The organism is Streptomyces yatensis (assembly GCF_018069625.1).
In the GTDB taxonomy this organism is placed as follows: domain Bacteria; phylum Actinomycetota; class Actinomycetes; order Streptomycetales; family Streptomycetaceae; genus Streptomyces; species Streptomyces yatensis.
The window spans coordinates 8,181,171-8,296,513 of record NZ_CP072941.1 but is presented as its reverse complement, the minus strand read 5'-3'; the positions used below and the strand labels follow the sequence as shown (position 1 = coordinate 8,296,513).

Annotated in this window: 92 protein-coding genes, 1 tRNA gene and 13 pseudogenes (2 of these 106 cut by a window edge); 48 read left to right on the top strand and 58 right to left on the bottom strand. The window is 68.9% G+C overall.

Annotation, left to right across the window (positions count from 1 at the left end; genetic code table 11):
* Together J8403_RS34685 and J8403_RS34680 are read left to right on the top strand one after the other, a co-directional pair.
* Positions 1 to 254 carry the final stretch of a WD40 repeat domain-containing serine/threonine protein kinase gene (locus J8403_RS34685; RefSeq protein WP_211126589.1) on the top strand. It extends 3,172 nt beyond the left edge of the window, so the window shows 254 of its 3,426 coding nt (coding positions 3,173-3,426); its start codon lies off the left edge, out of view; it ends in the stop codon at positions 252 to 254.
* Positions 255 to 372: 118 nt separating this feature from the next.
* On the top strand, positions 373 to 1,740 hold the full coding sequence (locus tag J8403_RS34680) for a protein kinase domain-containing protein (RefSeq protein ID WP_211126588.1): 1,368 nt from the start codon (positions 373 to 375) through the stop codon (positions 1,738 to 1,740).
* A gap of 408 nt (positions 1,741 to 2,148) precedes the next feature.
* Here the strand turns inward: J8403_RS34680 and J8403_RS34675 are convergent, their stop codons facing one another.
* From J8403_RS34675 to J8403_RS34665, 3 genes are all read right to left on the bottom strand, one after another.
* Positions 2,149 to 3,444 (bottom strand): DUF1266 domain-containing protein, encoded by a 1,296-nt coding sequence (locus J8403_RS34675; RefSeq protein WP_211126587.1) that lies wholly within the window; start codon positions 3,442 to 3,444, stop codon positions 2,149 to 2,151.
* Between the two features lie 71 nt (positions 3,445 to 3,515).
* Complete coding sequence (locus tag J8403_RS34670; protein WP_211126586.1) at positions 3,516 to 4,019, bottom strand: RDD family protein; 504 nt, start codon at positions 4,017 to 4,019, stop codon at positions 3,516 to 3,518.
* Between the two features lie 377 nt (positions 4,020 to 4,396).
* Entirely contained in the window at positions 4,397 to 4,957 is a 561-nt protein-coding gene (locus tag J8403_RS34665; protein WP_211128578.1) for a TetR/AcrR family transcriptional regulator C-terminal domain-containing protein, read from the bottom strand.
* Positions 4,958 to 5,029: 72 nt separating this feature from the next.
* Here J8403_RS34665 and J8403_RS34660 point away from each other — a divergent pair, with 72 nt between their 5' ends.
* Positions 5,030 to 6,286, top strand: a complete 1,257-nt coding sequence (locus J8403_RS34660; RefSeq protein WP_246586132.1) for an FAD-dependent monooxygenase — start codon at positions 5,030 to 5,032, stop codon at positions 6,284 to 6,286.
* A 183-nt stretch (positions 6,287 to 6,469) separates the two neighbouring features.
* Here J8403_RS34660 and J8403_RS34655 read toward each other — a convergent pair whose 3' ends face one another.
* Genes J8403_RS34655 through J8403_RS34645 form a run of 3 tightly spaced genes read right to left on the bottom strand, consistent with a single transcriptional unit; the run spans position 6,470 to position 8,612 of the window.
* Positions 6,470 to 6,874 carry a histidine kinase gene (locus J8403_RS34655; protein ID WP_211126585.1) on the bottom strand — a complete coding sequence of 135 codons (405 nt, stop codon included), beginning with the start codon at positions 6,872 to 6,874 and terminating at the stop codon, positions 6,470 to 6,472.
* 28 nt (positions 6,875 to 6,902) lie between these two features.
* Positions 6,903 to 7,370 (bottom strand): hypothetical protein, encoded by a 468-nt coding sequence (locus J8403_RS34650; protein ID WP_211126584.1) that lies wholly within the window; start codon positions 7,368 to 7,370, stop codon positions 6,903 to 6,905.
* 39 nt (positions 7,371 to 7,409) lie between these two features.
* The gene (locus J8403_RS34645) at positions 7,410 to 8,612 is read right to left on the bottom strand and encodes an AbrB family transcriptional regulator (RefSeq protein WP_211126583.1); all 1,203 of its coding nucleotides are present in this window, start codon (positions 8,610 to 8,612) and stop codon (positions 7,410 to 7,412) included.
* Positions 8,613 to 8,853: 241 nt separating this feature from the next.
* On the opposite strand from J8403_RS34645, the gene J8403_RS34640 reads away from it, so the two are divergent.
* From J8403_RS34640 to J8403_RS34630, 3 genes are all read left to right on the top strand, one after another.
* Positions 8,854 to 9,531 carry a response regulator transcription factor gene (locus tag J8403_RS34640; protein WP_211126582.1) on the top strand — a complete coding sequence of 226 codons (678 nt, stop codon included), beginning with the start codon at positions 8,854 to 8,856 and terminating at the stop codon, positions 9,529 to 9,531.
* On the top strand, positions 9,532 to 10,986 hold the full coding sequence (locus J8403_RS34635) for an ATP-binding protein (protein WP_211126581.1): 1,455 nt from the start codon (positions 9,532 to 9,534) through the stop codon (positions 10,984 to 10,986).
* 76 nt (positions 10,987 to 11,062) lie between these two features.
* Entirely contained in the window at positions 11,063 to 11,896 is an 834-nt protein-coding gene (locus tag J8403_RS34630) for a COG4705 family protein (protein ID WP_211126580.1), read from the top strand.
* A gap of 60 nt (positions 11,897 to 11,956) precedes the next feature.
* On the opposite strand, the gene J8403_RS34625 is transcribed toward J8403_RS34630, so the two are convergent.
* From J8403_RS34625 to J8403_RS34610, 4 genes are read right to left on the bottom strand one after another with little or no spacing between them, the layout of a single operon-like run.
* The gene (locus J8403_RS34625) at positions 11,957 to 13,360 is read right to left on the bottom strand and encodes a sensor histidine kinase (protein WP_211126579.1); all 1,404 of its coding nucleotides are present in this window, start codon (positions 13,358 to 13,360) and stop codon (positions 11,957 to 11,959) included.
* Positions 13,357 to 14,019 carry a response regulator transcription factor gene (locus tag J8403_RS34620; protein WP_211126578.1) on the bottom strand — a complete coding sequence of 221 codons (663 nt, stop codon included), beginning with the start codon at positions 14,017 to 14,019 and terminating at the stop codon, positions 13,357 to 13,359. Before J8403_RS34620 ends, J8403_RS34625 begins: the two co-directional genes overlap by 4 nt.
* Positions 13,988 to 14,704, bottom strand: coding sequence for a phosphatase PAP2 family protein (locus J8403_RS34615; RefSeq protein ID WP_211126577.1), 717 nt, complete (start codon positions 14,702 to 14,704; stop codon positions 13,988 to 13,990). Before J8403_RS34615 ends, J8403_RS34620 begins: the two co-directional genes overlap by 32 nt.
* A gap of 49 nt (positions 14,705 to 14,753) precedes the next feature.
* Positions 14,754 to 15,416, bottom strand: a complete 663-nt coding sequence (locus J8403_RS34610) for a DedA family protein (RefSeq protein ID WP_211126576.1) — start codon at positions 15,414 to 15,416, stop codon at positions 14,754 to 14,756.
* Positions 15,417 to 15,535: 119 nt separating this feature from the next.
* Between J8403_RS34610 and J8403_RS34605 the strand changes: the two genes are divergently transcribed.
* The 3 genes from J8403_RS34605 (at position 15,536) to J8403_RS34595 (ending at position 17,794) form a co-directional block, all read left to right on the top strand.
* On the top strand, positions 15,536 to 15,907 hold the full coding sequence (locus tag J8403_RS34605) for a BlaI/MecI/CopY family transcriptional regulator (RefSeq protein ID WP_211126575.1): 372 nt from the start codon (positions 15,536 to 15,538) through the stop codon (positions 15,905 to 15,907).
* Entirely contained in the window at positions 15,904 to 16,833 is a 930-nt protein-coding gene (locus J8403_RS34600) for a M48 family metalloprotease (RefSeq protein ID WP_211126574.1), read from the top strand. Before J8403_RS34605 ends, J8403_RS34600 begins: the two co-directional genes overlap by 4 nt.
* Before the next feature lie 172 nt (positions 16,834 to 17,005).
* Positions 17,006 to 17,794, top strand: coding sequence for an ABC transporter permease (locus tag J8403_RS34595; protein ID WP_211126573.1), 789 nt, complete (start codon positions 17,006 to 17,008; stop codon positions 17,792 to 17,794).
* Positions 17,795 to 18,244: 450 nt separating this feature from the next.
* Here the strand turns inward: J8403_RS34595 and J8403_RS34590 are convergent, their stop codons facing one another.
* Complete coding sequence (locus J8403_RS34590) at positions 18,245 to 18,733, bottom strand: MarR family winged helix-turn-helix transcriptional regulator (protein WP_211126572.1); 489 nt, start codon at positions 18,731 to 18,733, stop codon at positions 18,245 to 18,247.
* The gene (locus tag J8403_RS34585) at positions 18,733 to 20,175 is read right to left on the bottom strand and encodes an MFS transporter (RefSeq protein WP_211126571.1); all 1,443 of its coding nucleotides are present in this window, start codon (positions 20,173 to 20,175) and stop codon (positions 18,733 to 18,735) included. Before J8403_RS34585 ends, J8403_RS34590 begins: the two co-directional genes overlap by 1 nt.
* 73 nt (positions 20,176 to 20,248) lie before the next feature.
* On the opposite strand from J8403_RS34585, the pseudogene J8403_RS44835 reads away from it, so the two are divergent.
* A pseudogene (locus J8403_RS44835) lies at positions 20,249 to 20,350 on the top strand (maleylpyruvate isomerase family mycothiol-dependent enzyme); the annotation flags it as partial.
* A 257-nt stretch (positions 20,351 to 20,607) separates the two neighbouring features.
* Here the strand turns inward: J8403_RS44835 and J8403_RS34580 are convergent.
* A complete protein-coding gene (locus J8403_RS34580) occupies positions 20,608 to 21,369 on the bottom strand; it encodes a DeoR/GlpR family DNA-binding transcription regulator (RefSeq protein ID WP_211126570.1) in 762 nt (253 codons plus the stop codon).
* 90 nt (positions 21,370 to 21,459) lie between these two features.
* Between J8403_RS34580 and J8403_RS34575 the strand changes: the two genes are divergently transcribed.
* Both J8403_RS34575 and J8403_RS34570 read left to right on the top strand, forming a co-directional pair.
* A complete protein-coding gene (locus tag J8403_RS34575) occupies positions 21,460 to 22,671 on the top strand; it encodes an MFS transporter (protein ID WP_246586131.1) in 1,212 nt (403 codons plus the stop codon).
* Between the two features lie 108 nt (positions 22,672 to 22,779).
* Positions 22,780 to 23,817 carry an LLM class flavin-dependent oxidoreductase gene (locus J8403_RS34570; RefSeq protein WP_211126568.1) on the top strand — a complete coding sequence of 346 codons (1,038 nt, stop codon included), beginning with the start codon at positions 22,780 to 22,782 and terminating at the stop codon, positions 23,815 to 23,817.
* A 311-nt stretch (positions 23,818 to 24,128) separates the two neighbouring features.
* Here the strand turns inward: J8403_RS34570 and J8403_RS34565 are convergent, their stop codons facing one another.
* Complete coding sequence (locus J8403_RS34565) at positions 24,129 to 24,584, bottom strand: VOC family protein (protein ID WP_211126567.1); 456 nt, start codon at positions 24,582 to 24,584, stop codon at positions 24,129 to 24,131.
* Between the two features lie 19 nt (positions 24,585 to 24,603).
* Positions 24,604 to 24,792, bottom strand: a complete 189-nt coding sequence (locus tag J8403_RS34560) for a hypothetical protein (RefSeq protein WP_425519854.1) — start codon at positions 24,790 to 24,792, stop codon at positions 24,604 to 24,606.
* 404 nt (positions 24,793 to 25,196) lie between these two features.
* On the opposite strand from J8403_RS34560, the gene J8403_RS34555 reads away from it, so the two are divergent.
* Positions 25,197 to 25,664, top strand: a complete 468-nt coding sequence (locus J8403_RS34555) for a transposase (RefSeq protein ID WP_246586130.1) — start codon at positions 25,197 to 25,199, stop codon at positions 25,662 to 25,664.
* Between the two features lie 156 nt (positions 25,665 to 25,820).
* Here the strand turns inward: J8403_RS34555 and J8403_RS34550 are convergent, their stop codons facing one another.
* The gene (locus tag J8403_RS34550) at positions 25,821 to 26,699 is read right to left on the bottom strand and encodes an NAD-dependent epimerase/dehydratase family protein (protein WP_211126566.1); all 879 of its coding nucleotides are present in this window, start codon (positions 26,697 to 26,699) and stop codon (positions 25,821 to 25,823) included.
* 382 nt (positions 26,700 to 27,081) lie between these two features.
* On the opposite strand from J8403_RS34550, the pseudogene J8403_RS34545 reads away from it, so the two are divergent.
* Positions 27,082 to 27,483, top strand: a pseudogene (locus J8403_RS34545) (tyrosine-type recombinase/integrase); the annotation flags it as partial.
* Between the two features lie 475 nt (positions 27,484 to 27,958).
* Here the strand turns inward: J8403_RS34545 and J8403_RS34540 are convergent.
* The 4 genes and pseudogenes from J8403_RS34540 to J8403_RS34525 form a co-directional block, all read right to left on the bottom strand.
* Positions 27,959 to 28,330 (bottom strand): annotated as a pseudogene (locus tag J8403_RS34540) (polymorphic toxin-type HINT domain-containing protein); the annotation flags it as partial.
* Positions 28,331 to 28,656: 326 nt separating this feature from the next.
* A pseudogene (locus J8403_RS34535) lies at positions 28,657 to 29,157 on the bottom strand (RHS repeat-associated core domain-containing protein); the annotation flags it as partial.
* A gap of 764 nt (positions 29,158 to 29,921) precedes the next feature.
* Complete coding sequence (locus J8403_RS34530) at positions 29,922 to 30,560, bottom strand: SMI1/KNR4 family protein (RefSeq protein WP_211126565.1); 639 nt, start codon at positions 30,558 to 30,560, stop codon at positions 29,922 to 29,924.
* 117 nt (positions 30,561 to 30,677) lie between these two features.
* A complete protein-coding gene (locus tag J8403_RS34525; protein WP_246586128.1) occupies positions 30,678 to 34,391 on the bottom strand; it encodes a DNRLRE domain-containing protein in 3,714 nt (1,237 codons plus the stop codon).
* An 834-nt stretch (positions 34,392 to 35,225) separates the two neighbouring features.
* Here J8403_RS34525 and J8403_RS34520 point away from each other — a divergent pair.
* The 5 genes from J8403_RS34520 to J8403_RS43975 all read left to right on the top strand — a co-directional run bounded on the left by J8403_RS34520 (position 35,226) and on the right by J8403_RS43975 (position 40,995).
* Complete coding sequence (locus tag J8403_RS34520) at positions 35,226 to 36,536, top strand: helix-turn-helix domain-containing protein (RefSeq protein WP_211126563.1); 1,311 nt, start codon at positions 35,226 to 35,228, stop codon at positions 36,534 to 36,536.
* A gap of 13 nt (positions 36,537 to 36,549) precedes the next feature.
* Entirely contained in the window at positions 36,550 to 37,299 is a 750-nt protein-coding gene (locus tag J8403_RS34515; RefSeq protein ID WP_211126562.1) for a toll/interleukin-1 receptor domain-containing protein, read from the top strand.
* Positions 37,296 to 39,284, top strand: coding sequence for a hypothetical protein (locus J8403_RS34510; protein WP_211126561.1), 1,989 nt, complete (start codon positions 37,296 to 37,298; stop codon positions 39,282 to 39,284). The genes J8403_RS34515 and J8403_RS34510 overlap by 4 nt, the downstream gene beginning before the upstream one ends.
* Positions 39,281 to 40,360 (top strand): hypothetical protein, encoded by a 1,080-nt coding sequence (locus J8403_RS34505; RefSeq protein WP_211126560.1) that lies wholly within the window; start codon positions 39,281 to 39,283, stop codon positions 40,358 to 40,360. The genes J8403_RS34510 and J8403_RS34505 overlap by 4 nt, the downstream gene beginning before the upstream one ends.
* Before the next feature lie 68 nt (positions 40,361 to 40,428).
* Positions 40,429 to 40,995 (top strand): TetR/AcrR family transcriptional regulator C-terminal domain-containing protein, encoded by a 567-nt coding sequence (locus J8403_RS43975; RefSeq protein WP_246586127.1) that lies wholly within the window; start codon positions 40,429 to 40,431, stop codon positions 40,993 to 40,995.
* A gap of 128 nt (positions 40,996 to 41,123) precedes the next feature.
* Here J8403_RS43975 and J8403_RS44455 read toward each other — a convergent pair.
* A pseudogene (locus J8403_RS44455) lies at positions 41,124 to 42,010 on the bottom strand (transposase family protein).
* Between the two features lie 23 nt (positions 42,011 to 42,033).
* Between J8403_RS44455 and J8403_RS34490 the strand changes: the two are divergent.
* Positions 42,034 to 42,726 (top strand): response regulator transcription factor, encoded by a 693-nt coding sequence (locus J8403_RS34490; RefSeq protein WP_211126559.1) that lies wholly within the window; start codon positions 42,034 to 42,036, stop codon positions 42,724 to 42,726.
* Positions 42,723 to 44,174: a HAMP domain-containing sensor histidine kinase gene (locus J8403_RS34485; RefSeq protein WP_211126558.1), complete on the top strand. Its 1,452-nt coding sequence runs from the start codon at positions 42,723 to 42,725 to the stop codon at positions 44,172 to 44,174. The genes J8403_RS34490 and J8403_RS34485 overlap by 4 nt, the downstream gene beginning before the upstream one ends.
* Before the next feature lie 203 nt (positions 44,175 to 44,377).
* Here J8403_RS34485 and J8403_RS34480 read toward each other — a convergent pair whose 3' ends face one another.
* Together J8403_RS34480 and J8403_RS34475 are read right to left on the bottom strand one after the other, a co-directional pair.
* A complete protein-coding gene (locus J8403_RS34480; protein WP_211126557.1) occupies positions 44,378 to 46,528 on the bottom strand; it encodes an MMPL family transporter in 2,151 nt (716 codons plus the stop codon).
* A gap of 86 nt (positions 46,529 to 46,614) precedes the next feature.
* Positions 46,615 to 46,848: an aromatic-ring hydroxylase C-terminal domain-containing protein gene (locus tag J8403_RS34475; protein WP_211126556.1), complete on the bottom strand. Its 234-nt coding sequence runs from the start codon at positions 46,846 to 46,848 to the stop codon at positions 46,615 to 46,617.
* 240 nt (positions 46,849 to 47,088) lie between these two features.
* Between J8403_RS34475 and J8403_RS44450 the strand changes: the two genes are divergently transcribed.
* Positions 47,089 to 47,214 carry a hypothetical protein gene (locus J8403_RS44450; RefSeq protein ID WP_281428007.1) on the top strand — a complete coding sequence of 42 codons (126 nt, stop codon included), beginning with the start codon at positions 47,089 to 47,091 and terminating at the stop codon, positions 47,212 to 47,214.
* Positions 47,215 to 47,300: 86 nt separating this feature from the next.
* Here J8403_RS44450 and J8403_RS34470 read toward each other — a convergent pair whose 3' ends face one another.
* The 3 genes and pseudogenes from J8403_RS34470 to J8403_RS34460 form a co-directional block, all read right to left on the bottom strand.
* The gene (locus tag J8403_RS34470) at positions 47,301 to 47,867 is read right to left on the bottom strand and encodes a type 1 glutamine amidotransferase domain-containing protein (protein ID WP_211126555.1); all 567 of its coding nucleotides are present in this window, start codon (positions 47,865 to 47,867) and stop codon (positions 47,301 to 47,303) included.
* A 158-nt stretch (positions 47,868 to 48,025) separates the two neighbouring features.
* Positions 48,026 to 48,960: pseudogene (locus J8403_RS34465) on the bottom strand (MDR/zinc-dependent alcohol dehydrogenase-like family protein); the annotation flags it as partial.
* Positions 48,961 to 49,183: 223 nt separating this feature from the next.
* Positions 49,184 to 49,516: a DUF1931 family protein gene (locus J8403_RS34460; protein ID WP_246586413.1), complete on the bottom strand. Its 333-nt coding sequence runs from the start codon at positions 49,514 to 49,516 to the stop codon at positions 49,184 to 49,186.
* A gap of 330 nt (positions 49,517 to 49,846) precedes the next feature.
* Between J8403_RS34460 and J8403_RS34455 the strand changes: the two genes are divergently transcribed.
* Complete coding sequence (locus J8403_RS34455; protein WP_246586125.1) at positions 49,847 to 50,902, top strand: LLM class oxidoreductase; 1,056 nt, start codon at positions 49,847 to 49,849, stop codon at positions 50,900 to 50,902.
* Positions 50,903 to 50,943: 41 nt separating this feature from the next.
* Here J8403_RS34455 and J8403_RS34450 read toward each other — a convergent pair whose 3' ends face one another.
* Together J8403_RS34450 and J8403_RS34445 are read right to left on the bottom strand one after the other, a co-directional pair.
* Positions 50,944 to 51,555: an NADPH-dependent FMN reductase gene (locus J8403_RS34450; RefSeq protein WP_211126554.1), complete on the bottom strand. Its 612-nt coding sequence runs from the start codon at positions 51,553 to 51,555 to the stop codon at positions 50,944 to 50,946.
* 13 nt (positions 51,556 to 51,568) lie between these two features.
* Positions 51,569 to 52,414 (bottom strand): aldo/keto reductase, encoded by an 846-nt coding sequence (locus J8403_RS34445; protein ID WP_211126553.1) that lies wholly within the window; start codon positions 52,412 to 52,414, stop codon positions 51,569 to 51,571.
* Positions 52,415 to 52,651: 237 nt separating this feature from the next.
* On the opposite strand from J8403_RS34445, the gene J8403_RS34440 reads away from it, so the two are divergent.
* From J8403_RS34440 to J8403_RS34430, 3 genes and pseudogenes are all read left to right on the top strand, one after another.
* Complete coding sequence (locus J8403_RS34440; protein WP_211128730.1) at positions 52,652 to 52,852, top strand: hypothetical protein; 201 nt, start codon at positions 52,652 to 52,654, stop codon at positions 52,850 to 52,852.
* 207 nt (positions 52,853 to 53,059) lie between these two features.
* Positions 53,060 to 53,605 carry a helix-turn-helix domain-containing protein gene (locus J8403_RS44830; RefSeq protein ID WP_425519853.1) on the top strand — a complete coding sequence of 182 codons (546 nt, stop codon included), beginning with the start codon at positions 53,060 to 53,062 and terminating at the stop codon, positions 53,603 to 53,605.
* A gap of 58 nt (positions 53,606 to 53,663) precedes the next feature.
* Positions 53,664 to 54,177 (top strand): annotated as a pseudogene (locus J8403_RS34430) (integrase); the annotation flags it as partial.
* An 87-nt stretch (positions 54,178 to 54,264) separates the two neighbouring features.
* On the opposite strand, the gene J8403_RS34425 reads toward J8403_RS34430, so the two are convergent.
* The 3 genes from J8403_RS34425 to J8403_RS34415 form a co-directional block, all read right to left on the bottom strand.
* Entirely contained in the window at positions 54,265 to 54,435 is a 171-nt protein-coding gene (locus J8403_RS34425; RefSeq protein WP_211126552.1) for a hypothetical protein, read from the bottom strand.
* A gap of 293 nt (positions 54,436 to 54,728) precedes the next feature.
* Positions 54,729 to 55,481: an SDR family NAD(P)-dependent oxidoreductase gene (locus J8403_RS34420; RefSeq protein WP_211126551.1), complete on the bottom strand. Its 753-nt coding sequence runs from the start codon at positions 55,479 to 55,481 to the stop codon at positions 54,729 to 54,731.
* A 232-nt stretch (positions 55,482 to 55,713) separates the two neighbouring features.
* The gene (locus J8403_RS34415) at positions 55,714 to 56,328 is read right to left on the bottom strand and encodes an NAD(P)-dependent oxidoreductase (protein WP_246586124.1); all 615 of its coding nucleotides are present in this window, start codon (positions 56,326 to 56,328) and stop codon (positions 55,714 to 55,716) included.
* A 136-nt stretch (positions 56,329 to 56,464) separates the two neighbouring features.
* Here J8403_RS34415 and J8403_RS34410 point away from each other — a divergent pair, with 136 nt between their 5' ends.
* Positions 56,465 to 57,157 carry a TetR/AcrR family transcriptional regulator gene (locus J8403_RS34410; RefSeq protein WP_246586123.1) on the top strand — a complete coding sequence of 231 codons (693 nt, stop codon included), beginning with the start codon at positions 56,465 to 56,467 and terminating at the stop codon, positions 57,155 to 57,157.
* Between the two features lie 189 nt (positions 57,158 to 57,346).
* On the opposite strand, the gene J8403_RS34405 is transcribed toward J8403_RS34410, so the two are convergent.
* From J8403_RS34405 to J8403_RS34375, 7 genes are all read right to left on the bottom strand, one after another.
* Positions 57,347 to 58,309, bottom strand: a complete 963-nt coding sequence (locus J8403_RS34405) for an amidohydrolase family protein (protein ID WP_211126549.1) — start codon at positions 58,307 to 58,309, stop codon at positions 57,347 to 57,349.
* A gap of 130 nt (positions 58,310 to 58,439) precedes the next feature.
* Entirely contained in the window at positions 58,440 to 60,440 is a 2,001-nt protein-coding gene (locus J8403_RS34400) for an acetoacetate--CoA ligase (RefSeq protein ID WP_211126548.1), read from the bottom strand.
* Positions 60,437 to 61,279 (bottom strand): SMP-30/gluconolactonase/LRE family protein, encoded by an 843-nt coding sequence (locus tag J8403_RS34395; protein ID WP_211126547.1) that lies wholly within the window; start codon positions 61,277 to 61,279, stop codon positions 60,437 to 60,439. The genes J8403_RS34400 and J8403_RS34395 overlap by 4 nt, the downstream gene beginning before the upstream one ends.
* Positions 61,276 to 62,763: a bifunctional 3-(3-hydroxy-phenyl)propionate/3-hydroxycinnamic acid hydroxylase gene (locus J8403_RS34390; RefSeq protein ID WP_211126546.1), complete on the bottom strand. Its 1,488-nt coding sequence runs from the start codon at positions 62,761 to 62,763 to the stop codon at positions 61,276 to 61,278. Before J8403_RS34390 ends, J8403_RS34395 begins: the two co-directional genes overlap by 4 nt.
* 11 nt (positions 62,764 to 62,774) lie before the next feature.
* Positions 62,775 to 63,998: an MFS transporter gene (locus J8403_RS34385; protein ID WP_246586122.1), complete on the bottom strand. Its 1,224-nt coding sequence runs from the start codon at positions 63,996 to 63,998 to the stop codon at positions 62,775 to 62,777.
* 265 nt (positions 63,999 to 64,263) lie between these two features.
* Entirely contained in the window at positions 64,264 to 65,190 is a 927-nt protein-coding gene (locus J8403_RS34380) for a VOC family protein (protein WP_211126544.1), read from the bottom strand.
* Positions 65,191 to 65,204: 14 nt separating this feature from the next.
* Complete coding sequence (locus J8403_RS34375; RefSeq protein WP_211126543.1) at positions 65,205 to 66,041, bottom strand: fumarylacetoacetate hydrolase family protein; 837 nt, start codon at positions 66,039 to 66,041, stop codon at positions 65,205 to 65,207.
* A gap of 119 nt (positions 66,042 to 66,160) precedes the next feature.
* On the opposite strand from J8403_RS34375, the gene J8403_RS34370 reads away from it, so the two are divergent.
* Positions 66,161 to 66,871 carry a GntR family transcriptional regulator gene (locus J8403_RS34370; RefSeq protein WP_211126542.1) on the top strand — a complete coding sequence of 237 codons (711 nt, stop codon included), beginning with the start codon at positions 66,161 to 66,163 and terminating at the stop codon, positions 66,869 to 66,871.
* Between the two features lie 95 nt (positions 66,872 to 66,966).
* On the opposite strand, the pseudogene J8403_RS43960 reads toward J8403_RS34370, so the two are convergent.
* The 4 genes and pseudogenes from J8403_RS43960 to J8403_RS34355 all read right to left on the bottom strand — a co-directional run.
* A pseudogene (locus J8403_RS43960) lies at positions 66,967 to 67,317 on the bottom strand (NF041680 family putative transposase); the annotation flags it as partial.
* A 92-nt stretch (positions 67,318 to 67,409) separates the two neighbouring features.
* Positions 67,410 to 67,664 (bottom strand): annotated as a pseudogene (locus J8403_RS34365) (transposase); the annotation flags it as partial.
* 114 nt (positions 67,665 to 67,778) lie between these two features.
* Positions 67,779 to 68,393: a TetR/AcrR family transcriptional regulator gene (locus J8403_RS34360; protein ID WP_211126541.1), complete on the bottom strand. Its 615-nt coding sequence runs from the start codon at positions 68,391 to 68,393 to the stop codon at positions 67,779 to 67,781.
* Positions 68,393 to 69,241: an oxidoreductase gene (locus J8403_RS34355; RefSeq protein WP_211126540.1), complete on the bottom strand. Its 849-nt coding sequence runs from the start codon at positions 69,239 to 69,241 to the stop codon at positions 68,393 to 68,395. The genes J8403_RS34360 and J8403_RS34355 overlap by 1 nt, the downstream gene beginning before the upstream one ends.
* A 185-nt stretch (positions 69,242 to 69,426) precedes the next feature.
* Between J8403_RS34355 and J8403_RS34350 the strand changes: the two are divergent.
* The 3 genes and pseudogenes from J8403_RS34350 to J8403_RS34340 all read left to right on the top strand — a co-directional run.
* Positions 69,427 to 70,130, top strand: a pseudogene (locus J8403_RS34350) (integrase core domain-containing protein); the annotation flags it as partial.
* Between the two features lie 904 nt (positions 70,131 to 71,034).
* On the top strand, positions 71,035 to 71,247 hold the full coding sequence (locus J8403_RS34345) for a type II toxin-antitoxin system VapB family antitoxin (protein WP_014059306.1): 213 nt from the start codon (positions 71,035 to 71,037) through the stop codon (positions 71,245 to 71,247).
* A complete protein-coding gene (locus J8403_RS34340) occupies positions 71,244 to 71,663 on the top strand; it encodes a PIN domain nuclease (protein ID WP_014059307.1) in 420 nt (139 codons plus the stop codon). The genes J8403_RS34345 and J8403_RS34340 overlap by 4 nt, the downstream gene beginning before the upstream one ends.
* A 78-nt stretch (positions 71,664 to 71,741) precedes the next feature.
* Here J8403_RS34340 and J8403_RS34335 read toward each other — a convergent pair.
* Positions 71,742 to 71,894 (bottom strand): annotated as a pseudogene (locus J8403_RS34335) (response regulator transcription factor); the annotation flags it as partial.
* Positions 71,895 to 72,056: 162 nt separating this feature from the next.
* Between J8403_RS34335 and J8403_RS43955 the strand changes: the two are divergent.
* The 8 genes and pseudogenes from J8403_RS43955 to J8403_RS34300 all read left to right on the top strand — a co-directional run bounded on the left by J8403_RS43955 (position 72,057) and on the right by J8403_RS34300 (position 77,956).
* On the top strand, positions 72,057 to 72,485 hold the full coding sequence (locus J8403_RS43955) for a hypothetical protein (RefSeq protein WP_246586121.1): 429 nt from the start codon (positions 72,057 to 72,059) through the stop codon (positions 72,483 to 72,485).
* A gap of 30 nt (positions 72,486 to 72,515) precedes the next feature.
* On the top strand, positions 72,516 to 73,613 hold the full coding sequence (locus J8403_RS34325; RefSeq protein WP_211126539.1) for an integrase core domain-containing protein: 1,098 nt from the start codon (positions 72,516 to 72,518) through the stop codon (positions 73,611 to 73,613).
* A 568-nt stretch (positions 73,614 to 74,181) separates the two neighbouring features.
* A complete protein-coding gene (locus J8403_RS34320) occupies positions 74,182 to 74,529 on the top strand; it encodes a hypothetical protein (RefSeq protein WP_201858645.1) in 348 nt (115 codons plus the stop codon).
* On the top strand, positions 74,526 to 74,786 hold the full coding sequence (locus J8403_RS34315; RefSeq protein WP_201858646.1) for a hypothetical protein: 261 nt from the start codon (positions 74,526 to 74,528) through the stop codon (positions 74,784 to 74,786). The genes J8403_RS34320 and J8403_RS34315 overlap by 4 nt, the downstream gene beginning before the upstream one ends.
* A 470-nt stretch (positions 74,787 to 75,256) precedes the next feature.
* Complete coding sequence (locus J8403_RS43950; protein ID WP_246586120.1) at positions 75,257 to 75,661, top strand: hypothetical protein; 405 nt, start codon at positions 75,257 to 75,259, stop codon at positions 75,659 to 75,661.
* A gap of 3 nt (positions 75,662 to 75,664) precedes the next feature.
* The gene (locus tag J8403_RS43945) at positions 75,665 to 76,021 is read left to right on the top strand and encodes a transposase (protein WP_246586119.1); all 357 of its coding nucleotides are present in this window, start codon (positions 75,665 to 75,667) and stop codon (positions 76,019 to 76,021) included.
* Between the two features lie 55 nt (positions 76,022 to 76,076).
* Complete coding sequence (locus J8403_RS34305) at positions 76,077 to 76,625, top strand: integrase core domain-containing protein (RefSeq protein WP_211126538.1); 549 nt, start codon at positions 76,077 to 76,079, stop codon at positions 76,623 to 76,625.
* Between the two features lie 244 nt (positions 76,626 to 76,869).
* Positions 76,870 to 77,956 (top strand): annotated as a pseudogene (locus J8403_RS34300) (integrase core domain-containing protein).
* A gap of 149 nt (positions 77,957 to 78,105) precedes the next feature.
* On the opposite strand, the gene J8403_RS34295 reads toward J8403_RS34300, so the two are convergent.
* The 4 genes from J8403_RS34295 to J8403_RS43940 form a co-directional block, all read right to left on the bottom strand.
* Positions 78,106 to 78,429, bottom strand: coding sequence for a hypothetical protein (locus tag J8403_RS34295; RefSeq protein WP_211126537.1), 324 nt, complete (start codon positions 78,427 to 78,429; stop codon positions 78,106 to 78,108).
* A 16-nt stretch (positions 78,430 to 78,445) separates the two neighbouring features.
* On the bottom strand, positions 78,446 to 84,904 hold the full coding sequence (locus J8403_RS34290; RefSeq protein ID WP_246586412.1) for a polymorphic toxin-type HINT domain-containing protein: 6,459 nt from the start codon (positions 84,902 to 84,904) through the stop codon (positions 78,446 to 78,448).
* A 526-nt stretch (positions 84,905 to 85,430) separates the two neighbouring features.
* The gene (locus J8403_RS34285; protein WP_211126535.1) at positions 85,431 to 89,120 is read right to left on the bottom strand and encodes a laminin G domain-containing protein; all 3,690 of its coding nucleotides are present in this window, start codon (positions 89,118 to 89,120) and stop codon (positions 85,431 to 85,433) included.
* 827 nt (positions 89,121 to 89,947) lie between these two features.
* Positions 89,948 to 90,298, bottom strand: a complete 351-nt coding sequence (locus tag J8403_RS43940; RefSeq protein ID WP_246586118.1) for a hypothetical protein — start codon at positions 90,296 to 90,298, stop codon at positions 89,948 to 89,950.
* 15 nt (positions 90,299 to 90,313) lie between these two features.
* On the opposite strand from J8403_RS43940, the gene J8403_RS34280 reads away from it, so the two are divergent.
* Positions 90,314 to 91,042 (top strand): site-specific integrase, encoded by a 729-nt coding sequence (locus J8403_RS34280; protein ID WP_246586117.1) that lies wholly within the window; start codon positions 90,314 to 90,316, stop codon positions 91,040 to 91,042.
* Positions 91,043 to 91,070: 28 nt separating this feature from the next.
* Here the strand turns inward: J8403_RS34280 and J8403_RS34275 are convergent.
* Positions 91,071 to 91,147: transfer RNA gene (locus tag J8403_RS34275), tRNA-Pro, on the bottom strand.
* Between the two features lie 236 nt (positions 91,148 to 91,383).
* Here J8403_RS34275 and J8403_RS34270 point away from each other — a divergent pair.
* On the top strand, positions 91,384 to 92,085 hold the full coding sequence (locus J8403_RS34270; RefSeq protein WP_211126534.1) for a thiamine pyrophosphate-dependent enzyme: 702 nt from the start codon (positions 91,384 to 91,386) through the stop codon (positions 92,083 to 92,085).
* Positions 92,086 to 92,117: 32 nt separating this feature from the next.
* Positions 92,118 to 93,011 carry a transketolase family protein gene (locus J8403_RS34265; RefSeq protein WP_211126533.1) on the top strand — a complete coding sequence of 298 codons (894 nt, stop codon included), beginning with the start codon at positions 92,118 to 92,120 and terminating at the stop codon, positions 93,009 to 93,011.
* 35 nt (positions 93,012 to 93,046) lie between these two features.
* Here J8403_RS34265 and J8403_RS34260 read toward each other — a convergent pair whose 3' ends face one another.
* Positions 93,047 to 93,997 (bottom strand): alpha/beta fold hydrolase, encoded by a 951-nt coding sequence (locus J8403_RS34260; RefSeq protein ID WP_211126532.1) that lies wholly within the window; start codon positions 93,995 to 93,997, stop codon positions 93,047 to 93,049.
* Between J8403_RS34260 and J8403_RS34255 the strand changes: the two genes are divergently transcribed.
* Entirely contained in the window at positions 93,996 to 94,199 is a 204-nt protein-coding gene (locus J8403_RS34255; protein ID WP_211126531.1) for a hypothetical protein, read from the top strand. The genes J8403_RS34260 and J8403_RS34255 overlap by 2 nt on opposite strands.
* A 153-nt stretch (positions 94,200 to 94,352) precedes the next feature.
* Positions 94,353 to 97,640: an amidohydrolase family protein gene (locus J8403_RS34250; RefSeq protein WP_425519912.1), complete on the top strand. Its 3,288-nt coding sequence runs from the start codon at positions 94,353 to 94,355 to the stop codon at positions 97,638 to 97,640.
* A 96-nt stretch (positions 97,641 to 97,736) separates the two neighbouring features.
* Here J8403_RS34250 and J8403_RS43935 read toward each other — a convergent pair whose 3' ends face one another.
* The 6 genes and pseudogenes from J8403_RS43935 to J8403_RS34225 all read right to left on the bottom strand — a co-directional run bounded on the left by J8403_RS43935 (position 97,737) and on the right by J8403_RS34225 (position 106,239).
* Positions 97,737 to 98,633, bottom strand: a complete 897-nt coding sequence (locus J8403_RS43935) for a Vgb family protein (protein WP_246586411.1) — start codon at positions 98,631 to 98,633, stop codon at positions 97,737 to 97,739.
* A gap of 33 nt (positions 98,634 to 98,666) precedes the next feature.
* Positions 98,667 to 99,467: pseudogene (locus J8403_RS44445) on the bottom strand (alpha/beta hydrolase); the annotation flags it as partial.
* 92 nt (positions 99,468 to 99,559) lie between these two features.
* Positions 99,560 to 100,297, bottom strand: coding sequence for a helical backbone metal receptor (locus tag J8403_RS34240; RefSeq protein ID WP_211126528.1), 738 nt, complete (start codon positions 100,295 to 100,297; stop codon positions 99,560 to 99,562).
* Positions 100,298 to 100,425: 128 nt separating this feature from the next.
* Entirely contained in the window at positions 100,426 to 102,054 is a 1,629-nt protein-coding gene (locus J8403_RS34235) for a TROVE domain-containing protein (protein ID WP_211126527.1), read from the bottom strand.
* 422 nt (positions 102,055 to 102,476) lie between these two features.
* On the bottom strand, positions 102,477 to 105,098 hold the full coding sequence (locus tag J8403_RS34230) for an ABC transporter permease/substrate binding protein (protein ID WP_211126526.1): 2,622 nt from the start codon (positions 105,096 to 105,098) through the stop codon (positions 102,477 to 102,479).
* Positions 105,091 to 106,239, bottom strand: a complete 1,149-nt coding sequence (locus J8403_RS34225; protein WP_211126525.1) for a quaternary amine ABC transporter ATP-binding protein — start codon at positions 106,237 to 106,239, stop codon at positions 105,091 to 105,093. The genes J8403_RS34230 and J8403_RS34225 overlap by 8 nt, the downstream gene beginning before the upstream one ends.
* A gap of 232 nt (positions 106,240 to 106,471) precedes the next feature.
* Here J8403_RS34225 and J8403_RS34220 point away from each other — a divergent pair, with 232 nt between their 5' ends.
* The 4 genes from J8403_RS34220 to J8403_RS34205 all read left to right on the top strand — a co-directional run bounded on the left by J8403_RS34220 (position 106,472) and on the right by J8403_RS34205 (position 111,052).
* Positions 106,472 to 107,383, top strand: a complete 912-nt coding sequence (locus tag J8403_RS34220; protein WP_211128572.1) for a 5'-3' exonuclease — start codon at positions 106,472 to 106,474, stop codon at positions 107,381 to 107,383.
* A gap of 46 nt (positions 107,384 to 107,429) precedes the next feature.
* On the top strand, positions 107,430 to 108,311 hold the full coding sequence (locus J8403_RS34215; protein ID WP_211126524.1) for a siderophore-interacting protein: 882 nt from the start codon (positions 107,430 to 107,432) through the stop codon (positions 108,309 to 108,311).
* Positions 108,312 to 108,858: 547 nt separating this feature from the next.
* Positions 108,859 to 109,641, top strand: a complete 783-nt coding sequence (locus J8403_RS34210) for an IPT/TIG domain-containing protein (RefSeq protein WP_211126523.1) — start codon at positions 108,859 to 108,861, stop codon at positions 109,639 to 109,641.
* 148 nt (positions 109,642 to 109,789) lie between these two features.
* Positions 109,790 to 111,052, top strand: a complete 1,263-nt coding sequence (locus J8403_RS34205; protein ID WP_211126522.1) for an IPT/TIG domain-containing protein — start codon at positions 109,790 to 109,792, stop codon at positions 111,050 to 111,052.
* 57 nt (positions 111,053 to 111,109) lie between these two features.
* Here the strand turns inward: J8403_RS34205 and J8403_RS34200 are convergent, their stop codons facing one another.
* The 3 genes from J8403_RS34200 to tatA all read right to left on the bottom strand — a co-directional run.
* Complete coding sequence (locus J8403_RS34200; RefSeq protein WP_211126521.1) at positions 111,110 to 113,932, bottom strand: DEAD/DEAH box helicase; 2,823 nt, start codon at positions 113,930 to 113,932, stop codon at positions 111,110 to 111,112.
* Positions 113,933 to 114,059: 127 nt separating this feature from the next.
* Positions 114,060 to 115,022, bottom strand: a complete 963-nt coding sequence (tatC, locus tag J8403_RS34195) for a twin-arginine translocase subunit TatC (RefSeq protein ID WP_211126520.1) — start codon at positions 115,020 to 115,022, stop codon at positions 114,060 to 114,062.
* 63 nt (positions 115,023 to 115,085) lie between these two features.
* Positions 115,086 to 115,343, bottom strand: partial view of a Sec-independent protein translocase subunit TatA gene (tatA, locus tag J8403_RS34190; RefSeq protein ID WP_059148647.1) — the 3' portion only. Its footprint extends 30 nt past the window's final position; the window shows 258 of its 288 coding nt (coding positions 31-288); the start codon falls outside the window, past its right edge — the gene reads right to left on this strand; its stop codon occupies positions 115,086 to 115,088.

The window sequence follows — 115,343 nt, the reverse complement described above, 5'->3', positions numbered from 1 at the left end:
GCGAGTTCGCGGGGCACGAGGGCTGGGTCTCCGCCGTGCGGTTCACACCCGACGCCCGGTTCGCCTTCTCGGCCGGCCACGACAGGACCGTACGGATGTGGGAGGTCGCCACCGGCCGATGCCTGCACGTGCTCGAAGGGCACCAACAACGCATCCGGCACCTCGAACTCACCCCCGACCTGCGGAACCTGGTCTCGGCGGGAGACGACGGCATCCGGCTCTGGGACCTCGACTGGGAGCTGGTGACCGACTGAGCGGATGCGGATCGGGACGTGTACGGTCCGACGCCGCACACACCACGCGCACGTCCACCGTCGTCTCGCCCCCGAAGCCCTCCGGAGCCTTCCCTCACACACCAGGAGACGATCCTCTGTGACGCCCTCGGCCGCCATCAGGCTCACCCTCGTCGAGGGCCGGGTGAAGCCCGGCGTGTACGTCTTCGAGGAGCGCACCACCTGCGTCCTCGGCCGCTCCACCGACTGTTCGCCACAACTGCCCGACGACCCCCACCACAAGACCGTCTCCCGCCACCACTGCCTGCTCGACATCAACCCGCCGGACATCCGCATCCGCGACTTCGGCAGCCTCAACGGCACGTATGTCAACGGCGAGAAGATCGGCCAGCGGCGCCGCGGCCTCACCCCCGAGGAGGCCGCCGCGGACTCCTACCCCGAGCACGACCTCAAGGACGGCGACCGGATCCGCCTCGGCGACACCGTGTTCCGCGTCGACATCACGCGGCCGCAGGTCGCCACGCTGACACTCGCGCGCTGCGCCAAGTGCGAGCGCGAGCTGGGCGACGAGGCGGGCGGCCGCCCCGGCGAGTTGTTGTGCGCCGCCTGTCAGGCCCGGCCCGACGCCGTGCTCAAGCTGCTGCTCGAGCTGGCGCACGGCGGCCGCGCCGATCTCAAGGCCATCCGCGGCTACTCGGTGATCCGGGAGCTCGGCCGTGGCGGCATGGGCGCGGTGTACCTGGCCCGGCACGAGGCCACCGGCGTCGAGGTGGCGCTGAAGGTGATGCTGCCGAAGGTGGCGGCGAGCGAGACGGCGCGCGCCCGGTTCCTGCGCGAGGTGGCGCTCACCCGGGCCATGAAGCATCCGCACGTCGTCGCGCTGCACGACGCGGGTTTCGGATCCGGAACCTTCTATCTGACCACCGAGTTCTGCACCGGCGGCAGCCTGGACCGGCTCGTCGCCGAACGCGGCGGCCGACTTCCGGTCGAGGAAGCGCTGCCCCTGGCGGTGCAGGCGCTCAAGGGCCTGGAACACGCGCACGGGCAGGGGGTCGTCCACCGCGACCTGAGCCCCTCCAACATCCTGCTGCACAAGGCAACCGACGGCTCGACGACGGCGAAGATCGCGGACTTCGGCATCGGAAAGGCCTTTGACCAGGCGGGCCTGAGCGGGCTGACACGCACCGGCACCACCGTGGGCAAACCGATGTTCATGCCGCGCCAACAGGTTATCGACTTCCGCGGGGCCACCCCCGCCGTGGACGTCTGGGCATTCGCCGCCTGCCTCTACCACACGCTGACCGGAAGGACCCCGCGCGAGTTCCCGCGCGCCAAGGACCCCTGGCAGGTCGTCCTCCAGGAGCCGGCGATCCCGATCCGCCGCCGCGACCCGGCCATCCCCCGACGCCTCGCGGACGTCATCGACACGGCGCTGCGGGAACACCCCGAGATCGGCTACGCCGGCGCGGCGGAACTGCGCGTGGCGCTGGAGCGGGCGGTGCGGTGATCCGCGCCGCACCGTCAGTGAGCGGCCTCAGCCGCTGGTGACCGCGGGGCGGGGGGACTCGTCGACGTGGAGGGTGAAGACGTCGGGGCGGGCGAGGTCTGAGGCTCTCGTCGTGGACGTAGGTGTCGGAGCCCGAGAGGTAGACGACCTTGCTGCCGTCCTTGCTGAGCTGGACGAGTGTCGCCGCCCTGGACGGGCCCTCGATGGGGCCCTCGATCGGACCGGAGGAGGTGCCGTCGGTCCGGTCCCGCACGAAGACGTCCTCCGTCCGGCCGTCCTGGTAGGCGACAAAGCGGCCGTCGCCGCGGATGAGAGCGGTCGGCTCCGCGGCGCGCAGGGCGTGTGTGATGGCCCGTTCATCAGTTCCAGGGGATGGTGAGCCAGGGGCTGGCCGGGTCAGCCCGTTCATCAGTTCCAGGGGATGGTGAGCCAGGGGCTGGCCGGGTCGGTGGTGAGGACGCGGTGGGCGGCGAGCACGTTCTCGTACCAGCTGCCGAACTCCTCCTCGTCGAAGTGCAGACAGCGCCCGAGGATGTAGGCGGCGGAGAACTCCTCCCAAGACCGGTAGTTGTGGCGGGAGGCGCGGCCGGCGGCGACCACGGCCTGTTCGGCCTCCTGGAGGGTGCAGTATCGGGCGGACAGGCCGAAGCGGGCCATGGCGGAGGCCCGGCCGTAGTCCCAGGCCTCGACGGAGCGGACGAAGGCGTTGTCCGCCAGCAGCCCGTCCGCGCGGAACCGGGCCTCGTAGCGGGCGATCCGCCCGATGAGCCGTTGTACTCCGGCGACCCGGGGCTCGACTTCGGCGGTGCTGCGGAGGCGCCCCGGGGTGACTCCGTCGGGGGTGATCCGGGGTTCGGCGGCCTGGGCGGCGTTGTGGCGCAGTACGCGCTCGGCGGCCTGCCGCCAGTGTTCCAGTTCGACCGAGCCCGCGAAGTCCTGGGCGAGGGAACGGCGGACGCCCAGCGCGAACTCCCACACCGAGCTGACCATGTCGGCATCGAGCAGGCGCCTTTGGGTGTCGGCCCATTCCTCCCGGCAGGTCACCCCCCACCACTCCTTGAGCCTTCTCTTCCCGTCGTCGTAGCCGTTGCCGTGGTGGGCCATGGAGTTCCACAGCTCGCCGTTGTTGACGAAGAGCAGTGCCCCGCAGGCCAGGCCGAACGCGACCGGGCCCTGGAGCGGCCCGCCGACGGACAGGCCGCGGAGCCGGCGGTGGGGGTGGGCGTGGCCGCAGCCGTCCCCGTCGGGGGTGTGCCGTCGCCAGACGGCCCTGGCCTCCGGAGTGGCTGCGGGGATGAAGGCTTCGCAGGGGGTGCCGGGGTTGATGGCGATCCACGGTGCTTCCTTCTCGTCCCAGACGCTCGCGTACCACTCCAGCGTCATGGACTGGAAGACCAGGTCCGGGTCGGGCGGTGGAAGGATTCCCTCCGTGAAGAGAGCCAGGCAATCAGCGCGCAGATGGGGATTCCACTGCGGGGTGAAGCGGACCGTGCCGGGCCGGGCGTCGGAGCGCGCCCGCTCATCGGCGAAGAACAGGTCCGTGTGGCCCACCGCCTCGAGATATCCGGCCCAGTCACCGCGTGACTTCGCCTCCAGCAGCCGCTGCTCGACGGCGCTGGGCGGCTGCCACCCCTGCAAGTCCCATGCCTGCCATCCCCACACCGGCTGCTGAGCGGCGGCCACATTTTTCTTCCACAACCCCATGCCGACACGATATCGAGCGCAAGATCAGCGCGTTCGACGCGGGTTTCAGCACTGTGCGCGGCGGACGGGTCTCAGCGCTGTGCGCGGCGGACGACGGTGTCCGCGGCCTTGTCGTGGAGGCACTGGCGGTACGGCCGGCCCCAGGCGCACCGCAGCACGTTGACGACCCCCAGAACCGGCACGGCGCACCCGACCAGCACGCACGTCCAGCGCCACAACGCCCGGCCGAAGCCCAGCCCGCTGCCGTCGCCCCGCCGGACAACCCGCAGCCCGCACAGCCGCTTGCCCGGCGTGGCCCCGTACACCGCGGTCAGCACCGGCTCGTACCCGCCGACCACGACCAGGGCGAGGAGCGCCGGCAGGACGTCCCCGGCGAAGTCCGTAAGCCCGCTCGCCAGGAACACGACGGCGACGACCAGGACACCGATATCGAGCACGCGCGCGGCAAGGCGGGGGCCGAAACGCCCCAGCGCATCCTCATCCTGCCCCGCTCCCCGGCGCTCTCCCACATAGGGGACGCTGCGCCAGTCGGGATACCCGTACGGGCTGTCCGCGATTGGTTGTTGAAGCTCCACACACGTGATCCAACATGGTCCTGGGCCACGATGCCAACGCCAACCCGGACTTCCTCGGCACACTCGCCGACGGCACCTGGCACCCGCCGGACCGGCGGGCACACCGCGGCGGCGGGGAGTGTCGGTAACGGAACCAGGTCCCGGCCATGGGCGGTTGTTCATCAACTCGGCGAACGCACACGCACGGGGTGCGGCGCGGGCGGCTTCCACCCCCCTGGCCGGTCAGTCTGCGCACACGGACAGGCTCAGCCACCGCGCCTCCACCGGTCGAATGGACGTCACCGCACATCCAACCGCCACGACCACCAACCCGGCGAACCTACGCGGTCACAGCTCCCCACCCCTCTGGCGTCTGACCTGCGGGACCAGTCAACCCCCTACACCCCGGCACGGTGCACCAGGCCGTTCAGGATGAGGGCGAGGCCCGCCTCGAACGCCGACTCGTGATCGATCACCGGCACGTCAGCCGGTAGATCCGCGCTGTCACCGGGGTCGGTGTCCGCCTGCTCTTCCAGGACACTGCCGACCGTGAAGCGGCCGGCCGCCAGCATTGCCATGTGTGCTTCCCGCTCGGGGACGCCGGAGGCGACGAGGAAGTCCATCTTGCGGCGGATCCGGTCGAGGTCGCCGGTGGGGGTGCTGCCGGCGTGGAGCCGTGCGCCGTCCCGGCGCATCAGCAGGGTGCGCCTGAAGCTGCGGGTGTTGTCCAGGAACCAGTCGCGCCAGTCGTCATCGGGCGTCGGCAGTGGTGCGGTCGCATGGGGGGTCATCGCCGCCTCCGCCATGGCGGCGAGGAGGTCCTTCTTCGTGCGGAAGTACCAGTAGAGCGACGGCTGCTCCACGCCCAGTCGCTTCGCCAGCCGTCTCGTGCTGACGGCGTCCAACCCGACCTCGTCGAGCAGGCCGAGCGCCTCAGTGATGACGGCCTCGCGGTTCATCTTGGTCACGTTGACAATCTATCGCCGATAGATGACTCTGAAAAGGAATCTTTCGCTGATAGATTTGGGGTGATGGGCATGACAAAAGGATCGAGAACGCAGCCCCTGCGGGTCCTCGTCGCCGGTGGTGGGGTCGCGGGACAGGCTCTGGCCCTCTGGCTCACACGGGGCGGCCACCAGGTGACCGTTGTCGAACGCTTTCCGGCGCTGCGGGCCGCCGGGGCTCAGGTCGATCTCCGGGGGCAGGGCATCGAGGCCGTCAAGCGCATGGGGCTCCTCGACGCCGTCCGGGGCAAACTCGTGGACGAGGCGGGCGTCGCCTTCGTCGATGCCCGAGGCAAGGCCAAGGCGACGATCATGGCCAACACCTCCGGGCGGGGTCGGCAGACCCTCACGTCCGAGTACGAGATCATGCGCGGGGACCTGGTGCGCATCTTGCACGACACGACGAGAGACGACACCGAGTACGTTTTCGGCACGAGCGTGGACGGCTTCGAGCAGGATGAACACAAGGTCGTCGCGCACTTCTCCGACGGGTCCTCCGGTGCATTCGACCTCCTGGTCGGCGCGGACGGGCAGGGATCACGCATCCGGCGGGCGGTTCTCCCGGAGGGCTTCGACCCGTACTGGCGGGTGGGCATCCACATGGCCTACTGGTTCGTTCCGCGCATCGCGTCCGACAGCAACATCCGGGACACCTACATGGTCCCGGGAGGCCGCCAGATCATGCGCCGCAGCCACAACCCGACCGAGACCCAGGTGTACTTCGTCATACGGGAGGAATCCGATGAAGCCTCAGCGATCCACCGGGCGCCCGTCGAGCGCCAGCAGGAGTTCTGGGCCGACAGGTTCCGCGACGCCGGGTGGCAGACCGAGCGCTTCATCGAGGGCATGAGGACGAGCCCGTTCTTCTACTCCCAGGAGGTCGTCCAGGTCCGCACCGACACCTGGTCCAAGGGCCGCGTGGTCCTGGCCGGTGACGCCGCGCACTGCGCCTCCCCCTACAGCGGCATGGGAATCTCCGGCGGCCTGGTCGGCGCCCATGTCCTGGCCGGTGAGATCAACCGGCACCCGGGCGACCTGCCGACTGCGCTGGCGAACTACGACAGCGTGCTGCGGCCCTTCATCGACGAGATCCAGGGCGAGGTGAATCCGCGCCTTCTGCGCCTGGGCATGCCGATGACCCAGCGTGCGATCGATGCCTTCCAGGCCGCCACCGCGCTGGCCTGCTTCCTGCACGTCCCCGACCTCGCCGCGCGCCTTTCGAAGAAGGACCGCGGCGGCGACTGGCAGCTTCCCGAGAACCCGGCACCGATCACCGCCGCCTGAAGGCGACTACTGTCGCCATCCTCCTCGTCCGCATGTGGATCGCGCCGCTGTCGCAGGCCTGGTGCGTCCGGCCGGGTGAAGGCGTAGCGGCCGAGGATCTCCTTGTCTGCACCGCTTCCGGGTGACGCCCGCGCCCCTGCGGCAGCGACGGGAACGCTCACACCGCATGATGGCCGGCTGGCTTCAGCCTCGAATACGCGACAGCTCAACCTGCGGGCCTACCGGTCGAAGCCGCGATGGCCAACCAGGTCCAGGGGCGGGTCGGACCCTCCGGGCAGCGTGCGTGACGCTCGCCGAAACCCCCACCCTGTTGGACCTGCGCCGTCCCATCACGGTGACGGTAGAACGGGCGTAGCGGTCGGCGTTGGCGAGCAGCGGGCTGACGACGCGCTCGAGGAAGACCGGTGTCACTCCTGCCTCCAGCCGCCCGTCCCCGATCTCCACCATGGCTTTCATCTGGGCTGGTGTGGCGAGGCGTTGGGTCATGTGGCGCAGAACGGACACGACATCGGCCGTGCCGGGAGCTGTCGAGGCATCGGCCGCGCTCTCGCGGGCGTCAAGGAGGAGCGTGTCATAGATGGTGCGCATGGACCGCCCTGGATGATCGCGAGGAGAGCTACGTCTGCCGACCGCTCGCCGGGGCCGGGGGTTCGACGTGTGCCAGCTCCGGGGTGTCGGTGCTGCAGTAGACCAGTCCGTCGTGGTCCACATCGCAGGGCGTGACCGTACCGTCGTCGTACACGAGCCACGCGAGCACCGGCCGGCGTTCGAGGCACTCGGCGCCGCTGGTGCCGTTCACGCCGCCCGGCGGTGGGGCGCCGAGGCGGTAGCAGACCGTCCATCCCATTCCCGGTAGGGCTCCGACCACCTGTGGCCGGCGCTCGTACCCGAGGAATCCCGGATGACGGTCAGCACGGACGACACGGCCCTTGTCCCCATGGGCCGCGTCGTCCGTGCCGCAGATGTAGCCGACCAGTTCCGCCCCGTCGGGCAGCCACTCCACGATGTCGCATGCCTCGACGTATCCGTTTCCGCGATCGACGAGCGCGACCCACCGCTGTCCCATACGGGCGGTGGCTTCCACAGGCGTTCCCCTTCGGCGGCTGGGCGTTGGGTCAGCGGGTCATGCGGTGAGTGGGGCAGGTGGTCGGCCCGCCGCCAGCCGCCGGGTGATCAGCGGGGTCACCAGGACGACGACCAGCAGGCGCAGGCTCTGGACAGTGGAGACCAGGGCGACGTTCGCATGGGAGGAGACCGCCGCGGCGAGCACCGCGTTGATCCCTCCGGGGGTCGTGGCGAGGTAGGCGTCGGTGAACGGGATGCTCGTCACTCCGGCGAAGACCCACGCGAGCCCGGCACAGCCGAGGCAGACGACCGTCATGCAGACCAGGATCGGGGGCAGCAGGCGCCGCACGCTGAGGAGCGTTCGGCGGGTGAACCGTACGCCCACGTCGAGGCCGACGAGGACGAAGACGACGTTCTGGAGCACCCCGGTGGGGGCGAAGCCGGGCACGGCGCCACTGAGCGTCGCGGCCAGGGCGACCAGCATCGGGCCGATCAGCAGCGGCGTGGGCACCCGCAGCCGCCGGCCGGCCCACGAGCCGACGACGGCGATGGCGGCGAGGGTGGCCAGGCCGGTGAGCTGGTCCGACCCGGCGACGACGTGGAGGAGGCCGGATCCGGCGCCACCGCCCGCGGCCTGATGGCCGCCCGCGGCGGAGGACGCGGAGGTCATCCAGTGGGCCACGAGCGGGGCGGTGGTGGCGACGAGACCGACGCGCAGGTACTGGGTGAAAGCGACGAGCCGCACATCGGCGTTCAGCTCGTCGGCGCAGGTGACGATGGCGGCCGAGCCGCCGGGCACCATGCCGAGGACGGCGCTGGGCCGGCCGATGCGGCCACCGCGGGCCAGGAACCAGGCGACCGCGACGCTCAGCGCGATGGTGGTCGCGGTGACCACAGTCAGCGGCAGCGCGACGGGCGCGGCGGAGAGGAGGGCGGACGGGGTGAGGTAGCTGCCCATGAGGGCGCCGACCAGTGCCTGGGAGGCCCGGTTGGCCGGCGCCGGGAGCCGGTCGCGGACCATTCCGCACAGGGCCAGGACGGCGCCGACCAGCAGTGAGGACAGCAGGTAGGGGGCGGGAAGGCCGAAGGCGTCCGCCGCGAGGCCCGCGGCGTACCCCCCGGCGATGATCAGGGCCCAGAGCCCGGTGGGAGCTGGGCGGGAGACGCGGGGCTCGGAGGTGCACGGGGCGGGCTTCGGCGCGGTACTGGCGGTGGGGGACGGACGTTCGTCCGTGCGCCACGGCGCGGAAGTCGGTGCCACGATCGGCGCCTTTCGTCGAATGGTGCGGGTCCGTTGGCCGGACTCGACGCCTGTGCGAAGCAGGCACTCTCCACTGTGCCGGGTACGGGCTGTGCACACGCTGAGAGCGCTGAGTGAGCGCTGAGGAGAACCTGAGAGCCCGCTGAGAGACGCGCGGCCGACCTGCGGTCCGGCCTCTAGACTCGCAATCGAGGATCAGCCTTCCGGGCGACCCCGTCGGTACGTCATGAGGTGATGCCGCGTGCAGGTGCTGGTCGTCGAGGACGAGCAGAACATCGCGCTCGCCGTGGAGCGCGGGCTGCGCGCCGAGGGGTTCGGCGTGGACATCGCCGAGAACGGCGAGAAAGCCCTCGGCCTGATCAGGCACAACGACTACGCCGTGATCGTGCTCGACCTGATGCTCCCGGGCCGCAACGGCTACGACGTCTGCCGGACCCTGCGTGCCGCGGGCATCGCCACCCCCGTGCTGATTCTCACGGCCAAGGACGGCGAGTACGACGAGGCGGACGCCCTCGACCTCGGTGCGGACGACTACCTGACGAAGCCTTTCTCGTTCGTGGTGCTGCTCGCCCGGATCCGCGCGCTGCTGCGCCGCAGTGCCCCGCAGCGGTCTCCGGTACTCCGTGCGGGTGATCTCTGGCTGGATCCGGCCGCCCACCGGTGCGGCCGTGGCGACGAGCGCCTGGACCTGACGCCGCGCGAGTTCGGCCTGCTGGAGTTCATGCTGCGCCACCCCGACACGGTGGTGAGCAAGACCGATCTGCTCGCCCAGGTCTGGGACGCCTGGTTCGAGGGCGACCCCAACATCGTCGAGGTCTACGTCGGCTACCTCAGGCGCAAGATCGACATCCCTTTCGGCCGGTCCGCCATCGACACGGTGCGCGGTGTCGGCTACCGGCTGGACGGGCAGGGCGGCTGAATGTCCCGACGCCTGCACGTCGGGCGTCCGGTGTTCGGCCGGGTGCGGCGGCTGACCCGGAGGCTGAGCCTGCGGACCCGGGTCACCATATGGGCCACGATGGTCGTCGCGATCGCGATGGTCGCGGCCGGCCTCGGACTGCTGCTCGGTCTCCAGCACTCCATGTGGAGTGACCGGGACAGTACCGGCCGCCAGCGGCTGTCCGATGTCACCGCCCTCGTCCGGCACGACCGGCTGGGTGCCCTCATCCCCTCCAACGGAGGGGACGCCGATGTCGTCGAGGTGCTCGACTCCCAGGGGAAGGTGGTGGCCAGCTCCGACTACGACACGCGCCCGGGCAGCCCCAGCGGCTTCCCGAACGACCTCCCCCCGCAGGTGCTCGCGGGGCATCCCGCCACCCTCCGTGGCCTCAACGTCGGCGACGGGGGCGACTTCCGGGTGCTGGCCCGGCCGATCCGCATCGACGGCCGGCCTTCCACCATCGTCGTGGGGGTGTCCCTGGCCCAGGCCGAGCACACCCTGTCCAGCCTGATCACCGGCCTGGCCATCGGGGTGCCCGCGCTGACCGCGCTGGTGGCCTGGACGATCTCGCTCACCGCCGGCCGCACACTGCGTCCGGTGGAGACCCTGCGTCGCCAGGCAGCCGACATCACCGCGACCGATCTGCACCGCCGCCTCGACCTGCCCGCCTGCCAGGACGAGGTGCACGCCCTCGGCGCCACCCTGAACGACATGCTCGCGCGCCTCGACGACGCCTCTGTCGCGCAGCGCCGCTTCGTCGCCGACGCCGCGCACGAACTGCGCAGCCCGCTGACGGCCCTGCGGGCCCAGCTCGAGGTCATGTCCCACTACCCCGACCCCGAACGCGACCCACAGGTGGCCGCCGCCTTGCTGGAGGACACGGTACGGCTGCACGACCTGGTCGAGGGGCTGCTGGCGCTGGCCCGCAGCGAGGACCCCGCCCGGTCGCGGTCACAGGCCGCGCGCGTCATCGACCTGGACGAGGTGGTGCTGGCCGAGGTCCGCCGGCAGCGCTCCCTGGCCCGGGCGGACATCGACGCCCGGCGAGTCTCGGGCGGGCGGGTGCGGGGCGACACCGAGGCACTGCGCTGCGTCATACGCAACCTGCTGGACAACGCCCGCCGCCACGCCAGCAGGCGGGTACGGGTCACCCTGAGCGAACGCGGAGGCACCGTCGAACTCACCGTCAGCGACGACGGATCGGGTATCGCGGCCGCGGACCGGCTGCGGGTCTTCGAGCGCTTCACCCGGCTCGACGAGGCGCGGTCCCGCGAGGCCGGCGGTTCGGGCCTCGGCCTCGCCATCGTCGGCAAGGTCGTCACCGCGCACGGCGGCACCGCCTACGCCGACCAGGACCCCGCGCCGGAGGACGGCGGCCTCGGCGGGGCGCTCCTGGTGGTCCGCCTGCCGGCCGCCGCTCCCCCGTCCGGCTGAACCACCGGGCCCACGGCGCCGGGCGCCGTACGGCAGTCAGGATGTGTTCAGGTACTCGGTGGCACGGTCGGGCCTCATGACATCCGAGACTCCTGAGACCGCCACGGCCTCCGGTCCTGCCGCTGCCCCGGCCGGTCACCGCCTCCGCTGGAACAAGGTGCCCGAAGTCACCGTGTACTTCTGGGTGATCAAGGTGCTGTGCACGACCGTGGGTGAGACCGCGGCCGACATGCTGAACGAGAAGCTGGGTCTGGGCCTGACCGGTGTGTCGCTGCTGATGAGCGTGGTGCTGGCGGTGGTGCTGGTCGTCCAGTTCCGCACCGCCGCGTACCGCCCGGGCGTGTACTGGCTCGCCGTGGCTCTGATCAGCATCGTCGGCACTCTGATCAGTGACAACCTCACGGACAACATGGGCGTACCGCTGACGACGAGCACCACGGTGTTCGCGGTCGTCCTCGCGGTCGTGTTCATCGTCTGGTACCGCCGCGAGCGGACCCTGTCCATCCACAGCATCGACTCCCTGAGCCGCGAGTCGTTCTACTGGCTCGCCGTGCTGTTCACCTTCGCGCTGGGTACCGCGGCGGGCGACCTGGTGGCCGAGCGCATGGACCTGGGCTACTGGTTGTCCGCGGTGCTGTTCGCCCTGGCGATCGCCGCCATCGCGGTGGCGCGCTTCACCCTCGATCTGAACGCGGTGTGGAGCTTCTGGATCGCGTACGTCCTCACCCGCCCGCTCGGCGCATCGGTGGGCGACTACCTCTCCCAGCCGACCGGGGACGGCGGCCTGGGCCTTGGCACCGTGGTCACCAGCGTGCTGTTCCTCGCGGTCATCCTCGGTCTGGTGGCGTATCTGACGGTGACGCGGAAGGACGTCATCGAGCGGGAGCGGCTCGGCGAGCGGACGGCGTGAGCGGTCGGCGGCCGTTCCGGATGCGTTCGGACCGCCGATCACGAGGGAGGGGGCACCGGGTCAGCCGGGCGGCAGGCGGACCATGAACCTCGCCCCGGGCGCGTGCCCGCTGTCATAGGACACCTCACCGCCGGCTGAGCGGGCCAGGCGCCGTGCGAGCGGCAGTCCGAGGCCCGCTCCGCCGTGTCCGTCACCGGGATCGGCGCGCCGGCCCGGCTGGAAGAGCTGGTCGATGAACGGCCTCGGAACGCCGGGCCCGTCGTCGGTGATGTCGACGCGTACGCCACCGGATTCGCGGGCCGTGCGAACGACGACGCTGGACCGGGCGTACCGGAGGGCGTTGGCGAGCAGCGGGCCGACGATGCGTTCGAGGAGGGCCGGAGGGACTCCGGCTTCCGGGCATGCGGCGGGGTTCGCCTGGTGAGGCTGGTGGGCGTGGTGGGCCTGCTGATCGTCGAGGCTGATCGTCACATGGTCCGGGACGTCGAGGTGTTCGACGAGACGGCGCAGTACGGGCCGGACCTTTGCCGTGCCCGTGGTGTGGGTGCCGCCGCGGGCGTCGTCCAGGAGCGTGTCGCAGATCGTCCGCATGGACCGCGTGGCGTCGGCGATGACCTGGTGGGTGGCGCGGGTCTCGGCGGTCGAGCGCGGCCGGGCCCGCCACCAGTCCAGCTCGGCGACGATCCGGCTGAGCGGGGTGCGCAGTTCGTGTGAGAGTTCGCCGGTGAGCTGCCGTTCGTGGCGCAGTAGCGTGCGGATGCGGTCCAGAAGTGTGTCCAGGGAGGTGCCCAGCCGGGCGAGCTCGACCGGGTGCCGCGCCGTGCCGAAGCGCTCCTCGGAGGTGACGGCGTTCCGCTGGGTGGCCTGGTCGGTCATGGTGCGCACGGGGCGCAGCGCGCGGCCCACCGCCAACCGGGTGAGGACGTAGGTGCAGCCGAGCATCGCCACGTCCAGGGCGAGCGACCCCAGCAGCAGGGTGTCCGCGGAACCGCGGTACGGGGCCAGGTCCAGGGCCGTGACCACCGTGGCCGGGTGGTCGCCGCCGCGCAGCGGCCGGGCACACAGCCGGATACGTCCGGGAGCGTGGCCGGTGGTGGTGGCGGTGGTGCAGTCCCGCCCGCCGCGTGCGGCGAGCTGTTCGGCGGCGTGGGTCAGCGAAACGGCGGGGGACGGCGGTTGTTCGAGCAGCCGGGTGCCCGTGTAGATCCACACGTTCGTGTCGAGGAGCCCGTCGTCGGGGGACTCCCGGACGCGCACCGTCGGACCGCTCGTGTCGACGGTCGTGGCCACGGCGGCCGCCCGGGTGCGCAGCTCATCGTCCGCCTGGCGCTGGAGGTGGTGGCGGACCACGGTGTTGAACGCCACGGTCAGGAACGTCATCAGCAGCGCGGCGGTGGTCAGGGCGACCAGGGAGAGCCGACCGCGCAGAGTGCGCGGCGCGAGCCGGGCGAGCACGGCGGTCATGACAGACGGTGTCCGATCCCGCGGGCGGTGCCGATCGTCAGCTCACTGCGGGCTTCGCCCAGTTTGCGGCGCAGCCGGGTCACGTACTGGTCGAGGGTGTTGTCGCTGACCTGTGCGCCCTCGGGCCAGCCCGCCCGGACCAGCTCACGCCGGCGCACGATGCCGCCGGCGGCCGCCATGAGGGTGGCCAGCAGCCGGAACTCCGTCGGGGTCAGGTCGACCTGGGCCCCGCCGACGGTGACGCTGTGCCGGACGGGGTCGAGAACCAGGTCCCCGGCGGTGGCCGCGGGGGCGGGCCCGGCGCGCTTGAGGGCGGCGCGCAGCCGGGCGGCGAGTTCGGCGAGATGGAACGGCTTGGGCAGGTAGTCGTCGCCCCCGGAGGAGAACCCGGACAACCGGTCGGCGAGCCCATGGCGGGCCGTCAGGAAGATGACGGGGAAGAGGAATCCGCCCGCGCGCATCGCCTGGCACACGTCCCGCCCGTCCGCGTCGGGCAGCCCGACGTCGAGCACGGCCGCGGCGATGCCTCCGGCGGCCAGGCGCAGGGCGGTGGCACCGTCCGCGGCCGGCACCGTGGCGAAGCCTTCCTCGCGCAGCCCGCGCAGCAGGACATCACGCAGGGCGTGATCATCCTCGACGACCAGGATTCTGTGGTCCATCGCCCTCCGTCCCTCCTTCGTCCCTGGGTGCGGCTTCCGTAACGAACCGTGTGGGCGGCCACCGGATCGCCGCGCACAGGCACACTCCGAGCCAGCCGATGGCGAACAGCCAGCCGCCGATCACATCGGTGAACCAGTGCACCCCCAGGTACACACGGGTCAGTCCGACCAGCGCGCCCCAGCAGCCGACCACCAGGCACACCGGCACCCTCCCGCGCGGGGCACGCACCCATATCGCGAGGATCACCAGTCCCGCGGTGAGAGCCGCCGTGGTGGCGTGGCCGGAGGGGAACGACCAGCCCGAGGCGTGCGTGTCCCAGTCCGTATGCGGCGGGCGGGCCCGCGCGATCGACGTCATCACGCCGTACCGGAGGGCCTGGCCGGCACCGAGACAGGCGAGGCCCGAAGCCGCGGCGAGGAGCCGACGCGGCAGCGTCCGTCCCACGACGACTCCGGCCACGGCGACGAGCACGTACGGGGTCACACCGGTTCCGGTCGCGGTCAGCCCACGGGCCAGGGCCACCGCCACCTCGGGGCGGTGACCCATGGACCAGGCGAGCAGACCGTGGTCCATGAGCAGCGGGGCGCCGTCGTGGCAGATGACGACCATGCTCAGCGCGCCGAACGCCACCCACGAAGCCAGGCCCGCGCCCCCGGCCAGTCCGGCGACTTCCTTGCGCTTCACGGCATCAGCACCGGCCGCTCACCGGGCCGCGAGCCGCCGGCAGTGGCGATCATCGCCTCGCCGCCTTGGCCTTGCGGGAGCGGTACAGCTCCGCCGCGAGCGGGATCAGTGACACGATCACGATGAGCGCGATCACCGGGAGGAGGTACGTGTCGATGCTGGGGATGGAGGACCCGAGCCCGTACCCGGCGAGCGTCAGTCCCAGGCTCCAGACGAGTCCGCCGGCCATCTGCCACACCGTGAACGTCCGGGCCGGGACGCCAAGGGCGCCCGCCAGCGGATTCAGCACCGTGCGCACCACCGGTACGAAACGGGCGAGCACGATCGCCTTGGCGTACCCGTACCGCTCCAACAGCTCCTCGGCCCGTTTGGCGCCTTCGTGCAGCCGGGGCGAGCGACTGCGGGCGAGCAGCGCTCCGCCCGCCTTCCGGCCGAGCAGATACCCCCACTGCGCACCGGTGAGCGCGCCGACGGCGGCGGCGATCAGGAGCGGGCCGAGGGACAGCCGCACACCCCGGTCGGCGGTCCCGGTGCACAGCAGTCCGGCCGTGAACAGCAGTGAGTCACCTGGCAGGAAGAAGCCGATCAGCAGGCCCGTCTCGGCGAACAGCACCACGCCGACCCCCACTACGCCGAAGGCGGACAGCAGGGACTGGGCACTGAGGATGTTCACCGCGAGCTGCGATGCTTCGGCGAAGGGGGGTGCGGCCATCGGCGCGAGCCCTCTCATACTGGATGGACGGACGGGTGCGGCCGAGACGGCACCCCATTGACTACAATCCTGTAGACGGTCTACTGAACTGTAGACGATGGCGGGGTGAGGAACGTTCCATGACCGACGAGAAGGACGAACGGCGTCCGGCGGGCGAACTGGAAGCCGCCGTCATGGCGGCCCTGTGGGCCGCCGGCGAGCCGCTCACCCCGAGCCGCGTGCAGCGGGAGCTCGGTGTCGGCCTGGCGCGTACGACGGTGACGACGATCCTGTCCCGCCTGCACGACAAGGGCGTCGTCGGGCGCGAGCGGCTGGGCCGTGGCTACGCCTACTTCGCCGTCCAGGACGCCCCCGGGCTCACCGCCCGGCGCATGCACGGGGAGCTGGCGCGGGACACCGACCGGGAGACGGTTCTGGCCCGTTTCGTCGCCCAGCTCAGCGCCGACGACGAGCAGGTGCTGCGGCGGCTGCTGGAGGGGGACGAGCGGTGATCGCCCTGTTGCTGGTCCCCCTGCTGCTGCCCTTCGCGGCACCGCCGTCGGCCCGGCGCGCCCTCGCCCGCCTGGACCCGGTCAGCGCGCTGTGGATGCTGACCGGCTCCGCCCTGGTGCTGGCCGGCGCGTGCGTGGCCGCCCTGGGCGCCCTCGTGCTGACCGGGCTGCTCAGGTTTCCGCTCTTCGCGGCGCTCGGCGAGCTTGTCCACCCCCTGCGCACGCCCTCCGACCTGCTCATTCTGCCCGCGGCCTCGCTGGCCACCGGCGCGCTCGCCGTCGGCGCGTGGGCTCTGGGGCGTTCGGCCGTTCGCCAGGTCGGCGCCTTCCGCGCTGCCCGCACCCAGGCTGAGGCCCGCCCTGCCGTGGGCGACCTGTGCGTCATCGACTCGCCTTATCCGGACGCCTACGCGCTGCCCGGCCGCCCGCAGCGCATCGTCGTCACCACCGGCATGCTGCGCAGCCTCGGCCCGGCCGAGCGCGAGGCCCTCTTCGCCCACGAACGCGCCCACAACCGAGGCGGCCACCACTATTTCCTCGCCGCCGCCGAAATCGCCGCCCACTGCCACCCCGCCCTGCGCGGGCTGCGCACTGACATCCGGTTCGCCGCCGAACGCGCCGCCGATGAGGCCGCCGCCGGCGCCGTCGGCGACCGGCACCTCACGGCCAGGGCCATCGCCCGCGCCGCGCTGGCCGGCCACGCCTCCCGTTCCGCCCGCCCGGACTTCGCCTCCGGGGTGACCGGTGGACCGATACCCCAGCGCGTCGCCGCGCTCCTGGCGCCCGCGGAACGGCCGGCCCCATCCCGGCGCTGGGCGGCGCTCCTCCTCGCCGTCTGCGCACTCCTGTCGGCAGGCGCCGCGACGACCGATGTGCTCACCTTCCACCACGACGTCGAAGTCGCCCAAGGCGAGGAGAGCCCCTGACCTACCCGCCCGTCGGGTTACCCCGAAGCCGCGCCGTTCACGAATGCGGCGCCGCCGGTGGCAGCTTCGGCACCAGAACGCCATGCTGCGCGGGCGGGAGTGCGCCACGGGCCGAAACCCCATTCACTCCTCCGCCCGAGAGCGAAAGCCGCCATGGAAGGGGGCCCGCGCCATGCGTCCGAACGCAGCCTCCTCCCTGCTGCCGGTCAACACCACACTGGCCGTCCTGCTCGTCGTCCTCCTCCTGGCCGCGACCGCAGCCGTTGCCCTCTTCCATCTGTCGCCGGACGTGCGCACGCACCGGGCCCGGCAGGTTCTGCTGGCCGGTGTGCGTGCCGCACTCCAGCTGGCCGCCGTCTCCGCGGTCATCACGAAGGTGGTGGGCTCGGGCCTCGCGACGATGGCCTTCTTGGTCTTGATGCTGGGCGTGGCGGTGTGGACCGCCGGGCGGCGCCTGACACCGGACCGGTCGTGGTGGCTGGCACTGTGGCCCATCGCGCTGAGCGTGCTGCCGGTCGTGAGCCTGCTGCTGCTGACCGGCCTGGTGCCTCCGAAGGGCATCGTGCTGATCCCGGTGACCGGGATCTTCATCGGCGGGGCGCTGACCGCCACCGTGCTGTCGGGACGGCGGGCACTGGACGAACTCGACCTGCGACACGGCGAGTTCGAGGCGGGCCTGGCCCTGGGACTGTCGGACCGGGACGCACGCATGGAGATCGCCCGCCCGGCCGCGTCCGATGCCCTGCTGCCCGGTCTCGACCAGACACGCACCGTTGGACTGGTGACACTCCCGGGCGCCTTCGTCGGCATGCTCCTGGGCGGCGCCAGCCCCACCGCCGCGGGAGCCGTCCAACTGTTCGTCCTCGTCGCCCTGATGGCGATCCAGGCAGTGGCCGTTGCCTGCACCGTCGAACTCGTCGCTCGCGGCCACCTCCACCGCCCCAGGGGCGGTCACAGATGAGGCCCGTCTCGTCGTCATGGTCGGCCGGCCATGAAGCTCGGTATCCATGGCTGGAGGACGAGGCGGTTGCCCATCGAGGCTCACCCATCGAAGTCACGGCTCCGCCGACTCCGCCTGATCGTCTCTCCGGACACTCTCCTGCGCTGGCACCGCGACCTGCTCCGCCACCGCCACGCGAAGGCCTCCCGGCCCACGCCGCGGTCGGCCCCGTACCGTCCGCTCCATCCGGGTCGACCGGGCGGTCACCGTGCTCGACGGAGCGCGGCGGCTGACCGCCGACGGGCTCGCCGAGACCCGCCGCGCGGTGCACGCCCTGCGCTGCGACCTCGCGCCACTCGACGAGGAACTGGCCACGGCGGCGGACACCCACCGGCAGCGGCACGGCGTTCCGGTACGGCTCAGGGTCGAGGGCGAACCCGCCCCGCTCCCGGCGGACCAGACGCCGTTGGCTCATTTCAGAAGCTTGGCCACGACGCGGTCGAGCGCCTGGATGTCCTCGATCGGCAGGGCGAGCAGGGCGTCGGGGGGAGTCGTGAGGACCGCGACGGCGCGGGCGGCCAACGCCTGGCCGTCCTCGGTGAGATGGACCAGCTTGGACCGGCGGTCGGCCGGGTTGGTGATGCGTTCGGCGAGGCCGCGCCGTACGAGATCGTCGACGATGACGGAGGTGTAAGGCGGGTCGGCGCCCAGCCGCTCGGCCAGTTCGCGAAGGGTGATCGGGCCGGCGGCGAGGCGGCGCAACGCTCTGACGCGGCTGAAGCTCATGCCGAGGCTCTCCGCGACCGCCTTGCGGCGGTTGTAACGCTCCATCAGGAGCGTGTTCAGACCCAGCCAGGCCCGGGCCGCCGTCCTGGCGGTCTCGTCGTCCCGCTCGTCGGCCTCGTCCCGCTCGTCCTGCTCGTCCCCCTCGTGCGGCTCGTTGTCATATGGGCGCTCCATCAGACGTTCACTGTCTCCTTGGTCTCCTCGGCGGCGAGCCGCTCCGCCGTGCGCTGGGCCGTTGCCCGGGCCCAGCGGCCGGAAGTGAGCGTACCCATGACCAGCACCGCCGCGCCGCAACCGGCGACGATCCACCATGCCGTCCGTGCCGCGTCCATGAACGCCGCCGCGTCCGCGTGCACTCCCCCGGCCATGAGGGCACCGATGACGGCCACGCCGAGCGACTGTCCGGTCTGCCGGCTGGTGGAGGCCACCGCGGCCGCGACACCGGCCTGTGAACGGGGCATCCCCGAGACGGCGGTATTGGTGATGGGCGCGTTGACCAGCCCGAAGCCGGTGCCGAAGAGCAGATACGCGACGACCAGCAGGGCCACCGGAAGGTGCGCGGAGTAGGTGAGCGCCTGGAGCACGGCGCTCGCGCAGAACGCCGTCCCGGCGAGCAGCAGCGGAGTACGCGGCCCCCGCGAGGCCACCATGCGGCCCGACACGGGTGCGGTCAGCAGCGCCATGACCGCCATGGGCAGCATGAACAATCCGGCGTGCAGCGGATCGAGTTGCCGCACATCCTGAAGGTACAGGGAGCTGACGAACAGGAATCCACCCAGACCGGCGAACGCGGCCACCGCGATCACCGTGGCGCCCGAGAACGGCGCGGAACGGAAGAACCGCAGGTCGATGAGCGGGTCGGCGCGCCTCGGTTCGTACCACAGCAGCCCCAGCAGCGCGCCCAGCGCCGCGACCGCACACCCGGAGACCACCGGAGAGGTCCAGCCCAGGTTCGGCGACTCGATGATCGCGTACGTCAGCGCGACGAGCAGCACGATGACGAGCGCCTGCCCGACCGGGTCCGCGCGGCGAGCCCGCGGCGCCCGGGACTCCGGCACATACCTCCGGGTCAGGATGAGCGCGGCAAGGCCGATGGGCACGTTGATCCAGAAAATCGCCCGCCAACCGGACGACTCCACCAGCGCACCCCCGATGATCGGCCCGGCGGCCATGCTGATGCCCACGACACCGCTCCACGCGCCGATCGCACGGGCCCGTTCCCGGGCATCGGTGAAGGTGTTGCTGATGATCGACATGGCGACCGGGTTCAGCATCGACCCGCCGACCGCCTGCAGCATCCGCGCGACGACCAGCCAGCCGAGGCCGGGAGCCAGACTGCACAGCAGCGAGGCCACGGTGAAGATCACCAGCCCGGCCTGAAACGTGCGCCGACGGCCCACCCGGTCGGCGGTCGACCCGGACAGCATCAACAGGCTCGCCAGCACCAGCGTGTACGCGTCCACCGTCCATTGCAGCCCGGACACCGACGTGTGCAGGTCGCGCTGGATGGAGGGCAGGGCGACGTTCAGGATCGTGTTGTCGAGACTGACGATCAGCAGGCTCATGCAGCAGATGGCCAGCACGAGCCATCGTCGCCGAGGAGCGAGATCGGGCATGATGGACCTTCCATTTAATTGTGTCATCACAATCATTATACAGACACAACTAAATGGCCTGCCCTGGCTCCGGCGCTGGTCGCTGGCACAAAAACCGGACACGGCACGTCCCACCGCACACGGCCTGGACGCGGAAACCGCTTGGCGCCTGTGCACCCGCGGCAACCAGCCGGACAGATCAGGGTGCACGCATCTTCCCGGTGGCCACGCCCCACAAGCGAACCTGCCCATGTTCCGCACCGCCGGCTCGCCGGTCGGTGACGGTGGCGAGCCGATCTCCTGCCGCGCCGCAGAGGAGTCGCTGTCCCTGCCGGGCCCCCAACACCTTCGACGACCTGGTGAAGGGTGTGGCCGACCCGCTGCGACGACCGGCAGCGACTCCCGGTTTCCGTGCCGGTGCGGTGATGGGCGGTACGCCCACGCGGGTACTCGTCAGGCGGTTTTGACGACGGTGCCGCCCTCTTCGAGCGCTGCCACCTCGTCGGCGGGTGCCGTGGCATCGGTGACGAGGGTGTGCAGTTGGGTGGAGGGGCCCACGTAGGCGTAGGCGGTACGGCCGAGTTTGCTGCCGTCGGTGGCGACGATGACGCGACGCGAAGAGGCGATGCTCGCCTTCTTCACCGCCGCGTCGTCGAGGTCGTGGGCGGTCAGACCCTCGGCCGCGCTCAGGCCGCAGCAGCCGATGACGGCGGTGTCAAAGCGCAGTGCCGACAGGGAGGCGAGGGTGAGGGGGCCGGTCAGGGCTCCCTCGGCGGCGCGGGGCTGTCCGCCGGGCACCATCAGCGTGGTCGGACCTGGGGCGTCGCCGAGTACGTGGATGGCCTGCAATGACAGGGGCATCACGGTGACCGGCCGCTGACGCAGCAGGCGGGCGACCTCCAGGCAGGTGGTGCCGCTGTCCAGCAGGACGGTCTCACCGTCGGCGATGAGGGAGGACACCTCTGCCGCGATCCGGCGCTTGGTGTCGACTGCCTCACGGGCGCGCAGCGCGAAGGGCGGCTCCTCACCCCTGAGCAGCAGGGTGCGAGCCCCGCCTCGGACGCGTTCGAGGACGCCTTGCGCGGCCAGTGTGTCGAGGTCGCGCCGGATGGTCATCTCCGAGGCACCGGTCAGCTCGGCGAGTCCCTGGACCGTGACACTGCCCGACTCCCTGACGGCCTGGGCGATCAGCCCGTGACGGTCTGCGTTGCTCATACCGCGATTGAACACCACCCCAAAACGAACAAGCAAACTGTTCACAGACCAGCTTTCCAAACATAAAATATGTTCGTTACGGTGGCAGGCATGGAACGCTCGCTTCGATCCGCCCGTGTGGCGAACTTCGTCTACTTCGTCCTGTGCGGCACCCTGATGGGCACCTGGGTGGTGCACATCCCCGCCATCGAGGAGCGCGTGGGCATCAGCCACGCGACGCTGGGGAGCCTGCTGGTGCTGCTGGGGCTCGGGGCCTTCACGGGGATGCAGATCGCCGGCCGTCTGGCCGACCGCCTCGGGGCGCGCGTCGTGCTCCCCGTCGCCGGCGTTCTGTCCAGCACGGCTGCGGTGCTGCCCGGCCTGCCGCACGACCCCTGGATGCTGGCGGGCGCCCTGCTGGTCTTCGGCTTCTGCAACGGCTGCCTCGACGTGAGCATGAACGCCCACGCCGTGCACGTGGAGAAGGCATACAACCGGCCCGTCATGTCGGCCTTCCATGCCATGTTCTCCGTCGGCGGCGTCATCGCCTCACTCGTCGGAGCGGGCGCCGCGAGCGCCGGTATGAGCCCGGCCGCAGGCATGGGCGCCGTGGGAATCGTGGGCATCGTGACCGCACTGGCGTCGGCCCACGGTCTGCTGCCGACCGCGCCGACGTCGGCCGCCACCGCCACCGCCACCGCCACCGCAGAGGGTGAGGGGACCCCGGCCGGGAAGCGACGCAGCGCCCCCGGGCGTATCTGGGTCCTCGCCGCCCTGGCTTTGATGGTCATGCTGAGCGAGGGAGCCGCCAACGACTGGAGCGCTCTGCACCTGAAGGACATCCTCGGCGCACCCGCGAGCACCGCCGCCGTCGGATACGGCACCTACGCGGCGGCGATGACCACCGGCCGGCTGCTCGCCGACCGCGTCTCCGGCCGGTTCGGGCCCATTGCCGTCCTGCGCCACGGCGCGGTCACGGCCGCCGTCGGGATCACGATCGTGGCCGTCTCGCCGTGGATATGGGCCGCGTTCGCGGGCTGGGCGCTGTTCGGCCTGGGACTGTCCGGCTGCGTTCCTCAGCTGTTCAGCGCGGCCGGGCGCGCCGACCCCTCCGCTGCCGGCGCCAACGTCTCCCGCGTCGCCGGGCTCGGTTACCTCGGCATGCTCTCCGGGCCCGCCGTCATCGGCTGGCTGACCCATCTCGTGGCACTGAACCACGCCTTGCTGCTGCTGACTCTGCTGTGCGCCATCGCCGCCGCGGCCGCCGGAGTCCTGCGCACCGGATCCGACCGCACGCGCGAGGTGGCACGCAGCAGCCACTGACCGCCTGTGCGGCACGACCCTGACGCCCGTGCCGCACAGGCCCCTCCGCCCCCGCCGGTCGCTGGATCCGGTGGGGAGAGAAACCACCGCCAACAGAAGGAGCCGTCGATGCCCGAGTCAGACGCCATCCCCGCCCGCGGCCGTGTCGGTGTCCTGCTCCCCCGCGATCTGCCCGTCCGGGACGTGCTGCCCTACGCCCGGCGAGCCGAAGAGCTGGGGTTCGACCAGGTGTGGGTGGTGGAGGATCTCGGCTGGCGCGGCGCACTCGCGCAGGCCGGCCCGATCCTCGCCAGTACCACGGGCATCACCGTCGGCATCGGCATCATGCCCGCCGGTGCCCGCAACGTGTGCTTCGCCGCGATGGAACTGGCCACCCTCGCCCAGCTCTACCCCGGCCGACTGATCACCGGCATCGGTCACGGTATGCCCGACTGGATGCGTCAGGCAGGGGCCTGGCCCGCCAGTCCCCTGACGCTGATCAAGGAATACACCACCGCGCTGCGCCTGCTCATGCGCGGCGAGCCCGGTCCGGCAGGCGGCCGCTACGTGCACTGCGAAGGCGTCGTCATCACCGAGACTCCCGACATCGTCCCGCCGGTCATCCTCGGTGTACGCGGCCCCAAGTCACAGGCAGCCGCGGGCGAGGTGGCCGACGGGCTCCTCCTGGCCGAGCCCGCGGCCCCCGCCTACATCGCCTCCTCACTGCGGCACATGGGCAGCACTTCGGACGCCGACGCCCCCGAAGTCGTCACCTACGACGCCGCCGCCGTGGATGACGACGAGGACGCCGCTCTCGCCGGCGTCCGCGACGGACTCAGTGCCATCGGCGATCCGGATTGGGCCGCCCACATCGACCCCCTCCCGTTCGCCACGCAGCTGCGCGAACACCGCGCCGCCTGCGCCGACGCCCGGCAATTCGCCCAGACCATGCCCGCCGCCTGGGTCCGCCAACTGAGCATCGCCGGCACTCCCGACCAGGCACACGAGGCGATCAAGGCCCGCCACGCAGCGGGCGCGACCAGCATCGTCCTCGCTCCCACCGGCCCTGACGCCCTCGCGTCCCTGGACTCGCTCGCCCGCGCCCTGGACCCTGTGCCGCTCGAAAAGTCATCGCGGCTGATCAGACGGCATAGCGGTACTCGTTGAGGAGACCGCCGAGGATCCGGGTACGCAGGACTTTGTGAGTGTTGAGGTCATGCGCCACGGCAGATTGTTCAGCGGCGTCGGGTGGTAACTGATTGCGTGCTTGGTGGGGTCGGTGCTCGTTGTAGTGCTGCTCGCAGGCTGCGAGGACGTGGCGGGCGTGGGCCTCGTCCATGATGAGGATGTGGGTGGCCCCCGGCGACGACCGGGACGAGATCCTGATGAGCCTCGCCCTGTGACAACCGCCCGGACGGGGAGCGCCCGGACGGGGGTCTCCCAACAGCGGACGGGACCCCACGAAGACACCGGGCGTATCAGCTTCTGGGCGTCTCGTCGATGGCGGGCATCGGCTTCCCGCCCGGATGCCACCGGTTGAGGAAGCTGGCCTGCCTGCCGACGTCAACGAGTTCGATCCGGGCACCGATGCTGTCCATCTGGTGATAGGCGAACGGTCGGCCATAGAGGCAACCGGAGAAGTCCACAGGCATGCCCTCTTCTTCCAGACGCTGGGAACCGTGCCGCACATCGCTGGTCCAGAAGCCGATGTGATCGAACCTGGCTCCCTTGGACGCGTCCCAGGGACTGTCTGAGGGCCCCTCAATGAGCTCGATGAAGGGCGGCCCGCCTGCGGTGAAGACGATGCGGAAGTCCCACTCACCGAGCCGGTCGGACACGGGCTCACTCCACTCGGCCCCGGCTGCACGCCGAAGATCCTGCATCGCCTGCTCGATATCCGGGACCACGAAGCACACATGGTAGAAGGCAGTCATTCACCCATGATCGAGCACGTCACCCCAGCAGATGCCGGGGGTCGTCGAGATACGTGCCCGTGATGTCCACGGTGTCGCGGTGCCACTGGGGCACGTATCCGTAGCCGAACTCCCGGTGGAAGGTGTCGAGCATGACGCGGCGCGCGCCGTCGACGTCGTCCGGTGTCGCGGGGCGCACGCTGTAGTCGTGGTGCGCGGTCTGTGTCACTGAGGGTTCCTCCCTGTCCAGACGACCCCTCGTGGCGATCGCATCGGTTGGCGGCGTCGATCAGGCCACCCAGCGATGATTCCCAGCGAATCAGGCTGGCCAGAACCTGGGAGTCGTCCGATTCCATGGTCCTCATCCTCACTTGAATTTGATATGCGCAATGCTGCCGTCAGGGAGGAAGGTCGTCTTGTAAGCCAACTCCGTGCCCCCTTCAGGATCTACTCGCTTCCGATACACTGCCGACCCTGGCACCTGTGGGTGCCGGAAAATATGTCACCCGAGGTGACCTGCGGCTTCGGTCCTGCGCTGGCACGCACGCCTCGTCGCCCGGAAGTGGACCTGTCCACACCGCCGTCCGGGCCGACCACCGAAGTCGGAAGCACCGCGGCAGCTGGTCCTGCGCCTTGCGCGTCGCCGGCGCCACGCGCAACCCGACCGGCCCCTGGATCACCCAGCAAGCGCGGAACTACCTCATGGACCTCGGGGACCGTGCAAAGTCGATCAGCTTCCTCATCCGGGACCGCGGCGCCTACGTCACCGCCAGCTCCGACGCCGTCTTCCAAGCGGCAGGCAGGCGTGTGGTACCCACGCTGCCCGCCGTGCCACGGATGAACGCCATCGCCGAACGCTGGATCGGATCATGCCGACGCGAGGCCACCGACCGCATCCTGATCACCGGAGAGCGCCACCTCCGCCTCGTCACCAGCGAGTACGCGGATCACTACAACAGACACCGGCCGCATCGATCCCTCGGACAACGGGCACCAGACCGACTCACCGACCCCGATCCGCCCATCGCCAGGGACAACCCTCCCAGCTCTCGACGCGATCGACTCGGCGGCCTCATCCACGAATACACGCAGGTCGCATAGGGTGACACAGTTTTCGGCACCCGCAGCGCCGCCAACGAGCCGTTGCGCGACCAGCGGGGCGAAAGATGTTTCTTCGTAGGCTGCGCCGGGTTGCGCAGACCCCTCTTGCGTCTCCGACCTGCGTCGGCTCGCTTTCCGTTCGCCTTCAGAACCCGCTCAGGGCCGCGCGGCCGACCACCGCTCGAACGAGGGAGGCAGTGCCGCCAGGACATCGCTTTCCTGCGGGGTCCACCCCAGCGCGGCCCTGGCAACAGAGGAGTCGATGACCTCGTCACGGTCGAACACCCGGTATACGGGCTTCTCGTTCTCGATCGGGGCGAAGGCCACGGCGTCGCTGTTGCCGGCCACTCGGGCAGCGGCTTCCACGACAGCCAACGGAGTCGCCGGATGCGCGTCAGCCAGCAGATAGGTGCACCCCTCGTGATCTCCCGGCGCACGCAGCAGCGCCACGTACGCCCGCGCGAGGTCCTCGACGTGAATCCAGGACCACACCTTGTCACGTCGCCCCCGGTGCACCGGCCCGGTGGAGGCGGCCTCGCGGAACCAGTCCCCGACGATCGAACTGCGTGCATCGCCGCCGTGCACCATCGCCGGCCGCAGCACCGTGTGCGGAAGTCCCGCACCCCGCAGTTCCGCTTCCAGACGAGCGCGGACATTGCCGTTGTCGACGGGGGTCTGAGGTGTCAGCATCGCGTGGGCGTGCTCACCGTAGACCGAGCAGCCGGTCGTATACACAAGATGCCGTCGGCCACCGGCGGCGGCGAGGGCAGCGAACAGAGCACGATCGGCGCCGACGGGGTCATCCGGGTCGAAGGCAGTGTGGACCACGGCGTCCACGCCCACGAGCATCCCGCTGAGCAGGGCACGGTCCGCGAGCCGCCCGCGCAGCGGCAGGACCCCGAAGTCCTCCAGCGCCCTCGCTCTTCCCGAACCCGAGTCCCGTGTCAGGGCAGCGACCTCATGCCCCACCTCGGCCAGAGCAACCGCAACAGCATGCCCGACGTATCCAGTTGCCCCTGTGACTAGTACACGCATCCCGCGATGCTAACGCGTCCGCTCACGAGCACCTCTCGATATAAGGGGCCCGCTCTGTCCGCGTCCAACGATTCGGAGCGGCCCGTGTCCAGGCTCCCTTGCGGACTTCTGGAACGCGCTGAACGAGGTTTTTCCCGATAGCCGTCACCAGCGGTGCCTCGCGCCACTGGCGCCGGGGTATCAGCCCGGACAAGGGCGGTGAACCAGAGCCGGTCGGCAGGCTCATAGCGGACCGGCCCGGGCGAGCGGCACAACGCCCAGCCCCGCCGTGGCGGAAACCATCGCCGAGGGGCACCGGGCCGTCGAGGCCGAGGAGCGCCTCCGCCACGCGGCCCGCGCCGCCATCGCCGACGAGCTCAAGGCAGACTCCGATCTGCCGTACGCGGCCGTCGACCGGCTTCACACCCTGTACGAACTCGCCCTGCCCACCGGACTCCGCAAGGGCGAACTCCTCGGCCTCCACTGGGAAGACCTCGACCTGAACGGCGGCACCGCCACCATCCACCGCTCCCTCCAGCGCACCCGAAGCGGCGGCTTGACCGTCCTGAACACCAAGACCCTCGCCTCCGAACGACGCATCGCCCTGCCCACCGAATGCATCAACTCCCTCAAGATCCACCAGGAACGGCAGCAGGAAGACCGTCAGGCGGCCGGAACGGGCTGGATGGGCAACAGGCTCGTCTTCACCACCCCGAAGGGCAGGCCGCTCGACCCCACCAACGTCACCCGCCGCTTCCACCGCCTCCTCCACAAGGCAGGGATCCGGACGATCCGCTTCCACGAACAGCTCCAAATCTGACTTTGCAGCCGCAGACGCCACCCGCAGCTCTTCCCATTCGACGGCTTCTTCGAGTGCACCCTCAGCCCAAATCTCCTCAGGGCCCTCACTTACGGGATCGACGCTTTCGCCGACCACCTGAAGCAAACGATAATCCTCGCCGTTCAGCGAACCGTCAGCCACTCTGGCGCGAGCCACGTGCAGCAAGTCGTCGAATTGAAGCAATATTTCGTCTGCTCCCACCCCCGACGTCTGCAAGTACTGCAATTGCCTTTCGGGCTCCGCGCTGAGCAGGTCCAGCACGGGGATGGCCCACCGCCGAAAGCCCGTCAACTTCCGATCGCCGGTCATCGAATGATTCCTCCCAGATCCCCTTCAGGACCCACGACTCTCCAGTAGGCACCCTCACCATGATGGCCGCCTCCAGGATTCCATCTGAGCATCCTTCCAATCGGGTCTCCGCGACCTGCATATTCGCGAATTACCCAACCGCCGCCAGCATGCTTACCCCGTGGATTCCGCTGACTGTGAGGTCATAGGTGCGTTGCAGCTTCGTGAAGTGACGCACGGAGACGACCGTCACGGCCTCGCCCTTGTCCGTGCGGAGCCGCATGCCGGTGATGACGTCGCCGGCGTTCACCCAGCGGGCCTCGCTCGTTACCCAGAACGGGTGGGTGTCGGTGGCGATGATCGACGCGGGTCGGTCACCGGTCCTCACTGTGAGGTCGGTGAAATCCTTGTCATCGTTGGTGACGATCGTCGCAACGACCGGGCGAACTTCACTCTTCCCGGTTTCGGGATCGGTGGCGAGAACCTTATCGCCGACCTTGATGTCCTTGATGTCACTGTGGCCGCCGTCTGCGAGTTCGACCTGCGTTTCTTCGGTGAAGCTGTGGCACTTCTCGACGGCCTTCTCGGCTGCTTCGACCGCATCGTCAGCCTTCTTCTCCGCCTTCCGTGCCCACCTCCACCTCTGCCGCCTCCGCCACCGCCACCGCCACCGCCACCGCCACCATGGTGCCGACCACCACCGCTGGGGTAGTGGTTCTCCGGTGGGGCGTCTTTACCGGCGTCTCCGCCGTTGGTCGGCATGCAGTGCCCGTTGCCGGGGTCTACACAGAGGCCCGTGGGATCCGAGTCAGTGACCGGATTCTGGTTGGCATAGCTGTAGCCGTTGAGGGACTGCCCCTGATCGGAAGTGAGGAGCGGGTCGAGGCTGAGGAATTGGCCCGTGACGGGATCGTATTCGCGGGCGCCCATGTGGGTGAGGCCGGTGACGCCGTCGGCCGGCTTGCCGAGGAACGCCTTGTCGTCCGGCCATGTGGTGGGCTTGACACCACGCGGAGCGCCGAAGGGGGTGGTGTAGCGCTTGGAGACCGCACGGGTGCCGGCATCGACGGCCAGGGTGCCGGTGCCGTGGTGGTCGGCGGCGAAGAAGGTCAGCTCCGTGGTGGACTGGCCCTTTGCGCCGGTGCGCTCCGCGATGGTCTGCCCGGCGCCGGTGTAATAGCGGGTGCCGGTCAAGGTCTTCGCCGAGCCCTGGGCAGTGAGACGGACCTCGGTGGCGCCCAGATAGAGGACCGTGCCCCCGTCAGCCGTCGTGGCACGGCGGATGAGGAGCTCGCCGTCGGCGTCGTAGAGGTAGCCGGCCCCCGTGGCCGCCTTCCTCGCCGCGGCCATCTCCATTACCGCCGACGCCCCCTCACCGTCGTCTCCAAGACTCTGCGGCACTCCACTCTCTCCACCACCGCCAATATCTACAGCCACCTCACCCCGGAAGCCGCCCGCACCGCCGTCAACGCCATCGACACAGCCCTCACCACCACCGAACAGAAGGTGCATCTGCCCAAGCCGCGACCACCATGCGACCACAACCCCCGAAAACACGGAAAAGGCCGCCCCCGCATCTCTGCGGAAATGGCCTCCGACCCGCGAAAACGCTGGTCGGGACGACAGGATTTGAACCTGCGACCCCATAACCCCCAGTTACGTCGAGGCTGAGCGGCATGCTCCGGTCGGTTCTTCCAGGTCACGCTGACGCGCAATCAGCCGAGTAAAAGAGTCCACCTTTTCGGCTCCTGCGTCCCGAGTTGCCTGGAAGCTGGCATCGTGACCGGGTGTCGCATATGTATGCATACGCCCGAAACAACTCCCAGCACAGGGCAAACTCTCCCACCACACGCGATGCAGGCACGCAACTACCTCATGAACTTCGGCGACCATGCCGAGTCGATCAGGTCGTCAACCCCCGGTCGCGGCAGCTACTTCGCCAACAGCTTCGATGACGTCTTCCAATCATTCTGCGTGTGGACCAACGGCACATGGGTCTTGCTCTGGATCACACCGCTGCACGTGCTGCGCGACATCGCCGAACACGCCCCGCTGACAACCATTCAGAGGCATCTTGCATTCCGTTCTGCCACATGGCCGTCACGCGCTGCCGTTCAAGTTGTGGCGCCGTTCTCCGGGTGCGCCGACCTCCATGGAGCACCGTCACCCGGCAAAGGGCCCCACACCAGTGCGCCCCGGTGGAACCCAGGAACAACTGCGGCCGCCAGCGGGCCGGTGCCTTGGGTGAGGGCTTCGGCCAGGGCGACCAGGAACTCGCTGAGGGACCCGTATCCAGGGGAGGTGAGCGGTTCAGATGGCGGCTCACCACCGGCTAGGTGGAAGGTTGCGAGCCGACCACCAGCGTCGACTGCCAAGCCGCCCCACGGAGGGAGGGAGTAGTCGGTGACGGCGAACGGAACCCATGAGTCCCAGAACGGGTCGGTGTTCCCTCCCCGGCCCCGGACGTGCGCGATCTCCTCAAGCGGCAGCAGATGGTGCTGGGCGAGGAACAGGCCCGGATCGTACTCGTCAGGGTCGCGGTCATGGGCTGAAGCATCGACCGTTCCGTCGCACACCATCAGCAGCGTGGCCAGATCGGCGGGCAGGCTCAGCCCCAGCTCGTCTTCGGTGGAACGAACCTCGCCCACCTTAGCGCCCGGCCGTAAGGTGGCGTGCGAGGCGGGCGCGTGCACCGCCAGCCAGTCGGTGATGGCGGTCCAGGCGGGCAGAACGTCGCTCATCGTGTCCTCCATTGACGTAGGCGAGGGGAAAGAGGGGCACGCCTACCCGATGTCCACCAGGTGGGCGTACCCCTGCGTAGCCGGACCGCACAGGTCAGACCATCCGAACCCGCACGGCGCAGCGACTGGTCACTTCATCTTGCACTTGATCTCGTCCTTGGACGGGTCGCAGTCCGCGAAACGTCCATTGGCCGGGTCGACCCAGTACTCATCTTTGTCCAGCAGCCGGAATTGCTTGGCGAAGATTATGCCGAATGGCTGCATCGACTGGGTGTTGATGTAGGTCGACATCGACGATCGGCCGCACAGCGCGGGCCACTTAGGATCGTCGTAGGTGGTGTCGTTGTACAGGTGCTCACGGGTTCCGTCACCCTTCGCCACCACCGTCTGCACGCACTCCAGACCGGCGTAGTCGGAGTTCTTGGCCGGGTTGAGTCCGCCGTTGGCAGCGGGGAATCCGGGAGACTCGTACGTCGCCGCGAACGGGAACTCGTCACACGAGATCGTGTCGGGATTACCGTTGGGGGTCATGATCGTGGCGGTGTCGTTGTGTTTGCGGAACGCGCGCCCGCACACCGCCTTACGGTTCCCCGGCTTGCGGCTGACCGGATCCAGGCTATTGTCCGGATCTTGACCGGGGGCGTTGCGCGCCTTGGACGGCAGATAGTGCAGCGGCGTCTGCGGGGACTTACCCAGCTTCTTCGCGTGCTTGTTCTGGATCAGCCAGATGTGCGCCGCCGCGCCCGGGAACGCCTCGGAGTTGATGGTGTACCCCGGCTTGTACGACGGGAGCACACACCCCGGGTCCTTGCCGGATATCACCTTGTCGCAGCGGGCCGTCGTTGGCGGCGACACTATCTCGTCCTCGCCGGTCGGATCAGGGACACCCGGAATGGTCGTACCCCAGTCCATCCACCACCGCAGCGGAAGTTCCCTGGAGAGGTCCTTGTCCTTGCTCCCAGAGGAGTTGTTCACGCTGCCGTTCCACTCGAAGTCGGCGACTCCGGTGATGATGTGCTGGTCCTGGTTGCCGCTCCACCTGGACCGACCTCCGTAGAAGTCCCAGTCCTGGGCCTGCTTGTCGCAGCCGTCGGACTGGCACCACGACTGGACGTCAAGCAGAATCATCCCGTTCGCTCCGCCGGGGAACGGCAGCTTGGGTGCGGGAATCGACCAATCCCTCGGGTCGATCTGCATCCACGTCTTGACCTTGTTACTCTCCGGATCGGTCTTCAGCATGTACAGCACGTCGAACATCTGCTGGTACACCTTCGGCGGCTGGGACGCCAGATCCGTAACCTCAAAGGTCACCTGTGTCGGCAGACACGCCTCGGTCCGCGTCATCTGCGCCTTGATGTTCACCAACGTCGGGTCACACCACGCCCCCTTGATGATCGGGTCCGGGTATTCGGGCAGTCGCAACTGCCGTCGCGCCCTCGCCGCATCCTCCGGGCTGCGCTTCAACTCCGCCAGCGGCGTCAATGTCACCGTTGAACGGCTCTTCGGACCGGTGCTGCGGTACACCTGCGGCCTGCCGTCCCTGACCATGCCGTTTTGCTGCACGGTGGCCCAATCCCACGCGGGCTGCGGCTCATCGCGATACCCGGGAGCGGTCGCACCGATGTTCGGCTTGGGAAGGTCGATGTCGATCTTCTTGGCTCGGCCCGTGTCGGTGCGCCTCGGCGACGCGAAGCCGTAGACGCGAGTCGCGCCCGTGTTGTCGGCCCGGTCTACTGACCGCACCTCCGCCTGATGGTTGCCGTCCTCGGCAGGGGCGGCGTAGAACGAGGCCTTGGCGGCGAAGCCGTTGTTGGTCGTCGGGGTGCGCTGCCACCCATCAGTGCTGGTGTTGCCGCTGTTACCGTCGTCGTCGGTGTCGGCCGGCCCGATCCGGTACTCCACATCGCGGGCGTCATCGACGCCGGTATCGACATCGAACCGGCCCTGCTCCCCCACGGCACCGCCCGGCAGGTTCTCCGGGTACGTTTCCGACACGACGCTCTTCGGCACACCGGGGGCGGTAGTGTCCACGACGAACTCCCGCCAGGGCGAGAAGTTCAGGTTGTAGTGGGTGCCGTCGTAGGCGTTCGTGCGGAACTTGTACGTCTTGCCGTCGACCAGTTGCCCGGCCGGCACCTTCACGCTCGCCCACTCGCCGGGCTTGACGAACTCGGAGACGATCAAGCCCTCTCCGGCCGGGGTGGTGATGGGCTTGTTCGTCGCCGCGTCGTAGACCTGGAAGGTGCCATTGAGGGTGTCGCCGTCCGCATCCGAGAACTTGTCCCGCAGGGTGGGGGTGGTGGTGTTCACGGCCCACAATCCGGCGTAGGACTTGAACGGCGGGCCGGCCTGCTGCGCGGTGCCGTCCCCTGGGCGGTAGTTCCAGGTGACGTTCAGCTTCGGTGGGTTGGACGTGGCGTTAGCGGAGTTGACACGCTTCCATGCCTTGATGTCGTCCGTGGCAGCGCGCAGACCCATGTGGCCCTTGCCGTCCAGAGCAGAGGACCAACTCTGCACCAGGGTGGTGACGTCCGCGCTGATCCAGCCGTCCGGGGCGGTGGTGCAGGCAGGGTTGCCCTTGGTCTGGGTGGACGAGTGGTACTGCTGCTGCCATGTCGGCTGTTTCGTCCACCGCGAGGCGGTGGAGGAGGCGCTGGTGTCCCAGACGGTCCACTCGTAGGCCTTGCAGTCGTCGTTGCCGGAGTGGAAGTTCCACAGGCTGACGTCCGCGTTCGTGACCAGGGCGTCCTTGAACGCTGCGGTGTTCCAGGTGATGAACGACCTGGCGGTACGCGGCGTGCCATCGCTGTTGGTGGTGCCGGGGTTGCCGAAGTCCAGCTCGACGTCGGTGGACAGATCCCCGGTCTCGCCCTGCTGAACGTAGGTATCGAAGACGTTCGTCAGGTTCGACGTCGAGGGGTCGACGGTGACCGGGTACTGGGTCGCCGGGTCGGCCAGCCACGCCCTGTCGGGGGTGACAACAAGGTCGACGTCGCCGTTGTCCCTGTCGACCACCTTCATGTTCACCGGGTGCCGGTTCTCATGTTTCCCCGATGTCTTGTCCACGGACGCGTCCCACATCACCGGAGCGGGCATTACGGCCCGCTCGGCGCCCGTCTTCGCGTCGGTGAAGAGAACGGAGCCGTCCGTCCGCGCTGCGGCTTTCAAGCCCTTGGCTTTCAGCGGCATCGTGTAGCTGTAGGCGCCGGTGGGGCGCTGGTCCAGCTTCACGTACTGTTCGAAGCCGGTGCGGGTGGCCTCGACGATCACATCGGCGCCGGGAAGCGCATTCCTGTAGGTGGCGCGGGTGCCGTCCAGGTCGGGTTTGGGCAGGCCGCCCTTCCACTGCAGGGTGACCTGCTGGGTGCCCTCGCCGAGAGTGACCAGGTCGCGGGCCGTGGCCTCATCGGCGGCCTTCAACGACTTCGTGGGCGTGCCGCCACCGCCGCTGAGCTCCAGCCCATTCGGGTGCGCTTTCGCCTTCACACTGCCGCCCGCGGCCGTCGTCAGCCTGGCATCCACGTCCACCCACCGGCCGTCCTGCTGAATGCGGGCCGGACCGGCGGTGAGCTCGGAGGTGAGCGTGCCGTCGGGGTTCGCATAGGTGATGGATGTCGTCGTGGTCTCGTCGGGGACGAGCGTCTTCTTCCCCGTGTTCTTCGCCTGAGTCAGGGCCCAGGGGATGCCGCTCTTGTTGTGCTTGACCGCCCACGCGAAATCGGCCGCGCGGACCTCGGCCTTGCTCGGGTCCGCGGCGCGGGCAGATGCCTTGCCGGTTGCCGACGGGGTGGCATCCGCCGTCGGGACAATCGCTATGGCTGCGCCGCTAGTGGTCAGCAGCACAGTTCCTAAAGCAATGGACAGTCTGCGTCTTGTTCTGGATAACCCAGACAACGTTATATGTTCCCCTCCGCCCGCCTCAGGTCGCGGGGCGGGCTGATAGAACGAATTCATCGAACTATTACATCGGGAACATTTCTACGATGGTCACTGACAGGCAAGGGACGCGAACTGGGGCGATCTACCCTTAGGCCACAGGCCAGACGTGACTCTTTTGACGTTTATCCGAGGTTGCGGCACAGATTCGCCATGATCTGGCCCGATTGCGACTGTTCCTCTACGCACCGACAAGGCCGCAACTGAGCGGCGAACATGGCAGGGCGATACCCGGGGTAATGGGTGGTATCGGTTGAAGCTGCGGGCACGACGCCTCGCCTGAGAGAACGCCTCCTGCATCCAAAGGATGTTTGTTCAGCAGACACGGGCTGACTCGCCGTCACGTCCACCGGACGCAGTCCTTCACCGTCCTAGTCACCGAGGTGGCGATATTCCTGGGCTGCCATCCAGGAAGCCGCCCGCCCAGGCGAATGTCCATCTCGCCCTGCGAGGACACGCTACTTCGGCTGATCCGCGCGCTATCCGACCCGGAGCCGGTCCCCGTCCCGGTCCTCGGTGTCGACAGGTTCGTTATGCGGCGCCGCAGGACCTACGCGACGATGGGCAACTGCCCTCGCTCACGGAGGAAACGCAGGCAAGCCCACCCAGCCACCGGTGCCATCTCGACAGGCCGAACCGCATCCGCTTGCCTCCAGAAGAGGAAACGGGAAACACCCGTGTTCGCCTTGTCCGTCCGATGAGCGCTGCCGCAGTCTGTGGTGCGGCATCCACGCTCGCCGGATGGACGGTACGGAGGTGCGTGTGAGTAAGCCGTCCATTCCGTTCGCGCGAGAACTCCGGCAGCGACGCCTCGATGCCGGCCTGACCCTCACGGAGCTGGCGCAGAGGGTCCACTACAGCAAGGGGCAGCTGAGCAAGGTCGAGCGTGGGATCAAGGCTCCCAGCCGTGACCTGGCTCGTCTGTGCGATGCCGCCCTCGAGGCCGGGGGCGCACTCGTGGCACTGCTGCCGGATCCGTCCACCGACGCCCGTACCGAGGAGCCAGATGGTTTCGACGAGGAGGTATGGCTGATGCAACTGTCCACGGACGGCGGGAGCTGGTTCAAGCCCGTGCCCCGCAGGCAAGTGGTGAGCGCGGGCGCCGCCTCGCTGATGAGTCTGGGTGCGGGCGGCTCGGAGGCCTTGTCCGCACTGGGTGGCGCGCAGGTGCTGGAGGTGTCCCGTTCGCTGTTCGACCACTATCGGCGCCTCGGCCAGACGGTCGGTCCGGAGTTCCTCCTCCCCGGTCTCATCGCGCAGACACACACATTGCGGGAGACGTCCACCCACGCCGACCCGCGGACCCGCCAGCAGCTGCTCGCGCTCGGCTCCCGGTATGCGGAGTACGTCGGTTGGCTGGCACAGGAGTCCGGCAACGAACGGGCCGCGCTGTGGTGGACACAGCGTGCCGTCGACCTGGCCGCCGCTGGTGGTGACCGGCATCTGGCCGGGTACGCACTGGTGCGCCGGGCCCTGGTCACGCTGTACCGCGAGGACGCGAAGGAGACCATCGCGCTGGCCCGACAGGCCCAGGACAGCACCCTTCCCCCACGCATTCGAGGGCTTGCCGCCCAGCGTGAAGCCCAGGGACATGCGATCGCCGGCGACCGAGACGCTTGTCTGCGCACCCTCGACATAGCCCGCGAGTTGCTCGCACGCCATACCCCGGACTCCGACACACCCGTCATCGGAACCATGCATCTACCCGATCCGGTAGGCATGATCACAGGCTGGTGTCTTTACGACCTGGGACGTCCACGCGAGTCGGCCGAGACCCTCGACCAACAGCTGGCGCAAGTTCCCCCACACGCTCTGCGCACTCAAGTCCGCTACGGGGTGCGCCGCGCTCTCGCGCACGCGGCGGCTGGTGACATCGAGCAAGCCTGTGACCTGACAGCCCAATTGCTCGGCGGTGCCGTCGCGGTGAGTTCCGCGACCATCTCAGCCGACCTGCGCGGTCTCGCACACACTCTGGGCCGCCACCCACGCAATCCATCGGTCCGCGCACTTGCACCGCAGCTCGGCACTTCCTTACGTCTCATCACCCCATGAGAAAGGGGCCACCATGGCCGAGGTATTCATCAACTACCGTACGGGCGACGGGGAGAAGACGGCTGCCCTGATCAAGAGGGAGCTGTCATACCGCTTCGGGGAGAACAGCGCATTCCGCGCCTCGGAATCCATCGCACCCGGCGCGCGCTACCCCGAGGAGTTGCTCCGAAGCGTTCGGCGCAGCGCTCTGTTGCTGGCTGTGATCGGGTCCGCGTGGACACGTTTCGCCGAGCTGCGCCGGCCGGACGACTGGGTCCGCAAGGAAATCCTCGAGGCGTTCGAGTGCGGAGTACCGGTCGTCCCCGTACTCGAGGGACGGAAGACGGAACGGCTGAATGGAACCAATCTTCCACCCGAGCTGGAGCGGCTCGCTGAGGTGCAATCCGTCCGGCTGGACATGCAGAACGCCGTGGCGGATCTCAGGCGCCTCGGCGACGTGGTCGCCGACATGGTGCCATCGCTCAAGGCACACGAGCGCCACGACCGGCCCTCCCCCGGCGCCGACGCGGTGAGCAATGCGACGGGGGAGGTCAACGGCCCGGTGGTACAGAGCCGGGACATCACCGGGGATGTGGGCACCGTGATCAAAGACAGCTCGGGCCCGGTTCACACGGGGAAAGGCGACATCTACAGCAACTCACGCCATATCTCCGGCGGGCGGCACTTTTCCGGCGACGGTATGACGTATTTCGAGGGGGACAATCAGGGAGGCATTCACCAGCGATTCGGTGAAGGCCCCCGCCGTGAGGGCGACGACCGGTGAGCGATTCCGCCGAATCACGGATCCACAACCCACGCGGCCCGGTCCACAGTGGTCTCGGAGACCAGATCAACCTCATTTTCGAAGCGTTCGGAAAGGACCGCCAAGGCCGCGGCCCACGGCGCCTCGCCGAAGACCAGCTTCTGTGGCTCTGGCAGCGGTTCGTCCATCCGAGCGGATTCGGCGAGGCACGCCACATGCTGCCCGAGACCAGCACCGTCCTGCTCGATGGCGCCCCCGGTAGCGGGAGAACATCGGCGGCCCGTGTCCTTCTCCACGAGCTACGCCGCGATGTCGGCTCATTCCACGAGTTGCTGCCCGATGAGGAAGGCGAATCCCTCCTCGATCCCGACCTGGTCGGGGACGAGGACCGACTGCTGCTGGACCTGGCAGCCGCGGACGAACCGCGCTGGACGGAAGTGCTGGAGGAACTCCCGTCCTTCCGCAAGACGGTGCTCGACCACCGCGCTCACCTCGTGGTCGTCCTGCCCTCGCGTCGGACGGACCGCTTGCCGGTGGAGCTCGATCGGCACCGCGTGGAGATTTATCGCCCGCGAGGCATGGAGGTGCTGCTGCGCCACCTACGCCAAGACGGCCTCCCGCAGGCCGACCAGGTCCGTTCGGCTCCGGCCGTGTCCGACTTCCTGGACACACCACGACCGATGAGGGAAATCGCCGAATTCGCCGGCTTGATCGTGCGGGCACAGGCAGCCGCTCGAGCCGAGGACAGCTTCATCGACTGGTGTGAAATCGCCCGCGCAGCCATGGCCGACCGAGGTCCGCAGGTCGCGAAGCATGTCGCCGCCATGACCGGAGGACCACAGCGGGCACTGCTGCTGACCACGGCCATGCTGCACGGAGCCCACGCCGATGCCGTACACAGCGCCACCACCCTCCTGCTACATGCCGTCGACCATCCCAAGGACGACCGCCCACTGCTGGAACACGCGGACCTGGCCATGCGGCTGGAAGAAGTGTCCGCCGGACTCACCCAGCACGGGGCGGTGCGCTTCAAGGAACTCGAGTACGACGCCGCGGTCCGAACCCATTTCTGGGACCACAGGCCCGACCTCCGCGAGCACCTGGGTACCTGGGTAGGGCGGGCCGTAGAGCTCACCGACCCGGTGCTGTCCCCGGATGACCGCCACCACGTGGTACGGCGCCTGTCGGACCAGTACTTGCGCACCGGCCGGTGTGAGGAGTTGGCGTCACTCGCGGAGCGGTGGACTACGGTGCCCACCACCGCGCGGCGACTGCGGGCAGCCGCACAGGCACTGGAGCGCGGTGTCGTCGACGAACGGCACGGCCGCTCCTTCCGGGACAAGATCTATGACTGGTCCAGAAACGACCGGCTGGGCGAACCACTCGCGCAGGTCCTCGTCGAGGTATGCGCTGAAGTGATCGCGGTACAACACCCAGACCAGGCGCTGGTCCGTCTCCATCACCTGGCCAGGCGGGAGCGCCGCACCACTCGCGCACGTGATGCTCTCTGCCGGCTCATGCAGGAGGACCACCGCCTGCGCCGACGCATGCTGCACCGGCTCGTCAACAGCCCCACCACCTGGTCGGCGGACATTGACCTCTTCCTGAAGACTTCTGATCCCGCAGCCCTGACGTACCTGGGCGGACGCGCCCGCTCCCTCCTCGATGAAACCGTCATCCGCGATCAGCTGATCGCGGGATGGGGCACGGTGTTCGACCGACTCCCGCTATCCGCATGGGAGAAGCATGTGCGGCACTGGCTGCACACGGCATGCTCCGACGAGCATCACACAGACCCAATCCTCGATGTCCTGGTCAGCGGCGCAGCCGGTCGAGGAGAGGTGTTCGGAGCCCTGTATGCGACGGCGCGGAGGGCAGAACTCACGGCTCCCGGTGGCAGAGAACACGGCTCTGCCCTCACCGATCTTCTCCTGCGGAAAATCTCCACAGCTCAGGGCATACGGCAGCAGCCACCACGACACAATCCCGAGGAACCAACATCATGACATCCGGCGCCAAGACAGTGACCGTCTTCCTCACCATCCTCTGCGGCCTGCTGCTCACCATTGTTGCCATATGCGGCAACTGGCCATGGTGGGCCTGGTCCGCACTGGTTGCCCTACTCCTCGGCGTTCCTCTGCTGATCACGAACATCGCAGGCATCCGCCGTCGGTCCTTACCCCCCGAGCTGACGCCCTACCTCCCTCCGGTGCCGGTAGAGCGCAGGGAGGAGCAGATCTCGCATGTCTCACTGCCGAGCGCTTGGGAGGACTACGACTTCCTGTTCTCTGCAACCGTCCGCTGGTGCCCGACGGGCAAACCAGCGGAAGAACCGATCGTCAACCCTGCCGGACTAGCGGTCGAAGCAGTCCTCAAACGCGCCCGCACGATAACCATGGATCGTGAACCGGGTTGGGCCTCGTTCGTCCAGCACGAACTCAGCGGTGCACTGAGCAGGATGCAACCGGAGCCCACGGGACACCTCCAAGCCATGGCCGAGGCCATCACCCTCACTCTCTCCGAACACGATCAGGAACGCCTGAGCAGTCTTGCCTCGGTACGCAAGGACAAGGCCGTCTGGGAGCACCAGAGGAAGTACGAGCAGAGCAAACGCGAATACCTGGGCGACGACGTCCTCAAGGACACCGGCAGCGCCGTCGTGTGGTGGCTGGCCAAGAACGACGATCAGGTGCACAAGGCCGTGGAGGACCTTGGCCTCCTCGCCCAGCTGACCTCAGCGGCCAATGACACCGACGTTCCCGAGCGCCTCCTGCATCTACTGTCACCGCCGAAAGCCGAAGACACGGAACCGGATCCGACAGACAGCCTTGGGACAGACGGCCAGCCACTGGGACAGACAGGCTCCACGGCAGACCACTTCGACGCGTTCCTTCAGGGCATGGGGCTGGATGCCGGCGATGTCCGGCGCGGAATCCTCACCCGGCAGATCGCCGAAATCCTCGTCACCCAAGGTCGCAACGAAACGGCGGAAGAACTGTTACGTCGCTTCGACGCGCCCACAACCCCACTCGACGAAGACTTCGACATGGACAGCGCAACGGGTGACAGTTCCGGGCCCTGAGAGTGTTGCTTTGCCGGCATCCCCCCACCCATGGGCACGACGATGCAGGGCATACCTGGAGGATATCGATGGAAGAGCTGGTCGCCCTAGCGGAATCCGGATCCACATCCCTGGTCGGGCTCATGGTCTCGGACTCCTGGAATCATGTGCGCGAAACTTTCGCCCGTTTCACCGCTCGTGAGTGCAAGCCCAAAGACACGCTGACAGAACTGGACGGCGCACGCCACAGGCTCATTGCCGCACAGAAGGCGGGAGACGAGAACGCCGTGCGGGACATCTCGGCCGAGTGGCAGTCCTACCTCCACCTCCTGCTCTGTACGAATCCACCGTCGCTGAGGAGCTCCGTTCCATGCTCAAATTCCTGGGAACTGGGACGGATGCAGTTCCAGCTCGGTAAGCTGCCCTACTTCACCTCAGTCCAGCACTACCTGGAGTCGGAGCACGAGGCCGGTGACGCCGACCCCCCGGACTCCGAGAGCGCCGCCAACCAGTTCCTCGGGATGATCGCCAACTACGTCCTGTGGCCCCGCATGCTGCTGACCGACTGGAACCCCGCAGCCTCTGACATCCGCTACGCCGTCGAGCAGGCTGTAGAGACCATGCTCGCCCGCTACACCTCCGATCGACCAGCCTGATCCGAAGCCGGAATTCGTACGCCGGCACCGGGTGCTGGAGGGGCCCGCGGAGCTGCGGCCGTGCGGACCTTCGTTGTCGGCAAACGATCGAATGACGACAGGCGCGGCAGACGTCCAATGAGGTGGTCTCAACGAGTTTCAGGTAAGTCGGCATGTTCGAAATGGGTGAGCGTGAGGGCGGCTTTGACGATGTCGCCGATCTTGCGTGGACTGGTGGTGAAGTGCCGCAGAGCGCGCCAGCGTCCGGGGAGCAGGGCGAAGCCGCGTTCGCCGAGGCAGCGCAGGCCGCGTAGCAGTGCGTTGTAAGTGCGGTTGTCCGCGTCGAGTGGCCGGCCGTCGGTGGGCCGTTTGACCGGTGTGAACACTCCGATGCCCGCGCCGTCGCAGCCGCTGTCGGCCAGGGTGGGCAGGTCGAGTCGGGAGGCGGCCCAGTACAAACAAGGCGCCCAGCACGTGCTCGCGGGCCGCGGTCAGGTCGTGCACCGAGCCGGGTTCGACACCGCTGACCCACAAAGGGAAACCGCTCGGTGCCATCAGCACCTGGATGTTGCCGCCATGCTCATGCGCTGTACCGGAGTACCACAATCGATCTGCTTGCCCTTGACGCTGGTGTTCTTCTCCGCGAGGCGGTCGGCAGCGAAGGTCTTCCCGTCGAGAATCACGTGGGTCAGGCCTCCGCCCTTGGCTTGTTCCAGTGCCTCGTGCAGTCCGGGGCTTGATCGGCGAGCACGGTGACGATCTCGTCGAGGTAGCGGTAACCGGTGGCGCGGGAGATTCCGTGATCGCGGGCCAGCGCGTCGACGTCGGTGTTCTGCCGCAACCAGCGCAGGCCCAGCGCCGCCTGTCCGTAGCAGGTCAGCGCCCTGCTTCCGGTGCGGGTGCCGCGGGCGCGACGTTCGGCGTAGAGCGGGCGGCCCAGGTGCTGGGCAAGTTCGCGGGGCACGTCGAGTCTCGCACCCAGCGACGCTCTAATCCTGGCCTCAGGTTGACCGGGGACAATGAGCGGCAAAAACATCGACTGGAAGGGGGAGGGCCGGCGTGCGGATCATGATTGCGGAGGATGACGTGTCCATCCGTGAGTCGCTGGAGCGGGTGCTCCAGGTCGAGGGTTACGACACCAGCACCGTCGCCAACGGTCTCGCCGTGCTCGACGGGGTCGGTGGGGCCGGCGGTGACACGCTGGATCTGCTGCTCCTCGACGTGATGATGCCCCGCCTCGGCGGGTTGGAGACCTGTCGGCGGTTGCGGGCCGCGGGTCGGGATCTGCCGGTGCTGATGCTGACCGCCCGTGACCAGGTCTCCGACCGGGTCACGGGGCTCGACGCGGGCGCCGACGACTACCTGCCCAAGCCGTTCGCCACCGAGGAGTTGCTGGCCCGGGTGCGGGCCCTGTTGCGCCGGCGCACGCCGACCGGCGGGGAGTCGCAGATCCTGTCGTTCGCCGACGTCCGGCTCGATCCCGACAGGTTCGAGGCGTGGCGGGGCGGGCGGCCGCTGCGCCTGACCCGGACCGAGTTCTCCCTCCTGCAGGTCCTCATGTGCAACGCGACCCGGGTCTTGACCCGCGACGCGCTGTTCGAGGCGATCTGGGGCTTCGGCATGAGCTCCACCGCCAACAACCTCCAGGTATACGTGAGCTATCTGCGCCGCAAGATGGAGGCCGAGGGTGAGCCGCGATTGATCTACACGCTGCGCGGCCTGGGATACACGTTGCGGGAGACTCCTCCGTGAGCAGGCCCGCCGGTCGGGATCCGCGCCGGCTGACCCGATGGTGGCGCCGGCGGTCCCTGCGGACCAGGCTGACGGTGATCGCGGCGATGGCCATCGCGGTCAGCGTGTTCGTGGCCTTCCAGGTGGCCAGCGAGCTGCTGGGCTGGGAGCTGGAGGACACCGCCGAGAATCAGCTGCGCGCCGACTCCCGCGTCCTGGCGACGACCGCGGAGCGCGCCGGTCTGGCGCAGGTCCAGCTACCGCCGTATCCCGGATCCGGTCGGCTGGTGCGGGTCATCCTGCCCGATGGCTCGATCCGGACGCCGGCCGGCCAACCCGCGCTGCCCCCGGTCAGCGAGCACGCCGGGCGCGTGGCGCAGGGCGCGTCGGCCGACCTGATGGAGTCGAACGACAGCGACGAGGACGGCTACCGCATCTACACGCTGCGGGCGGGCGACGGCGCGGTCCAGGTGGCCCGCGTCGTCGACGACAGCCCGATCAACCGGTTCGGGTTGGGCATGCTGCTGATCGGGCTGCTCTGCATGGTCGGTGGCGCCCTTGTCGGGCGGACCGTGGCGCGGACCGGGCTGGCACCGATCGACCGGCTGACCGCCGCAGCGGTACGTGTCGCGCACACCCGGGATCTCGACGCCGACATCCCGGATGAGGGCGGTGGGGAGATCCGGCGGCTGATCCAGTCGATCAACGACATGCTCGCCGCGCTCCGGGACTCCCGGCGGGCCCAGCGGCTGCTCGCCGAGGACGCCGCCCACGAGCTCAAGACCCCGCTCACCAGCCTGCGCCTCAACGTCGAGCTGCTGATCCGGCTCGATCGTCGCGGCACCCTGGACAGCGCACTGCCGGCGGAGAGCCGGACCCGGCTGCTCAAGGATCTCGGCGCCCAGGTGGCCGAGTTGAGCACCCTTGCCGCCGAGCTGACCGACCTGGCGCGCGGTGACGTCAGCGACGAGAGCACCGAGGTGCTCGACCTCGCCGACGTGGTGGTGGCCGCCGCGACTCGGGCGCGTTCCCGCGTGCCCGACATCGAGGTCGCGCTCGACGTGACCTCCGTGTGGGTGAGCGGGCGTCCCGCTGCGCTCGAGCGGGCGGTGCTCAACCTCATCGACAACGCCGGCAAGTGGTCCCCCGCGGACCAGCCGGTCCAGGTCCGGCTCCGTGCCGAGGGCGCGGCGGCGGTGCTCGAGGTCGACGACGCCGGGCCGGGCATCGACGCCGCCGACGTACCGCGGGTGTTCGACCGGTTCTACCGTGCCGACAGCGCCCGGGCGCTGCCGGGATCCGGTCTGGGGCTGTCGATCGTGCAGCGGGTCGTCGACGCCCACGGCGGCCGGGCCACCGTCGCCCGCTCCGCACGCGGTGGCGCACTGCTTCGGGTCGACCTTCCGGCCGCGGCCCCGCCCGCCCCGATCGCGCGGCTGACCGCCGGGGATGACACCGCGGTGCGCTGACCCGCCCCGGCGGCGCGGCGCAGGACAAGGGACGGCGGCCTTCGGGCATGGCCCCGCGCGGCTCACCGTCGGGCCAGGACACCGCGATGCGCCGACCCCACCCCGGGCGCGTGGCGCGGGACCAAAGGGCGCCGGCCGTGGGCCCATGAAAAAATCCGGGACGGGCCTGGGGCCCGTCCCGGATCTCGTCCGTGCCGCCGCGCTCACCGTTGCAGCGCGGGCTCCTCGTCGTCGGCGAGCGGCTGTTGACCGTCCGGCAGCTCCGCCGCTGGACGGGACAGCCGGCTCGGCCACCAGATCCGCCGGCCGATCAGCAAGGCGAGGGCGGGCACCAGGACCGACCGCACCAGCAGGGCGTCGAGCAGCACGCCGAAGGCGACCAGGAACCCGACCTCGATCAGCATCACCAGCGGGAGTGTGGCGAGGACCGCGAACGTGGCCGCCAGGACCAGGCCTGCCGAGGTGATGACGCCACCGGTGGCCGAGAGGGCTTTGAGCATGCCCTCTCTGGTGCCGAGACGCACGGTCTCCTCCCGGGCCCGGCTGGCCAGGAAGATGTTGTAGTCGACGCCGAGCGCCACCAGGAACAGGAATGCCAGCAGCGGCACCGAATAGTCGACACCCTTGAACCCGAGGATCGTGTCGAAGACGAACACGCTGCCGCCGAAGGCTGCGGCGAATGAGACGATCACGGTGGCCATCAGGACCAGCGGGGCCAGGATCGCGCGCAGCAGCAGCCCGAGGACGATCAGGACGACGGCGAGCACCAGCGGGATCACCAGCTTCTCGTCGCGCTTGGTGGTCACCTCGGTGTCGAGGTTCTCCGCACTCGGCCCGCCGACGATCGCCTCCGCCCCGCTCACCGCGTGCACGGCGGTGCGCACCCGCTTGATCGTGTCGTACTCTGCGACGGTGTCCGGCGCGTCCTTCGGGAACACGGAGATGTTGGCCCAGCCGCCGCTGGTCTGCTCCGGGATGGCCAGGGCCACACCGCGAGTGTCCTTGACGATGTCGAGCACCCGCTCCTGGTGCGTCGGCCGCGTGAAGATCGTCATGGGCTGGCCGCCGAGCTCCGGGAAGTGCTGGCGGAGAACGGTGAAGCCGGTGACCGACTCAGGCGCGGACAGGAACTGGTCCTGCTCCCGCAGGGCGCCGGTGTTGCCCGCCAGCCCGATGGCGAGCACGCCGAGGACTCCGAGCGAGCCGAGTGTCGCCACCCACCGGCGGCGGCTGATGGCGGTGCCGAGCCGTCCCCACAGCCCCGGCTTCTCCTCCACGGCCGTGCTGAACCGCGGGATGGCCGGCCAGAAGATCCGCCTGCCGAGCACCACGAGCACCGCCGGGAAGAGCGTCAGCATGGCCACCAGCGCGCACAGGATGCCGGCCGCACCGATCGGGCCCAACCCGCTGGTGCTGTTCAGGTCCGCGACGAGCAGGCAGAGCAGGCCGGCGACCACGGTGGCCGCGGACGCGACGATGGCCGGCGCCGCGCCGCGTAGCGCGTGGACCATCGCGACCCGGACGTTCTCATGGTGGTGCAGTGCCTCCCGATATCGAGCGATGAGCAACAGGGCGTAGTCCGTGCCGACGCCGAATACCAGGATCGTCAGCAGCGCCGAGTTCTGGTCGTTGACCACGATGCCGAAGCCCTTGACGAGCAGGTAGACGGTCCCCATCGAGGTCAGTGCGGCCGCGCCAACGGCCACCAGCGGGATGATCCACAACACCGGGCTGCGGTAGGTGAGGATGAGCAGGAGCGTGACGACGACGATGGTGGTGAGGAGGACCTGCACGTCGATGCCGTCGAAGACGGCATCCATGTCGCCGTCGATCGCGCCCGGACCGGTCACGTCGAGTTCCAGGCCGGCGGGGCGGTCCTTCGCGGCGTCACGCAACGGCCCGACGATGGCCTCCGGTGCGCCGTAGGTCGTGCTCACCTCGAGGGTGAACATCATCGCCTTGCCGTCGGTGGAGCGTTTCGTCGGTGAGCCCTCGTCGTCCTCGTCGGCCGCCGCCGTCGCCTTCGGCGGGTACCGCTTGGCAAGGGTGTTGTAGTGGCGCTCGACCGTCGCGCGGTCGGCGTCGGTCATGCCGCCGGCGCGGTGGTACACGAAGACGAACGTGTTGTTGTCACCGTCGGGGAGACTGTCCTCCAACACCGCCACCTTGGTGGACTCGGCACTGGCCGGCAGGGTGTCCACGGCGCTGTCGGTGGTGACCGAGCTCAACTTTCCACTCAGCGGCACCATGCCCGCCGCCAGCACCAACCATAAGCCAATCACCAACCACGGCACCCACCGGCCTGCCAACCGACCGGCCGGCGCTTCGCCGGACGGTGCTGTGTTGACTGCCATCACTAGCCTCCTACATACGGGTTGCATCGCTTGTCTGGATGCCTACTTCGTACCGAGCGAAGCTGAGACGACTGTTAATACGGTGCTCAGGCCGGTTGGCCGAACCATGTGCCCAGCGCACGCACCAGCGTGGTGGCGTCGGGGTCCTGCCCGGTGGGCAAGGCCCGGGCGACACAGCCGTCGGGCCGGATGAACAACGCGTCGGCGTCCACCCGGTCCGTGCGGGCGGTGACGGTGTTGACCCGTCCGGTCCAAGACGTCCCGAAGAAGCCGGGTTTCTTCCAGACGCCCGAAAAAGGGCGCCTGACCTGGGGTTTCACCCGTCAGGCGCCTTTCGCTCAACCCGCTCTCGACCGAGCCCGGCCTGCGCGCCAACTCCCCATTCCTCCCACGGCTGCGCCCCTCCTGACCAGTGCTTCCGGACCAGTAGACGCAAAGAGAACCTCGATGCTCTGGCCGGCGCGGCGGGCGCACTCGGCCGGGTCCACTCCCGAGTAGAGCCAGAACGAGATCCCGGCCTACCGGAGATCGTAAGGTCGCTTTGAACCGCCTCGGCTCCAATGGAGACCGGACTCGTCCTGGACGCCCTGGAGATGATGACGATCACCACTTGGACGTGGCGGCATTCGACGCGGCTGCGCGACGCTACGGACCGGCAGGCGTACGGAGGCGACCGCCCCGGCTGACCGGCCCGTGGGGTGGAGAGCGGGCCCGGCGGGCCCACCTCCACCGTGCACCGCCTGCTCCCACCGCCGGCGACCAAGCCGCCGGGTCAGCCGGGCATGGGGTGGTGCGCCCGGGCGAACTGCTCCACGGTGGCGGCGCAGAAGGCGGGCAGGTCGGCCGGGCCGCGGCTGGTGACCAGCTGCCCGTCGACGACCACCTCCTGGTCGGCGACGACCTCCGCGCCGGCGTTGCGCAGGTCGGTGCGGATGCTGGGCCAGGACGTCAGGCGGCGGCCGCGCACGGCGTCGGCTTCCACCAGGGTCCACGGGCCGTGGCAGATCGATGCGACCGGTTTCCCGCTGGCCATGAAGTCCTTGACGAACTGCACCGCGTCGCGGTTCATGCGCAGCTGGTCAGGGTTCATGGTGCCGCCGGGCAGGAGCAGGGCGTGGTAGTCGTCGACGGAGGCGTCGGCGACCAGGCGGTCCACGGGGAAGGTTCCGGCCGCGTTGAGGTCGAACTGTCGGGCCTGGATCTCGCCGGGGTGGAGCGAAACGATCTCGGTCTTCGCCCCTGCGCCCTGCAGCGCACCGCGCGGCTGGTCGAGTTCCACGCGCTCGACGCCGTCGGTGGCCAGAATCCCCACCCGCATCCCTTGGAGTTCCTGTGTCATGGTATGGCTCCCTTCACGAGTCGCTGGTTGTACGATGCGAGCGGCGGGGACACCCGGCAGGGCCCGTCCGGGTCCCTTTTCGGGACCGGGACGGCAGGGCCGGAGAGGGCGCCCCGAGCGCATGTCTGCGCGCGGTCAGCGAAAGCTGCCCTCCGGGTGAGGACGACCTTCGTCCAGCCGTCGTCGCGGGCATCGACGTGCTGGTATCCGTGTATCCGTCTGCTGCCTTGTTCACCACGAGTTCGTGGGAGACGATCCAGGACGGCTCGGCCTTCCCGGCCCGGATCAGGCCGTACAACTGCTCGTTGTACGCCTTGACGCTGGTCTGTCCGTTGCCGATGTTCTGGACCCTGAACCCCAGCATGCCGTGGGCGAAGGCGGCCTCGCCCTCCCTGTACATCGGTCCGGGCCGCCGGGGTCCCCGCGGGATGAACACGCCGACCACACCGGTGGTCCCGGTGAACTTCACGGGCTGCACCAGGTGGTTCAGGGTCATGTCGGGGTGCTCGTTGCCTTGCGGCTCGTGCGCCTGGTAGCCCACGCACGCGCAGCCGCGGTCGGCGCCGAGGCCGTTGGTGTGCTTGACCTGGTCGATGGGCCCCTTGGAATCGTGGATCGGGATCGCGCCGATCTGTTCGACGAGGGAGAGGCGGTCCGGGTGTAGGTCGGAAATTAGGACCTTCCCGGCGCTCTTGAGCGTTGCCGACAGCGCGGCCACGCAGCCCACCGGGCCGGCTCCGTAGAGCACCACGGTATCGCCGGGCCGCACGCAGGCGAGCTCGGTGACGTGCCGGCCGGTGGGGAAGATGTCGGAGAGCATCACATAGTCGGTCTGCCGCCCCCCGGCCTCTTCCGGCACCACCGGGGAGTTGTGGTCGCCGTAGGGAAGCGCAGCAGTTCGGCCTGCCTGCCGACGTAGGGGCCCTATGTCGGCGAAACCGTAGGCGGCCCCGGCCATCCTCGGATCGTCGGGAGTGGTCAGATTGTTCGTTGTGGTGATCTTCACCAGGACATCCGTGGGTCTTTCGATACGCGCCTCGGGGACATCCTTCACGCTCACGGCGCGCGGTCCCTCGTAGACGACAGCTTTCATGTCTTCCCTTGGCGTGTCAGAGCATCGCGGGACGAGACGGACCCCCGAAACGACCTTCCGCGTCCCGCGCCGTTATGTGAAGGCAATCGGGTGTGATTTTCCAGGCCCAGGTGACCAACCGCGCTGAAAGGGCGATCGCGAATCCCCGAGCACCTGCGGCGCGACCCGGGCCTCGGTGCAGGCTTCCAGTCTCCACCTTCCGGCCCCCGCCCGGCATGCCGGTTCAGTCCGGCGACATGCACCGGGGCGCGACTGCGACAGCAGCCGGTCTTCGGTCTCCTGGGTGGGCGTCCTGCCGAGGGGAGGGTGCGCGGCGAGCCGTTCCAGGATCGGCTTCGCCTCGACCTCCTCGTCGACCGCCGGAACCGGTGGATGCTCTCCTGGAGGCCCACGGTTCGACGGTGTCCCGGCCATTGGCCTTGGCCGGCGCCTGGCCCACGACCAGGAGGTCGTAGACCTTGGCGTCGACGAAGTCGCCGTACCGCTTCAGGTCGTTCCTGTCCACGTCGAGGCCTGCGGCGGCGCGGAAGAACCTCTCGAACTTCGACACACCCATCACCGTCATGCCTCTCGACTCCTCACCGAGAACCGTACGGCGTCGCTCGCTCCCAGCCGCGCCGCCATCGGCTGTTACCCCGGTCGAGATACGCAGAGCCCCCCTGCTGAGCGACTCCGCACGCCAGGCCGAAAAAGAACACCCCCTTTTCCCTGGCAGAGCTGACGAGGTCATGCCCATCCCTAAAATGTGGCCGGGCCGTCACGGTTTTGCCCCCGGCGGCATGGGCACCCGCCGCTTCGGCGGACGTCACGGGCCCTGGAACGACGCGGCCCCGGCGCAGCGCATGGATGCGGACCCGGACACGGCATGAAATCGCCGGAGGATCGCATGACACAACCGACAGTTCCCTCAGCCGGCGCACCCGTGGACGTCGAAGGCAGGGCGCAGCTGCCGTTCTCCGAGCACGTGGCCATGGCCAGGGCGTATCCCGGCGGCAGGATGACCGTGGGCGCCATCACGCCCCTGGAGGGCTTCGACGGGCCCGTGCCGTCCCTGGCCGGGCACATCGAGCGGATCCAGCAGGCCGAGCGGGCCGGCTTCGCCTCGGTGTGGGTCCGTGACGTGCCGCTGCTGGACCCGGGCTTCGGGGACGCCGGGCAGGTCTTCGACCCGTGGGTGTACCTGGGGCAGCTCACCGCCCGCACCACCTCGATCACGCTGGGGACCGCAAGCATCGTCATGCCGCTGCGGCATCCATTGCACACCGCCAAGGCGGCCGCCTCGGTGGACCAACTGTCAGGCGGACGGCTCCTGCTCGGGGTGGCCACCGGTGACCGGCCCGTGGAGTTCCCGGCCTTCGGTCAGGACCTGGGCGGCCGGGCCGAGACGTTCCGGCAGTCGCTGGAGTACTTCCGTGTCGTCCTCGAGCACCGTTTCCCGCACGTGGAGTCGCCGCTCGGCCGGATGCGCGGCACCGATCTGCTGCCCAAGCCGGTGTACCGGCGGATCCCCGTCCTGATGACGGGACGCGGCAGGCAGGACGTCCGGTGGATCGCCGACAGTACGGACGGCTGGCTGTACTACACCCCGCCGCTCCAGCAGCAGGCCGAGAACATCGAGCGGTGGCGGGAGCTGACCCGGGGCGACGGCGGTGGGTTCAAGCCGTACGCGCAGGCCACCTACCTGGACCTGACCGAGGACCCGCTGGCCCTGCCCCGGCGCATCCACCAGGGCTTCTCGGTGGGCCGGGTGTCGTTCCTGGCGATGATGCGGGCCTGGCAGGACATCGGCATCGACCAGCTGATGATCAACTTCAAGCACAGCCGCCGCCCGGTCGCCGAAGTGATCGACGAACTGGCCGAGCACGTGCTGCCGCACTTCCCGCCCGGGAGCTCCGGGGCGCGCGGCGAGCACCGGCGGCCCATGGGGCGGGCCGGGCCCTGAGAAAGGACGACCCCCGACGCCCCTGCGTGGCAGGGCCGGGCTCAGTCCAGGACGGCCCCGGACGGCCGCTCCTGCGCGTAGTCGCACGTGCCCTCCGCCCGGAACTGCAGGGCCGCCCTGGTCACCTCCGCGCCGAGGCCGCGCAATTGGTCCGCGACCGCCTGGTCGGTGAGGCGTCCGTCGCCATCGAAGACCCGGGAGGACCGCGGGACCGCGAACACCAGCGGCACGGCCCAGCCGCGCAGCGACCGGACGATGAACTCCATCGCGTTGATCGCCTGTAGACCCTGCACTCCACCGGCGGTCGTCAGCATCCCCACGGGTTTGTTGCTCAGGTAGGGCGGGTCGTGGTCGGCCAGGAGGGCGAGCCAGTCCACCGCGTTCTTGAACGCGCCGCTGACCGACCCGTGGTACGTCGGGCTGCTCCACAGCAGGGCGTCGGCGGCCTGAACGGCGTCCGCAAGCCGACGGGCGGACGGAGGGACCCCTTGCTCGGACATGTAGAGCGGAAGATCCAGCCGCTTGAGGTCGATCACCTGGGTGTCGGCGCCCGCCTCGGCCGCCCCCTCGACCGCCGCACACAGTGCGGTGAGGCTGGTCGACGGGGTGCGCAGCGAACCCCCCATTCCGACGACGAGCGGGGAGCGCGCCATCCTGTCAACTCCTTCAGAGCATCTCCAGGGGCGTGGGCCCGCTGGGCGGCGGGAACGCCTCGTCGAGGGCGTCGAGCGCCTCGGCAGGAAGGTGGAGGTCCGCCGCGCCGCGGTTCTCCCGAACGTGGTCGGGTGATCCGGAACGCGGGATCGCGGCCACCCCCTGTTCCAGCACCCAGGCGAGTGCCACCTGGGTCGGCGTGGCTCCGAGGGCCCGGGCCACGGCACCCAGAGCCTCGACCTTCAGCAGCCGTCCCTGCTCGATCGGGGAGTAGGCCATGGCCGTCACCCCGGCCTCGCGGCACCAGGGGAGCAGATCCCACTCGATGCCGCGCCGGGAGAGGTTGTACAGCACCTGGTCGACGGCCACGGCGTCGCCGCCGGGGAGGGCGGTGAGCTCGACCATGTCGGCGACGTCCAGATTGCTCACGCCCCAGTAACGGATCTTCTCCGCCTCCATCAGGTCGGTGAACCCCGCAAGGGTCTCCTCGAGTGGCCACCGTCCCCGCCAGTGCAGCAGGTAGAGGTCCAGCCGTTCCGCACGGAGCCGCCGCAGGCTGCCCTCGCAGGCGGCGACGGTGCCCTTCCGATCGGCGTGGCCGGGCAGCACCTTGCTGACCAGGAAGACCTCCTCCCGGCGTCCCCGGAGGGCCTCCCCGACGAGCTCCTCGGCTGCGCCGTCGCCGTACATCTCCGCCGTGTCCACGACGGTCATGCCCAGGTCCACGCCCAGCCGCAGCGCGGCGATCTCCTGTTCACGCCGGGCCGGATCCTCGCCCAGGTACCAGGTGCCCTGCCCGAGCGCCGCGATCTCCTCACCGGAGGGGAGTGCGATCGTTCTGGCCGATTCCGCAGGCATCTCGTGCCTCCCGTCTGCCGCGGATCCGTGTCACGCGTACCCTCACCGAGTGCCCAGGTCCGCGCCTCCCAGCCAACCGGTGTCGCATACGCCGCAGGGAGGTCAGGAGGGGCGAGCGGACTGCGCCGAGAGCGCGCCGGGACCGGGTGCGCGGTCGCGCAACGCGACGGCGACCGACACAACGGCGCCGCAGGAGAGGACCGCCGCGAAGCCGATCATCGCGGTCTGCACGGCGAAGTGCCGCAGGGCGATCCGCAGGTCCGGCTGGCGGCGCTGGTGGCCTGCGGGACCCGGGCGGTGATCGGGGCGGTGTTCGGCTCGGCCGCTACCGCCGAGCTGGAGTACGCCGGACGGCTGGCGGGCGATCTGCGTGCCGGGACGCTGCTGGGCGACCGGAACTTCGCCGCCGTCGACCTGCCTTTGCGGCCAGAGCACTAGGGTCCCGTACCGCTTCAGAAGGGCTGCGCAGCCCCTGACCTGGGACGACGCTCCCCTGCACCGATACGACACCGTGAGTCCTTAGGTTCGTGCGACTGCTCTGCCTGATCTCCACACGGATCTTCGCCTGGCTTGTCCTGCTGTCTGGCTCTCACCGACGTGCCGGAACGGCGTCCCGGCGCACACCGGCGCCTGCTGGCCGTCATCGTGGACGAGCTCGTCGACGCGGCGGAATCGTCCCTGCACCTGCAGGAAGCCAGCGACGACCGGCTGCGCGCGGCCACGGACCTGTTGCGCGAGGATCCCACCCGACCTGCCACGCCGGCCGAGCTGGGCCGCGCGGTGGGGGCCAGCGAGCGCACCCTGAGCCGGCTGTTCCACACCGAGCTGAGCATGAGTTTTCACCGCTGGCGCACCACTTTGCGTATCCACCACGCCTTGGTGAACCTGACCACCGACCACACCGGACGGTGGCAAAAGCCCTCGGCAGACGGGATCGAACTATTCGACCTCCAAGCGGTGACGGTCACCCGCTACCGCTACAGAGGCAACACGACCTCCGACCCGTGGACCCACCCCAACCCCGCGCGAACGGCAGAGTCCGTGGAGAGCCCGGTACTCGGAGACGGGTACGCCGCGTTCGGCGAGCGGCACGGAGGAATGGACCGGTGGCAACACCGGCACCACGCTCCGTGCCGACTCAACAGGCACGCCCCCCGCTCCGACGAGAACGCGGAAAAGATTCCGCGGTGAGGCAACGGTCTCGGCCCCTCATAGCTAGTCGGTGGGCCAGGCGTCATGATGATCGGTCGTGCTGCTGCGACTGGCTTACCTAGGTAGTGACGAACGCGTTCGCAATGCTGCGCCTGCTGCCGATGACCGACCGGGACAAGGACGCGGAGATCCTCGCCCTGCGCCACCAGATCACCGTGCTGGAACGTCAACTCGGCAGGGACAAGAGCCGGTTCGCGCCCAGCGATCGGGCATCCCTGGCTGCGCTGCTGCACCGGCTGCCACTGCACGTCTTGCGACGATTACGGCTGCTCGTACGCCCCGACACAGTCCTGCGTTGGCACCGCAACCTCGTCAAACGCCGCCATGCCGCCTTCTGCCGCCCCAAACGCCCAGGACGACCGCGCACCGTGCGCTCCATCCGCATCCTGGTGCTGCGCCTGGCGAAGGAGAAGCCGAGCTGGGGGTACCGGCGCCTGTAGGGCGAACTGCTCGTGCCGGGAGTGAAGGTGGGCGCGTCCGCCATCTGGGAAGTCCTGAAGGAGGCCGGCATCAACCCAGCACCCCAGCGGAACTCAAGTAAAACCACCTGGTTCGAGATCGGCGTTCGCGGAGACGAGCCGCCACAAACGGAGGACGCCCGGTGACTCGTGCGGCCCGGCGAGGAGGGCACTCGGAGATCACTCCTCGTCCTTGCCGATCCGGAAGAGCTTGTCGATTCCCAGCGTCTCCGCCAGGTTCACAGCCCTGTTGGCAGCTCCCACGGCGCTGATCGCGGCCATGGCGCACGCATCGACTTCTTCTGCCGCGAGCTGGACGCCCGCTGGAGACCTCCGTTCCGTGTCCGCCACCGGTGCCCGGTCTTCTGCCCGAACCCGAGCTGCTTGCAGGCGTCCACGGTGCCCACCCCGGCTGCCGGCAGGCGCCAGTACTCCACCTCGAACTCCAGCCTGCGATGACGCCCCCGCCTCGCCATCGACACACCCCTAATGATCAAGGAATGCTGTGACAAGCGTCAGCCTCGATCGTTCATGAGCCGTCGTCGGGTCGCTGAGGGCGACTCCGTCCTTGTGTGGCGCGGATGTTCCGAGGCCGGGGCAGGCTGAGGGCTTCGGCGGCCGTGTACTCCTCGACCGCGATGACCTCATGCCCGCCGTCCGCCGTCGACCGACAGGGCGATCCCGGTGATGTAGGACGCGGCGTCCGAGCAGAGCCAGATTGCGGCTGCGGCGGCCTCTTCCGATGTGGCCATCCGGCCGAGTGGGGTGATCGCCTCCTGCATCGCGATCAAGTCGGTTCCGGCCGCCACCCTTTCGAAGCCGGGTGTACGGGTCGGGCCGGGGCAGACGGCGTTGACGCGGATGTTGTGCGGCGCGTAGTCCACGGCGGCTACCTTGGTGAGCCCGACGATGCCGTGCTTGGCTGCCACGTAGGCGGGGGCGGTCGGGATCGCGTACAGGCCGCCGTTGGAGGCGACGTTGACGATCGCGCCGCCGCCGCGGCTCCGCAGAGCGGGTAGCTCGTACTTCATGCAGAGGAAGGTCCCACCCAGGTTGACGTGGGTCACGCGCTCGAACTCCTCCAGGGGCATCTGGTCGAGCTGCCGGTGGTGTGAGTCCAGGCCGGCGTTGTTCACGGCGAAGTCGAGGCCGCCGTACGTCTCGACCGTGCGTTCGACGGCCGTCCGCACCGCGTCCTCGTCGGCGATGTCGACGCTGAGTGCAAGTGCCTCTCCGCCGTCCTTCCTGATCGTTTCGGTGGTCTCGACGGCTGTGGCCTCGTTGATGTCGGTGACGGTGACAGTGGCACCCTGCCGGGCCAGCTCGATCGCCGTCGCGCGGCCGATTCCGCTTCCAGCACCCGTCACGAGTCCGATTTTTCCTGAGAAGTTGCCCATGATGACCTTCCGATGTAGTTACTCGCACCAGGCGATGCCTGATTCGCCCAGGCGATTTTGTTCGGGCTACCGCGACGGCCGGTGCTCGTTGACCTCGGCCTGCCCGATGAGGGGCAGCCCCCTGTCACGCGTCGGTGCCGGGCATGGCCGTCTGCACAACCGCGATCGCGGTTGCCGATGGCGGTTCACTCCCGCCCCCGTGGACAACGGGGGCTGTCGCGTCAACCGATGACTAACTCAGGGGTACGACGATTCCGGTACCGTGCCGGCCCGTCTCCGCCTCGTCCAGCAACAAGGAGGCCAGCGTGGCCCGGGAGATTCGGGGCGGCAGCAGCGGACGCCGCAGGTCCGCCAGTGGCACGATGTGGCGGGTAGGGCTGAGAGGGCCATCGGTGACGTCCGGGGCGTGGAACACCGTAGCGCCGGCATCCAGGGCGATCCGGTCGGCCTCGACCTTCTCGGCCAGCTCCGAGCCGACGAACATCCGCATCACCCCCGCATAGATCAGCCCACCCGATCGACTCGACACGCCCGAGCCCAGTGCGCCGAGCCATACCGTCGCACGAGAGTTCGCCGACGCGAGCACCCTGGCCCCGGCGACCAGTGCGCCCGGGCCGTCACCCTTACCGATACCGATGGCAGAGACGGTCACGTCGACGTCGGTCAGGTCGGGGAAGCTCTGCGGGTCGGTGACATCCGCCTTCCGGACCTCGACCTGCCGCGACGCGGGCACGGTGACCTTGGCCGGCGTGCGAACCAGGGCCACGACCTCGTGTCCCCGTTCCAGCGCTTTATCGACGAGCGCGCTGCCGGTCCGCCCTGACGCTCCGAGTACGGCTATGCGCATGATCATTCATCCTCTAACTGAACAACTGTTGGTTACTTCAGTAAACAACCGTTGGTTAGTGATGTCAAGGGCGTGCGCTGCCTGTACGGTGAACATCTGTTGCTCAACTGTTCGCACTGGTCAGAAGGGGGCGAAGATGTCGTCTCAGGAGCGCTCCGCTCCCCGTCGCCGCAATCCGCGCGGGCAGGGGCAGGTCCTCAAGGCCCAGCTCGTAGACGCCGCGGCGAAGCTGCTGTCCACCCTTGATCAGCCGGAGACGCTGACGCTGCGGCAGGTAGCGCGTGAGGTCGGGGTGGCACCTGCCAGCATTTACAGCCACTTCCCCGACCTGAGCGCATTGATCCAGCACGTGCTGCGGCTGCGCTATGAGGAACTGGCCCGTTTGATGGACCAGGCCGCGGAGTCAGCCCCGGATCCACTGGTCGACCTCGTCGCCCGGTGCGCGGCCTACGTGCGCTGGGGAGTCGGCCAGCCCGGCCATTACCGCACTCTCTTCGGCGGGCGGATGCCGGACGACCTTGTCCCCGGATCAGCGCACGGCGCCGGGGCCGAACTGCTCGAGGCCGTCGTGACCTCCCTGGCGGCCGCCGCCGAGGGAGAGCGCAGGCAGCCCTCGGCGGAGCAGCAGTGGCAGGCCGGCCTCATGCTCTGGACCGCGCTGCACGGCCTGGTCAGCCTCTACAACGACCACGGGAACATTCCCTGGCCACCCCTGGACGACCTGATCGCCGACCTGCTCAGCCTGCACACAGCCCGCCCGGCAGCCGAGATCGCGGCCCTCCTGCCCCAGTACGGGGATGACCCGGGCTTGGCCCCGGACTCCATCTGACATCTGATCACGCGCCGGGGAAGGTGCGATGCCCAGCCGAAGCGGCAGAACAGGGAGTCGCACCGGCGGGGTCTGGCGCTCCTGTTCGGCGAGCATCCCACGGCTGCCGAGCGGCTCGCCCGCCACGCCGTCTTCTCCGGACCAGACCCCCTGCCCGAGCTGGGCGGCCTTGCCGACGAGGCGCTGCGGTCAGATGCGCAGCACACGTCGGGCGTTCAGATGGGCAACCTTCTCCTTCACCTGGGATGGAAGGTCAGCCTTCTCGATCGAGGCCACCGCGTCGGCCGTAACCTCGTACGGGTAGTCGACCGCGAACATGACCGCGTCGGCCCCGATGGTCAGCACGGCGGCTTGTACGGCCTCCGGGGCCAGTACCCCGCTCGTGGTGATCAGGATGTTGCTCCCGAAGTACTCCGACGGCATCCGCTGGAGCGGTTCGTCGACCCGGAGCGAGCGGTAGCGCGAGTCGATGCGGGAGAGTTGGAACGGCAGGAACTCGCCGAGGTGCCCGAGGATGAGGGTTGCGGCGGGGTGCCGGTCGAACACTCCGGCGTAGATCAGCCGCATGGCGTGGCCGCCGGTTTCGGCCTGCCAGCTCCAGCTGGCCCCGTACATCTCGGGCCGTCCGCGCATCACGTGCCAGTCGTCGCAGGGCAGCGAACCGGGGTGCAGATACAACGGCACACGGAGCTCTTCCAACGCGCTCCACAGTTCCTCATATGCGGGATCGTCCAAGTATCGGCCCTGCGTGTGGTCGTTGACCAAGGCACCTTTGAATCCGAGCTGCTCGACGCAGCGCTGGAGTTCGGCCACGGCGGCGGCAGGGTCCTGCAGGGGGAGGGCGGCGAACCCCCTGAAGCGGGTGGGGTGGCGAGCGATGGTCTGGGCGAGGAAGTCGTTGGCAAACTGGGCGTTGTCGACGGCGGCGCCGGCGTCGGTGTCGGCTTGGATGCCGGGGACGCTCAGCGACAGGATCTGAATGTCGATGCCGTGTGCGTCCATGTCGGGAAGACGGTGCTCCTCAAAGTCACCCAGGCGTCGTCCCCAGTCCTTGACGTACTGGTCGCTGACCTGGATCTTCTGGGGCGACGAGGGTTGGCGCGAGAACAACTCCGGGATGATGAAAGCTTCTTCCAAGGCGATGTAGGTCATGGCAGGGCTCCTTCGTCGTGCCTTGTGCGGTGATCGGAGGCGGTAGGCAGGTCTCGGACAGACTGGCCCCGCTATCAGGAACGATGCTGCCGGCCTCGGCGTCGGGCAGCCCGGGGCAGCGTTCAATGCTCTAGGGTCTGCCGTTCGCTGATCGGGACGGAGCGGAACCGAGAGCGGTGCCACGCCGCGTACGGTGAGCGGCGCCGATCCGTGCGTACCAGTCGATCAGTTCTGGTCTGTCGACGCTGCCGGGGTCGACCACGGTGTCCTGAGCGTCTCCGCGCAGCAGACGTTTCACGGGGACTTCGAGTTTCTTGCCGGTGCGGGTGTGCGGGATACCGGGGGCTTGGATGATCTCGTCGGGTACGTGGCGGGGGGAGGCTCCGTGGCGTATGGCGTTGCGGATCTTCTCGCGCAGCACGTCGTCGACGTCGATGCCGTCGGTGGTGGTGACGAACAACGGCATCCAGTAGTCGCCGCCGTCCTGCTCGATCCCGACGACGAGAGCTTCTGCGACCTCCTTGAGCTCCTCCACCGGGCCGTATATGTCGCTGCTGCCCATGCGTATGCCGTGGCGGTTCAGGGTCGCGTCGGACCGGCCATGCATGATCACCGAGCCCTGATCGGTGATGGTGATCCAGTCGCCGTGCCGCCACACTCCCGGGTATACGTCGAAGTAGGCGTTGCGGTAGCGAGAGCCGTCCGGATCGTCCCAGAAGAAGAGCGGCATCGACGGCATTGGCCGGAGTACTACCAGTTCCCCCACCTCGCCCCGCACCGGCTTCCCGTCCGGGCCGAAGGCTTCCACGGACACGCCCAGGCAGGGGGCGGACAGCTCCCCGGCCCAGACCGGAGTGGTGGGGGTGGCACCGACGAACGCGGTGACCACGTCGGTGCCGCCGCTGGTACACACCACCTGTGTCCGGGGCCCGAGCTCGCCGGCGATCCAGTGCTGCAGGTCGCCGGGGAACGTCGAGCCGGTGACGCCCAGGCGCTCGAGCGAGGCCGGATAGTGGTCGGTGATCCGCACGCCAGCCTTGCGACACGCCGCCAGGTAGCCGGGACTGGTACCCAGGACCTTCACCTCCAGGCCGGCCGCGAGCTGCCAGAGCGCATCGGTATCCGGATACGTCGGGCTGCCCTCGTAACACACGGCTGTGGCACCCAGCAGCAGACCAGCGACCAAGACGTTCCACATCATCCAGCTCGGCGTGGTGTGCCACAGCAGGCGGTCCCCGGCGCGCAGGCCAAGCTGCAGGCCCAGGTTTTTGAGCTGCTCGAGCACGACCCCGCCGTGCCCGTGCACGATGCCCTTCGGCCGTCCGGTCGTGCCCGAGGAGAACACGACCCACAGCGGATGGTCGAACGGGACGGGGCGGGGTGCGAAGTCGGCGTCGTGCTCGGTGAGCGCGGACCACTCAAGGGCGTCGGGCACCCGTGTCGCGTCCCCTACAACGATGGTCGCCGCCAGGGTCGGCAGTGCGTCGCGCAGGGCTTGTACGTCGGGGCAGCGGTCGATGTGCTTCCCGCCGTGGAGGCAGCCGGTCCCGGCGATCAGCACGGTCGGCTGGAGTTGTGTGAACCGTGCTTCGGCCGCGGCCGCGGTGTAGTCCTGCCCGCACACCGCCCAGGTCGCGCCCAGGCTGGCGGTGGCGAGGAAGGCTGTGATGGCCTGCACCCCGTTGGGGAGGTATCCCACCACCCGGTCACCCATGCGCACGCCAAGTCCGGTGAGTGCCTGCGCGAGTGAGGCGACCTGGCGGCGCAGTTGGTGCCAGGTGATGGCCACCGGGCCGGTGTCCTCGGTCACCGTGATGACGGCGGTGTCGGTGCCGGTCCGGTCGCGGAACACCTCGGCCGTGTAGTTCAGCGTGCTGCCGGGGAACCACACGCTTCCCGGCATGGCCTCGGTCGCCAGCGCGGGTCTCGCTGGGCGCTCGGGCAGACGGAAGTAGTCCCACACCACGGCCCAGAAGCCGCTCACGTCGTCAACCGACCACGCCCACAGCTTGTGGTAGTCACCGCTCAGGTCACGTCCTGCGTGCCGTGAGGCGAACCGTGTGAAGTCGGTGATCCGGGCGTTTTCGACAGCCTGTGTCGTCGGGGTCCAGTCCGGTGGTTTCGTGCTCATGAGGTGTCCCCCGCCTTCGGTACTTCGAGCAGTGCGACCGTCGTGTGCACTGACTTTGTGGCCATGGCCTCGCCCAGGGGGAGGCCATGGGTGTCGGCGAGGGTGACGAAGAGCCGGTTCCCGCCGTCGCCGCAGCATGCGATCGGCAGCAGCGTCCCGGTGCCGATCGAGGTGACCAGCTCGTTCTCCCGCACCAGGGCGACGGCGTGTCCGGTCGTGGTGGCCACCCAGACTCCGTCTTGTGTCGACCAGATTCCGTCCGGCCGGACGTCGTCGCCGATCAGGTGGGCGAGGTCGGCGTAGGTGCGACGGTCCGTGAGGGCACCGTCGTCTGCGACGGTGAAGGCGGTCAGTCGTTGCCGGGTGGTCTCGGCGACAACCAGGGTGCGGCCGTCGCCGGCGAAGGCCAGCCCGTTGGGGAACTCAACGTCTTCGGCGGCCACGTGTACCGCTCCGTCTGCAGCAACGCGCAGCAGCCGACCCGGTCGCAATGGCTCACCGGCGTGCGCGGCGAAGCCGACGTCATCCACGTAAAGGTTGCCGTGCGGGTCGCCGACCATGTCGCCGAGCGGACCGGTGGCCACCGCGCTCAGGTCCGCGTAAGTGTCGAATTGCTCACCGGTCCACACGCCGATACGCCGTTGATGCATCATGGCCCCGACCAGCCGCCCGTCCGGCAGGAACCAAAGGCCGTTGGGGATGGCATCCAGCGGGATGCCGCGCCAGGGGCCGTCGTGGTCGGTCCACAGCTTCCCGCCCTGGGTGTCGGACAGCCACAGTGCACCGCGCTGCCAGCGGGGGCCCTCCCCCCACGTCATTCCGGCCGCGTACTCCTTCACACGCCCACCTCCTGTACCGATGCCGTCCGCGCCAGGTCGCGGGTGGCCCGCTCCAGTTCCGCCGTGTCGGCGACGAGGGCGAAGGTGTAGCGATCCGGACGGATGATTGCCGCTGCCGCCGCGTGTTCGGCCAGCCAGCGGTCGATGGCCGGCCCCGTCTCCGGGACGGCCACTACGCCGAGCTGGCGCCATAGCTGCTGCACATCCACGGACACGGCGGAGGTGACCTCCGGCTTCCCCACGACGGTGAAGCCGTATCCGCTCACATCGTCCAGCTTCTCCCCGTTCGCGCCGCGTGGCTGCGGGCTCAGTTGCCCGATGGCTCCGCCGGGCTGGACAACCACGCCTGGCCCTAGCAGCGGCCGGTACCTCTCGATCGTCTGCGTTCCGTTCAGCTCCGGGAACGCGCCCATTCCGAGGGCTTCGATCAGGTTGGACTGCCGAGCGGATTCCTCAATGTAAGGGCGCACGTGCGCAGCCCGCTCGCTTTCGTAGGTGTCGAGCAGGGCTTGGGGACTTTCGCCCTTGACCACGGCGGCGAGCTTCCACGCCACGTTCGCGGCATCGCGCAGCCCGGAGCACATGCCCTGGCCGAGCATGGGAGGCATTTCGTGCGCGGCGTCGCCGGCGAGCAGCAGACGGTCGGACCGCCAGCCGTGCACGAGCCGGGCGTGCCATTCGTAGGTGTCAGTACGCATGATGCGGTAGCTGCCGGGTTCCAGCCAGCGGCTCAGCAGGTCGTACACCGACTGCGGTCGTTCGAGCTCTGCCGCGTCGTCCTCGTCGAGCAGCATGAACTCGAAGCGGAGCATGGGTGGGAAGATCGGGACGTAGGTCACGGGCCGCTTCCCCTCGCACCAGATGAATCCGCTGTCCGCTGGGAGCTGTGCAGGGTGTTCGAAGGGGTGGATGTCGACGATGAGGGAACGCTGAGTGCCGTGGAGGTCCTCGACTTCGGCGTTCATCGCCTGCCGGACGAAGGAGTTGGCGCCGTCGGAGCCGACGGCGTAGCCGGCCGTGAGAGTGGTTTCGGCTCCGGTCGACCGGTCGAGCAGCGTGAGCCGCACCGCTTTGTCGTCCTGCTCGATCGCGGTGGCCGTCCAGCCGAACCAGAGGTCCGCGTTCGCGTCGGCCGCCAGCAGACCCCGCAGCCGCGACTCGAAGTCCGGCTGGTGGAACTGGTAGTCGGTGCGCCAGCCCTGGTCCGACTCCTCCTCGGGCAGCATCTGTTGGAGGAAGGCCCGCCCGTCCTCCCGGTGCAGTGTCCAGGCGGCTTGGCGCAGGAACCGGTGTTCCATGTCCTGCGCGCCCAGGGTCTGCAGAAGGCGCATGGTCTCGTCGTCGAGATGCGTGGCGCGCGGATGCTGGCAGACGAGCCGGTTGGGGTCGATGGCGGCGACCCGGAGCCCCTTCATGGCCAACAGTCGTGCGAGAGCCAGTCCGACCGGGCCGCAGCCGACGACGGCGATGTCGTAGGTGTCCATGATGCGCTCTTTCATTTTGTGTGTCCGGCCGTCGGCTCTTTGGCGCGCGGCGCGGGGGCGAGACGGCCCTGATTCTGGGATGTCCGTCCGCCGACAGCCAGGGCGAGGGCCGCACCGAGGACGGCGGGGACGGCGAAGAGGACGAAGTTCCAGCGGGGTTCCAGGCCGGCCGCGAGGATCCAGCCGCCGAGCGTGGGGCCGACGATGGCGCCGATGCGGCCCACCCCGAGCGCGACACCCACCGCGCTGGCCCTCGCGGTCACCGGGTAGGAACGCGAGATGTACACGTTGATCAGCCCCTGGACCCCGACCGCGCCGCAGCCGCCGACTATCACGATGCCGTAGAGCACCGGCAGCGGCAGTTGGGCGCTCATGGCGACGATCGCGGCGGCTCCGAGGGCGAAACTGGCCGTGATCGGGCCCCTCGATCCGGCACGGTCAGCCAGCAGCGCCATCGCGAGCCCGCCGACGGTGGCACCGAGGTTCAGCAGCACGAGGAAGGTCTGGGAGTCCTGCAACGGATAGTCCGCCGTCTGCATCAGCCGCGGCAGCCAGGTGTTCATGCCGAAGATGAGCAAGAACGACAGGGCCGCCATGGCGCAGAACATCAGGGTGGTGCCGCGGTAGGGCGGTCTGAACACCAGCCGGACACCACGGTTGCCGAGGTCGGGGGCCGACGCGCTGACCGCCTGGTGGTACTCCGTGGACTCGGGCAGCCAGACGAAGGCCATGGGCAGCAGAAGCAGACCGGCGATGCCGCCGACCAGGTACTCCTGGTGGAAACTGTGCCCACTCAGCAGTGTGTTGGCGACGAGGGCCGCGAACGAACCGCCGATGGCGGTCCCACACTGGACGATGCCCGAGTAAAGGTTCTTTCGCCTGTCCGGGGCCAGTTCGAAGATCAGTGGGGCCATCGCCGGGTAGATCGCACCGACACCGAGCCCGACGACGAATCGGCCGGCGCCGAACAGTGAGGGAAGGGTTGCCACGGCGCAGGCGAACATCCCGGCGCTGACCACCGCGATACTGATCAGGGTCGTGCGGCGCCGGCCAAACCGGTCGGTGAACTGGCCGACCAGCAGGGAGCCGACGAGCATGCCGATCGGAGTGAGGCTGCCGAGCAGGCCGACGAAGGCGACGGAGAGGTGCCAGGGACGGTAGCCCAGCAGCAGCGGAGTGGTCGCACCGTAGGCGACGAGGTCGAAGCCCTCCAGCGTCATCACAGCCAGGCCCACGGCGAGTGCGGTGCCTGACGGCGATGAAGGGCCCGGGGACGGTTGGCCGCGCCGACGGACGAAGGCTGGTGTGCTCAATGTTCCGGCTCCGATTTCAACAGTCTCACCCGTCGCGACTGCTGACCGCGGCGCTGCGGGAAAGGGGCGGAGGTGTCTCTGTGCGGCTCGTCGACGGCGGGTCGGCGCAGGAATGCGGCTCGGGGCCTCATCCGTGTGATGCGGGCGGGGCAACGCGCCTTGCCGCGGTTTACGGTGTCGAGCGCTCTCAGTTATTGGCCTTATGGGCGCCGGCCATCAGCGCGGCCAGGTCTTCGGGGGCGAGGAACGACGGCGGCGGCGGAGGCCCCCAGGTGTAGAGCGCCTGCATGCCCTCGAAGGAGCGTGGCGTCCACAGCTGGTCGTCGACGATGCAGTCCATGTCGGCGTAGTACTCGCTGAAGTTGCCGGCCGGGTCCTTGAGGTACCAGAAGAAGTTTGAGCCGATGTGGTGGCGGCCGAGCCCCCACACATGGCGTTCCGGGTGCTCGGTGAGCATGCGCGTGGCGCCCCGGCCCACCTCGTCGACATCCGTCACCTGCCACGAGGTGTGGTGCAGGAAGTTCAGTGGCGCCTGCTGCACCAGGACGTTGTGGTGGTCGGTGGAGCAGCGCAGGAACGCGGCCGAGCCGGGCACAACATCGCTGACCTTGAATCCGAGTCCTTCGGTGAAGAACCGCTGTGTCGACTCCTGTTCCACCGAACCGATGACGACGTGGCCCAGGGCCAGGGGCCGGACTGGGTCGGTGCGGGAGAGTACGGGTGCCCGGGTGCCGGCACGGTCCAGGCGTCCGGGACCGTTGTACGGGGTGGCCGGGACGGTGATCCGGGTCAGCCGGGGTGCGACACGGACCTCGACCGATACACCGGCGATGGGTTCCCTGGTGCGCAGGGAGCCGGTGTCGCGTTCGCACGGCAACTGGAGCCGTTCCAGGTTCGCGGCGATCCGGTCCAGGTCGTCGCCGTCGTCGGCGGCGACCGTCATCCCCAGCAGCCGCCGGACGGGAGAGTACTCGAGGAAGAACTGCTCGCCGCCCTCGACGGTGGCGAACCGTCCGGGTGCCACCTCCTCGAGTCCGAAGTCGACGTAGTAGTCGGCCGCCTCGGCCACATCCGGCACTCCGACGGTGAGTGACTGAAGTCTGTGCAAAGGCATGGGGTACCCCTCTCTCAGGCGGCGACGCAGGTCTGCCGGAGCTGTCCGATGCCCTCGATACGGGTGACGACCTCGTCTCCCGGCCGCAGGTAGCGCTGGGGGGTGCGGGCATGTCCCACTCCTGAGGGGGTGCCGGTGAAGATCAGGTCGCCCGGCAGCAGCGGGCACACCGCGGACAGCCGTGCGATCAGTTCCGGGACCGGGAAGATCATCGAAGAGGTTCGTGACTTCTGGACGCTCTCCCCGTTGACGAGGCACTCGATCGCCAGGTCGTCCGGATCGGCGAACTCGTCGGCCGTGACCAGCACCGGGCCGGTCGGCGCGAATCCGGGGAAGGACTTGCCGAGAGAGAACTGCGGCACGGGGCCCACGGACTGCACATCGCGCTCGGAGTAGTCCTGCCCCACGGTCAGCCCGGCCACGTAGGACCAGGCACCCCCTGCGGCAACGTGCTCCGCCCGGCGCCCCATCACCACCACCAGCTCGGCCTCCCAGTCAACGCGGCCGCCGGGCAGCCGCAGCTGCGTGTCGGGGCCGGTGAGGGACGTGGCGAACTTGGTGAAGACCGACGGGGACTCAGGTGCCGCCAGGCCGGCCTCCTCGGCGTGGTCGCGGTAGTTCAGCCCGATCGCGAACACCTGCCGCGGTGTCGGCGAGACGCTGCCGTCCGGCCCGGCCGGCGCCTGGACACCCGCAGCCTCCAGCTCAGCGGCCCAGGACCGGAAGGCGTCCCACTCCTCGAACACTGCCAGCGGATCAGCCGGGAACCGGCCTGCACTGGCCTGCTCGACATCGATCACCGCCTCTCCGGTCACCAGGCACATCCGTCCTGCTCTGGTCGTCGTCCGCATCGCGCGCCGCCTCCGGTCTTCCTGCTTCTGGATGACCAGAGTCAACGCCCCTCCCAGTCGACACGTCAAGAAAATCTCGAGATTTTTTTAGAATATCTAGGGGCGCTAGAATCTGCGACATGGCGACTACCAGCTCCATGACCCGTGCCGAGGAGATCTACCAGCGGCTGCGCGCGGACATCCTCAACGGACGACACGAACCCGGTTCACGTCTGCGCGTGGAAGCCCTGAAGGACAGCTACGGCGCCAGCAGCGGGGTAATACGGGAGGCGCTGCCCCGGCTGGTCGGCCAGGGGCTGGCGACCTTCGCGCCACAGCGAGGGTTCCGGGTCGTCACCGTCTCCCCCGAGCGCCTTCAGGAGCTGACCGAGGCCCGCGTATTCATCGAAATCCACGTGGTCCGGGAGTCCGTCGCCGCCGGCACCATCGAGTGGGAGTCCGATCTGCTCGCGGCACACCACCATCTCGCCCGCACTCCGTACTTCAGCGACGACGGAGCCCTCAGCGAACACTGGCTGAACGCCCACGCCCGCTTCCACCGCGTCCTGCTGGAGGGATGTCCCAACCGGCAGCTGCGGGACATCGCCACACAGTTGCGCGATGCCGCCGAGGTCTACCGCTGCTGGGCCCGCACACCGGCCGAGCACAGCCACCGCGATGTCGCCGCAGAACACCAGATGATCTGCGATCACGCCATCGCCCGGGATGTACCAGGCGTCGTCGAGGCACTCAGCCAGCACATCAACATCACCACGCAACTACTGCTCAACGATTACGGGCGGCACGAGGAAATAGGCAAGCAGGACCCCGGCCCCCCATGTGGTTGCTGAAAGAAACGTGCTGGTCAGCGAGCCTGCCTCGCGCCGTGGTCTCAGCGGCGGTCGTTCACCGCGCCGAGGCAGTCGGTGTCATCTAAGCTTGATCATTAAGCTTGCTGCTGTCTCAGGCGGATGTGTTCGGTGAGGGTTTCCATTCGTTTCATGGTCCTCCCAGGCTTGTGACGTGGGGCTGGCCTGCGGTTCTTCGAGCCTGGTGGGCGTCCGGGGCCGGACTTGAAGGGTCCGGGCACGTCGGCGGGACGGGCGGTCTTCACGCGGAGGTGGCGGAACCCCCGTCGGACCCGGGCAGGGGTGAGCCGACGAGGCTGCGTCGGCCGTTCCCAGGGGCGGCGAAGATCCTCGGCGAGGGGCCGGGCAAGGCGGAGTTGGGTGTGGGCGGCGATGATCAGCCACGTCCACAGGTCGGCAGTGTGCGGATCGCGGACCTTCGGTGCGGTTCAGCCCAGACATCCCACGATGCCAACGTGTCAAGCGGCTGCGGCCAGTTCGGAGGGGAACGCGACGTGTTCGTCGATTTCGCCGGTCTGGAGGCAGTGGCTCCGGGCGAGGATCGCAAGGCTGAGAAGGCCCACAGGTAGCCGCCATGGTTGAGTCGGTCGTTCTTCACCACGCGGCGTCCGACGTGGTGTTTCTTGCCTGACGCGCGGGTGATGGGTACCGATCCGGCGTAAGCCTTGAGGCCCCGGGCGTCGGCGAACCGCTGTCGATCGTCTCCGATCTCGGCAAGCACCCGGGCGCCGAGCTGGACCCCGAGGCCGGAAAAGCTCAGGATCACTTCAGCGTCCGGCCCCACTGCTCCTGCTTGTGCGCAGGGACAGAACGGTCGGCCCACCCAACTCCTCTACTCACACACCCACATAGGACAACGTCTTATGCTCCACCGTCCATGCCAGATGTATCAGGCGGTCAGCCCGGCGCTGACCAGCCAGATGTGTTCGCAGGTCGAGGATGCCTTTTGCAAATTCTCGCGGGACTCCTGCGAGGCGTGGTAGAAGGTCCGCTCGATCATCCAGCACAGGGCGCGTGCCATCGCCGACGCTTGTTCCGGTTCGGTGCCGGGCTGAACGCCGGCTCGTTCCAGGACAGCGGTGATGGCTGTGATGAACAAGTCGGCTGTACGGCTCCACAGCTCGCCGATCTCCGGCACGGTCAGGGACAGGTCGATCGCCGTGCGCATGACCAGGCCGTGCTCGTTCCACAGCTCTACCGTGCGCTGCATGGCTTCTGCGATGGCCTGGCGCGGCTCGTCGGCCTGCGCAGTGGCCCGGGATCGCTCCCACAGGTGTTCAACGGTCCGGGCCACGAGTGCCGTGACCACTTCTTGTTTGGAGCCGAAGTAGAAGTACAGGGCGCCGCGTGTGATGCCGGCGCCCTGGGCGATGTCGCCGACGGTCATGGCGTCGTAGCCCTTTTGCGCGAGCAGAGCTTCGCAGGTGTCGAGAATGGCCCGCTCTCGGACATCGCCCTTGCGTTCGGTGGCGCGCCGGTTCCGCGCGGGGTGGTGGCCGGGCATCAGAGCTGAGCGCCCTCGTCGAAGTCGGTCGTACGGGAGAGCGTCTCCCATGCGCGGATGTCCTCGTCCACGGCAGTGCGCGCAGCGGCGACCAGTCGTAGCGCGTCCGAGCCCAGGACGAGGTGGGCCGGCGGCTGGTCCACCGTCGTGATGTGCACGACGGCTTCCCCGGCCTTGGCCGGGTTGCCCAGTTGGTTCCCGCTGGCCTTCTGCCGCGCTTCGCGAATGGGGGTGAACAGCTCGTCGTAGTCGTCGACGGACTGCGCGGTGCGTGTCATGGACCGTCCGGCCCAGTCGGTGCGGAAGGAGCCGGGCTCGATCGCCGTCACGTGGATCCCGAACTGTGCGACCTCCTTGCCCAGTGCTTCGAGGATGCCTTCCAGGGCGAACTTGCTGCCGCAGTAGGCGGACATGCCGGGCACGGCCATGAGCCCGCCCATGGAGGTGACGGCCATCAGGTGTCCGCGGCGGCGTCGGCGCATGTGGGGCAGTGCTGCGCGCAGGGTGGCCGCTGCCCCGAATACGTTGACCTCGAATTGCCGCCGCACCTCGGCCAGCGGCGTCTCCTCGAAGGTGCCCTCCAGGCCGTAGCCGGCGTTGGCGATGACGACATCCAAGGGACCGATGCTCTGCTCTACCTCCGTGATCACATTCGAGACGGCGTGGTCGTCCGTCACGTCCAGGATGCGGCCGTGAGCGTGCCCGGGCTTAAGCCCCTCGAAGGCCCGCAGGTCCTCCTCGGAGCGGACCGTGCCGACGACGGTGTGCCCGGTGGCCAGGGCGGCCTGGGCGAAGGCACGTCCGAGGCCCGTGCTGACGCCGGTGATGAGCCACTTCTGCTGCTGCATTGTTCCTCCAGCTGGGACTCGGAAGGAGCCTGGTTGCTCCCCCACCTCAAACTCTACACGACGTCGATTTTTATCATCGCCATGCAGATTCTGGTGACGCCTTACGGCTCCGCCACCCTGTCCGCTCGAAAAGTCGTCGTCGCAGGTGGGAGTGGTACGGCCAGTCCGCTGGGATCATGTCCTCCGTGATCGTGTCCTTGCTGTACAACGTGACCCGGAAGCTGCTGACCGTTCCATCAGTTCTCCTCCGTCGCGGGACGGCGAAGGACACGGAACTTCTGGCGCTGCGGCACGAGAACGCGGTCCTGCGTCGCCAGCTGGCCGGACCAGTCCGCTACGAGCTCGCCGACCGGTTCTGGTTTGCCGCCCTGTCCGGGCTGATACCCCGACGCCACTGGCGCGAGGTGTCCCTGTCGCCCCCGGCACTTTGCTGGCCCGGCACCGCAGGTTCATCGCCGCGAAGTGGGACTACACCGCGCGCCGACGCACCGGACGGCCACTCCCAGAGAGCCACGCTCAAGGCAAGATCCTCATCAGCCACATCCGGCCCTCCCGGGCGACCAAACAACTTACGGAGATCCTCCATGCCGCGGGCGTCGATCCGGCGCCACGTCGCTCAGGTCCCACCTGGCGCGAGTTCCTGACCGTGCAAGCCGAGGGCATCATCGCGGCAGACTTCTTTCCCATCGACACCGCCCCCGGCAAGCGTTTGTACGCGCTGGTGTTCCTCGAGCACGGCATCCGGCGGCTGCACATCACCGGGATCACCGCACGCCCGACATGGGACTGGGCGGCGCAGCAGGCGCGGAATCTCACCGCCGACCTGGGCATACGCATAGGGTCCCTGCACTTCTTGTTACGCGACCGCGATGGCAAGTACGGGGAGGCGAAAGAGGGTCGGGAGCCGACAAGGGTTCTTATGCCTCTCGATGCAGAGAGCATCCAGATCGACGGGGTGACCTCAGAGGCCTACGGTTGACGACGGCACGCAGGGGCTCGGTACGGCGCCGCAGGTCTACCGGATCGAGTGACGGACGAATCGGACACCGTTGACACGTCCGCGAGTTGGGAGCACGAGGGCTCCCAGAGGACTCCCCATCGCTCCCAGCCCGGAAACGGTTAAGGCCGCTCCCGCTACCTGCGGAAACGGCCTCCGACCTGCGAAAACGCTGGTCGGGACGACAGGATTTGAACCTGCGACCCCTTGACCCCCAGCCGCGCGGCAACTCTCCGCAACGATCGGTATCGGTCTGTAGCAGACCGCCTCGAAGCCGTACACCGCCGTACAGAGCAAGAGAACACCGCTCCCAACGCCCGACCCCCGAACGCGTCCCTCCTGCCGCCGCAACGCTTCACTCCAACACCATGACCATCCGCCGACCCGGATGCCGTCATGAACCGCACACCTTCACTCCACACAACGCCCCCGGGGAACTTACAGCCGCCCCGAATCCGATCGCTCCTCTTCCGACATCACCAGCCTGGAATCACACCCGCCCAACATCCTCAGCGCCTCACGGGAGTCGTCCCACGCGCTCCCGGAGCAGGAGTCCAGGAAACCGAACCCATGGACGATCTACGGGGTGCGGCGCACTCAACGAACACCGTTAGTACCAGCCATTCATACGCCCAGGCCGCAGGCTTGATCATCAAACGGAGCCCGTTATGCGGCTTTGCGCGCGCGCAAGGCCGCAGCGACACCCGCACGACCATTAACCCTCAAACGACACCACTTCAACGCCTCATACTGCTATCATTTTGAAGGCCGTCGTCCCCGACGAAAGGAGTTTTCGATGTCGCGCACCATGATCGATCTCGACGATGAGATGGTGGAACACGCCATGCGCCTGTACGGCGTGAAGACGAAGGCCAAGGCTGTGCGCATGGCCATGGAGGAAGCTGTCAAGCGTCGGCTGCGACAGGAGGGCATCGACGCGATCAAGTCCGGTGACCTGGACCTGACCTACGACAGCCGGACGGAGCCCGACAGCAGGAACGTGGCGTGAGTGAGCGCTTCCTGATCGACAACTCCGCCCTCCAGCGATGGCGCAAGCCGAAGGTGGCCGAGGTCCTCGACCCACTCCACGAGGATGGCGTACTGGCTGTGTGTGGACCGGTCGAGATGGAGGTGATGTACTCCGCACGCAACGACAACGACGCGAAGCGCCTGCACTGGTTCCTGTCCGGCTTCGACTACCTGCCGATGCCCGACGAAGTGTGGGACCGGGCCAAAGACATCCAGCGACAGGCCATCACCAAAGGCAACCACCGCGCACTGTCCATGCCTGACCTGCTGATCGCCGCAGCAGCCGAACGACATGCGGTGACCGTGCTGCACTACGACCAGGACTACGACATGATCGCCGCCATAACAGGCCAGCCCATGAAGTGGGTCACGGAGGCAGGCACAGCGGACCACTGACGTCACTGCCCAGGACGCTGGCGGTGCCATCATGAGGAACGTGCACCCCATTGCCGAGACGTCGCTCACGTCCGATGCGGGGCGTGGTTTCACCAGGCCGCTCTGGTACGCGATGACGACGAGTTGTGCGGGGTCGCGGGCGTGCAGCTTGGTCATGGCGCGTTGGATGTGGCGTCGTACGGTCAGCGGGCTCAGCACGAGTTGGGCGGCGATCCCGGCGTTGGACCTGCCATCGGTGGGGCCGGTAGCGCGGACCGGGCCGACGGACGATTCCCGGAGCAGACGGGCCCCGTACCTCATGCGCGAGCCCGTCATGGCCGGCTTTCCGACCAGCGCGGTGAACGGCACGCGCGTGAACCCGAGCGGCATCCGGGCAGAACTCAGCTCCATAGGATGGAGCCGCATCGGAATGACGAACGCGAGGCGGAGACGCTCGCACCGCTGCTCGGAGACCGGGTCATCACCGGGCCGGCGGACTCGGCCGAGGCGCGCCTGCTGGTGGCCCACGCGAACATGGTCCGCTCCACCGTCACCGACCTCGGTCCGGCCGGTGTCCACGCCGCCCACAGCGCCCTGATCGAGCTGACCAAAGCGGTGGCCAGGGGCCGGTTCGACGATGTGGAACCCCGGCTGGCACCCCCACTCGCCCAGGCCACGAAGGACCTCGCGGACCGCCACCTCGCCGACCCCGAACTCTCCCCCACGATGCTGGCCTGCGAGCTCAACGTTGCGCTTGCCGAGAATGGCATCCGCCCTGGTCGGAAGCCTGCACCTGGACTGACGGTCGTCGGCCTCGTCGCTCGAGTAGGCGCTGTCGCGTAGCCGGTAGTCGACGCGGCATGATGATCGACCGTGCTGCTGCGACTGGCCTACCTGGGAGTGACCAACGCGCTCGCGCTGCTGCGTCTGCTGCCGATGAGCGACCGGGACAAGGATGCGGAGATCCTGGCCCTCCGCCATCAGATCACGGTGCTCGAACGCCAACTCGGTGGTGCCCGAGTACGGTTCACTCCGGGCGACCGGGCGTTCCTGGCGGCGCTGCTGCACCGGCTACCGTTGCCCGTTCTGCGGCAGGTGCGGCTGCTCGTGCGTCCTGACACGGTGCTGCGCTGGCACCGCGACCTCTCCAAGCGCCGTCATGCCGCCTTAACGCGGCCCAAGCGACCCGGTCGCCCACGTACCGTGCGCTCCATCCGGATTCTGGTGCTGCGTCTGGCGAGAGAGAATCCAAGCTGGGGCTACAGGCGCCTTCATGGCGAGCTGCTCGTGCCGGGAGTGAAGGTGGCTGCGTCGACCGTCTGGAAGATCCTTAAGGATGCCGGCATCGATCCGGCGCCCGGCCGGAGCTCCAGCACGTGGGCCGACTTCCTGCGTTCCCAAGCCGACGCCCTCCTGGCCTGTGACTTCTTTGAGGCGGTCACCTTGTCCGGCGCGCGGATGTACGTACTCGCGGTGATCGAACACAGCAGTCGCCGCATCCGGGTCCTGGGCGCCACCGCACACCCGACCACCTCATGGGTAACCCAAGCGGCGAAGAACCTGGTCATGGATCTCGAGGACGTAGGCTGCCGGGCACGATTCATGATCCGGGACAGGGACAGGAAGTTCCCCGGACTGTTCGACGCCGTCCTCAAGGACACAGGGATCGAGGTCGTCCTCACCGGCATCCAGATGCCGAGAATGAACTCGATCATGGAAAGGTGGGTGCAGACCTGCAGACACGAACTCCTGCAACGGACCTTGATCTGGAACCAGCGCCACCTCCTCCACGCCCTACGAGAGTTCGAGCAGTTCTACAACTCCCACCGACCGCACCAGGGCATCGCGAACGCCCGACCGCTACACCCACTGCCCACACCAATCGACGATCCCGACAAGCTAAACGACCTCGACATACGACGCCACGACCGCCTTGGCGGCATCCTCCACGAATACAGACATGCCGCGTGACCTGCACGGACAAGATATTCGGCAAACGCAGGGTCGAGCGCCGACAAGGGGTCCTTATGCCTCTCGATGCCGAGAGCATCCATAGCGGTGGGGTGACCTTGGTGCCCTGTGGTTGACAACGGCGCATAGGAGCGCGGTACGGCACCGCACGTCTACCGGATCGGGTGACGGACGAATCGGGCACCGTTGACACGTCTGCGAGTTGGGAGCACGAGGGCTCCCAGAGGGCTCCCACTTGCTCCCAGCCCGGAAACGGTTAAGGCCGTCCCCGCTACCCGCGGAAACGGCCTCCGACCTGCGATGATGCTGGTCGGGACGACAGGATTTGAACCTGCGACCCCTTGACCCCCAGCGGCGTGGCGACTCTCCGCAACCATCCGTACCGCACCGTAGCGCTCGGTTCAGAACCGTACCGCGTCCTTGCGCGCCTACGGAGAACGCTGCAATCAGCCACTCCCCCATAGCAACAGCCACGCCATGCGACGGCTTGCGGAGCGGACAAGGGTCTCCCACAGCTACCGCGCCCGCACGATAGGGTACGACGAGTAACCCTGCACAGGAGGTCATCGTGAGTGCGCAGCCAGACGGCCCGTATGGACCCCTGATCCCCATGCCCGACCTCGCCCCTGACGCACTGCGCACGGCTGTCGCCCGGATCGCTCCCAGCAGAGTCCCTGCGCTCACTCAGCACCTGTTCGAGGCGACTACAAACGCACAGCAGACACAGAGCCTCGCGCCCCTGCGGGCTTTCGTCCACTCATGGGCCGTGTTCGTCGCCATCGAGCGGCACCCGGAACGCGCCGCCCGCCTCCGTGAACTCGAGCAGATCGTCGATATGGCCGAACAGGACCCGACGGCAGCCATCCACGAAATTCAGCAGATCCGTAAGGCCGCGGAGGCCGAGGCGGGGCTGTGACCGACTGGACCTGGGAGTACAACCCGAGTGAGGAGTACGTCGCCGACGGACTTGCGCCAGGTGTCGTAGCAGAGGTCGAGCGACTGGCGACCGAACTCGCCGCGCTTGGAGTCGACGCGGCAAAGGTGGGTCGGCCCCTCGACCGAGAAGGCGGACTCCGAGAATTCGACATTCTCGGCGGACGCGGCTTCATCAGCTTCCTCTCAGTACCACGCCATCACTGCATCTATATCTGCAACATCACCTGGTACGGATGACGTTGCTCTCGTTCCAGCGTCGTTGTTGAGGCCGCCGAGGATCCAGGGGGACTCGATGCCTCGGGTGTGCAGTTCATGCGACTGTGCTTGCCGAGAAGCCATCAGCCCGGATCGGAGCGGGTGCACCGAGTCCCGACGGTCGTCGCACGTTGACCTGCGAAGACCCTCTACACCGTCGGGGTGACAGGATTTGAATCTGCAACCCTGCGGGTGCCGGAAAATCTGTCACCCGGGGTGACCTGCGGCTTCGGATCTTCCAGAGCGCAGGAGCTGACGGGGGCTGCGGCATCATGCTGGGTCGTGGCGATACGTCTGCTCTATCAGCCCGCGTGTCAGCTCTTCCAATGGCTTGCGCTGCTGCCCGGTCGGGTGCGGCGAAAGACGTCGAGATCTTGATCCTCCGGCACCAGCTCGGTGTCGCGCAACGCACCCAGCCACGACCTCAACTTTCCTGGAGCGATCGGGCTGTCATGGCAGCGCTGCTCCGGATGGTGAACACGCAGCAGCGTACACAGCTGGTGTTGCTGGTCACTCGACGGTCGGTCCTGCGCCGGCACGCACGCCTTGTGGCCCGGAAGTGGACCTATCCACACCGCCGTCCGGGCCGACCGCCGAAGCCGGAAGCACTGCGGCATCTGGTCCTGCGCCTTGCGCGGGAGAACCCGGGGTGGGGATATCGACGGATCCACGGCGAACTGCTCGGCCTGGGACGCAAAATCGGCGCCTCGACCGTCTGGGAGATCTTGCAGAAGGCCGGGATCGACCCCGCACCCCAGCGCACCAACCAGTCCTGGCCCGCCTTCCTCAAAGCCCAGGCCTCCGCCATCGTGGCCACCGGCCTCTTCCACATCGACACGGTCTTCCTGCGGCGCTGATTCGTGCTGTTCTTCATCGACCACAGCACCCGCCGCGTGCACATCGCCAGCGTCACCCGGCACCCGACCGGCCCGACACTGCCCCAAGTGCCCCGGATGAACGCCATCGCGGAACGCTGGATCGGATCATGCCGACGCGAGGCAACCGACCGCGTCCTGATCACCGGAGAGCGCCACCTGCGCCTCGTCGTCGGCGAGTACGCGGAGCACTACAACAGACACCGACCGCACCGATCCCTCGGACAACGGGCACCAGACCGACTCACCGACCCCGAGCCGCCCATCGCCAGGGACCACACTCGCAGCAATCCACGCGATCGACTCGGCGGCCTTATCCACGAATACTCGCAGGTCGCATAGGGTGACACAGATTCCGGCACCCACACGACAGTTCCTGCATACCCAGGCATCGACCATGCTCGCCGTCGACTTCTTCCACATCGACTGCGCCCTCACCCTGCGACGCCTTTACGTGTTCTTCGCGATCGAGGTCGGCACCCGCTACGTACACATCCTGGGCACCACCTCGCATCCCGACGGCCCCTGGACCACCCAGCAGGCACGCAACCTCCTGATGAAACTGGGCGACCGAGCCTCCGAGTTCACGGTCCTGGTGCGGGATCGGGCCGGGCAGTTCACCGATGCGTTCGACGCCGTCCTCGCCAGCGCCGGCATCACGGTCGTGAAGATCCCTCCGCGCAGCCCCCGCGCGAACGCGTACGCGGAACGATTCGTACGCACCGTCCGCTCCGAGGTTACTGATCGCATGCTCATCCTCGGCCAGCGCCACCTTCGCATCGTGCTGGACGAATACGCCCGCCACTACAACGGGCGAAGACCCCACCGCGGACGCCAACTCAAACCGCCCCGACCCGACCATCCCATCGCCGACCTCTCGCAAGAACGGATCAAGCGTCGACCCGTCCTCGGAGGACTTATCAATGAGTATGAAAGGGCCGGATAAGTTCGCAGGTGAGTGCGGCGGCCCTGCTTCGGATCCCCACAGGCTCGGCCACGCCCACATCGGCGTCACCGCCGGCGTCTACGCCCACGTCCGACTCCGCCTCCAACGCCAAGCCATCGACGCCCTGGGCAACGCCCTCAGTACGACCGACGGGTGCCGTGACGACCCTGTGCCGTTCAGGAATGCGTCGTTGCAGGTCGTAGGCGGTCTGGCGGGATCAGCGGGCTGCTGGGACCATGTCCAGGTGATCGTGTCACTGGTGTATCAGGTCACACGGAAGCTGCTCTCGGTTCCTGCGGTGTTGCTGCGTCGGCGGACGTCCAGAGATGCTGAATTGCTCGTGCTCCAGCACGAGAACGCGGTGCTGCGCAGGCAACTTGCGAGTCCGGTGCGGTATCAGTGGGCGGACCGGTTGTGGTTCGCGGCATTGTCCTCGCTGATACCCCGGTGTCGCTGGGCGCAAGTGTTCCCTGTTACGCCAGGGACGTTGCTCCGTTGGCATCGGCGTCTCGTTGCACGCAGGTGGGACTACAGCGAGTGCCGGACCAGGCCGGGCCGGCCGGCGACAGTGGAAGTTGTGAAGGAGTTGGTGCTGCGGCTGGCGCGGGAGAACCCGCGCTGGGGATGCCGCAGGATCCAGGGGGAACTCGCCCGGCTGGGCCACAGGATCGGCGCCTCTACCGTCTGGAAGATCTTGACGGCAGCTGGTGTCGATCCGGCTCCCCGCCGCGGCGGGCCGACATGGCGCGAGTTCCTGACCTCCCAGGCCGAGGCCATCATCGCCTGCGACTTCCTGCACATCGACCTGGCAAGCCTTCGCCGGGTCTACGCGCTGGTCTTCCTTGAGCATGGCACGCGCCGCCTCCACATCGCCGGCGTCACCGCTCATCCGACTGCGCAGTGGACGGCCCAGCAGGCCCGCAACCTTGCTCTTGAGGTGGACGTGCGCCTCGAGTCTGCGCTTCTTGATCCGCGACCGGGACAGCAAGTACACAGAATCCTTCGACGCGGTCTTCGAAGCTGAGGGCATCGAAACCGTCAGGACCGCCCCGCGGGCCCCGTGGATGAACGCGCACTGCGAGAGAGTCATCGGGACACTGCGGCGTGAACTCCTCGATCACGTGCTGATCTGGAACGAGACCCACGCTCGCCACGTCCTCGATGTCTACGCCCGGCACTACAACGGCCATCGCCCCCATCAGGCTCGAGAGCAACGTCCGCCTCTTACCGACAGCCGGACCGCACCATTGACCGACTCGAGCACTCCGCGACGACTGCTCCAGACTCGCGTCCTCGGCGGCCTGATCAACGAGTACAGACACGCGGCCTGACCTGCAGCGACAGATTTCTGAACGGCGCAGGACACCTGGTGTCCGCCGCCGTTGCCGTCATCTACTGCCGTCAAGCCGCAGAACGGCCCCTGTCGGCGACACCGACAGGGGCCGCATCTTTGCGCTTGGATGCGCAGTGAATCGGAAGCCTAAATCGGCTCGCCCGCCACTCCACTGAATCCGACGAGGCCGTTCCTCTTCGCCATGTCAAGAATCTCAGGGAGATAATCCAGTTGGCGAACCGAGAGGGTCAGGAGGACGTACTTTCCGGCGTCATCCGGTTCCTCTTCCAGGTCGAATCGAGACGGCTCCAGAACGTCGCCCACATCTGGCCACCTAGTCAGCAACTCCTCCCGGAACCGCAATACGTCAGGGCTCACGATAAGGTCGCCGGTGTCGCCCTCAGCAAGGTTGTCGAAGACTTCCTCAGGGTCCCCGGCAGAGCGCTTCCAGAAGGCGAAGTCGCTACTCACAGGCCATCCTCTCAGGTTAGGGGTTGCAGATTGGACACTCTGTACCGCGCCGGACGACCGAGGTTTCAAACCCGTACGTCTTCGCTAGCCATTCGTCCTTCCTTCGCTGACCCCTGGTGTAATTCGATTTATTCACCTTCACCTCATAAAGGTGAAGGTTTCCGTCTGGATTCCTGACCGCGATATCCACTTGACGCCTGCCGTAAGGGGTCCACAAATCAAGTCCATTCCCGTAGCTCTCGCTGTAGATATCAGACTTGTTGTAGAACTCCTCAAACGTCTCTGTCATTTCATCGACACCGGCAGCGCCGCGGGCTTTGTCGTGTTGGCGAATGCCGCAGTTGCTGTTGTGAACGAGGACCGGCGTAGGCCCCGCCAGCACATAGTACGTGTGGGTTCTACTGACTGTGAGGTCGTAGGTGCGTTGCAGCTTCGTGAAGTGACGCACGGAGACAACCGTCACGGCCTCGCCCTTGTCCGTGCGGAGCCGCATTCCGGTGATGACGTCGCCGGCGTCCACCCAGCGGGCCTCGCTCGTTACCCAGAACGGGTGGGTGTCGGTGGCGATGATCGACGCGGGTCGGTCACCGGTCTTCACTGTGAGGTCGGTGAAGTCCTTGTCATCGTTGGTGACGATCGTCGCAACGACCGGGCGGGCCTCGCTCTTCCCGGTTTCGGGATCGGTGGCGAGAACCTTATCGCCGACCTTGATGTCCTCGATGTCACTGTGGCCGCCGTCTGCGAGTTCGACCTGGGTTTCTTCGGTGAAGCTGTGACACTTCTCGACCACCTTCTCGGCTGTGTCGACCGCATCGTCAGCCTTCTTCTCGGCCTTCCGTGCCTTCTTCCAGATCTTGACGCCCTTGAGGGCCTTCCCCGGGCCCGGCAGATCAGCCGCAGCCCAAAGACATCCGGAGAGTTTGAAGTCTCCGCACCTCTTCCATTCCGATGTGTCCGGGCCGAAGAAGTCCACCGCCAGTTTTAAGGCACTGAACAGTCCCGTGCCGGCTTTCTCATCGTGATAGGGGCCGGGCACAGGTGGAGGTCCCGGACTGGGCATGGGCGTCGGGTAGGAAGCTGAAGTGGACGCCGTGCCCCCACCCCCACCACCGCCGCCTCCGCCACCGCCGCCGCCGCCATGGTGCCGACCACCACCGCTGGGGTAGTGGTTCTCCGGTGGGGCGTCTTTACCTGCGTCTCCGCCGTTGGTCGGCATGCAGTGCCCGTTGCCGGGGTCTACACAGAGGCCCGTGGGATCCGAGTCAGTGACCGGATTCTGGTTGGCATAGCTGTAGCCGTTGAGGGACTGCCCCTGATCGGGGGTGAGGAGCGGGTCGAGGCTGAGGAATTGGCCGGTGACGGGGTCGTATTCGCGGGCGCCGATGTGGGTGAGGCCGGTGACGCCGTCGGCCGGCTTGCCGAGGAACGCCTTGTCGTCCGGCCATGTGGTGGGCTTGGTACCGCGCGGAGCGCCGAAGGGGGTGGTGTAGCGCTTGGTGACCGCACGGGTACCGACGTCGACGGCCAGGGTGCCGGTGCCGTGGTGGTCGGCGGCGAGGAAGGTCAGCTCCGTGGTGGACTGGCCCTTTGCGCCGGTGCGCTCCGCGATGGTCTGCCCGGCGCCGGTGTAATAGCGGGTGCCGGTCAAGGTCTTCGCCGAGCCCTGGGCAGTGAGACGGACCTCGGTGGCGCCCAGGTAGAGGACCGTGTCCCCGTCAGCCGTCGTGGCACGGCGGATGAGGAGCTCGCCGTCGGCGTCGTAGAGGTAGCCGGTCCCCGTGGCCGCCTTCCCGCCCTTCGCAGGTTCTGAGGAGGCCGCGAGTCTGCCTTCCGTGTTCCAGGCCAGGGTCTGTTCGGCCTGGGTGCCCGGCCGTGTGGTCGTGTTGCCTGCGGCGTCGTATGTGTACGCGGCCGTTGCGGGTGGTGTGCTTCCCGGCTTGGTCGTGCGGGTCCCGGCCAATGGGTGCGGCTGCCCCTTGGCCGTGCCGTACGCGTAGGTTGTCGTCGTATCGCCCGCTACCGCGTGCCGGGTCTCGGATTCTCGCTGGCCCGCCACGTTGTAGGTGTAGGACGTCCAGTACGGGGCGGCGCCGCCGAGGTTCGCGGTGGTCCGGCCGGAATCCGCGCAGTCCGCCGCCTTCGGTGTCCACGCCTCGGCCAGGCGCCGGTAGCCGTCGTAGCCGAAGCATTGGTAGTCGGCCTTGCCGGTACCGCCGAGGTTCGTGCTGTCGAAGATCGACGTCACGTTCCCGGCGTCATCCTGCGTGTACTTCAGGTCCTGCAGCAGGTATCCGTAGGTCTCATCACGTGTGAAGCCGCGGGTCAGGCGTCGGGTCCCGTCCTCGTACTCATAGCTCGTGTACAGCTTCTTGCTGTCCGAGGCGGGGGATGTTCCCAGCTCCAACTGGCGCAGGTCCCCGACAGGGGAATAGACGGCTTCCAGCAGATAACTGGAAGCGCCCGTGGCGGTGAGCTGCTGACCGGTCGCGTTGTAGGTATAGGAGACCGACTCGCCCGACAGCCCACCCACGGCCGGCTCTCCGGTCTTCTTGACCGTGCCGTCGAGCCTGTAGTCGGTGGAGAAGGCCAGTGTGGAGGGTACGCCGGCCTGTACGAGCGGGTCGTTCCCCGGCAGGAGGAGCTGGGAGCTGGTCGGCTGGTACAGGCTGTTGTATTTCGTGACTTTACGGGTGTACGCCTTGCCGTCGACGCCGCCTTCATAGCGGGTCGCCGAGTCCTGCTGCCCCATTGCGGCGGTGTCGAAGGTCCAGGACGCCAGCTTGTTGGCGGCCGTCTTGGAGGACTGCCACATGCCGGTTCTGCGGCCGAGTTCGTCGTACTCGTACAGCAGGGTGTTCTTGTTCGCGTCGTCCGTGGAGCTGATGTGGTCGAGCTCGTCGTAGTGCGTGGACGTCTTGCCCTTGTCGGGGTCGTCAGCCGTGCTCAGCCGGCCGAAGAGGTCGTAGGTGTAGGTCCATGTGGCGTTGTCCGGGCCGGCGATGGTCTTCTGGTCGCCGTCCGGTGTGTAGGTGAACTTCGTGGTCGTGTACTTCGTGCCGGTCGGGCTGGTGCCCGGGTACTCACGCCGCTCGGTGACCCGCCCCAGGGCGTTGGTGACCTCGGCGACGGCTGACCCGCCCGCCGGGGCGGTGGTCGCGGCGGTGTCACCGGTGTAGGTGGTCGTCGTGGTCCAGCGGTCGGCGCCGCGGACCTTGGTGACCGCCTGGACCGGGCGGCCGGCGCCGTCGTACTTCGTGTCGGTCTGGGTGGGTGCCTGACCGCCGTCGGTTTCCACCGCCTCGCCCGACGGCCCGTTCTTCTCGTCCCAGATGTCGGCTTGCGAAGAGACGGCCAGACCACGGTCGTCGTACAGCGTCTGCGCGATGACCCGCCCGCCGACCGGCGAGGGCTCCTGCGTCTGACGGGGGCGCAGCAGGCTGTCGAAGATCTCGTAGGTGGTGTTGTACCCGGAGCCGTCGCCCTTGAGTGTGCCCGTGGAGATCCACGGGAGGGATGCGTTGGTGACCTTGTAGCCGTATACGTAGTTGGGCTTCTCCTTGACGGCACTGGACCGGTTGGGCAGCCACACCTTGGTCACCCGGCCGAGGCTGTCGTACTCGGTCTCGGTGATCTTCTTGTTGGGGTCGGTGACCTTGAGCGGCGAACCCCGCGCCGGATCGACCGTGGTGATGGTCGAGAAGCCCCTGGCATCGGCGGCCACGGTGGAGGTCAGCGGACCGGCCGTCTCGGGCGCGTAGGCGGTGGTGGCGGTGGTGCGGTCGAGAGCGTCCTTGACAGTCTTCGGCCGCCCCAGCGTGTCGTAGGTCGTGGTCTCGACCTTCTGCCAGCTGGGGTCGTTGCTGTCGGCGTAGCCCTTGGCACGGCCGGTCCAGCGGATTTCTCCTCGGGTGGGGGTCTGGTCCTCCGACCAGGTGGTGCTGTCGTACGCGGTGGCCACATCAGAGACGACGTCACCGCGACGCGAGGAGTCAGCGGGAAGATCGAGGTCAGCGGCCGTGACCGAGCACTTCCGCGACACGGTCTGGGCGCGCGCGATCAGTGAGCTGATGCCCGCCTTGTCGTTGCGTGCGTACCAGTTGCGGGTGCAGGTCTCGTCACCACTGACCGCGTCGTCACCGCTGTCCTCGACGGTGGCGGGCATCCCGAAGTCGTCGTAGGTGGTGGTCTGGGTGCGGACCCTGTCCACCGGGCTGATGCCGCTGGTGATCCTGGTGCGATCGTGGGTGGCCCTGGTCCGAACGTAGTATGCCTCGGTGTCCGCGTAGGACTTGTGCTGGGTGGCGGTGCGCCTGGACCACGGGTCGCTGATGCTGCCGGACACCTCGGCGTCGCCGTTGTAGGTCACCGACTCCCGTGTGAAACCGGCGTACGGGTCGGAGTCGGTGATCTCGGCGGCCGTGACTCCCTTGACCGTGACCGTTTTCCGCTTGTCCGGATCGACGCTCTTGCCGTCGGAATTCAATACGCGGTCGCCGTCCATGCCGCGCATGTAGACGGTGACGGCCCTGGACTGCGTACTGTCGCCTGCGCCGGTTCGGTGGATGACCTTGCCGTAACCTCGCCACTCGGACCAGGTGCGTTGCTTCGCCGGCGTCATCGGGTCGTCGTTGTAGTGCCAGGCCGCGCCTCCCTCGTACGTGTAGGAGTGGGCAACGGCTTCGGAGCCGCCCTTGGGGTCGGTGGTCCGCACACCGGTCACCGGATACTTCTGAAACCAGTCGAGTTGCGGATCGGCCGCACCGTTGGGTGACCAGTAGACCGGGAAGCAGCGCTTGGTGTTCTCATCCGCCTTCGGCATCGTCCGGCCCGCGACGCAGTCGGCTTCCGCGTAGTCGACGACGGTCTGGGCACCGGCCTCGGAGGTGATGGTCTTCACCCGTGGCTTGTCCAGCGACAGAATGTCGTCCGTCGCACCGTCCACACGGTTCGTGAGCCAGGTGTGAGTGAACTTCACCGGGTCCAGAGAGATGTCACTGCCGCGCTTGCCGGTGCGCTTGATCTCGTCCAGCCACAAGGACTGATCGGACGAGTCGCCCGTGTCGCCCGGGTCGAGATAGGTCTGCTTGAGCGCCCAGGAGTCGACGGGTTCATAACCGGGTGTGGCAGCGGCCACGTTCCAGAAGTACGTGGTGATGTCCGTCAGGCGCTTGCGCGTGAAGAAGGAAGGGCCGACGTTTCCGGTGCACTTGTCACCGTCCTTGCACACCGCGTCGAAGGGCACGTCCGGCCAGTTGTCACGGTGATCCTCGTTCAGCGAGTCACAGCCTGTACCGGAGGCCATGCAGCGTTCCGCGACGGTGAACGTGACCTTGTTCGAGGCAGAGGGGGTCGCGGAGAACAGAGCATCGGCGCGCTGCCCGTAGCGGATCTCCCTGAGATAGCCGCCGCGTATGTAGTCGGTGCCGGGGTCGTCCTTGCCGTTCTTGGCGTAGTTGTTGTGCTCGGCGTTGTACCAGTACGTCATGGCGTTGTTGTGGGTGTCCTCGACGTAGTCGAGGTTCCAGCGCCACGCCTGCTTCTTGTCACGCTCACCGAAGGACGAGCCCGAGGAGTAGCCAGGCTCTCCCTCGTCGTCGCCGAAGACCGGCACCGTCCAGACCGACGCCGTGCGGTCGTCCGCGGCCGCGCCGTCCAGCTTGTTGAGTCCGAAGACGTACTTGCTGCCGTCGCCCGTGGTGACGGTCCAGTACTCGCCGTTGTCGTCTCCGTTGTCGGCACCGGTGGAGTGCTGGACGGTGGAGGCGTCGTCGTTCTTCAGCCGCCACGTGCCGCTGGTGTCGTCCTTCACCAGTTCCGTCGCCTTGCCGTTGAGCACGAGCGAGGCGTTGTCGTACTTCCAGCACAGATCGAACTTGTCGTCCTGTCCGTCGTCGTTGCAACTGCCGTACTTGCGCTCGATGTACGACGAGGTGAGATCGAATCCCTCACCGATCCAGGAGCCCTGGTTGTTGGTGTTCGCCGTTCGTCCGTCGACGCTGCCGGAGTCGTACGAGATCGACAGATCCGGTGCGGGCCCGGCCGCTGCCGGAGGCATGCCCAGCGGATACGTCCATGTGAAGGAGCCCGAGGAGCCACCCGACTCCCACGTGGACGAGGCGGAAAGCGGCGTCGCCTTGTAGTCGCCACCGCCGGATTTGGCGGCGGCGGCCACCGCCAGGACCTTCACCTCGCCGCCCGGCCTCGCGGCGAAGGTGAGCGGTGTGGAGAGCTGTTCCTTGTGCCGCTTGTTGACCGCCCGAAGGGGGCTCTGCGTACGGCAGACGGCCTTCTGTGGTGTCGTCAGCGCGCACGCCGGTAGCTGCACGAGGGTCAGACGTCCGGCCCAGTCACCGCCGTATGCCGCGGCGAAGCCCGCGTAGCTGATGCCGAGCTTCGTGCTACCCCCCTTGGCCGAGGCGACGGCCTTCAGAAGCACGCCCTTGACCCCGGCCTTCCGGGCTCGGCCTTCGTCCATCACCTGGACGCTCAGACTGGGAGTGGCGTGGGCCTTCCTGCCCTGGGCCTTCCTGCCCACCGTACCGAGGGTGACCGGCAGGCCACCCGGCCGGGCCGTGGCCGAGCCACTGCCGGATAACGCCAAGCGCGCGGTACCGGCCTTCGGCCAGGTCACCTTCCTGGCCTGGTCGCGGCGCGCCGCCTCAGCGGCCGAACGGTCTGCCGCCTCGCTCTCCTTCACCAGGGCGGCAGTCCTGCGGTCCGTCTTCGGAGAGAGGGGTATGACCTCGTCCGCCCGCGGGGCCTCCAGCTTGGGTCTGCCAAGCCCTTTGGCTTCTGACTCGAACGTGACCGGTGACAGCAGTCCCGGCACCAGCGACAAGCCGGCCACCGCGGCGACGCGCCCCAGCCAGCGGTCTCTCCGCGCTCTACTTCTGACTAAGACACGGGCCGACACGATCCGTTTCACTCCCCATCCCATCGCGTGCGGTCCGCACCGCGCTCGTTGTCCCGCCTCGTCGGCCGTCCGCCACGGCGGCCGGCTATCACGAGTTCTCCAGTGGTCCGGCATCCAGGACCTGCGAGCGAACCTGTTCGGCGCTCATGGCTCCCGCCCAGATCCTCAGCTCCTCCACGGCCCCGGGCAGATAGTGGGCCGTGCTGCCGCCCCCAGTCCCCCGGCCCAGGGCCAGCTCACCGGTGCCTTGCTGTTCGGCCGTGAAACCGGCCCGGTCCAGAGGCTCCTGGTCGGAATCCCCGACGTACAGGTGCACTTTCCCGTACCGGGTCTCGGTCTTCTCCGGGTCGTCCGGGTCGGTCCATTCCCGGGCCTCCTGGGCGTCGAAGACCCCCGTCACCTGCACCCAGGTGTCCAGCTCGGCGTTTTCCTCTCCGGGTACGGAAGCGCTCTGGGTCGCCTTGCCGGTGCCATCGACGCTTGTGCGGGTGAAGCGCCATCGATAGGTGTCTTCCGCCGGCTTGGTCACCCACAGCGCCCAGGAGGATTCGGTGCCCGTCCGCTGCCCGGTCACCTGGGCTTCGTAGCCGATGGGCTTGCCGGAGAGCTTGGCACTGTCGAGGCGTACGCGGGCCGAGGCCGTGAACGAACCGTTCTCGTCGAGCACCGGCCCCGTCGTGGAGGCGTAGCCGGAGGTTCCGTCCAGGAGGAGCGCGTTGTCGTCTTCGTTCAGTGTCGCCCCAGTGGAGGACAGCTTCATCGCGGCTGCGGGGTACGGAGTGCCTTCGGTGATCTCCGTTCCCTTTGCCGCGGAGGCGTCCCACATGGCCACCAGCTCGTTGGGCGGCGCCTCGCTTCCCATCAGCCGGGCCTCTGTGCGGATCTCCTCTGTGGTCAGCACGCGCTGCCAGAGGGCCGTTTCGTCGATGCGACCGTGGAAGTACTCACCGTACGTACCACCCACCTTGGACCGGCCGAACTGGAGGCCACGGTTCGCGGTCCACGGCTCGTAACCGGCCGCCGCTTTCGACAGCACCACAGGGTCGCCTTGTGGCCGCCCGTTGACGAACAGCTGGATGGTGTCATTCGACTTGTCGGTATCGCCCTTGGTGTCGAAGACTCCGGCCAGATGTGTCCAGACCTTGAGCGGAGGGTTCTGCGCGTTGGCGAAGGAGCGGATGTATGTGGGGTCGTTGCGGTCCTTGTCCGTACGGTTGAAGATCCACTTCTTGTACGTGGAGGAGTAGTACAGGGTGAAGCCGGAGCCGTCCTCTCCCGGCTCGGTCAGCACCACCCTGTTCTCGGTGGAGTCGGTGAGGTACGCCCAGGTCGAGACGGTGAATGAGTCCTGGGTGTTCACTGCCGCCGTGGATGTGGCGGCATATCCGCTGGTGGCCGAGGAGTCGTTCAGCCACAGCGAATAGTCGGCGTCGCCCCGCCGCCCGAAGGTCGACCAGCCCGTTCCCGCCTCGTCGTGGAGGGTGGCGTCATGACGGGTCCCCTCCGTGGCGCTGTCGACGGCCTTGGTCACACCGGAACCCGGTGCCCCGTCCGCGAAGTGCCATCGGCCCACAGGGCCCGCGGCCGGCGCCACCGCGAAGGTGAACTCCGCGGGGGTACCCCAGCGATTGCGTACGTCCTTGGCCTCCACGGACAGCACCTGGGTCCCGGACAGTGGCGGAGTGACATTCAAGGTGACCCGTGCTCCGGCGCTCTGTTTGGTGTTCGCGGCCGTCGTGGTCAGCAACCGCCAGCGATAGCCGGTGATGTCCGTATCGACGGCGTTCGGCTTGACGGAGAACGTGCCGGCCACACCGGGACCGCCCATCCCCACGCACTGGTTCGGCAGGCACTCGGTGTAGGGCTTGCCCGCCGTGATCTGCGGTGCCTTCGGAGCGGTGGAGTCGATCTTCAGGTAGCACCAGGAGGAGTAGGACGAGAACAGATCACCCGACTTGCCGCTGTAAGCCCAGTGCGACTGCGTCCGCGCCTTGTAGCGGTACAAACCACCGTCGGCCCGGTCCGTTGTGCGCATCTTCTCCAAGGTGCCGTCCGGGTCCCAGCCGCTGTCCGGTCGGTAGCCGCTCCACACCTTGTCCCATGCCCCGTCGTCCTGTTTGCGCTCCATCCAGAACTCGGCCTGGAGCGAGCCCTTGTCCTCGCCGCTCTTCGGTTGCGTTCTCGTCTGGACGCGTGCCTGGACCATCGGATCCTTGCGGGTGACGACCAGCGGATCCGAGGAGGACGTCTTGCAGTAACCGGAGGTCCCGTCCCCCGGAATCACCCCCACCGAGGTGGGCACACCGGGTCTGGGAACGTAGGTGACCTTCAGGGTCGCGTTGTCCTCGAATCGCTTCCATGCGGTGGCGTCTGATTCGTCCTTCGCACGCAGCATCAGCGTGAGCCGAGAGATCTTGCCGTCGGCGAAGGACCTGACCGTGCTCGCGAGGTTCTCGTCCGACTCGTCGGGGTTGTCGTTGAACTCGATCCAGGCGTCGGGCTGTTCCGGACTGCAATTCTTGCCACGCCCGGCGGAAACGTAGCGGTCGCCCATCTGATCGAGTTGCTTGGGACCCGGCCAGCGTGTGCCCTCGGAGATGTTGTCGGTGCGCTCCAAGTCCACCCAGTGCGGATCGCAATCGAATGACCATGTCTCGTGGGCGCGGAAGGTCGCATCCAGCACGTACTTCCCGACGAGCTTCGAGGGCGCGAACTCGAAGTACATCCGGTCCACGTAGCCGGCCCCGCAGGAGTAGCCGTTGGCACTGCCGCACTTGCCGACCCCGAGGCTGCCGTCGAACTGCCAGAATCTGTCCCCGTCGGACGAGAGCTTGGTGCGCTCAGAGGCGCCGAGGCCGACTGGCGGATCGATGTAGACCGGGTAGACAGTCTTGCCCCCGCGCAGCAACCCGAGGTCCGGCTTCACGATCACCGCACCGTCCCGCACTGTGACGGGCAGTACTGCGCTGGCATCACCATCGCCGGGCCGTGTTTGCGGACCTCTCTCGTCCGGTGCCGTCGTCACCCGGGCTTTCGGGACTTTCGGACCGTCCGCGGCGAGGCCCTCGGCACCTCCCGCCGAGTCCCACATCTGACCGGCCGGGCCCTTGAACACCGCGTTGCCGTCATCGTCCATCGCGCGCAGCCCGCCCCCCGCGCCGGGAGCGGCTTCGAGCCCGACCCCGGAAACCGACAACTTGATCTGCTCAAGGTCGGGATTGGTGGCCGCCTGAGCCGTCCGCACGACGAGAACCTGTCGATACCCCTCTGCTGTCGCTGTCAGCTGAAGGTCCACTCCGTCCAGCACATCGGGATACGTGGCAGTGGACCCGTCCAGCCTCGGCGCAGGAAGCTGCCGCCCAGGCCATGAAAGCCGAATCGTCTTACCAGCCGTTCCCAGACGCAGGAGGTCCTTGGCGTCACCACCCCCGGAGAACGCCAGGTCGACCACCACGCTCTTGGGCCCGACACTGCCGTCGGAGCGGCGCTCCAGCGTGGTGTCCACATCGCGCCATGATCCGTCGTCCGCTCTCACGCGCTGCGGGACCGAGGACTGCTCCAGCGTGAACGTCCCGTCCGGGTTTGCGAACGTCTGCGAGTACTCGGCTCGCTGGGCAGTCACCTCCACCGGCTCGCCCGTTGCAACTGCTCGCTCCGATGCACTCAGCGCTTGTGCCACGGGTAACGCACCCGCAGGTGCAACCGGTAACAAGACCAGCGATACGGCGACGATCGCCGCGGCAGACGCCCCCGCGACGGTGCGACGGGCCGCACTCATCCCACCGTCGCGCACGCGACAGCTCCACCTCAACCCCACAGTCCCCACCCCGGAGTCACAGAATCTTCATATGTGCGGCGAAGTAGATCCAACATAAAGGCACAGCGTCAAGAGTGATTCGTGCGCCTCGCGGCGCTTGGGGGCGATTTCAAGCTACCCAGCGCCCATACGAGAAGCCTTCGGCTGGCCACCACACCTCTTCGCACGAGCGACGTGTTTGATCGTGTACGAGCACGTGCGGAACTTGGTGGGCACTGAGGCGTGACGGTCCGCCGTCCGATTGGCTTATTTGCGTGACCAGCATGTTCGCGGCGATGCGCCTGAGGACCGTCGCGCCATCTTGATCACCTGAGCCGCTTGGCACATTATTTCCTGACCATCACATTCAACCTGTCCATACAAACGCTGGCTGGCCCACGCCGCACTTGTCGCCGCGACAAGGGATCACCGCAGGTCAGACGCGCTCTGCAGGCCGGGTGGTCGCATGTGTGAGCTCACCCGGTTCAAACTGGGTGTGTCGGCACTTTGCTCCACATTCGGGAGGCGATCATCATGCGCTCCTCTGCCGACCGGGGCCGTGTCTACCGGCGCTGCGGCTGCCGGGACGCCCAGCATCACCAGCTCGGCACGCGCTGCCCCCAACTCGCCGGCGATCGCGATCATGGCACCTGGACCTTCGCCGTGGACCTGCCCGCGCCTGCGGGCAAACGCACCACCATCCGCCGCGGCGGCTTCCCCTCCGAAGACGCCGCCCGGTCCGCGCTGCGGCGGCTACTCGAGGGCGAGGCCGGTGGCTTCAACGCCGATCCGAACCAGACCGTCGCCGACTACCTCACCACCTGGCTCGACGCCAAGCCCTCACCCTCAAACCGACCACCCTGGTCCGCTACCGCGACTACGTCACCCACGACCTCATCCCCGCACTCGGCACACTCAGACTCGACGACCTCGCCTACCGCCACATCGCCGGCTTCACCCGCGCCCAACTCAACACCGGCCGCGGCCGAGTCACCCTCCACCGCTGCCTCGCCACACTCTCCAGCGCGCTCGGCCACGCCGTCCGCCAACGCCGTCTCGTCCACAACCCCGCAAAGTCCTCCGTTCTCCCCCGCCCACCGGCCGCCGAGCGCACCATCTGGACACCAGAAGAAGCCGCCCGATTCCTGCGTCACTGCCACGATGCCGACCCCCTGATGGCCGATTTCGTCGAAGTCCTCATCGGCACCGGCATGCGCAAAGGCGAAGCGCTCGGCCTCCACTGGACCGACGTCCACCTCGACGAACAAGTCCTCTACGTCCGCTACGCCCTCTCCGCCATCAACAACAGCCGCCTCGTCATCACCACCCCCAAAACCCGCAGCAGCAAAAACTGGGTCGCCATCTCCCCACGCGTCGCAACCGCCCTCCAACACCAGGCCCCACTCACCCCTGCTGCACCGAAGCCCGACGATCTGTTCTCCGGCCTGGTCCCGGGCCACTTCAAACGACTCGCAGCCCAGGCCAAAGTCCCCATCATCACCCTGCACGACCTGCGCCACCTCGCCGCGACCGTCCCCATCACCGCAGGCATCCCCCTCCTCACCGTCTCCAAGACCCTGCGGCACTCCACCCTCTCCACCACCGCCAACATCTACTCCCACCTCACCCGGCAAGCCGCCCGCGACGCCGTAGAAGCCATCGACACAGCACTCACCAAAGCCGACACCGGCCACACGGGTGGCATCCGCCGACACTGGCCACCCCGGCCGCGACCGCGACCACACCGCGACCACCGAAACCGGCCCCACCACCTCTGGAAACGGACCTACTCCCCCACCATCACCGCTACTTCACCCACCGCATCCCGACCCCAACAAGCGACCGCGACCACAATGCGACCACCAGCCACTACAACACGCAAAAGGCCGCTTTCCCATCTCTGAGAAAACGGCCTCCGACCTGCGAAAACGCTGGTCGGGACGACAGGATTTGAACCTGCGACCCCTTGACCCCCAGTCAAGTGCGCTACCAAGCTGCGCCACGTCCCGGTGCTCGTTCGGCTTGGGCTTTCCCTCGCCGACCGCGCATGAAGAACAATACCGCACCTCAGGGGGTGGCTGCTGCCACCCCCGGGTGAAGATCGGGAGTCCGGCGGGATCAGCTGGGGTGGTCGCTCGGTGGGATGGGGTGGTTGCCCAGCGTTAGCGGGTGGGGGCCGGGGCGGCGGCGTTGGAGGGAGAGTGGGGGTTGACTTGAAGTTTGGTTTAAGTTGCAGGCTCGGTCTATGACCTTCACCGACGTTCACACCGCACAGGGGTACGACGATCTTCCTCGGCTGATGAGTCTGATGACCGGGGACGAGAAGCACGGGCCGGCCGCGACCTCGACGCTTGATGTGGTCTGGGTGCTCTACGACCGGGTGCTGCGGGTCTCGCCGGAGGCCGTGGATGCTCCGGGCCGGGATCGGTTTCTGCTGTCCAAGGGGCACGGGCCGATGGCGTACTACGCCGTGCTCGCAGCCAAGGGGTTTCTGCCCGAGTCGCTGCTGCCGGGGTTCGGGGCGTACGGGTCGCCGCTGGGGCACCATCCGGATCGGGTGCTTGTGCCGGGTGCCGAGATCAGCAGTGGCTCGCTCGGGCATGGGTTGCCGTTGGCCGTGGGGAGTGCGCTCGGGTTGCGGGCGCAGGGGCTCTCCGGGGCGGCGGTGTGGGTGCTCGTCGGCGACGCCGAGCTGGACGAGGGCAGCAATCACGAGGCGATCGCCTACGCGGGGGCCGTCGGACTGGAGCGGCTGCACACGGTCGTTGTCGACAACGCCTCCGCCACCCATGGCCGGCCCGGGGGCATCGCCGCGCGCTTCGAGGCCGCGGGGTGGTCCACGGCGACCGTGGACGGGCGTGATCACCAGGCGCTGTACGAGGCCTACACCAAGCCGCACCCGGGGCGGCCGCATGCCGTGGTGGCCCGGGTCGAGGCCAAGGTCTGAATTCTTTCTCCACGTGAGAGGAACTGTCTTCGATGGACACCATGCGTGAGCGTTACGCCACCACCGTCTCCCGCCTTCTCGACGACGACCCCCGGCTGGCCGTGGTGCTGGCGGAGATCGGTAAGGACGGCTTCACGGACGCGGCCCAGGCGCATCCCGACCGGGTGATCAACGTCGGCATCCGCGAGCAGCTGCTGGTCGGCGTCGGCGGTGGACTGGCCCTGACCGGGTTGCGGCCAATTCTGCACACCTTCGCCAGCTTTCTGGTCGAGCGGCCCTTTGAGCAGGTCAAGCTGGACTTCGGGCATCAGGGCGTGGGCGGGGTGCTGGTGAGCGCGGCCGGTTCATACGACTGGCCCGCGGGCGGCTATACCCATATGGCTCCCGGCGATGTGGCCCTGCTGGACACGCTCGACGGCTGGACCGTCCATGTGCCCGGCCATCCGGACGAGGCCGAGACCCTGTTGCGGGACGCGGCCGCCGCCGGTGATGACTCGGTGTACGTACGGCTGTCGGCGCACTCCAACCTCGCCCCGCGGGACATCGCCCCCGGCCGCTTCCTGACCGTACGGGAGGGGCGCGGCGGCGTGGTGATCGCGGTCGGGCCCATGCTCGACAGTGTGCTCACGGCCGTCGAGGGGCTGGATGTGACCGTGCTCTACGCCACTACGGTGCGGCCCTTTGACGCGCGGACGCTGCACGCAGGTGCCGGGGCGGCGGGCGATGTCGTGCTCGTCGAGCCGTATCTCGCGGGCACCTCGACCGCCGCCGTCAACGACGCGCTCGGCGATCGCCCGCATCGGGTGCTCGGCCTGGGCATCCCCCGGCGTGAGCTGCGGCGGTACGGCACGATCGACGAGCATCTCGCGGGTCAGGGGCTGGACCCGGCGTCCTTGCGCGAGCGGATCTCCGGCTTCCTCCGCTGAGGCGGTGGTTCCGCCGGGGCCGGGCGGCCCACGGTTCAGAGGTCCTTTTCCAGCCAGGTCAGCAGGTCCTGCTGGACCTCGTCCCGGTTGGTCTCGTTGAGGATCTCGTGCCGGGCCCCCTGGTATCCCTTCCAGCTCAGCTCCCGCGTGCCGCCGTAGCGGAAGTCCTCCAGGAGTTCGTAGACGAGCGTCATCCCCTGGTTGCACGGGTCCTCGGTGCCCACCGCCAGATGCACCGGCAGCGCGGCCGGGATACGGGCCTGGTGACGCGGGTCGTTGATCTTACGGACGCCATGGACCCAGTCCAGGGACAGCCCGGCGCTGAACGCGAAGCCGCACCGCTCGTCCGCCACGTACGCGGCCACCTCCGCCGGGTCGCGCGAAAGCCACTCGAAGCCCGTCCGGTCCTGGACCGACTCGTACGGGTCGTTGAACGAGGCGAAGAGGGTGGGGATGAAGGTGGACGGGGCGGTCCGGCCCCGATCCGCGATCTCCTCGGCGATGCCCGCCAGCGCCTCCTCGGTCTCGCTCCCCGGCAGGGAGCGGAAGGTCCCGGAGAGGATCAGTCCGGCCAGTTCCTCGCCGTACTCCTGGGCGCAGTCGCGGGCCAGCATCGAACCCATGCTGTGGCCGAGCAGGACCAGGGGCGCACCGGGGTGCGCGGCCCGGGCGCGGTCGCCGATGGCGCGCAGGTCCGAGACGATCGCCCGCCAGCTGTCGCCCTCCTCGCCCACGACGCCGAACCCGCCCGTCGACTCGGCGGTGGCTCCGTGGCCGCGGTGGTCCGAGGCGACCACCGCATAGCCGTGCGCGGCGAGGAAGCGGGCGAACCGGTCGTAGCGCCGGGCATGTTCGGCGGCGCCATGCGCGATCTGGACGATCGCGCGCGGGGCGCCGTTCTCCGGCAGCCAGGTGTAGGTCGCGACCCGCACACCGTCGGGCATGGGCAGATGGTCGGTGCGGTGGGTGATACCGCCGTCGGACATGCCGTCTCATCTCCTGGTGCTCATCGATCTGGCGCTCATCGATCTGGTGCACATCGATGTGGTGCTGGTCGGTCTGTGTAAGTCGGTCTGGTGGGTCTGGTGTGAGTCGGGGTGGTGCGGACGGAAGCCCACTCTCCCTTTGCCGGGCCCGCAAGCCAAGGGCATCGACGCGCTCTTGTCCTCCGGGGCATGGGGGGTGTAACGATCAAGGGCTTGGTACCGCGTATCGACTCCTGATCCATGCAACTCCCTTGCTCCAGGAGGACCGTTGGACACGCACGACGCTTCGCTCTCCCCCGCCTCCGCAGACGCCTCGGCAGACGCCTCGGCGGACGGCTCCCCAGCCGCCTCCGCCCTGTCGCGGCGGCGTTTTCTGCAGGCCGCCGCCGCGGGCACCGCCGCCGCCACCGCGGCCACCCTGCCCTTCGAGACGGCCGCCGCCGCACCGGCCCGGCCGGGCTCGCTCTCCTTCACCGCCGCCACCAACGGCGCCGCGACCCTCTCCCCGTCCGGCGACCGCATGATCGCCGAGGTCCAGAACGTCCTGTGGTCGGTCGCCCGTAAGGGTGGCGAGGCCATATCGCTCACACCGGCCGATCTGGAGCCCACCCGGCCGGTCTACTCCCCCGATGGAAAGCTGCTGGCCGTCTGCGCCTACCGGGGCGGCGGATTCCATATCTGGACGCTGCGCCCCGACGGCTCAGGTTTGCGGCAGCGAACGGATGGTCCGTGGGACGACCGCGGTCCGGCCTGGTCGCCCGACGGCACCCGGATCGCGTTCGCCTCCGAGCGCGGCGGCGACCCCGTGGCGGGCAGCCCGTACCGGATCTGGGTCCTGGAGGTGGCCAGCGGTGAGCTCACCCGGCTCACGGGCGCGGACGGCCAGGACGGGCCGCTCCAGGACGGCGCCTGGGAGGACTTCGACCCCGCCTGGTCCGCGGACGGCGCGCGGGTGCTGTTCGTGCGCGGCGCACTCGCCGGGACGACGCTGAACGCCCGTACGGTCGCCTCCGTACGGGCCGACGGCACCGGGCCGGTCACGGCCGAGCACACCGATCCCACCGCCGACGCCCAGGTGATGACGCCGTCCGTGTCGGCGGACGGCCATCTCGCCTATCTGCGGACCACGGCCGCTCCCGCCGCCTCCTGCACGCTGGTCGTGGCCGGCGAACCGGTGGCGATCGCGGGGGATGTGCAGCCCGTGCCGCCGCGTTGGGTGTCGCGGGACGAGCTGCTGCTCACCGTCGACGGGCGGTTCCGCGTGTTCCGGATGTCCCCGGCGGTACGCTCCGGCGCGGCCGGTGCCGGTGCCGGTGCCGGAGCCGGAGCCGGTGAGGCATCCGGCCGTAAGTCGGACCGTAAGTCCGACCGTAAGGACGTCGCGTACGAGGAGATCCCCTTCTCCGCCACCCTCCCGGTGAACCGGCCCCGGTATCGCGTCAAGCGGTACGACTTCGACGGTGGCGGGGTGCGGCCGGTGCGCGGGCTGCATCTGCCCGCGCTCTCTCCTGACGGCCGTAAGGTGGCCTTCGCCGCCCTCAACTCCCTCTGGGTCGCCGATGTCTCCGGCGGCCGCGCCCCGCGCCGGGTCGTACGGGCGGCCCCCACCCGGTATCTGCTGGCCCCTACCTGGACGCCCGACGGGCGCGCCCTGGTGTACGCCGACGACCGCGACGGGCTGCTGGCCGCGCGCCGCCGGGACCTCGCCTCGGGTGAGGAGACCGTGCTGGCCTCCGGCGGCAGGGTGCATCCGGCGCTCTCCCCCGACGGCAAGCGGCTCGCCTGTGTCGACATGTCGGGAAACCTGGTTCTGCGGGATCTCGACGCCGGTACGGAACGGGTGCTCGCCGCGCCGATGGGCGCCGGCGGACTGCCCGGCCGGCCGAGCTGGTCACCCGACGGGCGCTATGTCGCCCTGTGCGATCGCAACCGGCTGAATCAGCGGTTCCGCGAGGGCTACAACCTGATCCGGGTGATCGACACCGACACCGGTAAGACGGGGCAGCATGCCGTCGCACCGCACACCTCCCTCTCCGACCGCTATGACTCCGGACCGGTCTGGTCCCCCGATGGCCGCCACATGGCGCTCATCGTCGAGTCCGCCCTGTGGCTGCTGCCGGTGCGGGCGGACGGCACCCCCGACGGCGCGCCGCGCCGGCTGACCGACGAGGCCGCCGACCATCCCTCCTGGTCCGGCGACTCCCGCCACGTCCTGTATCTGTCGGCGGGCCGGCTGCGGCTGCTGGACGTCGAGCGCGGCACCGCCCGCACGGTCCGCGTCCCGCTGGACCACCGGCGGCCGCGCCCCGCGGACACCGTCGTGCATGCCGGACGGTTCTGGGACGGCACCGGGGGCGAGGGCGGCGCCGGTCGTGACGGCCGTAAGGGCGGCACGGTCCGCGAGGACGTGGACATCGTGGTGCGCGGCGGACGCATCGCGGCCGTGGAGGCCCACCGGGCCGGGCGGCCCGCGAAGCGGCGCGTCGACGCCTCCGAACGCACCGTCGTCCCGGGGCTGTGGGACGCCCACACCCACCCCTGGCAGTACACCTATGGCGGCCGCCAGACCGCCCTGCAGCTCGCCTACGGCATCACCACGGCCGTTTCCCTCGGTGGTTTCGCCTATGAGCAGGCGCGCCTCAGGGAGGCCGTCGCGGCGGGCGCCCTGGCCGGGCCGCGGCTGCTGGCCACCGGCGAGCTGCTGGACGGGCCGCGCGTCGCGTACAGCATGGGCCGTGCGCATCGCACCCGGGACGGTCTGCGGCGCTCCTTGGAGCGGGGTGCCGCGCTCGACTGGGACTTCGTCAAGACGTATGTACGCGCCCCCGGTTGGATCATGGAGGAGGCGGCCCGGTTCGCGCATGAGCGGCTCGGGGTGCGCACCGGCAGCCATCTGTGCTCACCGGGCATACAGCTCGGGCAGGACCTGACGACGCATCTGCAGGCCACCCAGCGGCTGGAGTACGGGCACGCCACGACGGCGTCCGGGCACTCCCAGCAGGACGTGGCGGAGATCTACACCGCGACCTCCGACTTCCGGCTCATCGCCACGCCGTTCACGGCCTCGCCCCTGGTGGGCGCGGACCCCTCGCTGGCGGAGGACGAGCGGGTCACCCGGCTGATGCCGCCGTGGGACACCGCGCTCGTACGGCAGCTCGCCGGGACACCCCCGACGGCGGCCCAACTGACCACACTGGGCACCGAGATCGGGGTCTACCGGCGGATTCTGGCCGAGGGCGGGGTGGTGGCCCTGGGGACGGACCAGCCGCTGGTGCCGGTGGGCCTCCATCTGCATCTGGCCCTGCGCGCCCTGCACCGGTTCGGGCTGTCGCCGCAGGAGGCGCTGCGCACGGCGACGATCCTCCCGGCGCGGGCCTTCGGTGCCGATCGCGACCTGGGGACCCTGGAGGTCGGGAAGCTGGCGGATCTGACGGTCGTGGACGGCGACCCCTTCACGGACTTCGACGCGCTGGTACGGACGGTGTCGGTGCTGCGGGGTGGGGTGCCGTACGAGCGGCGCGAGCTGGTCGAGTCCTTCCCGGGGGCCGGTGCCGCGGCGGCACCGCACGGGCGGTCGGCGGAGGAGTGGCTGGAGGTGGGGCGGCTGTTGCGGCGCGACTCCTGCTGCGCTGTGGAGGGCTGAGGGTGGCGGGCGGGGTGGGGCGGGGGCTCGGCTCCCCGGCCCGCCCCGCCTGCTCCAGCACCCGGTTTCGGGGAGCGGGTCAGGGGGCCGAGACGGTCACCGGGGGACGTCGATCCTGGCCAGGGAGCCCGTTTCCAGGGCGCACCACAGCGCGCCGTCGTACGGGGCGATGCCGTGCGGTTCGCAGTCGGCTCGGGGCAGGTCGTACGCCGTGATCCGGCCGTCGGTGGTGATGCGTCCGACCCCGCCGCGGCCCCATTCGGTGAACCACAGCGCCCCGTCGGGGCCGGGGGTGATGGCGTGCGGCCGCGCCTCGCGGTCGGGCAGCGGGTACTCGGTGACGGTGCCGTCCACCGTGATGCGGCCGATCTGCCCCGCGCCGATCTCGGTGAACCACAGGGCGCCGTCCGGCCCTTGGGCGATGCCCACCGGCGCGGCGGCCTCGGTCGGCAGGGGGTGGACGGTCGCCACGCCGTCCATGGTGATCCGGCCGATGGCGTTGCCCTGGTTGAGGGTGCACCACATCGCGCCGTCGGGACCGGCCGCCAGGGCGGACGGGAAGGCTCCGGGCGCGGGGTACTCGGTGATGTCGCCGTCCATGGTGATCCGCCCGATGCGGTCGGCGCCCGACAGCGTGAACCATATGGCCCCGTCCGGGCCCGCGGCGATCCCGTACGGGCCGCCCTCGGCGGTCGGCGGTGCGTAGGAGGAGATCGCGCCGTCCACGGTGATCCGGCCGATGCGGTGGGTGCCGTATTCGGTGAACCACAGGGCGCCGTCGGGCCCCCGGGCGATCACCGTCGGTCCGGCTCCCACGGGGTGGACGGTGATCCCGCCGTCCGTGCCCCTGCGGCCGATCGCGCCCTGGTGGACCAGGGTGAACCACAGGGCGCCGTCGGGGCCGCCGGTGAGCGCGTAGGGCCCCGCGTCCGGCGGGCTGACGGTGAAGACGCGGACCGGGTCGGCGAGCCACCGGCCGATCCGGCCCAGCAGCACCTCGCCCGGCTCGGACAGGTGGAAGGCGTGTGGCATGTCCGCGTACTCCTCCAGGCGCACGCTCACCCCGGCGGCGTCGGCCGCCTCGGAGAAGCGGCGGGCGTCGTCCAGGAGCACCTCATCCGTGCCGACGGCGATCAGCAGCGGCGGCAGCCCGCGCGGATCCCCGTACAGCGGCGACTGCGGGGTCTGGTCGGCGGGCGCGCCGGCCAGGTACTGGGCGCGCAGGGAGTCGAGGGCGGCCCGGCTCATGACGTCCTTACCGTCGTTGGCGGCAAGCGACGCACCGGTAAGGGCGAAGTCGGTGACGGGTGAGACCACGACCGCGGCCCCGGGCCGCGGACCGCCGGTCCGCCCGATCTCCAGCAGGGCGGACAGCACCAGCGTGGCCCCGGCCGACTCACCGGCGAGTACGACCTCGGCGGCGGGGACGCCCTCGTCCAGCACGCTTCGCCAGGCGGCCAGGACGTCCTCGAGCGCCGCGGGATAGGGGTGTTCGGGCGCCAGCCGGTAGTTCACCCGCAGGGCGGGGCGTCCGGTGGCCTTCGACAGCCGATAGGCCATCACCCGCTCGGCCTCGGGCATGGTGTGGGCGAACCCGCCGCCGTGCACATAGATCACCGCGCCGCCGCGGGCGCCGGGTGCGCGGACCCAGTCGCCGCGCACCTCGGCGTCGTCCGGGAGCGGGGCGGCGATCAGCGCGTCGGCGCGGTCGCGGACCGCTCGGGCCGCCTCGGGCGCCGCGGGTACGGCGATGACGTTCAGCAAGGGTCCTCCGTGGTGGGGTGGTCCGGACTCGCGGGGGTCGGGATCGACTCCCGTAGCGAGCATTACTCTGTGCGGCCGGCGCGAGGAGGCCCTGGCCAGCGCGAGGAGGCCTGGCCGCCGCCCTCGGCCGTACCCGCTCGGATGTGCGTCCGCCGTCAGCGCGCCGCCGCCAACGCGGCCGTAAGGGCGGCGGGCGCCTCGGCCAGCGAGGGGCCGTACCAGGTCAGGTGACGACCGCTGACCAGGGCCGCCGGTATGCCGGGAAACGCCTCGGGGCCGTCGTCGGCCGTGAAGCGGTACGGCTCGTCGGGCAGCACCACCAGATCCGCGTTCCGCGCCGTCAACTCCTCGATCGGGATGCGGGGATAGCGCTCGGGATGCGTGCTGTAGAGGTGCCGTACGCCCAGCCGGGCCAGGACGTCGCCGGCGAAGGTGTCCCGGCCCAGCACCATCCACGGACGCCGCCACACCGGTACGACGGCCAGCCGCGCCGGGCCACTGGCCGTGACGTCCGCCCAGGCGGCCTCGGCCGCGTCCAGCCAGCCGGGCCTGGCCAGTCCGCAGCCGCCCACCAGGACCCGCTCCAGCTCGGTGAACGCCTGGTCCAGGGTGCGCACTTCGGTCACCAGGACCTCGAGACCGGCGGCGCGCAGCGCGGCGAGGTCGGAGGGGCGGTTCTCCTCCTCGTTGGCGATCACGAGGTCCGGTGCGAGGGCGGCGATCCGGGCGGTGTCGGGGTTCTTGGTGCCGCCGATGCGCTCCGCCGCGAGGCCGGGCGGATGGGTGCACCAGTCGGTCACTCCGGCCAGCAGCTCCGGCGCGGTGGCGGCGACGGCCTCGGTGAGCGAGGGCACGAGGGACACCACGCTTCGTACGGGGGTGCGAGAGCTCATCGCTCCACGGTACGGCGCGGCCGGTCTCGCGGTTCCGCAAGGCCGGATACGAGCCGTAAGGCCGGGATGCGAGCCGTAAGGCCGGGATGCGAGCCGTAAGGGCGGGATGGGATCCGTAAGGCCCGCATCTACGCCGCCTCCCACGGCCAGACGGTCCGGCCGCCGCTGCCGTCCCGGTCGCCCTCCGACAGCAGCCCGACCATCGTGAACAGCTTGTCGCTGAAACCGCCGATCTCGTACCGGTTCGGCCGGCCGGTGTCGATGGACGTGGCCGCGTAGCCGGTGGTGTTGACGCCGAACACCGGCACCCGCGACGGAACGGCCTCCGATACCGGCACGGACCGGCCGCCGCGAGCGTCGGCGAACGCCTGCATGTCCGAGACGATCACCACCCGGTCGTGGCCGCGGTAGGCCGCCCGCAGCGCCGCCCCCGTCTCCGTGCCATGCCCGACCTCGCCGATCCGCGCGCAGAATCCCTCGATGTCGCGGAGCGCCGAACCACCCGGGGTCAGCCGGTGGCCGAAGTGCCCGGAGGCGAAGCCGACCAGGTCCACCTGGCAGCCGCGGTGTGCGAGCGCGACCCCGAAGAGCGCGCCGATGTCCACATGGCGCACCTGGGAGCGGCCCGAGACCGGCGCCTGCATGGAGCCGGAGGTGTCCACGAGCACCAGGGTGCGGCCCGGCAGTGCCGGGACGGCCGCCGTGGCCGCGGTCAGCGCCCGGTCCAGGGCGTGGCCCCAGCGCAGTGACGGCGCGGCCCGGTACGCGGACAGGAAGCGGTACGGGAACTGACGGGAGCGGGCCACCTCCGCCGGGTCGGCCAGCCGTGCCGCGATCCGCTCGGCGACCGCGTCCGGCAGTCCGGCCTCGTCGAGGTTGCGCAGATTGCGCAGCAGCGCCATGTAGCCCATCGAGGGCAGTACGGCCTGCCAGGCCACCGCGTCCATCGGCCCCTGCAGCCAGCCCGCGAGTGCCTCCCAGGTCATCCCGGCGGTGCGGAGCGCTTCGGCGGCGTCCGGCCGCTCCAGCACGGCGCGGCGCTCCCACTGCGGCAGGGCGGTCAGCCGGGCGCGGGCGCGCAGGGTGCGCAGCGAGACCGGGGGCGCGGCGTCCCGGTGGTGGCGGCGGTCGATGGCGTGCCGGAACAGCTCGCTCTGCCAGGGCTTTTCGGGGTCCGGGGCGGCGTGCACCAGCTCCAGGACGTCGGCGAAGCGGAAGTCGTGGCTTTCGGTGTCGTGCTTGAGCAGTGAGCGCTCGGTGTAGAGGCGGCGGGCGGCGTCGGCGAGGCCGCGCTTGACCGGCTTGGGCAGCGCGCGGCCGTGGTGGGCGGTCCAGTAGGCGAGGAACTCACCGGGCTCGTCGGCGCGCAGACACGCGGCGTCGACGATGCGGCGGTTGCCGCCGTGCAGCCCGGCCGCGCGACGTGCCGCGACGGCCTCGGCGGCGGCGACCAGCGAGGCGGTGCGCATCTGGGCCTCGCCGCGCAGCCAGGTGATGAAGCGCGCGGTCCACTCGGCGTCCTGGACGGCGACGGTGCGGACGAGGGTGCGGAAGCGGTCGTCGCGGTCGCCGGAGGACTCGTAGAAGGTCTGCTCGCCGACCATGTTCACCACGGCCAGGAGCACCAGTTCGGACCTGCTGTCGCGGGTGACGGCGGCGGCGCCCTCATAGGTGGTCGTCGGAGCCGTGGTCGTCGTGGTGGCCGTGGTGGTCGTCGTGTCCGTGGCGCGCCGGATGGCGCGGTTGAACTTCGTCATGCTGCCATGCCTCTCCCCCGAGTGGGCATTGGAGGGAGGCGGCGCACCGGTGCGTCGGCAGCGCCTGAGGTCGAAAGTGGGCGGCGGTCCGCTCTGGGAAAGGAAGTAACCGCGGCCCGCGCACCAGGCGCTCCGATGCCGTGCGCGCGCCTCCCGAGATCAGAGTCGACGACGGTACGTTTCCCACCCCGCGCCGGCGGGGTGTTTCAGGAATCGAACCCAAATCGACCGAAGTAGCCGTCGTCTTCGCACCGGGAGGTGCGTTCACGGATACGACAGTAGGGGGCCGGTTCCTTCGCCGTCATCCGGTTTTCTCCGCCCGCGGGACCGGGGGACCACACACCGCGGCCCGGAGCGAGATGCTCCGGGCCGCGGTGTGTGCGTGGGGTCCGCCGTGGGTCAGCGGACCACCTGGTGGCAGGTCAGGAAGCCACCGGCGCCATCTTGTCGACGATGCCGGGGTGGGCGTCCATCCACTTCTGGACGCCCTTCTCCTCGTTGCCCTTACCGGCGTCCTGGATCGACGCCTCCAGGCTCGCGAGTTCCTTCTCGGTCATGTGCCACTTCTTCAGCCACCCGTTGAACTCGGGGAACTTCTTCGGGAAGGACTTGTTGGCCAGCGTGTGGAGCTGGTTGCTGGCCCCGAAGGCCTTCTTCGGGTCGGCGAGCTTGGTCAGCTTGTACTTGCTGTAGGCCCAGTGCGGGGTCCACAGGACGACCGCGACCGGCTCCTTCTTGGCGTACGAGCGCTCCAGCTCGGCCAGCATCGCCGGCGAGGAGCCGTCACTGACCTTGTACTCCTTGTCCAGGCCGTACTGCTTGAGCACATTGCCCTTCAGGAGCTTCATCTCGCCGGTCCCGGGCTCGATACCGACGATCTTGCCGCCGAAGGTGCCGGACTTCCCCTTGAGGTCGGCGAGCGACTTCACGTCCTTGACGTAGGACGGCACCGCGATCTCCAGGGAGGTCTTGTCGTACCACGACCCGACATCTACCAGGTTCTTCTTGTATCTGTCCCAGTACTGCTTCTGGGCGACCGGTAGCCAGCCGTCGAACTCGACATCGACCTGTCCGGTGCTCATACCGGTGAACATCGAGCCGACGTCGTACTGCTTGATCTCCGGCTTGTAGCCACGCCGCTCGAGGACGTTCTTCCACAGGTAGGTGGTGGCGATGTCCTCGTCCCACGGGAAGTAGCCGATCATCGGCGCGGCGCCCGCGTCCTTGCCCTTCTGGTCGGCGCCGCCGGGCACCGGGGCGAGCTTATTGGCCATGCCCGGGTTCTGCTTCAGCCAGGCGCGCACGCCCTGCTGCTCCTTGCCCTTACCGGCGTCCTGGATCGCCGCCTCCAGGCTGGTGAGCTGCTTCTCGTCCAGCTTGAAGTCCTTGATCCACTTGGCGACCTGCGGGTTGTCCTTGGAGAAGCCCTTGCGCGCCAGGGAGTCGATGCGGTCGCCCTTGCCGAAGGCGCCCTTGGGGTCCTTCAGCTTGATGAGGTCGTACTTGTTGTACGCCCAGTGCGGGGACCACAGGGTGACCGCGATCGGCTCCTTCTTGGCGTAGGAGCGGTCCAGCTGGGAGAGCATGGCCGCGGTGGAGCCCTTGACCAGGGAGAAGTTCTTGTTCAGGCCGTAGCCCGGCATGACCTTGTCCTGCATCAGCTTCATCTCACCGGCGCCGGGCTCGATGCCGGTGATCTTCTTCTTGAAGGTGCTGGACTTCTTCTCCAGGTCCTCCAGGGTCTTGACGCCCTTGACGTACGAGGGCACCGCGACCTCCAGGGAGGTGGGTCCGTACCAGGAGCCGAGGTTCTCCAGCTTGTCCTTGTACTTCGCCCAGTAGGAGGCGTGGGTGGTGGGCAGCCAGGAGTCCGTCTCGAAGTCGATGTTGCCCGCGGCCATACCGGTGTACAGCGCGCCGACGTCGTACGACTGGACCTTGGGCTTGAAGCCGCGCTGCTCCAGGAGCTCCTTCCACAGGAAGGTGGAGGCGACGCCCTCGTCCCAGTTGATGTAGCCGATGTTGACCGACTGGCCCTTGCCGACGTTGGCGGAGACCTCGGGTCCCTTGTCGTCGCCGCCGAACATGCTCATGCCGCCGGCGACCAGCGCCAGGACGACGACGCCGACCATGGCGACGGAGGTCGCCGGACGCCAGTGCAGCACCTTGAGGCCGCTGAGCGCCTTGGCCTTCTCCTTGGCCAGCGCACGGCGGGCCAGCGGGGAGACGCGCTGGTTGAGCGCGCTGGTCATCCGGTCCAGGTACATGGCCAGGATGACCACCGCGATACCGCCCTCGAAGCCCATGGCGACGTCGACGGAGCTGATCGCCTGGAAGACGGTGGAGCCCAGGCCCTCGGCGCCGACCATGCCGGCGATGACGACCATGGACAGCGCCAGCATGATCACCTGGTTGACGCCCGCCATGATGGTGGGCAGGGCCAGCGGGAGCTGGACGCGCAGGAGGGTGCGGCGCGGATGGGTGCCGAAGGCGTCGGCCGCCTCGACCAGCTCCGCATCCACCTGCCGGATACCCAGTTCCGTCATGCGGACGCCCGGGGGCATCGAGAAGATGACGGTGGCGACGACGCCGGGGACCACCCCGAGGCCGAAGAAGAAGATGCCGGGGATCAGGTAGACGAAGGCGGGCATCGTCTGCATGAAGTCCAGCACCGGACGGATCACGGCGCTCACCGCGCGGTTGCGCGAGGCCCAGATGCCCAGCGGCACCGCGAACACGATGGTGATCACACCGGCGACCAGCACCAGTGCGAGGGTGTTCATCGCCTCGCCCCACAACTCGATCGAGTCGATGAGGGCGAATCCCAGGAAGGCGAGCACGGCCGGCAGCAGTCCGCGCAGCCACCAGGCGAGCAGCGCCAGGATGCCCGCGAACAGCAGCGGCTCGGGGCCGCTGAGCACGGTGTTCAGCCCGTCGTACATGCCCTGCACGACGCTGGAGATGAAGTCGAAGAGCCAGCTCAGATTGTCTCGGAGCCAGTTGACGCCGGAGTTGATCCAGTCGCCGAGCTGAAGCCTAGGCACCGGTGATCACCTTCTTGGCGGCCTCGGGCGCGTCCGGGGTGTCACCGGCCGGCGGCTGTGCGCCGTCGGGTCCGGAGTCCGGCTCGCCGAGGACGGCGAGCAGCCGGGCGCGGGTGACGACGCCGACCAGCGCACCGTCGTCGTCGGTGACGGCGACCGCGACCCCGCTGCGCGAACAGGGCCGGAACAGCTCGATGATCGGCGTGGACTCGGGGACGGTGGCGGGGGCGGCCGCCAGCACGTCCTGCTCGGTACGGAGCGTGGTCCCGTCGTCGGTCTCGCTGCCCAGCGCCTCGCTCGGTTCGGCCATGATCGCGCCGGCGGTGAGCACCCGGCTGCGGTCGACGTCCTGGGTGAAGGAGGCGACGTAGTCGTTGGCCGGGGTGACCAGGATGTCCTCGGCGGTGCCGATCTGCACGATCTGGCCGTCGCGCATCACGGCGATACGGTCGCCGAGCCGCATGGCCTCGTTCAGGTCGTGGGTGATGAAGACGATGGTCTTCTTGAGCCGCTTCTGCAGCTGGAGCAGCTGGTCCTGCATATCGCGCCGGATCAGCGGGTCGAGCGCGCTGAAGGACTCGTCCATCAGCAGCATGTCGGCGTCGGTGGCCAGGGCGCGGGCGAGCCCGACGCGCTGCTGCATACCACCGGAGAGCTCATCGGGCCAGGACTTCTCCCAGCCGGCCAGGCCCACCATCTCCAGCGCCTCGGTGGCGCGCCGGACGCGCTCCTCGCGCGGCACACCCTGCACCTCGAGGCCGTAGGCGGCGTTCTCCAGCACGCTGCGGTGCGGGAAGAGGGCGAAGTGCTGGAAGACCATGCTGATCTTGCGGGACCGCACCTCGCGCAGGTCCTTGGGGCTGAGCACGGTCAGGTCGTCGTCGTCGAAGAGCACGCGTCCCGCGGTCGGCTCCAGCAGCCCGTTCAGCATGCGCAGCAGCGTGGACTTACCGGATCCGGACAGACCCATGACGACGAAGATCTGACCCTCCTCGACGGTGAAGGAGGCATCGATGACCGCTGCTGTCGTCCCGCTCGCGCGGAGCTCTTCACGGTCCGCGCCGCTCTCGAGCTGCGCCACCGCCTCATCGGGTCGTCTGCCGAACACCTTGTACAGGCGTTCGGCTCGCAATGTGGCCACATGTACCTCTCAGATCGCACCAAAAAACGACCCGCCACCCCCGCCGGCGGGTCGTGGAGCGGCACGGCATCGGACCGCGGACCGCCGCAATAGTTGAAGTACTGAACGGGTTCGCTCCGGAGGCGCGCCTGCCCTGATCGGTTTGGCGTAAACCAAACGGTGATCCACATCACATTATCCCAGGAGTTCTGTCCGTCGGGTAGTGCATGATCGGGGTGTGACGCGACGCCTGATGCTCCTCGACACCGCCTCCCTCTACTTCCGAGCCTATTTCGGAGTGCCGGATTCGGTCCGGGCCCCCGACGGCACGCCGGTGAACGCCGTGCGCGGGCTCCTCGACTTCATCGCCCGGCTCGTCCAGGACCACCGCCCGGACGATCTGGTGGCCTGTATGGACTTCGACTGGCGCCCGGCCTGGCGGGTCGCGCTGATCCCCACCTACAAGGCCCACCGGGTCGCCGAGGAGGCCCCGGAGGGCGCCGGGGTGGACCAGGAGGAGGTGCCGGACACCCTCTCCCCGCAGGTCCCGGTGATCGACGAGGTGCTCGACGCGATCGGCATCGCGCGGGTGGGCGCCGCGGACTACGAGGCCGACGATGTGATCGGCACGCTCACGGGCCGGGCGGGCGGCCCGGTCGACATCGTCACCGGCGACCGCGATCTGTTCCAGCTGGTGGACGACGAGCGCGGGGTGCGGGTGCTCTACCCCGTCAAGGGCGTGGGCACCCTGCAGCTGATCGACGAGTCCTACGTGCGCGAGAAGTACGGGGTCGACGGCCGCGGCTACGCGGATCTGGCGCTGCTGCGCGGCGACCCGAGCGACGGGCTGCCGGGGGTGCCCGGCGTCGGCGAGAAGACCGCCGCCAAGCTGCTGGCCGCTTACGGCGACCTGGCGGGGATCATGGCCGCCGTCGACGACCCGGCCGCCAAGCTGACCCCCACCCAGCGCAAGCGGCTGGCCGAGGCGCGCCCGTATGTCGAGGTCGCCCCGAAGGTGGTGCGGGTGGCCTCGGATGTGGCACTGCCGGCCTTCGACCCGGCGCTGCCGCGGTCACCGCGCGACCCCGGAGCCGTGGAGTCGCTCGCGGAACGGTGGGGATTGGGCGGATCTTTGCGCAGATTGCTGTCCACTCTCGAGGGGTGAGCTGTTAGGTTAGGTAAACCTAACTCTTATTGATCAGGGAGGTGCCATGGCGGACCGTCCGGCCCGTAAGACGCGCACGCCGCATCGCGCACAGGTGGTGCGCACCGACCGGCTGACCCCGCACATGGTGCGGGTCGTCCTGGGCGGCGGCGGCCTCGCCGACTTCCACGCGGGCGAGTGGACCGACCACTACATCAAGCTGCTCTTCCCGACCGGGGGCGCCACCTACCCCGAGCCGTTCGACCTGGAGCGGATCCGTGCCGAGTTCCCGCGCGAGCAGTGGCCGGTCACGCGGACGTACACGGTGCGGGCCTGGGACCCGGCGGCCCGCGAGCTGACGGTGGACTTCGTGACCCATGGCGACGAGGGGCTGGCCGGGCCGTGGGCCTCGCGGGTCCAGCCGGGCGAGGAGATCCACTTCATGGGGCCGGGCGGTGCCTACGCCCCGGGCGCCGAGGCCGACTGGCATCTGCTCGCGGGGGACGAGAGCGCGCTGCCCGCGATCGCCGCCGCGCTGGAGCGGCTCACCGACAGCCGGGCGGGCGGCGCGGCCGCGGTGCCGGTGCACGCGTTCATCGAGGTGGCGGACGAGACGGAGGAGCTCAAGCTCACCGTGCCCGAGGGGGCCCGGGTGAGCTGGCTGCACCGGGGCGCCGCGCCGGTCGGCGAGGCACTGGTGGCGGCCGTCCGGGGGCTGGAGTTCCCGCCCGGCCAGGTGCACGCCTTCGTCCACGGCGAGGCGGGCTTCGTGAAGGAGATCCGCCGCCATCTGCGCCTCGAGCACCAGATCCCGCGCGAGTGGCTTTCCATCTCCGGGTACTGGCGGCGCGGCCATGACGAGGACGGCTGGCAGGCGTCGAAGCGCGAGTGGAACCAGCAGGTCGAGGCGGAGCAGGAGAAGTCGGGGCCCGAGGAGGCCGCGGCGTAGCGGACGCGCCACGTACGACCGGACACGTACGACCAGCAGGCCCCGGCCGGGAGCATCCGGCCGGGGCCGTTGCGTGTTCCCGGGCCGGGGCAGGGGTGCGTTCCGGGCCTCCGCAGCCACGGCAGAGTACCGGCGTCGATCCGGCGGCGGAGAGCGCACTCCGGCTCACAGGAGATGACGGCGAAGCCTTGACATATCGTCATATGAGCTCCGCACACGCCTTTTTCACACCTTCCGCACCTATCACTCTTTTGATTGACTCACATCGAGCGAGAGTTCCGGCACCGCAGTAGATCTCGGCGCCGACCAGTTCTCTGCACGGCTCGCCCTACTGCGGCCGGCACCCAGGCACGAGTCACTCTCAAGTCGCCACCACCGGACATGCCGTCTCCGCCGAAGGCCGTGGCGTCCCGGGCCCGTGGGGTCCATCTCCTTCCCACCCCTCCGCACAGCGGAACCCGCTGCGGTCAACGGTCGCGTTGCCCATCCCTCCCGCTCCCGGCACACCCCACACACCAGAGCAGGATGATCAAAGAGGAGAACACCCATGCCCATCACCTCCCTCACTCCCAGCCAGGGCACGGTCGGCACCACCGTCAACATCAACGGCACTTCGCTCGGCACCACCGTCTCGGTGAACTTCGGCGGCGCCGTCGTCAGCCCGACGTCGGTCACCAACACCCTGGTCACCTTCGTGGTTCCCGCCAGCGCGCCGTGCTCGGGTCAGGTCTCGGTCAGCACCAACCTGTCGAACGGGACCAGGACGAACGCGGTGCCGTTCTTCGTCATCGCGAGGCCGACGACCACCGGGCTGGACGAGACCTGTCTGCCCGCCGCCGGGGGTGCGCTCACGGTCTTCGGCACCGGCTTCGCGGCCGGGGGCACCGTCAACGTGGGCGCGCTCACTCCGGTCGCATTCGCCGCCGGCGGCAGCAACACCCAGGTCACCGTCACGGCCCCGGCCCACACCCCGGCCGGCTGCTTCGACACCCAGCAGGTCACGGTCACCACGGCGGGCGGTACCGGGACCGCGGGCACGGCCCTGATCGACTACTACAACGCACCGACGCTGACAGCGGCCACACTGACCCCTGCCACGGGCGCGGCGGGGACCGAGACCACCATCGACGGCGCCACCTGTCTCATCGGCATCACCGACGTCACGTTCACCGACTCGGCCGCCACCGCCTTCACGGGCCTGCCCTTCACCCCCATCGACGACACTTCCATCGTCACCGCGGTGCCCGCCGCGGCGGCCGCGGGCGCCGGAGCCTTCACGATCACCACTTGTGGCGGTACATCCGGGCCCGCCGCCTTCACGGTCACCTGATCCACCGACCGTCGGCGGGCAAACCCCGCACGGTCACCCCGGTCAGCACCCCGCATGGCACACGGTGATTTCCGACCCCCGTGCCCTGGCCGACGTCCCGCCGGTCAGGGCACGGCCGTCCGCACGGCTCAAGAAGGAGAAGGGCATCATGGCCCCCGTAGTGACCAGCGTCAGCCCCACACAAGGCAATCCGGCCGGGGGCACCCCTGTCACCATCAGTGGTTCCGGTTTCACCGGAACCACCGTGGTCAGGTTCGGCTCCAACCTGGCCACCAATGTGGTCGTCGTGAGCAGTACACAGATCACTGCCAGAACCCCGGCGGGAAGCGGCACGGTGAAGGTGACCGTCACGGGACCGACGGGCACCAGCACCCAGAACGTGTTCTTCACCTATACGACGGTCGCGGCTCCGGTGCTCACCATGCTCAGTCCGGCCTCGGGGCCCACCTCCGGCGGCAATACGGTCACCATCACCGGCACCAACCTGGCCGGGGCCACCCAGGTCCTCTTCGGCGCCACCCCCGCCACCATCCTCACCAACACCCCCACCCAGATCACCGCCACCGCCCCCGCGGGCACCGGCACCACCAACGTCACCGTCACCACCCCAGGCGGCACCAGCAACCCCCTCCCCTACACCTACGCCGCCACCCCCGCACCCACCATCACCAACCTCAACCCCACCTCAGGACCCACCTCCGGCGGCAACATAGTCACCATCACCGGCACCGGACTCTCGGGTGCCATCCAGGTGCTCTTCGGTGCCACCCCGGCCACCATCCTCACCAATACGCCCACCCAGATCACCGCCACCGCACCGGCGGGGCCGGCGTCCGTGGTGAACGTGACCGTCACCACGCCGGGGGGCACCAGCAATCCGCTGCCGTACGTCTATGTCGCCGCCCCCGTCGTCATCGGGGTGAGCCCGCAGTTCGGTTCGGACGCCGGCGGCAACACCGTCACCATCATCGGCAGCAACCTGGCCCTGGCCAGCGCTGTCCACTTCGGCCCCAACCTCGCCACCGGCCTCACCGTGATCTCCGACAATCAGCTGACGGTGACCGCTCCCGCCGGAACCGGCACGGTCGTGGTCACCGTGACCACACCGGGCGGCACCAGCACGCTGGGCCCCGGGAGCCCGTACTACACCTACCTCGGCGCTCCGGTCATCACGTCGCTCATCCCCAACCAGGGCTCGGAGTCGGGCGGCGACTCCGTCACGATCAACGGCTCCAACCTCACCTACACCGACGCCGTGACCTTCGGCGGAATCCCGGCCTCCTTCAGCGTGCTCTCGGACGCCCTGGTCGTGGCGACGACTCCGGCCCACGCGGCCGGAACGGTCAATGTCCAGCTCCACACCCCCGCGGGCAACAGCAACACCCTCCCCTTCACCTACGACCCGGCCTGAGCCCGCCGAAGCGAGGGACCGGCTCAGGCCGGCGACCGGCTCAGGCCGACGACCGGCTCAGCCGACCGAGGAGTACGCCACGACCCCGCGCAGCAGCCCGTCGACCGCACGGCGGGCGCTCCGGGCCACCGAGCCCTCCGGGGCCGCCGCGGCGATCTGGCCGAGCACATCGATCAGTTGCTTGGTCCAGCGCACGAAGTCCCCGGCCGGCATGTCGATGTCCCGCAGCACCTCGTCGAGCCCATGGCCGGACGCCCAGCGGTAGGCGGCCCAGGCGAAGCCCAGGTCCGGCTCGCGCTGGCCGACGCCCTCCGCCTGGTTGATCCTGTGCTCCTCCTCGAGGGCGTCCAGCCGCCCCCATATGCGGACCATCTCGCCGAGCGCGTCCTTGGCCCGGCCCGGGGGCAGTTTGGGCGGCAGCGCGTCATCGGCCGTCCGCGCCTCGTAGACGAGCGCGGAGGCGCAGGCCGCCAGCTCGGCGGGGGGCAGCCCCTCCCAGACGCCCTCGCGCAGGCATTCGCTGGCCAGCAGGTCCAGCTCGCCGTACAGCCGCGCCAGCCGCTTCCCCACGTCCGTGACCTCGTCGCCGCGCAGATAGCCGAGCTCGCTCAGCAGGGAGCAGATCCGGTCGAAGGTGCGGGCGATGGTGTTCGTCCGGCCCTCGATGCGCCGCTCCAGCTGCCGGGTGTCGCGCAGCAGCCGCTGGTAGCGCTCGCCCCAGCGGGCGTGGTCCTCGCGGTCGCTGCAGCCGTGGCAGGGGTGGGCGCGGATGGCCGCGCGCAGCCGGGCGATCTCGGTGTCGTCGGCGGCGGCCGAGCGCTCCTTGCGGCGGCGCCCCACATCGTGGTGACCGGCCTTGCTGCGCAGCGCGGAGGCCAGATCGCGGCGGGACTGGGGGCTGCGCGGATTGAACGACTTGGGGATCCGCATCCGGTCCAGCGGCTCGACCGGGACGGGGAAGTCGATCGACGCCAGCCGCTTGACCTGCCGCTCGGCGGTGAGCACCAGGGGCCGCGGCCCGTCGTGGTACTCCATGCCGCGGTGGCCGCCGACCCGCCCGGCGGGCAGCCCGGGGTCCAGCACCAGTGCGAGCCCGGCGAACTTGCCGGTGGGCACATGGATGACATCACCGGGGCGGAGCTTCTCCAGGGCGACCGCGGCGGCCGCGCGCCGCTGGGCCGCACCCTGCTTGGCCAGCTCGGTCTCGCGGTCCTTGAGCTCGCGGCGCAGCCGGGCGTACTCGTCGAAGTCGCCCAGATGGCAGGTCATGGAGGCGCGGTAGCCCTCCAACCCCTCCTCGTTGCGCTGCACCTGACGGGAGATGCCGACGACCGCCTTGTCGGCCTGGAACTGCGCGAAGGAGGTCTCCAGCAGCTCGCGCGAGCGGTGCCGCCCGAACTGGGAGACGAGGTTGACCGCCATGTTGTACGACGGCTTGAAGGAGGAACGCAGCGGATACGTCCGGGTGCCGGCCAGCCCGGCGAGCGCCGCGGGGTCCATGGTGCGCTGCCACAGCACCACCGCATGGCCCTCGACATCGATACCGCGCCGCCCGGCCCGGCCGGTCAACTGGGTGTACTCACCGGGGGTGATGTCCGCGTGCTGCTCGCCGTTCCACTTGACGAGCTTCTCCAACACCACCGAACGGGCGGGCATGTTGATGCCGAGCGCGAGGGTCTCGGTGGCGAAGACCGCCTTGACCAGGCCGCGGACGAAGAGCTCCTCGACAACTTCCTTGAAGGTGGGGAGCATTCCGGCGTGGTGGGCCGCGATGCCCCGCTCCAGGCCCTCCAGCCATTCGAAGTACCCCAGCACATGGAGGTCTTCGTCGGGGATCCCGGCGGTGCGCTCCTCGACGAGGGCCCGCACCCGGGCGCGCGCCGCCTCGTCGTTGAGCCGCAGCCCCGCGTGGAGACACTGCTGGACGGCGGCCTGGCAGCCGGCCCGGCTGAAGATGAAGGTGATGGCGGGCAGCAGTCCCTCGGAGTCGAGCCGGTCGATCACCTCGGCCCGGCCGGGGGTCCAGATCCGGCTGCGCTGACGGCGCTCGCGCTCCCGGTCGGCCTCGCGCATATTGCGGCCGCGGCGCTTGTCGCGGCCGAAGGTGGGGCGGCTGCTCTCCATCCGGGCCAGCCGGACGAGATCGGGGTTGACCTCGCGGCGCCCGCTCTGGTCGCCGTCCCGGCCGCTCTTCTCCTCGAACAGGTCGTACATCCGGCGGCCGGCCAGCACGTGCTGCCACAGCGGCACGGGGCGGTGCTCGGAGACGATGACCTCGGTGTCACCGCGGACGGTGTCGAGCCAGTCGCCGAACTCCTCGGCATTGGAGACGGTCGCGGAGAGTGACACCAGCGTCACCGACTCCGGGAGGTGGATGATGACCTCCTCCCAGACGGCGCCGCGGAACCGGTCGGAGAGGTAGTGGACCTCGTCCATCACCACATGGCCGAGGCCGAGCAGCGACTGGGAGCCGGCATAGAGCATGTTCCGCAGCACCTCGGTGGTCATCACGACCACCGGGGCATCGGAATTGACGCTGTTGTCCCCGGTGAGAAGGCCGACCTTGTCGGCGCCGTAGCGCTTCACCAGGTCGGTGTACTTCTGGTTGGACAGCGCCTTGATGGGCGTGGTGTAGAAGCACTTGCGGCCCTGGGTCAGCGCCAGGTGGACGGCGAACTCGCCCACGATGGTCTTGCCCGAGCCGGTGGGAGCGGCGACCAGCACGCCCTTGCCGGCCTCCAGGGCCTTGCACGCCTCGATCTGGAAGGGATCCAGCTCGAAGTCGTACATCTCGCGGAAGGGGGCCAGCGCGGTGGCCTGCTCGGCGGCCCGGGTGCGGGACGCCGCATAGCGCTCGGCGGGAGTTAGCTCGTCGGTCATCGTATCTACGAGCCTACCGGCCACCTCCGACAGCGCACGCGATCTTTATCGGGGCTTTGTTCGGCCCGCCGGGCCGGGCGGGGCCGTGGACGGCTGCCCCGCCCGCGCCGGAAGCGGTTACGGACGGCTAGGTGACGTCGTCGTAGCCGTTGCGCCGAGTGGTGCCGGAGTCGTCCCCGTCGGTGAGCTCCGGCCGGGCGCTGGGCGCGGCGACGGCCTCGGGGGTCAGATCCAGCGCGGACGCCTCGTCGTCGCTCAGGCCGAAGTCCGGGTCGGCGGCCCGGCGGCGTGCCTTGCGCCGGTCGTTGGCCAGGGAGACGCCGACGGCGCCGAAGTAGAGCACGACAACCGGCCCGGCCAGGGCGAACATGCCGATCGGGTCGGTGCTGGGGGTGGCGATGGCGCCGAAGACCGTGATGCCCATGATCATGGCGCGCCACCAGCTGAGCATCCGGCGCCCGGTGAGGACGCCGGTGAAGTTCAGCAGGATCAGCAGCAGCGGAAGCTCGAAGGCGAGCCCGAAGACGACGATCATCCGGGCGAGCAGATCGAGGAAGTCGTCCAGCGGGAGGAGGTTGTTGGCCCCCTCCGGGGTGAAGCCGAGAAGGACCTTGGCGCTGGTCGGAAGGATCATGTACGCGAAGTACGCGCCACAGACGAAGAGCGGTACGCCGAGCCCGACGAAGAACAGGCCGTACTTCTTCTCGTTGCGGTGCAGGCCGGGTGCGAGGAAGGCCCACAGCTGGTAGAGCCAGATCGGGGTGGCCACCACCAGGCCGGTCGTGAACGCGACCTTCAGCATGATCGTGAACGGCGACAGCAGACCGTTCACGGTGAAGTAGGCGCAGTCGTGCCCCTTGCCCCCGTTGCCCGAGAGATCGGACAGTGAGACCCCGCCACAGCCGACGGCGTCCAGCACCGGCTGCATCAGGAATTGGGCGATGTCCTTGTAGTAGAACATCGCGACGATCGTGACCACGCAGATCGCCAGGACCGACTTGAGCAACCTGTTGCGCAGCTCACGCAGGTGCTCGGCCAGGGGCATCCGCCCCTCAGGGTCCTTCTCCTTCTTGCGGGCAGACTTGAGCAACCCACGTCCTCATCTCGTGCGTCCGATGGCGGCCTTCCACTGCCGCCGTCAAGTGGCCCTGGGTCAGCGCTTGGTGGTGTCGCTCGGCTCCGACACCGGACGCGAGCTGGTCACGTCTCCGGGCGCGGCCTGGATCGTACGGTGGGACTCGTCCTGGCCGGGCTGGGGCGGGTCGGTCGGCGCGGTCTGCTGCTGCTGACCATCCGACTTCATCGCCTTCGCCTCGCTCTTGAGGATCCGGGCCGACTTGCCCAGCGAGCGGGCCATGTCCGGGAGCTTCTTGGCACCGAACAGCAGCAGCACGACGACAAGGATGAGGAG

What these genes read in the sequence shown, in the direction of transcription:
- J8403_RS34660 (WP_246586132.1), top strand. Translation starts at nt 5,030, where the DNA reads ATGGGCATGACAAAAGGATCGAGAACGCAGCCCCTGCGGGTCCTCGTC.
- J8403_RS34215 (WP_211126524.1), top strand. Translation starts at nt 107,430, where the DNA reads ATGGCGGACCGTCCGGCCCGTAAGACGCGCACGCCGCATCGCGCACAG.
- J8403_RS34620 (WP_211126578.1), bottom strand. Translation starts at nt 14,019, where the DNA reads ATGGACCACAGAATCCTGGTCGTCGAGGATGATCACGCCCTGCGTGAT.
- J8403_RS34450 (WP_211126554.1), bottom strand. Translation starts at nt 51,555, where the DNA reads ATGGCGCGCTCCCCGCTCGTCGTCGGAATGGGGGGTTCGCTGCGCACC.
- J8403_RS34455 (WP_246586125.1), top strand. Translation starts at nt 49,847, where the DNA reads ATGACACAACCGACAGTTCCCTCAGCCGGCGCACCCGTGGACGTCGAA.
- J8403_RS44450 (WP_281428007.1), top strand. Translation starts at nt 47,089, where the DNA reads ATGGAGACCGGACTCGTCCTGGACGCCCTGGAGATGATGACGATCACC.
- J8403_RS43950 (WP_246586120.1), top strand. Translation starts at nt 75,257, where the DNA reads ATGGCAGCGCTGCTCCGGATGGTGAACACGCAGCAGCGTACACAGCTG.
- J8403_RS34480 (WP_211126557.1), bottom strand. Translation starts at nt 46,528, where the DNA reads ATGGCAGTCAACACAGCACCGTCCGGCGAAGCGCCGGCCGGTCGGTTG.
- J8403_RS34305 (WP_211126538.1), top strand. Translation starts at nt 76,077, where the DNA reads ATGCTCGCCGTCGACTTCTTCCACATCGACTGCGCCCTCACCCTGCGA.
- J8403_RS34530 (WP_211126565.1), bottom strand. Translation starts at nt 30,560, where the DNA reads ATGGAGGACACGATGAGCGACGTTCTGCCCGCCTGGACCGCCATCACC.
- J8403_RS34240 (WP_211126528.1), bottom strand. Translation starts at nt 100,297, where the DNA reads ATGAGCTCTCGCACCCCCGTACGAAGCGTGGTGTCCCTCGTGCCCTCG.
- J8403_RS34470 (WP_211126555.1), bottom strand. Translation starts at nt 47,867, where the DNA reads ATGACACAGGAACTCCAAGGGATGCGGGTGGGGATTCTGGCCACCGAC.
- J8403_RS34575 (WP_246586131.1), top strand. Translation starts at nt 21,460, where the DNA reads ATGGAACGCTCGCTTCGATCCGCCCGTGTGGCGAACTTCGTCTACTTC.
- J8403_RS34345 (WP_014059306.1), top strand. Translation starts at nt 71,035, where the DNA reads ATGTCGCGCACCATGATCGATCTCGACGATGAGATGGTGGAACACGCC.
- J8403_RS34460 (WP_246586413.1), bottom strand. Translation starts at nt 49,516, where the DNA reads ATGGGTGTGTCGAAGTTCGAGAGGTTCTTCCGCGCCGCCGCAGGCCTC.
- J8403_RS34445 (WP_211126553.1), bottom strand. Translation starts at nt 52,414, where the DNA reads ATGCCTGCGGAATCGGCCAGAACGATCGCACTCCCCTCCGGTGAGGAG.
- J8403_RS34655 (WP_211126585.1), bottom strand. Translation starts at nt 6,874, where the DNA reads ATGCGCACCATCTATGACACGCTCCTCCTTGACGCCCGCGAGAGCGCG.
- J8403_RS34565 (WP_211126567.1), bottom strand. Translation starts at nt 24,584, where the DNA reads ATGACTGCCTTCTACCATGTGTGCTTCGTGGTCCCGGATATCGAGCAG.
- J8403_RS34390 (WP_211126546.1), bottom strand. Translation starts at nt 62,763, where the DNA reads ATGGACACCTACGACATCGCCGTCGTCGGCTGCGGCCCGGTCGGACTG.
- J8403_RS34410 (WP_246586123.1), top strand. Translation starts at nt 56,465, where the DNA reads ATGTCGTCTCAGGAGCGCTCCGCTCCCCGTCGCCGCAATCCGCGCGGG.
- J8403_RS34515 (WP_211126562.1), top strand. Translation starts at nt 36,550, where the DNA reads ATGGCCGAGGTATTCATCAACTACCGTACGGGCGACGGGGAGAAGACG.
- J8403_RS34665 (WP_211128578.1), bottom strand. Translation starts at nt 4,957, where the DNA reads ATGAACCGCGAGGCCGTCATCACTGAGGCGCTCGGCCTGCTCGACGAG.
- J8403_RS34595 (WP_211126573.1), top strand. Translation starts at nt 17,006, where the DNA reads ATGCGTCCGAACGCAGCCTCCTCCCTGCTGCCGGTCAACACCACACTG.
- J8403_RS34585 (WP_211126571.1), bottom strand. Translation starts at nt 20,175, where the DNA reads ATGCCCGATCTCGCTCCTCGGCGACGATGGCTCGTGCTGGCCATCTGC.
- J8403_RS34605 (WP_211126575.1), top strand. Translation starts at nt 15,536, where the DNA reads ATGACCGACGAGAAGGACGAACGGCGTCCGGCGGGCGAACTGGAAGCC.
- J8403_RS34360 (WP_211126541.1), bottom strand. Translation starts at nt 68,393, where the DNA reads ATGCCCGGCCACCACCCCGCGCGGAACCGGCGCGCCACCGAACGCAAG.
- J8403_RS34290 (WP_246586412.1), bottom strand. Translation starts at nt 84,904, where the DNA reads ATGGACGAAGGCCGAGCCCGGAAGGCCGGGGTCAAGGGCGTGCTTCTG.
- J8403_RS34610 (WP_211126576.1), bottom strand. Translation starts at nt 15,416, where the DNA reads ATGGCCGCACCCCCCTTCGCCGAAGCATCGCAGCTCGCGGTGAACATC.
- J8403_RS34400 (WP_211126548.1), bottom strand. Translation starts at nt 60,440, where the DNA reads ATGAGCACGAAACCACCGGACTGGACCCCGACGACACAGGCTGTCGAA.
- J8403_RS34420 (WP_211126551.1), bottom strand. Translation starts at nt 55,481, where the DNA reads ATGGGCAACTTCTCAGGAAAAATCGGACTCGTGACGGGTGCTGGAAGC.
- J8403_RS34625 (WP_211126579.1), bottom strand. Translation starts at nt 13,360, where the DNA reads ATGACCGCCGTGCTCGCCCGGCTCGCGCCGCGCACTCTGCGCGGTCGG.
- J8403_RS34580 (WP_211126570.1), bottom strand. Translation starts at nt 21,369, where the DNA reads ATGAGCAACGCAGACCGTCACGGGCTGATCGCCCAGGCCGTCAGGGAG.
- J8403_RS34635 (WP_211126581.1), top strand. Translation starts at nt 9,532, where the DNA reads ATGTCCCGACGCCTGCACGTCGGGCGTCCGGTGTTCGGCCGGGTGCGG.
- J8403_RS34630 (WP_211126580.1), top strand. Translation starts at nt 11,063, where the DNA reads ATGACATCCGAGACTCCTGAGACCGCCACGGCCTCCGGTCCTGCCGCT.
- J8403_RS34505 (WP_211126560.1), top strand. Translation starts at nt 39,281, where the DNA reads ATGACATCCGGCGCCAAGACAGTGACCGTCTTCCTCACCATCCTCTGC.
- J8403_RS34210 (WP_211126523.1), top strand. Translation starts at nt 108,859, where the DNA reads ATGCCCATCACCTCCCTCACTCCCAGCCAGGGCACGGTCGGCACCACC.
- J8403_RS43955 (WP_246586121.1), top strand. Translation starts at nt 72,057, where the DNA reads ATGGAGCCGCATCGGAATGACGAACGCGAGGCGGAGACGCTCGCACCG.
- J8403_RS34520 (WP_211126563.1), top strand. Translation starts at nt 35,226, where the DNA reads ATGGACGGTACGGAGGTGCGTGTGAGTAAGCCGTCCATTCCGTTCGCG.
- J8403_RS34380 (WP_211126544.1), bottom strand. Translation starts at nt 65,190, where the DNA reads ATGCCTTTGCACAGACTTCAGTCACTCACCGTCGGAGTGCCGGATGTG.
- J8403_RS34590 (WP_211126572.1), bottom strand. Translation starts at nt 18,733, where the DNA reads ATGGAGCGCCCATATGACAACGAGCCGCACGAGGGGGACGAGCAGGAC.
- J8403_RS34265 (WP_211126533.1), top strand. Translation starts at nt 92,118, where the DNA reads ATGGACACCATGCGTGAGCGTTACGCCACCACCGTCTCCCGCCTTCTC.
- J8403_RS34235 (WP_211126527.1), bottom strand. Translation starts at nt 102,054, where the DNA reads ATGACGAAGTTCAACCGCGCCATCCGGCGCGCCACGGACACGACGACC.
- J8403_RS34375 (WP_211126543.1), bottom strand. Translation starts at nt 66,041, where the DNA reads ATGCGGACGACGACCAGAGCAGGACGGATGTGCCTGGTGACCGGAGAG.
- J8403_RS34405 (WP_211126549.1), bottom strand. Translation starts at nt 58,309, where the DNA reads ATGACCTACATCGCCTTGGAAGAAGCTTTCATCATCCCGGAGTTGTTC.
- J8403_RS34280 (WP_246586117.1), top strand. Translation starts at nt 90,314, where the DNA reads ATGGCCGATTTCGTCGAAGTCCTCATCGGCACCGGCATGCGCAAAGGC.
- J8403_RS34220 (WP_211128572.1), top strand. Translation starts at nt 106,472, where the DNA reads ATGCTCCTCGACACCGCCTCCCTCTACTTCCGAGCCTATTTCGGAGTG.
- J8403_RS34675 (WP_211126587.1), bottom strand. Translation starts at nt 3,444, where the DNA reads ATGGGGTTGTGGAAGAAAAATGTGGCCGCCGCTCAGCAGCCGGTGTGG.
- J8403_RS34415 (WP_246586124.1), bottom strand. Translation starts at nt 56,328, where the DNA reads ATGCGCATAGCCGTACTCGGAGCGTCAGGGCGGACCGGCAGCGCGCTC.
- J8403_RS34260 (WP_211126532.1), bottom strand. Translation starts at nt 93,997, where the DNA reads ATGTCCGACGGCGGTATCACCCACCGCACCGACCATCTGCCCATGCCC.
- J8403_RS34270 (WP_211126534.1), top strand. Translation starts at nt 91,384, where the DNA reads ATGACCTTCACCGACGTTCACACCGCACAGGGGTACGACGATCTTCCT.
- J8403_RS34255 (WP_211126531.1), top strand. Translation starts at nt 93,996, where the DNA reads ATGCCGTCTCATCTCCTGGTGCTCATCGATCTGGCGCTCATCGATCTG.
- J8403_RS34570 (WP_211126568.1), top strand. Translation starts at nt 22,780, where the DNA reads ATGCCCGAGTCAGACGCCATCCCCGCCCGCGGCCGTGTCGGTGTCCTG.
- J8403_RS34550 (WP_211126566.1), bottom strand. Translation starts at nt 26,699, where the DNA reads ATGCGTGTACTAGTCACAGGGGCAACTGGATACGTCGGGCATGCTGTT.
- J8403_RS34355 (WP_211126540.1), bottom strand. Translation starts at nt 69,241, where the DNA reads ATGCAGCAGCAGAAGTGGCTCATCACCGGCGTCAGCACGGGCCTCGGA.
- J8403_RS34370 (WP_211126542.1), top strand. Translation starts at nt 66,161, where the DNA reads ATGGCGACTACCAGCTCCATGACCCGTGCCGAGGAGATCTACCAGCGG.
- J8403_RS34200 (WP_211126521.1), bottom strand. Translation starts at nt 113,932, where the DNA reads ATGACCGACGAGCTAACTCCCGCCGAGCGCTATGCGGCGTCCCGCACC.
- J8403_RS43975 (WP_246586127.1), top strand. Translation starts at nt 40,429, where the DNA reads ATGGAAGAGCTGGTCGCCCTAGCGGAATCCGGATCCACATCCCTGGTC.
- J8403_RS34205 (WP_211126522.1), top strand. Translation starts at nt 109,790, where the DNA reads ATGGCCCCCGTAGTGACCAGCGTCAGCCCCACACAAGGCAATCCGGCC.
- J8403_RS34285 (WP_211126535.1), bottom strand. Translation starts at nt 89,120, where the DNA reads ATGAGTGCGGCCCGTCGCACCGTCGCGGGGGCGTCTGCCGCGGCGATC.